Annotated in this window: 103 protein-coding genes and 5 pseudogenes (2 of these 108 running past the window's edge); 39 read left to right on the forward strand and 69 right to left on the reverse strand. The window is 61.7% G+C overall.

Annotation, left to right across the window (positions count from 1 at the left end):
• Window positions 1–390, reverse strand: partial view of a M3 family oligoendopeptidase gene (locus IVA98_RS28890; protein WP_247301564.1) — the 5' portion only. Its footprint begins 1,548 nt before the window's first position; 390 of the gene's 1,938 nt are visible here — the first part of the coding sequence; it begins with the start codon at window positions 388–390; the stop codon falls past the left edge of the window.
• Window positions 391–517: 127 nt separating this feature from the next.
• Between IVA98_RS28890 and IVA98_RS28895 the strand changes: the two genes are divergently transcribed.
• The 3 genes from IVA98_RS28895 (at window position 518) to IVA98_RS28905 (ending at window position 6,461) form a co-directional block, all read left to right on the forward strand.
• Window positions 518–2,014, forward strand: coding sequence for a sigma-54-dependent transcriptional regulator (locus IVA98_RS28895; RefSeq protein ID WP_247301562.1), 1,497 nt, complete (start codon window positions 518–520; stop codon window positions 2,012–2,014).
• 346 nt (window positions 2,015–2,360) lie between these two features.
• Window positions 2,361–4,568 carry a L,D-transpeptidase family protein gene (locus tag IVA98_RS28900; protein WP_247333753.1) on the forward strand — a complete coding sequence of 736 codons (2,208 nt, stop codon included), beginning with the start codon at window positions 2,361–2,363 and terminating at the stop codon, window positions 4,566–4,568.
• A gap of 276 nt (window positions 4,569–4,844) precedes the next feature.
• Window positions 4,845–6,461, forward strand: a complete 1,617-nt coding sequence (locus IVA98_RS28905; RefSeq protein ID WP_247355990.1) for a peptidoglycan L,D-endopeptidase MepK — start codon at window positions 4,845–4,847, stop codon at window positions 6,459–6,461.
• Window positions 6,462–6,514: 53 nt separating this feature from the next.
• Here the strand turns inward: IVA98_RS28905 and IVA98_RS28910 are convergent, their stop codons facing one another.
• The 3 genes from IVA98_RS28910 to IVA98_RS28920 all read right to left on the reverse strand — a co-directional run bounded on the left by IVA98_RS28910 (window position 6,515) and on the right by IVA98_RS28920 (window position 9,125).
• Window positions 6,515–8,278 carry an adenylate/guanylate cyclase domain-containing protein gene (locus IVA98_RS28910; RefSeq protein ID WP_247301557.1) on the reverse strand — a complete coding sequence of 588 codons (1,764 nt, stop codon included), beginning with the start codon at window positions 8,276–8,278 and terminating at the stop codon, window positions 6,515–6,517.
• Window positions 8,279–8,359: 81 nt separating this feature from the next.
• The gene (locus IVA98_RS28915) at window positions 8,360–8,632 is read right to left on the reverse strand and encodes a DUF2312 domain-containing protein (RefSeq protein ID WP_247301556.1); all 273 of its coding nucleotides are present in this window, start codon (window positions 8,630–8,632) and stop codon (window positions 8,360–8,362) included.
• A 187-nt stretch (window positions 8,633–8,819) separates the two neighbouring features.
• Window positions 8,820–9,125, reverse strand: coding sequence for a DUF1244 domain-containing protein (locus tag IVA98_RS28920; protein WP_247301554.1), 306 nt, complete (start codon window positions 9,123–9,125; stop codon window positions 8,820–8,822).
• 190 nt (window positions 9,126–9,315) lie between these two features.
• Between IVA98_RS28920 and IVA98_RS28925 the strand changes: the two genes are divergently transcribed.
• Together IVA98_RS28925 and pyk are read left to right on the forward strand one after the other, a co-directional pair.
• Entirely contained in the window at window positions 9,316–9,906 is a 591-nt protein-coding gene (locus IVA98_RS28925) for a DUF1036 domain-containing protein (RefSeq protein ID WP_247301553.1), read from the forward strand.
• Entirely contained in the window at window positions 9,903–11,339 is a 1,437-nt protein-coding gene (gene pyk, locus IVA98_RS28930; RefSeq protein ID WP_247355996.1) for a pyruvate kinase, read from the forward strand. The genes IVA98_RS28925 and pyk overlap by 4 nt, the downstream gene beginning before the upstream one ends.
• A gap of 147 nt (window positions 11,340–11,486) precedes the next feature.
• On the opposite strand, the gene IVA98_RS28935 is transcribed toward pyk, so the two are convergent.
• Window positions 11,487–12,167, reverse strand: coding sequence for a helix-turn-helix domain-containing protein (locus tag IVA98_RS28935; RefSeq protein ID WP_247301549.1), 681 nt, complete (start codon window positions 12,165–12,167; stop codon window positions 11,487–11,489).
• Here IVA98_RS28935 and IVA98_RS28940 point away from each other — a divergent pair.
• Window positions 12,166–13,935, forward strand: a complete 1,770-nt coding sequence (locus IVA98_RS28940; protein ID WP_346657747.1) for a hypothetical protein — start codon at window positions 12,166–12,168, stop codon at window positions 13,933–13,935. The genes IVA98_RS28935 and IVA98_RS28940 overlap by 2 nt on opposite strands.
• A gap of 269 nt (window positions 13,936–14,204) precedes the next feature.
• Here IVA98_RS28940 and IVA98_RS28945 read toward each other — a convergent pair whose 3' ends face one another.
• Window positions 14,205–14,369 (reverse strand): Flp family type IVb pilin, encoded by a 165-nt coding sequence (locus IVA98_RS28945; protein WP_247280192.1) that lies wholly within the window; start codon window positions 14,367–14,369, stop codon window positions 14,205–14,207.
• A gap of 390 nt (window positions 14,370–14,759) precedes the next feature.
• On the opposite strand from IVA98_RS28945, the gene IVA98_RS28950 reads away from it, so the two are divergent.
• Window positions 14,760–16,250, forward strand: a complete 1,491-nt coding sequence (locus tag IVA98_RS28950; protein WP_247301547.1) for a hypothetical protein — start codon at window positions 14,760–14,762, stop codon at window positions 16,248–16,250.
• A 43-nt stretch (window positions 16,251–16,293) separates the two neighbouring features.
• Here the strand turns inward: IVA98_RS28950 and IVA98_RS28955 are convergent, their stop codons facing one another.
• Entirely contained in the window at window positions 16,294–17,205 is a 912-nt protein-coding gene (locus IVA98_RS28955) for an arginase family protein (RefSeq protein WP_247301546.1), read from the reverse strand.
• A 211-nt stretch (window positions 17,206–17,416) separates the two neighbouring features.
• On the opposite strand from IVA98_RS28955, the gene IVA98_RS28960 reads away from it, so the two are divergent.
• The gene (locus tag IVA98_RS28960) at window positions 17,417–17,977 is read left to right on the forward strand and encodes a TetR/AcrR family transcriptional regulator (protein WP_524536428.1); all 561 of its coding nucleotides are present in this window, start codon (window positions 17,417–17,419) and stop codon (window positions 17,975–17,977) included.
• 72 nt (window positions 17,978–18,049) lie between these two features.
• Window positions 18,050–18,907 (forward strand): DMT family transporter, encoded by an 858-nt coding sequence (locus IVA98_RS28965; protein ID WP_247333755.1) that lies wholly within the window; start codon window positions 18,050–18,052, stop codon window positions 18,905–18,907.
• Window positions 18,908–19,039: 132 nt separating this feature from the next.
• On the opposite strand, the gene ftsH is transcribed toward IVA98_RS28965, so the two are convergent.
• The 10 genes from ftsH to tolQ all read right to left on the reverse strand — a co-directional run bounded on the left by ftsH (window position 19,040) and on the right by tolQ (window position 31,428).
• Window positions 19,040–20,962, reverse strand: a complete 1,923-nt coding sequence (gene ftsH / locus IVA98_RS28970) for an ATP-dependent zinc metalloprotease FtsH (protein WP_035998585.1) — start codon at window positions 20,960–20,962, stop codon at window positions 19,040–19,042.
• Between the two features lie 291 nt (window positions 20,963–21,253).
• Complete coding sequence (gene tilS / locus IVA98_RS28975; RefSeq protein WP_247301544.1) at window positions 21,254–22,312, reverse strand: tRNA lysidine(34) synthetase TilS; 1,059 nt, start codon at window positions 22,310–22,312, stop codon at window positions 21,254–21,256.
• Between the two features lie 82 nt (window positions 22,313–22,394).
• A complete protein-coding gene (gene ybgF / locus IVA98_RS28980) occupies window positions 22,395–23,456 on the reverse strand; it encodes a tol-pal system protein YbgF (RefSeq protein ID WP_247301543.1) in 1,062 nt (353 codons plus the stop codon).
• Between the two features lie 188 nt (window positions 23,457–23,644).
• The gene (gene pal, locus IVA98_RS28985; protein ID WP_035704649.1) at window positions 23,645–24,133 is read right to left on the reverse strand and encodes a peptidoglycan-associated lipoprotein Pal; all 489 of its coding nucleotides are present in this window, start codon (window positions 24,131–24,133) and stop codon (window positions 23,645–23,647) included.
• Window positions 24,134–24,401: 268 nt separating this feature from the next.
• Window positions 24,402–25,136, reverse strand: coding sequence for an N-acyl amino acid synthase FeeM domain-containing protein (locus IVA98_RS28990; protein ID WP_247301624.1), 735 nt, complete (start codon window positions 25,134–25,136; stop codon window positions 24,402–24,404).
• Window positions 25,137–25,291: 155 nt separating this feature from the next.
• Window positions 25,292–27,622, reverse strand: a complete 2,331-nt coding sequence (locus IVA98_RS28995) for a putative bifunctional diguanylate cyclase/phosphodiesterase (RefSeq protein WP_247333757.1) — start codon at window positions 27,620–27,622, stop codon at window positions 25,292–25,294.
• Window positions 27,623–27,864: 242 nt separating this feature from the next.
• Window positions 27,865–29,232, reverse strand: a complete 1,368-nt coding sequence (gene tolB, locus IVA98_RS29000) for a Tol-Pal system beta propeller repeat protein TolB (RefSeq protein ID WP_247356003.1) — start codon at window positions 29,230–29,232, stop codon at window positions 27,865–27,867.
• 23 nt (window positions 29,233–29,255) lie between these two features.
• A complete protein-coding gene (gene tolA / locus IVA98_RS29005; RefSeq protein WP_247301538.1) occupies window positions 29,256–30,215 on the reverse strand; it encodes a cell envelope integrity protein TolA in 960 nt (319 codons plus the stop codon).
• A 3-nt stretch (window positions 30,216–30,218) separates the two neighbouring features.
• A complete protein-coding gene (tolR, locus tag IVA98_RS29010; RefSeq protein ID WP_028173005.1) occupies window positions 30,219–30,668 on the reverse strand; it encodes a protein TolR in 450 nt (149 codons plus the stop codon).
• 43 nt (window positions 30,669–30,711) lie between these two features.
• Window positions 30,712–31,428 carry a protein TolQ gene (gene tolQ, locus IVA98_RS29015; protein WP_247356094.1) on the reverse strand — a complete coding sequence of 239 codons (717 nt, stop codon included), beginning with the start codon at window positions 31,426–31,428 and terminating at the stop codon, window positions 30,712–30,714.
• A 458-nt stretch (window positions 31,429–31,886) separates the two neighbouring features.
• Here tolQ and IVA98_RS29020 point away from each other — a divergent pair, with 458 nt between their 5' ends.
• Window positions 31,887–32,405 carry a DUF2231 domain-containing protein gene (locus tag IVA98_RS29020; protein WP_247301537.1) on the forward strand — a complete coding sequence of 173 codons (519 nt, stop codon included), beginning with the start codon at window positions 31,887–31,889 and terminating at the stop codon, window positions 32,403–32,405.
• 345 nt (window positions 32,406–32,750) lie between these two features.
• Entirely contained in the window at window positions 32,751–33,914 is a 1,164-nt protein-coding gene (locus tag IVA98_RS29025) for an acyl-CoA desaturase (protein ID WP_247301536.1), read from the forward strand.
• Window positions 33,915–34,033: 119 nt separating this feature from the next.
• Here IVA98_RS29025 and IVA98_RS29030 read toward each other — a convergent pair whose 3' ends face one another.
• The 5 genes from IVA98_RS29030 to IVA98_RS29050 form a co-directional block, all read right to left on the reverse strand.
• Window positions 34,034–34,525, reverse strand: a complete 492-nt coding sequence (locus IVA98_RS29030; RefSeq protein WP_247280203.1) for a DUF2852 domain-containing protein — start codon at window positions 34,523–34,525, stop codon at window positions 34,034–34,036.
• A 120-nt stretch (window positions 34,526–34,645) separates the two neighbouring features.
• On the reverse strand, window positions 34,646–35,383 hold the full coding sequence (locus IVA98_RS29035) for a TetR/AcrR family transcriptional regulator (RefSeq protein ID WP_247301534.1): 738 nt from the start codon (window positions 35,381–35,383) through the stop codon (window positions 34,646–34,648).
• Between the two features lie 125 nt (window positions 35,384–35,508).
• On the reverse strand, window positions 35,509–35,874 hold the full coding sequence (locus IVA98_RS29040; RefSeq protein ID WP_247301532.1) for a YciI family protein: 366 nt from the start codon (window positions 35,872–35,874) through the stop codon (window positions 35,509–35,511).
• Window positions 35,875–35,931: 57 nt separating this feature from the next.
• Window positions 35,932–36,336 (reverse strand): YciI family protein, encoded by a 405-nt coding sequence (locus IVA98_RS29045; RefSeq protein ID WP_247301528.1) that lies wholly within the window; start codon window positions 36,334–36,336, stop codon window positions 35,932–35,934.
• Between the two features lie 134 nt (window positions 36,337–36,470).
• A complete protein-coding gene (locus tag IVA98_RS29050) occupies window positions 36,471–36,890 on the reverse strand; it encodes a YciI family protein (RefSeq protein ID WP_247301527.1) in 420 nt (139 codons plus the stop codon).
• Between the two features lie 411 nt (window positions 36,891–37,301).
• Between IVA98_RS29050 and IVA98_RS29055 the strand changes: the two genes are divergently transcribed.
• The 3 genes and pseudogenes from IVA98_RS29055 to IVA98_RS37805 all read left to right on the forward strand — a co-directional run.
• A complete protein-coding gene (locus IVA98_RS29055; RefSeq protein ID WP_247301526.1) occupies window positions 37,302–38,090 on the forward strand; it encodes an SDR family NAD(P)-dependent oxidoreductase in 789 nt (262 codons plus the stop codon).
• A gap of 153 nt (window positions 38,091–38,243) precedes the next feature.
• Window positions 38,244–38,678, forward strand: coding sequence for a hypothetical protein (locus tag IVA98_RS29060; protein ID WP_247301525.1), 435 nt, complete (start codon window positions 38,244–38,246; stop codon window positions 38,676–38,678).
• A gap of 449 nt (window positions 38,679–39,127) precedes the next feature.
• Window positions 39,128–39,405, forward strand: a pseudogene (locus tag IVA98_RS37805) (hypothetical protein); the annotation flags it as partial.
• 177 nt (window positions 39,406–39,582) lie between these two features.
• On the opposite strand, the gene IVA98_RS29065 reads toward IVA98_RS37805, so the two are convergent.
• The 4 genes from IVA98_RS29065 to IVA98_RS29080 form a co-directional block, all read right to left on the reverse strand.
• Window positions 39,583–39,996: a VOC family protein gene (locus tag IVA98_RS29065; protein WP_247301523.1), complete on the reverse strand. Its 414-nt coding sequence runs from the start codon at window positions 39,994–39,996 to the stop codon at window positions 39,583–39,585.
• A gap of 30 nt (window positions 39,997–40,026) precedes the next feature.
• Window positions 40,027–40,566: an SRPBCC family protein gene (locus IVA98_RS29070; RefSeq protein WP_247301521.1), complete on the reverse strand. Its 540-nt coding sequence runs from the start codon at window positions 40,564–40,566 to the stop codon at window positions 40,027–40,029.
• Window positions 40,567–40,759: 193 nt separating this feature from the next.
• Window positions 40,760–42,046, reverse strand: coding sequence for an RNA polymerase sigma factor (locus IVA98_RS29075; RefSeq protein WP_247301520.1), 1,287 nt, complete (start codon window positions 42,044–42,046; stop codon window positions 40,760–40,762).
• Complete coding sequence (locus tag IVA98_RS29080) at window positions 42,043–42,411, reverse strand: YciI family protein (protein WP_247301518.1); 369 nt, start codon at window positions 42,409–42,411, stop codon at window positions 42,043–42,045. The genes IVA98_RS29075 and IVA98_RS29080 overlap by 4 nt, the downstream gene beginning before the upstream one ends.
• 140 nt (window positions 42,412–42,551) lie before the next feature.
• Between IVA98_RS29080 and IVA98_RS29085 the strand changes: the two genes are divergently transcribed.
• Complete coding sequence (locus IVA98_RS29085) at window positions 42,552–43,517, forward strand: 2-hydroxyacid dehydrogenase (protein ID WP_247356005.1); 966 nt, start codon at window positions 42,552–42,554, stop codon at window positions 43,515–43,517.
• A gap of 72 nt (window positions 43,518–43,589) precedes the next feature.
• Here IVA98_RS29085 and IVA98_RS29090 read toward each other — a convergent pair whose 3' ends face one another.
• Window positions 43,590–44,240, reverse strand: a complete 651-nt coding sequence (locus IVA98_RS29090) for a TetR/AcrR family transcriptional regulator (RefSeq protein WP_247301515.1) — start codon at window positions 44,238–44,240, stop codon at window positions 43,590–43,592.
• 106 nt (window positions 44,241–44,346) lie between these two features.
• On the opposite strand from IVA98_RS29090, the gene IVA98_RS29095 reads away from it, so the two are divergent.
• On the forward strand, window positions 44,347–44,991 hold the full coding sequence (locus tag IVA98_RS29095; RefSeq protein WP_247333761.1) for a glutathione binding-like protein: 645 nt from the start codon (window positions 44,347–44,349) through the stop codon (window positions 44,989–44,991).
• A 48-nt stretch (window positions 44,992–45,039) separates the two neighbouring features.
• Here the strand turns inward: IVA98_RS29095 and IVA98_RS29100 are convergent, their stop codons facing one another.
• The 9 genes and pseudogenes from IVA98_RS29100 to IVA98_RS29140 form a co-directional block, all read right to left on the reverse strand.
• Window positions 45,040–46,344 (reverse strand): TRAP transporter large permease, encoded by a 1,305-nt coding sequence (locus tag IVA98_RS29100; RefSeq protein ID WP_247301513.1) that lies wholly within the window; start codon window positions 46,342–46,344, stop codon window positions 45,040–45,042.
• Between the two features lie 34 nt (window positions 46,345–46,378).
• Window positions 46,379–46,990: a TRAP transporter small permease subunit gene (locus IVA98_RS29105; protein ID WP_247301512.1), complete on the reverse strand. Its 612-nt coding sequence runs from the start codon at window positions 46,988–46,990 to the stop codon at window positions 46,379–46,381.
• Window positions 46,983–47,984 carry a TRAP transporter substrate-binding protein gene (locus tag IVA98_RS29110; protein WP_247301510.1) on the reverse strand — a complete coding sequence of 334 codons (1,002 nt, stop codon included), beginning with the start codon at window positions 47,982–47,984 and terminating at the stop codon, window positions 46,983–46,985. The genes IVA98_RS29105 and IVA98_RS29110 overlap by 8 nt, the downstream gene beginning before the upstream one ends.
• A gap of 39 nt (window positions 47,985–48,023) precedes the next feature.
• Window positions 48,024–49,682 carry a hydantoinase B/oxoprolinase family protein gene (locus IVA98_RS29115; protein WP_247301508.1) on the reverse strand — a complete coding sequence of 553 codons (1,659 nt, stop codon included), beginning with the start codon at window positions 49,680–49,682 and terminating at the stop codon, window positions 48,024–48,026.
• Between the two features lie 2 nt (window positions 49,683–49,684).
• Window positions 49,685–51,769 (reverse strand): hydantoinase/oxoprolinase family protein, encoded by a 2,085-nt coding sequence (locus IVA98_RS29120; protein ID WP_247301507.1) that lies wholly within the window; start codon window positions 51,767–51,769, stop codon window positions 49,685–49,687.
• Between the two features lie 141 nt (window positions 51,770–51,910).
• Window positions 51,911–52,732: an NAD-dependent protein deacetylase gene (locus IVA98_RS29125; protein ID WP_247333762.1), complete on the reverse strand. Its 822-nt coding sequence runs from the start codon at window positions 52,730–52,732 to the stop codon at window positions 51,911–51,913.
• Window positions 52,733–52,805: 73 nt separating this feature from the next.
• Window positions 52,806–54,605 (reverse strand): cation:proton antiporter domain-containing protein, encoded by a 1,800-nt coding sequence (locus tag IVA98_RS29130; protein WP_247301505.1) that lies wholly within the window; start codon window positions 54,603–54,605, stop codon window positions 52,806–52,808.
• Window positions 54,606–54,816: 211 nt separating this feature from the next.
• A complete protein-coding gene (locus tag IVA98_RS29135) occupies window positions 54,817–55,647 on the reverse strand; it encodes an SDR family oxidoreductase (protein WP_247301504.1) in 831 nt (276 codons plus the stop codon).
• Between the two features lie 54 nt (window positions 55,648–55,701).
• Window positions 55,702–57,037: pseudogene (locus IVA98_RS29140) on the reverse strand (solute carrier family 23 protein).
• 126 nt (window positions 57,038–57,163) lie between these two features.
• On the opposite strand from IVA98_RS29140, the gene IVA98_RS29145 reads away from it, so the two are divergent.
• Entirely contained in the window at window positions 57,164–58,492 is a 1,329-nt protein-coding gene (locus IVA98_RS29145; protein ID WP_247356007.1) for a dicarboxylate/amino acid:cation symporter, read from the forward strand.
• 230 nt (window positions 58,493–58,722) lie between these two features.
• Here IVA98_RS29145 and IVA98_RS29150 read toward each other — a convergent pair whose 3' ends face one another.
• From IVA98_RS29150 to IVA98_RS29190, 9 genes are all read right to left on the reverse strand, one after another.
• Complete coding sequence (locus IVA98_RS29150; RefSeq protein WP_247301501.1) at window positions 58,723–59,070, reverse strand: RidA family protein; 348 nt, start codon at window positions 59,068–59,070, stop codon at window positions 58,723–58,725.
• Window positions 59,071–59,084: 14 nt separating this feature from the next.
• On the reverse strand, window positions 59,085–60,206 hold the full coding sequence (locus tag IVA98_RS29155; protein WP_247301500.1) for an NAD(P)/FAD-dependent oxidoreductase: 1,122 nt from the start codon (window positions 60,204–60,206) through the stop codon (window positions 59,085–59,087).
• Complete coding sequence (locus IVA98_RS29160; RefSeq protein WP_247301499.1) at window positions 60,203–61,621, reverse strand: FAD/NAD(P)-dependent oxidoreductase; 1,419 nt, start codon at window positions 61,619–61,621, stop codon at window positions 60,203–60,205. Before IVA98_RS29160 ends, IVA98_RS29155 begins: the two co-directional genes overlap by 4 nt.
• Window positions 61,618–61,914: a (2Fe-2S)-binding protein gene (locus tag IVA98_RS29165; RefSeq protein ID WP_247280232.1), complete on the reverse strand. Its 297-nt coding sequence runs from the start codon at window positions 61,912–61,914 to the stop codon at window positions 61,618–61,620. The genes IVA98_RS29160 and IVA98_RS29165 overlap by 4 nt, the downstream gene beginning before the upstream one ends.
• A gap of 274 nt (window positions 61,915–62,188) precedes the next feature.
• A complete protein-coding gene (locus IVA98_RS29170) occupies window positions 62,189–63,385 on the reverse strand; it encodes an NAD(P)/FAD-dependent oxidoreductase (protein WP_247301496.1) in 1,197 nt (398 codons plus the stop codon).
• An 8-nt stretch (window positions 63,386–63,393) separates the two neighbouring features.
• A complete protein-coding gene (locus tag IVA98_RS29175) occupies window positions 63,394–64,200 on the reverse strand; it encodes an ABC transporter permease (protein ID WP_247356011.1) in 807 nt (268 codons plus the stop codon).
• Complete coding sequence (locus IVA98_RS29180; RefSeq protein WP_247301493.1) at window positions 64,197–65,072, reverse strand: ABC transporter permease; 876 nt, start codon at window positions 65,070–65,072, stop codon at window positions 64,197–64,199. The genes IVA98_RS29175 and IVA98_RS29180 overlap by 4 nt, the downstream gene beginning before the upstream one ends.
• Window positions 65,069–66,109 (reverse strand): ABC transporter ATP-binding protein, encoded by a 1,041-nt coding sequence (locus IVA98_RS29185; protein WP_247301491.1) that lies wholly within the window; start codon window positions 66,107–66,109, stop codon window positions 65,069–65,071. Before IVA98_RS29185 ends, IVA98_RS29180 begins: the two co-directional genes overlap by 4 nt.
• A 27-nt stretch (window positions 66,110–66,136) precedes the next feature.
• Entirely contained in the window at window positions 66,137–67,171 is a 1,035-nt protein-coding gene (locus IVA98_RS29190) for an ABC transporter substrate-binding protein (RefSeq protein WP_247356013.1), read from the reverse strand.
• A gap of 273 nt (window positions 67,172–67,444) precedes the next feature.
• Here IVA98_RS29190 and IVA98_RS29195 point away from each other — a divergent pair, with 273 nt between their 5' ends.
• Window positions 67,445–68,371, forward strand: coding sequence for a LysR substrate-binding domain-containing protein (locus tag IVA98_RS29195; RefSeq protein WP_247301488.1), 927 nt, complete (start codon window positions 67,445–67,447; stop codon window positions 68,369–68,371).
• Window positions 68,372–68,423: 52 nt separating this feature from the next.
• Window positions 68,424–69,137 (forward strand): type 1 glutamine amidotransferase, encoded by a 714-nt coding sequence (locus IVA98_RS29200; protein ID WP_247356015.1) that lies wholly within the window; start codon window positions 68,424–68,426, stop codon window positions 69,135–69,137.
• Window positions 69,138–69,344: 207 nt separating this feature from the next.
• On the opposite strand, the gene IVA98_RS29205 is transcribed toward IVA98_RS29200, so the two are convergent.
• The 14 genes from IVA98_RS29205 to IVA98_RS29270 all read right to left on the reverse strand — a co-directional run bounded on the left by IVA98_RS29205 (window position 69,345) and on the right by IVA98_RS29270 (window position 83,250).
• The gene (locus tag IVA98_RS29205) at window positions 69,345–69,812 is read right to left on the reverse strand and encodes a nuclear transport factor 2 family protein (RefSeq protein WP_247307089.1); all 468 of its coding nucleotides are present in this window, start codon (window positions 69,810–69,812) and stop codon (window positions 69,345–69,347) included.
• Between the two features lie 78 nt (window positions 69,813–69,890).
• Window positions 69,891–70,322: a YbgC/FadM family acyl-CoA thioesterase gene (locus IVA98_RS29210; RefSeq protein WP_247307576.1), complete on the reverse strand. Its 432-nt coding sequence runs from the start codon at window positions 70,320–70,322 to the stop codon at window positions 69,891–69,893.
• Between the two features lie 21 nt (window positions 70,323–70,343).
• On the reverse strand, window positions 70,344–70,784 hold the full coding sequence (locus IVA98_RS29215; protein ID WP_247307093.1) for a YbgC/FadM family acyl-CoA thioesterase: 441 nt from the start codon (window positions 70,782–70,784) through the stop codon (window positions 70,344–70,346).
• Between the two features lie 241 nt (window positions 70,785–71,025).
• Window positions 71,026–71,238: a helix-turn-helix domain-containing protein gene (locus IVA98_RS37810; protein WP_524536429.1), complete on the reverse strand. Its 213-nt coding sequence runs from the start codon at window positions 71,236–71,238 to the stop codon at window positions 71,026–71,028.
• 508 nt (window positions 71,239–71,746) lie between these two features.
• Window positions 71,747–71,947: a hypothetical protein gene (locus IVA98_RS29225; RefSeq protein ID WP_247356016.1), complete on the reverse strand. Its 201-nt coding sequence runs from the start codon at window positions 71,945–71,947 to the stop codon at window positions 71,747–71,749.
• A complete protein-coding gene (locus IVA98_RS29230) occupies window positions 71,922–73,169 on the reverse strand; it encodes an MFS transporter (protein ID WP_247356018.1) in 1,248 nt (415 codons plus the stop codon). Before IVA98_RS29230 ends, IVA98_RS29225 begins: the two co-directional genes overlap by 26 nt.
• A complete protein-coding gene (locus tag IVA98_RS29235; protein WP_247356019.1) occupies window positions 73,166–74,401 on the reverse strand; it encodes an ATP-grasp domain-containing protein in 1,236 nt (411 codons plus the stop codon). Before IVA98_RS29235 ends, IVA98_RS29230 begins: the two co-directional genes overlap by 4 nt.
• The gene (locus tag IVA98_RS29240; RefSeq protein ID WP_247356021.1) at window positions 74,331–75,527 is read right to left on the reverse strand and encodes a saccharopine dehydrogenase family protein; all 1,197 of its coding nucleotides are present in this window, start codon (window positions 75,525–75,527) and stop codon (window positions 74,331–74,333) included. The genes IVA98_RS29235 and IVA98_RS29240 overlap by 71 nt, the downstream gene beginning before the upstream one ends.
• A 3-nt stretch (window positions 75,528–75,530) precedes the next feature.
• Window positions 75,531–76,769, reverse strand: coding sequence for an ATP-grasp domain-containing protein (locus tag IVA98_RS29245; RefSeq protein WP_247307106.1), 1,239 nt, complete (start codon window positions 76,767–76,769; stop codon window positions 75,531–75,533).
• Window positions 76,766–78,661, reverse strand: a complete 1,896-nt coding sequence (locus IVA98_RS29250; RefSeq protein WP_247356022.1) for a class I tRNA ligase family protein — start codon at window positions 78,659–78,661, stop codon at window positions 76,766–76,768. Before IVA98_RS29250 ends, IVA98_RS29245 begins: the two co-directional genes overlap by 4 nt.
• A complete protein-coding gene (locus tag IVA98_RS29255) occupies window positions 78,658–79,920 on the reverse strand; it encodes a lysine N(6)-hydroxylase/L-ornithine N(5)-oxygenase family protein (RefSeq protein ID WP_247356024.1) in 1,263 nt (420 codons plus the stop codon). The genes IVA98_RS29250 and IVA98_RS29255 overlap by 4 nt, the downstream gene beginning before the upstream one ends.
• Window positions 79,921–80,965: 1,045 nt before the next feature.
• Window positions 80,966–81,322, reverse strand: coding sequence for a hypothetical protein (locus tag IVA98_RS29260; RefSeq protein WP_247307116.1), 357 nt, complete (start codon window positions 81,320–81,322; stop codon window positions 80,966–80,968).
• Between the two features lie 237 nt (window positions 81,323–81,559).
• Window positions 81,560–82,285, reverse strand: coding sequence for a TIGR02391 family protein (locus IVA98_RS29265; protein WP_247356026.1), 726 nt, complete (start codon window positions 82,283–82,285; stop codon window positions 81,560–81,562).
• A 92-nt stretch (window positions 82,286–82,377) separates the two neighbouring features.
• On the reverse strand, window positions 82,378–83,250 hold the full coding sequence (locus IVA98_RS29270; RefSeq protein ID WP_247307121.1) for a type I restriction enzyme HsdR N-terminal domain-containing protein: 873 nt from the start codon (window positions 83,248–83,250) through the stop codon (window positions 82,378–82,380).
• 224 nt (window positions 83,251–83,474) lie between these two features.
• Here IVA98_RS29270 and IVA98_RS29275 point away from each other — a divergent pair, with 224 nt between their 5' ends.
• From IVA98_RS29275 to IVA98_RS29290, 4 genes and pseudogenes are all read left to right on the forward strand, one after another.
• Entirely contained in the window at window positions 83,475–83,759 is a 285-nt protein-coding gene (locus IVA98_RS29275) for a hypothetical protein (RefSeq protein ID WP_247307123.1), read from the forward strand.
• A gap of 1,476 nt (window positions 83,760–85,235) precedes the next feature.
• On the forward strand, window positions 85,236–85,457 hold the full coding sequence (locus tag IVA98_RS29280) for a hypothetical protein (RefSeq protein WP_247307126.1): 222 nt from the start codon (window positions 85,236–85,238) through the stop codon (window positions 85,455–85,457).
• A 604-nt stretch (window positions 85,458–86,061) separates the two neighbouring features.
• Window positions 86,062–87,441: an aspartate aminotransferase family protein gene (locus IVA98_RS29285; protein WP_247356033.1), complete on the forward strand. Its 1,380-nt coding sequence runs from the start codon at window positions 86,062–86,064 to the stop codon at window positions 87,439–87,441.
• A 514-nt stretch (window positions 87,442–87,955) separates the two neighbouring features.
• Window positions 87,956–88,738: pseudogene (locus IVA98_RS29290) on the forward strand (IS110 family RNA-guided transposase); the annotation flags it as partial.
• A 367-nt stretch (window positions 88,739–89,105) separates the two neighbouring features.
• Here IVA98_RS29290 and ybgC read toward each other — a convergent pair.
• A complete protein-coding gene (gene ybgC, locus IVA98_RS29295; protein ID WP_247307131.1) occupies window positions 89,106–89,549 on the reverse strand; it encodes a tol-pal system-associated acyl-CoA thioesterase in 444 nt (147 codons plus the stop codon).
• 1,567 nt (window positions 89,550–91,116) lie between these two features.
• On the opposite strand from ybgC, the gene IVA98_RS29300 reads away from it, so the two are divergent.
• From IVA98_RS29300 to tnpC, 6 genes and pseudogenes are all read left to right on the forward strand, one after another.
• The gene (locus IVA98_RS29300; protein WP_247356034.1) at window positions 91,117–92,589 is read left to right on the forward strand and encodes a coproporphyrinogen-III oxidase family protein; all 1,473 of its coding nucleotides are present in this window, start codon (window positions 91,117–91,119) and stop codon (window positions 92,587–92,589) included.
• 20 nt (window positions 92,590–92,609) lie between these two features.
• Window positions 92,610–93,800 (forward strand): hypothetical protein, encoded by a 1,191-nt coding sequence (locus IVA98_RS29305; RefSeq protein WP_247356036.1) that lies wholly within the window; start codon window positions 92,610–92,612, stop codon window positions 93,798–93,800.
• 71 nt (window positions 93,801–93,871) lie between these two features.
• The gene (locus tag IVA98_RS29310) at window positions 93,872–94,354 is read left to right on the forward strand and encodes a GNAT family N-acetyltransferase (RefSeq protein WP_247307138.1); all 483 of its coding nucleotides are present in this window, start codon (window positions 93,872–93,874) and stop codon (window positions 94,352–94,354) included.
• 321 nt (window positions 94,355–94,675) lie between these two features.
• Window positions 94,676–95,125 (forward strand): IS66-like element accessory protein TnpA, encoded by a 450-nt coding sequence (gene tnpA / locus IVA98_RS37815; RefSeq protein WP_524536430.1) that lies wholly within the window; start codon window positions 94,676–94,678, stop codon window positions 95,123–95,125.
• Window positions 95,122–95,472 carry an IS66 family insertion sequence element accessory protein TnpB gene (tnpB, locus tag IVA98_RS29320; RefSeq protein WP_247356038.1) on the forward strand — a complete coding sequence of 117 codons (351 nt, stop codon included), beginning with the start codon at window positions 95,122–95,124 and terminating at the stop codon, window positions 95,470–95,472. The genes tnpA and tnpB overlap by 4 nt, the downstream gene beginning before the upstream one ends.
• 54 nt (window positions 95,473–95,526) lie before the next feature.
• A pseudogene (tnpC, locus tag IVA98_RS29325) lies at window positions 95,527–97,154 on the forward strand (IS66 family transposase).
• Here tnpC and IVA98_RS29330 read toward each other — a convergent pair.
• Both IVA98_RS29330 and IVA98_RS29335 read right to left on the reverse strand, forming a co-directional pair.
• Entirely contained in the window at window positions 97,155–97,592 is a 438-nt protein-coding gene (locus IVA98_RS29330) for a hypothetical protein (protein ID WP_247307142.1), read from the reverse strand.
• A 355-nt stretch (window positions 97,593–97,947) separates the two neighbouring features.
• On the reverse strand, window positions 97,948–98,181 hold the full coding sequence (locus IVA98_RS29335; protein WP_247307144.1) for a hypothetical protein: 234 nt from the start codon (window positions 98,179–98,181) through the stop codon (window positions 97,948–97,950).
• A gap of 1,054 nt (window positions 98,182–99,235) precedes the next feature.
• On the opposite strand from IVA98_RS29335, the gene IVA98_RS29340 reads away from it, so the two are divergent.
• Window positions 99,236–101,098, forward strand: a complete 1,863-nt coding sequence (locus IVA98_RS29340; RefSeq protein WP_247307145.1) for a reverse transcriptase domain-containing protein — start codon at window positions 99,236–99,238, stop codon at window positions 101,096–101,098.
• Window positions 101,099–101,470: 372 nt separating this feature from the next.
• On the opposite strand, the pseudogene IVA98_RS29345 reads toward IVA98_RS29340, so the two are convergent.
• Together IVA98_RS29345 and IVA98_RS29350 are read right to left on the reverse strand one after the other, a co-directional pair.
• Window positions 101,471–101,740: pseudogene (locus tag IVA98_RS29345) on the reverse strand (IS110 family transposase); the annotation flags it as partial.
• Between the two features lie 252 nt (window positions 101,741–101,992).
• Window positions 101,993–102,175, reverse strand: coding sequence for a hypothetical protein (locus IVA98_RS29350; protein WP_247307147.1), 183 nt, complete (start codon window positions 102,173–102,175; stop codon window positions 101,993–101,995).
• Window positions 102,176–102,504: 329 nt separating this feature from the next.
• Here IVA98_RS29350 and IVA98_RS37820 point away from each other — a divergent pair, with 329 nt between their 5' ends.
• From IVA98_RS37820 to IVA98_RS29375, 6 genes are all read left to right on the forward strand, one after another.
• Window positions 102,505–102,711, forward strand: coding sequence for an HK97 family phage prohead protease (locus IVA98_RS37820; protein WP_524536434.1), 207 nt, complete (start codon window positions 102,505–102,507; stop codon window positions 102,709–102,711).
• Between the two features lie 430 nt (window positions 102,712–103,141).
• Window positions 103,142–103,339, forward strand: coding sequence for a hypothetical protein (locus IVA98_RS29355; protein WP_247356039.1), 198 nt, complete (start codon window positions 103,142–103,144; stop codon window positions 103,337–103,339).
• A 78-nt stretch (window positions 103,340–103,417) separates the two neighbouring features.
• Window positions 103,418–105,013, forward strand: coding sequence for a hypothetical protein (locus tag IVA98_RS29360; RefSeq protein WP_247356041.1), 1,596 nt, complete (start codon window positions 103,418–103,420; stop codon window positions 105,011–105,013).
• Window positions 105,014–105,761: 748 nt separating this feature from the next.
• Window positions 105,762–106,238, forward strand: a complete 477-nt coding sequence (locus tag IVA98_RS29365; RefSeq protein ID WP_247356043.1) for a hypothetical protein — start codon at window positions 105,762–105,764, stop codon at window positions 106,236–106,238.
• Window positions 106,235–106,597, forward strand: coding sequence for a hypothetical protein (locus tag IVA98_RS29370; RefSeq protein WP_247356045.1), 363 nt, complete (start codon window positions 106,235–106,237; stop codon window positions 106,595–106,597). The genes IVA98_RS29365 and IVA98_RS29370 overlap by 4 nt, the downstream gene beginning before the upstream one ends.
• Window positions 106,598–106,792: 195 nt before the next feature.
• Window positions 106,793–107,128, forward strand: coding sequence for a P27 family phage terminase small subunit (locus IVA98_RS29375; RefSeq protein WP_247356046.1), 336 nt, complete (start codon window positions 106,793–106,795; stop codon window positions 107,126–107,128).
• 754 nt (window positions 107,129–107,882) lie between these two features.
• Here the strand turns inward: IVA98_RS29375 and IVA98_RS29380 are convergent.
• Complete coding sequence (locus tag IVA98_RS29380; protein WP_247332889.1) at window positions 107,883–108,065, reverse strand: hypothetical protein; 183 nt, start codon at window positions 108,063–108,065, stop codon at window positions 107,883–107,885.
• A 90-nt stretch (window positions 108,066–108,155) separates the two neighbouring features.
• Here IVA98_RS29380 and IVA98_RS29385 point away from each other — a divergent pair, with 90 nt between their 5' ends.
• Window positions 108,156–109,841, forward strand: coding sequence for a hypothetical protein (locus IVA98_RS29385; protein ID WP_247356047.1), 1,686 nt, complete (start codon window positions 108,156–108,158; stop codon window positions 109,839–109,841).
• 286 nt (window positions 109,842–110,127) lie between these two features.
• Here IVA98_RS29385 and IVA98_RS29390 read toward each other — a convergent pair whose 3' ends face one another.
• From IVA98_RS29390 to IVA98_RS29400, 3 genes are all read right to left on the reverse strand, one after another.
• Entirely contained in the window at window positions 110,128–110,655 is a 528-nt protein-coding gene (locus tag IVA98_RS29390; RefSeq protein ID WP_247356049.1) for a DUF4238 domain-containing protein, read from the reverse strand.
• A complete protein-coding gene (locus IVA98_RS29395) occupies window positions 110,655–111,071 on the reverse strand; it encodes a DUF4238 domain-containing protein (RefSeq protein ID WP_247356050.1) in 417 nt (138 codons plus the stop codon). The genes IVA98_RS29390 and IVA98_RS29395 overlap by 1 nt, the downstream gene beginning before the upstream one ends.
• Before the next feature lie 411 nt (window positions 111,072–111,482).
• Window positions 111,483–112,688, reverse strand: coding sequence for a Fic family protein (locus tag IVA98_RS29400; RefSeq protein WP_247356058.1), 1,206 nt, complete (start codon window positions 112,686–112,688; stop codon window positions 111,483–111,485).
• Between the two features lie 174 nt (window positions 112,689–112,862).
• Here IVA98_RS29400 and IVA98_RS29405 point away from each other — a divergent pair, with 174 nt between their 5' ends.
• Window positions 112,863–113,243: a hypothetical protein gene (locus IVA98_RS29405; protein WP_247307156.1), complete on the forward strand. Its 381-nt coding sequence runs from the start codon at window positions 112,863–112,865 to the stop codon at window positions 113,241–113,243.
• A 652-nt stretch (window positions 113,244–113,895) separates the two neighbouring features.
• A complete protein-coding gene (locus IVA98_RS29410; protein ID WP_247332881.1) occupies window positions 113,896–114,093 on the forward strand; it encodes a hypothetical protein in 198 nt (65 codons plus the stop codon).
• Between the two features lie 161 nt (window positions 114,094–114,254).
• Here the strand turns inward: IVA98_RS29410 and IVA98_RS29415 are convergent, their stop codons facing one another.
• On the reverse strand, window positions 114,255–114,847 hold the end of the coding sequence (locus IVA98_RS29415; RefSeq protein WP_247356060.1) for a phospholipase effector Tle1 domain-containing protein. The gene runs 655 nt beyond the window's last position; only the last 593 of its 1,248 coding nucleotides appear in the window; the start codon falls outside the window, past its right edge; it ends in the stop codon at window positions 114,255–114,257.

Below are 114,847 nucleotides of genomic sequence, written 5' to 3' on the forward strand. Positions count from 1 at the left end.
ATAGGAGCCGAGACGGCCGGCGAGGTCGTCGATCGCCTCATAGCGTCGCACGGCTTCAGCGAGCCATTTTCCGCCATCTTCGTTTGCTGTCCCTGTCGCGAGCTTGCCCTTGTAGTCCGTCTCGAACGCGACGCAATCGGCATCCATCTTGTCGAGGTCGCGCGCCACTTCCGGCGCCTCGATCCCCGAATAGAGATCGGCCAGGTTCCACTCCGGAAGCTTGCCGGTCTTGCTTGCAGGCTTTGCAGGCGGAGACTTTATCGGTGAAGGCCTGGAGGACTTTGCTTTGGCGGCGGATTTCCTGGTGCTCGGCTTGCGGGGAGCGGACTTGCTGGAAGCGGGCTTCTTGAGAGCAGACTTCTTGAGAGCGAGCTTGGAGCGCGAATTCATTGTGTGGGAAACCTGTGTTCAACCGTCGCGACGGCGGGCGTGGGCATCAAGGTTTAAGAGTGCGTTAATCGGCTTCGGCCAGAGTGCCCCGATTCGAGACAGATAGTTGTAGCGTGCAGGGAACACCATGGCTGCCAGTATTTTGATCGCCGACGACGACGCTGTAGCCCGCCGGCTGGTCGAAAACATGGTGCAGAAATGCGGCTACGAGACGGTCGTCGTGGATTCTGGCGACGCCGCGATCGCTGCCCTCACCGCTCCCGACGCCCCGACCATCGACGGCGTCATCCTCGATCTCGTGATGCCCGGCCTCGACGGCATGGGTGTGTTGGCGAAAATCCGCGAAGCGGGCCTCAGCATCCCCGTCATCGTGCAGACCGCGCATGGCGGCATCGACAACGTGATCTCGGCGATGCGCGCCGGCGCGGCCGATTTCGTCGTCAAGCCGGTCGGCTTGGAGCGGCTTCAGGTTTCATTGCGCAACGCGCTGAACGCCTCCGCACTGAAGGGCGAATTGCAGCGCATCCGTCACAGCCGCGAGGGCCGCCTGAGCTTCTCCGACATCATCACCCGCTCCGAGGCGATGGCAGGCGTGATGCGCGCCGCGCAGAAGGCGGCGAACTCCTCGATTCCCGTGCTGATCGAGGGCGAGTCCGGCGTCGGCAAGGAGATGTTCGCGCGCGCCATTCATGGCAGCGGCGAGCGTAAGGCAAAACCCTTTGTCGCCGTGAATTGCGGCGCGATTCCCGACAACCTCGTCGAGTCCATCCTGTTCGGCCATGAGAAGGGCGCCTTCACCGGCGCCACCGAGCGGCACATGGGCAAGTTCGTCGAGGCTCATGGCGGCACGCTGTTCCTGGACGAGATCAGCGAGTTGCCGCTGACGGCGCAGGTCAAGCTCTTGCGCGCGCTCCAGGAAGGCGCGGTCGAGGCGGTCGGCGGCCGCAAGCCCGTCAAGGTCGACGTGCGCATCATCTCCGCGACCAATCGCAAGCTCCTGGAGCGGGTCAAACAGGGGCACTTCCGCGAAGATCTGTTTTATCGCCTGCACGTGCTGCCGCTGACGATCCCCTCGCTGCGCGCCCGGCGCGAGGACATTCCGCATCTGCTGCGGCATTTCCTGGCGCGCTTTGCCGCCGAGGAGAACCGCACCATCACCGGCATCAGCGGCGAAGCGGTGGCGCACCTCGCCCAGCTCGACTGGCCCGGCAACATCCGCCAACTCGAAAACGCGGTCTACCGCGCGGTGGTGATGAGCGACGGCGACCAGCTTGGCCTCGGCGATTTTCCCCTGCTCGCCTCGCAGCCGCATCCCGCAACCGAGATTCCGACTGCGCCACTGATGCTCGAGCCGATTGCGGCGCCTTCCTTGGTATCGGGTAACGAAATACCGATTGCTCCCCTCCCGTCGGCGGGAACTCTCTGCATGCTGACCGCGAGCGGAGATGTCCGCGCGCTGGAGGACATGGAGAACGAAATCATCCGCTTCGCGATCTCGCATTACCGCGGGCAGATGTCCGAAGTCGCCCGCCGCCTCAAAATCGGCCGGTCCACGCTCTACCGCAAACTCGACGAAGCAGGGGTGCCCGGCCATGGCGGGAAAAGCGACGAGGAGACGCACTGAGCCGTATCTGCACAGCGGATTGCCTGTTGCCGCGAAGAGGCCGCAAGCCCTTCCCATCACGGTGAAATTTGGCCGCGACGTGAACCGTGACCTGGAAGTGACAGACACAGGGAAAAGCGCGTGGGGCATGCGCATAATTCGTTGCCAAGAAGGCTGCCTTGACGTCAGTTTGTCGTGAGTTGTCCCGGGTAGCGCTGGCCGCAAAAACGGGGCCCGTATATCGTCTGCGTATGAATCGTTGCGTGCAGGCGTGCGACTTTCGAGAGGCCGGCGCGTTTAGCCGAAGATTTAGCGACGATAACGAAGCTGTTCCACGAGGGACAGTTCACCCGAGGGGTGTGACACAATGCGTGACTGTTTGAACCACCGTGCAGGCTTTGACCGTGTCTTGATGACGGTCGCGGCAACCTTCCTCACGGTGTCGGCCAGCTCAGCCCTGGCGCAGGATCAGACGCGCAGCAGCGCCGCCGAGCTCGCAATCGAGGCCGCGATCCCGCGCCCCGAGCCGGCCAACGTCCCGCCTCCAACCGCCTCCGACATCAAGCTCGATACCACCGCCACCGTTCAGGCCACTGCGAAGGAGCCCGTGAAGGCCGAAGTCGCACCGGCGCCCGACAAGGTCGAGACCAGGCCTTCCGATGTCGCCACCTCGCCCGCCACTGAGGCGCCGACGAGCGAGACGGCCAAGAGCGAACCTGCGAAGACCGAATCCGCGAAGACCGAGCCTGCCGCATCTGAACACACCAAGGCAGACACGGCGACGGCAACGCCAGCCGCGCCTGTGGCCCCGGCTCCGGCCGCCGAGCCGGTGAAGGCCGCGAGCAACGTTCCCGCTGCCGACCAGCCGGTCGCCGACAGGCTCAAGGACATCATCGGCGCCAAGACGTCGCGCCATTTCGACCGCAAGAACGAACGCGCGGCGATCGAGAAGTTTTACGGTGCGCGCGACTTCGCGCCGGTCTGGACGCAAGGCGGCAGCCTGACCGCTGCAGCCAAGGGTGTGATCGCGCGGCTGAAGGACGCGGCCTCCGACGGCCTCAATCCGGCCGACTATCCGGTGCCGGATTTCGCCGCCGCGACCACGCCCGATACGCTCGCCGATGCCGAGCTGAAACTCACCGCCAGCATGTTCGACTATGCGCGGCACGCTCAGAGTGGCCGCATGCACTGGTCGCAGGTCAGCGGCGACATCCTCTATCCCGAGCACCCGGTCGACCCGAACGAAGTGCTTGCCAAGGTCACGACCGCGACGGATGCGTCCGCGGCGCTCGACAGCTACAACCCGCCGCACAAGCTCTACAAGGAGCTGAAGGCCAAGCTCGCGGAGCTCCGCGGCCACGGCAGCGGCCCGTTGATCGAGATCGCCGACGGTCCGGCGCTGAAATACACCCCGGCCGGCAAGAAGCAGGCCGAGATCGTCGTGGAAGATCCGCGCGTGCCGCAGCTGCGCGCCAAGCTCGGCATCACCGAGAACGCGAATGACACCCGCTATGACGCGGCGGTCGCCGACGCCGTGCGCAGATTCCAGAGCGGCGCCGAGATCAAGGCGACCGGCATCCTCGACGACAAGACTGTCAAGGCGCTTAACACCCCCAAGCGCGACAAGCAGATCGACGTGGTGCTGGTGAACATGGAGCGCTGGCGCTGGCTGCCGCGCGACCTCGGGGCGTCCTCACTCGGCGATGCCTATGTCATCCTCAACATTCCCGACTATACGCTGAAGGTGATGCAGCGCGGCCAGCAGGTCTGGAGCACCCGCGTCGTCACCGGCAAACCGGGCACGCATGCGACGCCGCTGCTCACCGAGACGATGAAGTACATCACGGTCAATCCGACCTGGAATGTGCCCCCGTCGATCGTCTACAACGAATATCTGCCGGCGCTTCAGCAGGACCCGACCGTGCTTCAGCGCATGGGCCTCAAGCTCGAGCAGAACCGCGACGGCTCGGTGCACATCTCGCAGCCGCCGGGTGAAGCCAACGCGCTCGGCCGCATCCGCTTCAATTTCCCGAACAAGTTCCTGGTCTATCAGCACGACACGCCGGACAAGCATTTGTTCGCCCGGGACGAGCGCGCCTTCAGCCACGGCTGCATGCGTGTGCAGAATCCGGATCAGTACGCGTCCGTGCTGCTCAATATCACCATGCCGAACGACAAGTATACGCCCGAGCGCGTCCGCAGCATGTACGGCAAGGGCGAGATCGACCTGAAATTCCCGACCCCGATCCCGGTCAACATCACCTATCAGACCGCGTTCGTGGATGACGCCGGCAAGCTCCAGTTCCGCAAGGACATCTATGGCCGCGACGCGACCATGATCAACATCCTGAAGAACAACCGCGGCAAGGACCTCGAGGCCGTCGTAGCGCATTCGCAGCCGAGCTATTCGCGCCCGGCAACGACGCTGCCGTCAGGGGTGGCGGTGGCCAACAATGGCGGCGGCTTTGGCTCATCCGGCCCGAATTTCTTCGAACGGCTGTTCGGGGCGCCGACCCCGCCGGCGCCGCCCGCACCGGTGGGCCGCCGACCGCAGCAGCGGGTATTCACCCGCTGAGGCTCAGCTCCCTCTATAAAATTCTGCAATAAAATCAGCGACCCCGTCCTTGGACGGCGTCGCTTAACGTTAACCACCCTCAACCTCGGCCCGGACAGCGGGCGTTTTTTTGCCACAGTCAACCGTTTAGGATTGTATTCTGACTTGGTTTGGGGGCGGGAAGGTCAACCTCGAATTAACCTTCTCGCTTTAAGAAAGCGTTCATCCTCTTTCGCGCTGCTACGGGGTTGGCGGGAGAGTCCATTTTGAACGCTCGTCGACTGGGTGGGCTCATACGTGCTGACTGGTCTCGCACGCCAATTCGCTGTGCTGTCGTTGTCCCATGCGGGAGTGAAGGCCGGATCCAGGATCGGCCTCGCTGCTGCACTGCTGCTTGCTGCCGCAGGTTCGGTTCATGATGCCGCCGCGCTGAACGAAACCAAGACGCTCTCCTTTCATCACACCCATTCCGGCGAAGACCTCACCGTCACCTTCAAGCGCGACGGCCGGTATGACGAAGCCGCGCTGAAGCAGCTCAACCACTTTCTGCGCGACTGGCGCACCCAGGATGAGACGGTCATGGACCGACGCCTGTTCGACATCCTCTGGGAAGTCTATCGCGACGTCGACGGCAAGCAGCCGATCCAGATCATCTCCTCCTACCGCTCCCCCGCTACCAACGCCATGCTCCGCCGCCGCTCCTCCGGTGTGGCGCGCTTCAGCCAGCATATGCTGGGCCACGCGATGGACTTCTATATCCCCGGCGTGCCGCTGGAGCAGATTCGCTTCGCCGGCCTGCGCCTCCAGCGTGGCGGCGTCGGCTTCTATCCGACCTCCGGCTCGCCCTTCGTGCACCTCGACACCGGCAGCATCCGGCACTGGCCGCGCATGACGCATGACCAGCTCGCCCGCGTCTTCCCGGACGGAAAAACAGTGCATCTGCCGACCGACGGCGTTCCGCTGAAGGGTTATGAGCTCGCCAAGGCCGAGATCGAGCGACGCGGCAGCGGCGACGATTCCGGCAGCAAGACCAATTTCTTCGCCGCCTTGTTCAAGGGCAGGTCGGCGGCTCCGGCCGCCAGCAGCGACGAGGATGACGAGGGTGCACCGGCGCCGGCCGCGAAACCGGCGACGCCGACCGTGGTCGCCGCCGCGGCCAAGTCCGCCGAGCCGGTGCCGACGCCGCGCGCCAAGCCGCAGATCGCTGCAACGCTCCAGCTCGCCTCGGCCGACGCGCAGATCGTTGCGCCACCTAAGCCGAAGCCCGTGGCTGACAAGCTGGCGACCGCCAAATCTGCCGATGCCAAGCCCGAGACCCCGGCCGACATCATCAATGCCCGCGGTTTCTGGGATGATATCCCGGCCGCGCCGCAGCAGGCGACGCCGGCACAGGTCGCAGCGTTGAAGGCGCGCCAGGCACTCGCCCCCGCCAGCGATCCGCAAGCCACCGCGAGCGTCTCCAGCGCGGCCTATCAGGCGCTGGCCTTTGCCCCCGCATCCGCCTCGCCGGTCGACCGCGCCAATGTCGTCGCCGCCTCTGCCCCGATCCCGCGCTCCGCTCGTACCGCTTCCACGACGCGCAGCCTCGCTCAGGCCGAGATCAACACGGTGGTCGGTAAGAGCATCGATGGAAGGATCGCAACCGCGACCCGGCTCTCCGCGGCCAAGGGCGACAGCATCTGGCTCAAGATCGTGATGCTCTCACCGAGCGCCAGCCGTGCGATGTCGGTGACGCTGATGGGCGAGCTCGATACCGCGGCGCTGCGCCGCTATTTCGTCAAGCCGCACGCTGTGATCGCGATGGGTTTTGTCGAGGACCCGATGCAGGGCGTGTCCTGCGACAGTTTCTCGGGTAGCGCCACCGCCAAGCTCGAGACGACGTCCTTCGTCATGCGCACTGCCGCGCTGCGCTGAGAGCCGCGGCCCAGCCAACCTCTCGCCTGCCCTGTTCTTGCTGCGCGTATCGATCATGCCGGCAGGCCAGCTCTGAGGAGCCCGGATTCGTGACGCTCGCGATCGATCTCGCGCTTGTAGTGCAGGGTTGCAAGATAGGCTGCCACCGAGAACCCGGGTTCGCGCTTCAGGACCTCCGCGGCGTGAGCGCCAGCCGCGACGGCATTGTTCATCTGCGCGAATATCGCTGCAAGGAACGCGTGATGGGTATAGTCGGGCCGCGTGATCCTTGAAAACGCCTCGGCAGCCTCGGCGTATTTCTCCGCGCAATAATACGCGCGACCGAGATGGCTCCAGAATCGCTCGGGATGATGAGGGTTGAGCCGCATCGCTTTCCTGATCCAGTCGATTCCCTCCTCAGGCAAGCCCAGCCAGGTCAGGAGCTCTCCCTGCTGCACGACAACCAGATCGTAGTTCGGGTTGAGGGCCAGCGCACGCTCCTGATGATAAGTGGCTTTTTCATAGTCGTGGCGCGTCAGGTTGAGCGCGGCGAGGATGCGGTGCACGTCTGCATCGTTTTCGTCGAGTGCCAACGCGATTTCGAGTTCTGCAGCCACCTGCTCGAAAGTCGCGTCGCGGTCAGCGCACCAGCCATAGATCCAGCACTGGCCGAGCACACACGCCTTCCAGGCGTGGGCGTGGGCGTAATTCGGATCCATCGCCAGCGCCCGGTTGAGCAGTATCTGCGCCTGCGCGTTGTCCTCGCGTGTTGAACGGTGATGCAGGAGCTTTGCAGCCAGCACGCATTCGTAGGCGCGCATGTTCTCGGTCGGCTTGCGCTTGGTGCGGTCATGCGCTGCCGCTTCGACGCGACCAGGCAACGTCGCGACGATCGCGCGGGTCATCTCGTCCTGGATGGCGAAAATATCCTCGAGCTCGCGATCGTAACGTTCAGCCCAGATGTGGCGATCGGTTTCCGCGTCGATCAGCTGCACGGTGACGCGGACACGCCCGCCGGCTTTTCGCACGCTGCCCTCGATGACATAGTCGACCCCGAACTCGCGGCCGATGTCCTGGACCTTTACGGCCTTGCCCTTGTAGACGAAGGTCGAGTTTCGCGAGATGACGAGCAGGTCGTGGAAGCGCGAGAGCTCGGTGATGATATCTTCCGTGAGACCGTCGGCGAAGAATTCCTGTTCCGGATCGCCGCTCATGTTGGCGAACGGCAGCACGGCGATGGACGGCTTCTTTGAGACAATTGGTGACGTAACAGCCTTCGTCGCCTCTGGCAGGCTTGCAGGCCCTTCCGCCAGCCGAATGCGGAAGATGCGGATCGGGCGAGCGATGTTCTTGACGTTCTGCTCGCCGAGATCGTCGAATTGAACTCCGTCGAGCCGGTCGCCCACCTGATCGCGCACCGCGCCTGAAACGCAGATCCCTCCAGGTTCGGCCAGCGCCTCCAGTCGTGCTGCGACGTTGACGCCGTCACCGAAAATGTCGTTCTGATCGACGATGACATCGCCAAGATTGATGCCGATGCGGAATTGTATCCATCGCGGCGGCGGGACATCGGCATTGCGTCGCGCCATGCGGCGCTGAACCTCGGCGGCACAAAGCACGGCATCGACGACGCTGTGGAATTCGGCGAGCATGCCGTCACCCGTCGTCTTGATGATGGTGCCGCGATTCTTGGCAATGGCCGGATCGATGAGCTCGACCCGATGGGTCTTCAGGCGCGCAAGGGTACCCGCCTCGTCGACTTCCATCAGCCGGCTAAAGCCGACCATGTCGGCGGCGAGGACCGCGGCAAGCCTGCGCTCTGGTCCCGGCACATCCATCGCTCGGTCCCTTCACCGGGCACTCTAGCAGATGAAGGGATTTCGCCCAAGCTTCGTGCGCTGCAACGCCCCCCGGGCGCCTCAGATCATCCCCAGCGCCTGCATGTAGGTCTCGAGAATGGTCTCGGCCTCGGCGCGCTCGTTAGGGTCCTGCTTGCGCAGGCGCACGATGGTGCGCAGCGCCTTGACGTCGTAGCCGTTGCCCTTGCTCTCGGCATAGACGTCGCGGATGTCGTCCGAGATCGCCTTTTTCTCTTCCTCCAGCCGCTCGATGCGCTCGATGATGGATTTGAGCTGGTCCTTGGCAAATTTCGTCGCGGGCTCGTCGTCGCGGACGGCGGCGGAGATGGCCATCTTGGTACTCCCAATGGAACTGGCAAAACGAGGTGACGCCGGCATCCTCACCGCGCGTGCTGGGTAGACCCTTAGGGTTGGTGCTCCCGGCGTTCAAGGCAGCATCGCGCTCGTCCACAGTGCGCCCACACCTTCCTGCGGCTGCTTGAAGAAAGCTGTTGTGTGACCCGACTCAGCAGGCCGTCGTTCAGTGCCCGCGGGGATGGACTTTCTTCATCGCCTCGATCTGCTCCGGCGTGGCCGTGCCCTGGTATTTCGACTTCCAGGTCTCGTAGGGCATGCCGTAGACGGCCTCCCGGCTCTCCTCCTTGCTCAAGGCGACGCCTTGAGCGTCGGCGGCGTCCTTGAGCCAGTTGGACAGGCAGTTGCGGCAGAAGCCGGCGAGGTTCATCAGGTCGATGTTCTGGACGTCCGTGCGCGTCCTCAAATGATCGACCAGACGGCGGAAAGCGGCCGCCTCGAGCTCCGTTCTGGTTTTGTCGTCGATTGCCATAGCTGGATTCCTTGGCCCTGAATTGTGCCCTGCCGCCCGATGGCGGTCACCCTTACGGGATCAGGTGGGTCCTGTCACAGATTTTGCTATATCACGGCGCAAACGAGCCGGCAGCCGGCCTTACCGCTCCTTGGGGCGGTTCTGCGGCGCCACGCCAAATCGTCAATGATCTGATATAGCTTCCGCGACAATGATCGCCGAATCTCCCCGCTCCCCCCTTTGCGTGCTCGCCCGGTTGGTCCCGGTGCTGGCGGTCGCGCTGCTATGCCTCTGGACCAGCCCGGCGTCCGCCGATTTCCGCCTCTGCAATAACACGTCGAGCCGGGTGGGAATCGCGCTCGGCTACAAGGACGCCGAAGGCTGGACCACCGAGGGCTGGTGGAACATCTCGTCCCGCTCCTGCGAGACGCTGCTGCGGGGAACGCTGGTCGCCCGCTATTATTACATCTACGCCATCGACTACGACCGTGGCGGTGAATGGTCGGGCCAAGCCTTCATGTGCTCGCGCGACAAGGAGTTCACCATCCGCGGCACCGAGGATTGCCTAGCGCGCGGCTACGATCGCACCGGCTATTTCGAGGTCGATACCGGCGAGCAGCGGGCTTGGACGGTCCAGCTCACCGACGCCAACGAACAACCGGCGCAGCAGCGCGTACCTGGCCTGCCCGGCACGGTTGGCCCGGGCGGGGTTCCCGGTTTGCCCAACAGCCCGCCCGGTGGTACGCCGCCCCCGACTGGCCTCCCGCCAGCGCCCTCGCCCCCGTCTGGAAGTAAGCAATGAGGCGCCTTCGCCGTATCAAGATTCTCGCGACCCTGGGACCTGCCTCGTCGGACCTCGCGATGATCCGCCGCCTGTTCGAGGCCGGCGCCGACCTGTTTCGCATCAACATGAGCCACACCCCGCATGACAAGATGCGGGAGCTGGTGGCAACGATCCGCAACGTCGAATCGAGCTACGGCCGGCCGATCGGCATTCTGGTCGACCTCCAGGGCCCGAAGCTCAGGCTCGGCGCCTTCACTGACGGCGCGGTCCAGCTCCAGAACGGCCAGACCTTCACCCTCGATTCCGACAAGGCGCCAGGCGATACCACGCGCGTCCACCTGCCGCATCCGGAGATCCTGGCCGCGCTGCGGCCCGGCCATGCGCTGCTGCTCGACGACGGCAAGGTGCGGCTGATCGCGGAGGAGACCACGAAGCAGCACGCGGTGACGCGTGTCGTGGTCGGCGGCAAGATGAGCGACCGCAAGGGCGTCAGCCTGCCCGACACCGACCTGCCGGTCTCGGCGATGACCCCGAAGGACCGCGCCGACCTCGAGGCGGCGCTCGTCACCGGCGTCGACTGGATCGCACTCTCCTTCGTGCAGCGGGCCGACGACGTGCTCGAAGCCAAGAAGATGATCCGTGGCCGCGCCGCCGTGATGGCCAAGATCGAGAAGCCACAGGCGATCGACCGCCTCGCCGACATCATCGAGGCCTCCGATGCGCTGATGGTGGCGCGCGGCGATCTCGGCGTCGAGCTGCCGCTGGAGCGGGTGCCGAGCCTGCAGAAGCAGATGACGCGGATGGCGCGCCGCGCCGGCAAGCCGGTGGTGATCGCGACCCAGATGTTGGAATCGATGATCCTGTCGCCGGTGCCGACCCGGGCCGAAGTCTCCGACGTCGCTACCGCCGTCTACGAGGGTGCCGACGCCATCATGCTGTCGGCGGAATCGGCGGCCGGCAAGTTCCCGGTCGAGGCGGTCTCGACCATGAACCGCATCGGCGAGGAGGTCGAGCGCGACCCGACCTATCGGTCGGTGATCATGGCGCAGCGCCCCGCGCCGGAATCTACCGCCGGTGATGCCATCGCCGACGCCGCGCGCCAGATCGCCGAGACGCTCGACCTGCCCGCCTTGATCTGCTGGACCAGCTCGGGCTCAACCGCCGTGCGCGTCGCACGTGAGCGGCCGAAGCCGCCGATCGTGGCGATTACACCGAACATCACGGCCGGCCGCCGCCTCGCCGTCGTCTGGGGCGTGCACTGCGTCGTGGCCGAGGATGCCCGCGACCAGGACGACATGGTCGGCCGCGCCGGCCAGATCGCGTTCCGGGACGGCTTCGTCCGGGCCGGCCAGCGCGTCATCATTGTCGCCGGCGTGCCGCTCGGCATCCCCGGCACCACCAACATGGTGCGCATCGCCTCGGTCGGCCCCGAGGACGACGCCCATATCTGATATCCGGCTGCTCAAACAAAAACTACGAAAACAACCCCATGCACAGTAGAAGGCCGGTCCGGCGCCCGTGCTGCGGTTTTTCGAAAAGCCCTGTGCGAGCAACGGCCTGAGCGCAATCAGGCCTCCGCCCGGATGGCGCGGCGGATTTTACGCCCCAACCAGCGCCTTCGTGGTCGGCAGCAGCGTCTGCTGCACCACCAGCCCCCTGGCCCGGGCGTCCATGACGCCTACCGCACGCAGCGCAAGCAGCGTCACCGTCTGCACCGCGTCGCGCATCTTGACGGGATCCTCGAGATTGTCGGGCGCGAGCGGCCCGACCAGGGATTCATGCAGCGCGCCGAGCAGCGCGGTGGCAGCGAGCGCGGTATCCTGCGCCGGCAGATGGCCGGCGCGCACGGCGGCGTCGATCCGGGACGCGATCTCGCCGGCGATCTCGCGGCGGCTGGCGAGGCGCGAGGCACTGACATCGACGTCAACGGGCTCGGCCAAGATGCCCCAGGCCAGCCTGCGCTGCGACAGCGTATGGACCGCCACGGTAGTGACCGCGGCCGCCAGCGCCGAGGACGGCCCCGGCGCGCCGTCGGCCGCCCGCCGGATGGCCGCCAGTTCGTCGCGCGAAACCTCGGCAATCAATTCGGAAATCAGCTCGGCCTTGGACGGGAAGTAGCGGTAGACCGTCCCCGCCGCAACATTGGCGCGGAGCGCGACTGGCGCGATCTGCACAGCCGCCATCCCGCCTTCGGCCGCAGCCTCCCGCGCCGCCGCCAATATCGCACTGCGCCGGGCCGCAAGGCGCTTCACCACTTGATGCGTCCGCCGATAAACCATGGCGCGCTTCCTGTCCCCACGCGCCAGCCACGCCCCGCGGCCGAACGCTTCGTCACGTCGAAAGATGCAAATCGCCCCGCAAGGACTGAACAACTATTCAGGGTGGATGACAAGGTACAAATGGGCATACGAACGCCACGCAGCTCTGAGCTGCAAGCAAGTAGTAAAGGCATCCTTGCACCGCTGGGCCGCGGCAAGCCGGTCCAGTTTACCTCAACTTAAAAGCGATCATGTTCAGGTGCTGACGCGCTGTTGTGCGTGGTCATTCAACTCCGAGAGTGCAATGTCGATCTCCATCACGAGCAGCGTTCCCCTCCGCGGCGTTGCGCGCTGGCTCATGCCGTTCTGCATTGGCGCCATTGTCTACGTGTTCTTTCTAGGCATCGGCGACGTCATGCTGCGCGACTCCGATACGCTGTGGCAGATCAAGATCGGGCAGTGGATCCTCGAACACCGCGCGCTGCCCTACAACGATATTTATTCGTTTACCCGGGCCGGCGAGGCCTGGATCTCGAGTTCCTGGCTGTCACAAGTGCTGTTCGCGCTTGTTTACGAACCATCGAACTGGTCGGGCGCAGTGATCCTGACATCGCTCGCGATCGGTGTGACTGCGGCGATTTTCGTCTACCTGCTCGAGCCCTATCTGGAACCTGCGCGCGCCTTTCTGCTCCTCACTCCGCTGCTCGCGATGTCGGTCGGCCACTTTCTCGCCCGCCCGCACATGCTGGCCTTGCCTGTCATGCTTGCCTTTGTCGGCGGGTTGCTGGCGGCCGCCGATCGGCGCACTGCGCCCTCCTGGCTGTTGCTGCCCTTGATGGCGTTGTGGGCCAATCTTCACGGCGGTTTCGTCATGGGGCTGGTCCTGATTGGACCCATTGGCCTCGATGCAATCGTAGCCGCCGATCGCAACGACCGGTTTGCAGTGGCGGCGCGCTGGGCCTTGTTCGGGCTTGCTGCGCTTGCCGCGAGCTGTTGCACGCCCTACGGCTGGGACACGCTTCTCGGCGCCACGAAAATCCTCAGCCTCGGTAAGCTGCTCTCGTTGATCTGGGAGTGGATGCCGGCCGACTTCAGCTCGTTCAGCCCGTTTGAAGCCGCCCTGCTCGGTTTGATCGCTATCGGCTATTGCAGCGGACTGACGCTGCGGTGGACCCGCATCCTTCTGCTGCTAGGCCTGACCTGGGCGGCACTCACCCACGTCAGAAACATCGAGGTCTTTGCCCTGTTGACCCCGCTCGTGGTCGCAAAGCCGTTCGCCGAACAATTGGGACTGACGAGAGCTGTGGCGCAAGAACCGCGGTTGTCCTTTACAATCACCGCAATTGCGGCGCTCGTGATCGTCGTCGCCGGCTGGAGCATCACCCGGTCCTATGCGACGCCGCACCGGTATGCTTTTATTGCCAATCAGAGTCCCGCGGCTGCGGTCGACCTGCTCGAACGGCGGCACGCGCAGCGGATCTTTAGCACCGCTCCGATCGGAGGCTATCTGATCACCCGCAACATCAAGAGCTTCATCGATGGCCGTGCCGAGCTGTATGGAGAGCAGTTTGTGCTCGACTACTTCGATGCCGTTGAGGGCAAGAACGTCGAGACTCTGCTGCGTCTGCTCGAGACCTACCGGATCGACGCGACGTTGCTGAACACCAGCATTCCCGCCGCGAGAATTATGGACCATTTGCCGGGGTGGAAGCGGCTCTATGCGGATGACATCGTCGTGGTTCACGTCCGCGATGACGCACCGGCGCAGCTACCTTCCGCATCACGGTGAGCCAAACAAGGCCGCTGGCTCTCGCGACCTTGCGCGTAAGAAGAAAACCATGGCGGAAAGCTTGCCTTCAGCTCTCCTTCGAGGCGTGCGTCTGCGGCGGACTCTCAGGTGGTTTGCGGCGGGATATTGAGCCGCATGGTGAGGCGCCTGCCAGGCGGGCGACTTGAACCATACACCTTAGGCGTCGTCCGACTGCAGCTGCATCGCCCAAAAGAAAAGAGCCCCATCGGGGACGGGGCTCTCGAAATTCTTAAGTCGTCCAGTCTTACTTACTTCAGGCTGGTCGAGATCGAGCCGAACTTGCCGTTCAGCGTGCTGCCGAGGTTGGTGACGACGGTGATGATCGCGAGCGCGATGCCGGCGGCGATTAGGCCGTATTCGATGGCGGTGGCGCCGGATTCGTCCTTCACGAAACGCGAAACGAGGTTCTTCATAGACTGCTCCAAAGAGTATACGGGCTATAACTGATCTGGTCTTTTCGGCTTCCCAGCGCCGCCCGACCATGAAACCCAACTTAGGGGCAAAGAATTTCGCCGCAGTTAATTCGACTGCGCAAACACGGAGCGGTTTGCGTGTATTGGCCGATGGTAAACCGAAATTGAAAACAATCGGTTAAATCGTCGGGAGATGAGACTGACCGGCGCCGGTTTACCCGAAGTTATCACCGCCGTGGTCCAATGCCGCCCGCTCGGACTGAAGCGCGACGAGATGAATCGTTCAGCGCGCTTCAAGTTATTGTTCGAGCATGATCTTCCCGGAAAACTGCTACACACTTTTGCGGATCATGCTCGGACCGACAAGAAACAACAGGACGACGAGGCGGCATGTCCCTTTCCTTTGCCAACGGCATCGCGGTGCAGGGCCGCGCACGAGTCCTGACGCCGCTCTGCGTCGGTGCCGGCGCCTATCTCTTCTTCCTCTTCGTCGGCGACACGCTGCTTCAGGACTCCGACTCGTTCTGGCAGATCAAGATCGGGCAATGGATCCTCGATCACGGCGCCATGCCCACCACCGACTTCTATTCCTTCACGCGGACGGGCGCGCCCTGGATTTCGACGTCGTGGCTGTCGCAGGTGATGTTCGCGTTCTCCTATGCGCAGTGGGGCTGGGCCGGGCCCGTGATCCTCACCGCGGTCGGGGTCGCGCTCTCGGCCGCGATCTTCGTCTATCTGCTCGACGCCCGGATCGAGGCACCGCGCGCGGTGCTGTTCGCGATGCTGGCGCTGCTGTTGTCGCTGCATCACGTGCTGGCGCGTCCGCACGTCCTGGCGTTGCCCGTCATGGTGGCGTGGGTCGGCCTCTTGATGGCCGCTGCCGACCGCAGAAGCGCGCCGTCCTGGGCCTGGTTGCCGCTGATGGCGCTCTGGGCGAATTTGCACGGCGGCTTCGTGCTGGGCCTGGCGCTGATCGGCCCGATCTCACTCGAGGCGGTCGAGCATGCCGAGAAGGGACGACGACTCCAACTGTTCCTGCGCTGGGTGCTGTTCGGCATCGGCGCCCTGATCGCGAGCTGCTGCACGCCTTACGGCTGGCAGACCTTGATGGGTGCTACCAACATCCTCAGCCTCGGCGAACTGCTGTCACTGATCTTCGAATGGATGCCGGCGAATTTCGCCACGTTCACCTCGTTCGAAGGCGCGCTGCTCGGCCTGATCGCGCTCGGTTACTATCGCGGCCTCGTGCTCTCGGCGCCAAGGATCTTCTTGATCCTGTTCCTGACCTGGAGCGCGCTGACCCATGTCCGCAGCATCGATGCCTTTGCCTTTCTGGTGCCGCTGGTGCTGGCAAAGCCGCTCGGCGAGATGTTTTCGCGCCCGCAGATCGACGCCACTGATGGCGACCGCTGGCCGGCCCGCTACATCACCGTAACAGGCGCGCTGATGATCGTGGCCGCAAGCTGGAGCTCAACCTCGATCTACATGGGGCATCACCGCTTCAGCTTCACGATGACGCAGACGCCGGTTGCAGCGGTCGACCTGCTCGAACAGCGCAAGGTGCAGCGCATCTTCAACGCCTATCAGTTCGGCGGCTATCTGATCTCGCGCGACATCCCCGTCTTCGTCGACGGCCGCGCCGAGCTCTATGGCGAGAAATTCGTCATGGACTTCTTCAAGGCGACGGAGGGCAAGAAGCCGGAGCTGCTGCCGCGTCTGCTCGACGAGCACAAGATCGACGCAACGCTATTGGTCGCCGATGCGCCGGGCCCGCAGATTCTCGACCAGCTCAAGGGCTGGAAGCGGATCTACACCGATGATATCGCGGTGATCCATGTGCGGGAGAATGCCGAAGGTTCGGCGGCGGTGCTGACGAAGTGAAGACGTAAGCCGATGGCGTCCGGCGCAGGTGGCTGGCTAGCAGCTACACCGCCCGTTTCCGCATGCAACCTATCGCATTGCAAAGAATTCGCGCGACAGTAGTTGCTCCAATATTTTGCAAATCGCGATGCGGAACGAACTCGACCAGGTCTAATCCGACGATTGTAGACTTTGACGCAATACCTTGCAGCAGTTCAATAACGTCGAAATAGTGCAGACCGCCCGGCTGAGGGATGAGCACAGCCGGGACGACTGACGGATCAAGACCGTCACAATCGATGGTGATGAGGCACTTAGCGTCGTCTTCTATTTCTTCGAGAACGCTAGCGATTCCGTGACGTCGGAGCTCTCTGGCAGTGAAAATCTTCGCGCCCCATGCCTTCGCATCGTCAAATTCAGCGCGACCAGAGCCGCCAATGCCCCTCAAACCGACTTGGACGATGCGCTTCACCCAAGATAATTCGCTGGCTCGCCGCATTGTGCTGGAGAACGTATAGCCTGATCCGTCTCGCTGATCGCGCCAATCGAGATGGGCGTCAATTTGCAGAATCGTCAGGTCTTTGGCCTTATGGAATGCCTCGAAGAAGGGTATCGGAACCGAATCATCACCGCCCAGCAGGATCGGGACAGCTCCGACGGAAAGTATTGCTTGTGTGGCTGCTCTGATCGCGTCTCGATTGCTCTCGGGTGTTGTTGGGTCCGTCAGCAGGTTCCCACCGTCGAGGACCTTCATGCTTGCTGATTCGAGCAACTCGGCGTCTTGATCAAAATCCCAACGCGTGAGATCGCTCTCATAGTGGCGCAGGGCACGACGAATGACATCCGGCGCCTTAGCGGCATGGCTCGTCTGACCTGCAAGATGAGGCGTGGCATCTGAAGCGCCAAACAAGATCACGTCGGCAGCCGGAAGCGCGGCGGCCAAGTCGCAGGCCTCAACGCCCAAAAAGGTCGCCATGTCGGGACGCACTCCGATTATCCCGCGATAAGCTATGATCTCCAACGTAAGTTGTCCGGCCGTGTTCCCAAAAGGCGAGGCGACGCCTCGGATTCCTGAGCTGGAGCCTGCCAGCCGCCACTTGTAATTTGAGGACTGATCGGTCTATATATCACCCATGAGCCGCCAGCCCCTAACGCAATTGCCTCGCGGCCGCCCGCGAAGCTTCGACGTGGACGCCGTCGTCGAACGCGCGATGAACGCGTTCTGGTCGCGCGGCTATCACGCCACCGCGCTGCCGGACCTGCTTCGTGCCACGAAATTGTCGCGTGGTAGCCTTTACGCCGCGTTTGGCGACAAGCACTCGCTGTTCCTTCGCGCGCTCGATCGCTACATTGCCGATGCCGTGGCACGGATGGATGTCGAGCTCAGCCCTCGCAAGGGGCCGATCGACGGCCTGCGAACCCTTCTGGCCGGCTACGTCGAGCGCACCAGCGGTGCCAATGGCCGGCGCGGGTGCCTGCTGGTGGCCACGGCCATGGAGTTAGCCGGGCAGGATTCCGAAGTAAACCGCCGCGTCGCGGGCTTCTTTAGGGCGATGGAGGCCAGGGTGACGAGCGCACTATCCCGCGCAAAGACAGCAGGCCAGCTGGCGGAAGATGTCGATCCCTCGAGTGCCGCCAAGATTCTCGTCTGTTTCGTCGAGGGGCTGCGCGTCGTTGGTAAGACCGCGCCGGCACGGACCACGTCGCAAGCCATCGCTGACGCTCTTCTCGATCGTTTCATCAGATAGACGACCCTTCAGGCACGCACCGCAATTGATGCGCCTATATTTGGACCAATCGGTCTTGAAAGAAAGCACGCCATGTCTGCCATCCAGATCGTCTGCGCGGTAGCGGTCCCCCTGCTCTGGGGCTATCAGTTCGTGGCGATCAAGGTCGGCGTCGCGGAGTTTCCGCCGCTCTTCTTCCTCGCGCTGCGCTTTCTGGCGATCACGCTGGTGCTCGTTCCGTTCGTCAAAAAACCCACGCGCGAGCAGCTCCGTCCTATCGCGGGCATTTCGATTTTCCTTGGCGCTTTGAACTTCGGCCTCTTCTATGTCGGCCTTGGGCTCGGCTCGGGAAGTATGTCGGCCGTTGCCTATCAGCTCGCCACGCCTTTCACGGTGCTGTTGGCGTGGCCGCTGCTCAGCGAGCGGCCGTCTCTCACCACCTCCGCCGGAGTTCTGCTGGCCTTCGTCGGCGTGGTCGTGCTGGCGGCGGAGCCCGGCCTGTCCACCAATTGGCTTTCTCTGCTGCTCGTGGTCGGGGCAGCCTTCGCATTCGCCGTGTCTAACGTCCTGACGAAACGCTACGGCCCTTTTGATCCCCTGATGCTGATGGGATGGTCATCGCTGTTCACCGTGCCGCAAGTGATGTTGATGTCGCTGCTGCTCGAATATGGACAAATGGCGAGCCTCGCCACGGCGGATGGACGTGGTTGGCTGGCCCTCGCCTACACGATCTTCATCGGAGGAATCGTCGGGTTCGGCCTTTGGTTCTGGCTGATCGGACGTTGCTCCATGGGTCGCGTCGCCCCCTTCGGCCTGCTGCTTCCGGTGTTCGCCTTGATGTCGAGCGTGTTGATCCTTGGCGAGCGCATGACGCCAAAATTGATCGTCGGCGGGCTGCTCGCGATTTCCGGCGTGGCGATGACGCTCAGGCGGAGCGCGCGCCGCGTTTGAGCCCGGACGCGTCCTCTATGCCCGCCCCAACTCGCAATGACGGGCAAGAATGTCCGCTCGCGAACGCGCGCTCGACTAACAAAAAACGCGGCGTTGCCGCCGCGTTTTTCGAGTTGATCTGTCGTTCGCAGCTTACGCCTGCGGCTGCGGCTCCAAGCCGGGATCCGGATCGGGGCGCGGGCGCGGCTTGCCGGCCGGAGGCACCGCGGAGGCGCGCGGCGTGGTCGGCTCGAGCACGGATTCGCGGTTCGGCTTCTTGCCCTTGAGCAGGTCGACGATTTCATCGCCGGTCAGCGTCTCGAACTCGAGCAGGCCCTTGGCAAGTGTCTCGAGGTCGGCGCGCTTCTCGGTGAGGATGCGGGTTGCTTCCTTGTAGCCTTCCTCGACCAGGCGCTTGATCTCGGAATCGATCTTCTGGACCGTCGCCTCGGAGGCGTTCTGCGTGCGCGACACCGACATGCCGAGGAACACCTCGTCCTGGTTTTCGCCGTAGGAGACGGTGCCGAGCTCTTCCGACAGGCCCCAGCGCGTCACCATCATGCGGGCAAGGCGCGTCGCCTGCTCGATATCGGAGGCCGCACCGGAGGTCACCTTCTCGCGGCCGAAGATCAGCTCTTCGGCGACGCGGCCACCCATCATGATGGCGAGGCGCGAGGTCATCTGCTCCAGCGACATCGACAGCTTGTCGCGCTCCGGCAGCTGCATGACCATGCCGAGCGCACGGCCACGCGGGATGATGGTCGCCTTGTGGATCGGATCGGTCGCAGGCACGTTGAGGCCGACGATGGCGTGGCCGCCCTCGTGATAGGCCGTGAGCAGCTTCTCTTCCTCGGTCATGACGAGCGACTTGCGCTCAGCGCCCATCATCACCTTGTCCTTGGCCTCCTCGAACTCGGCCTGCGTCACCATCCGCTTGTTGCGGCGGGCGGCGGTCAAGGCGGCTTCGTTGACGAGGTTCATGAGGTCGGCGCCGGAGAAGCCGGGGGTGCCGCGCGCGATGGTCTTGAGGTTGATGTCCGGCGCCAGCGGAACTTTACGAACATGCACCTTGAGGATCTGCTCGCGGCCGACGACGTCAGGATTGGGCACCACGACCTGGCGGTCGAAGCGGCCGGGACGCAGCAGCGCGGGATCGAGCACGTCGGGACGGTTGGTCGCGGCAATGAGGATCACGCCCTCGTTGGCCTCGAACCCGTCCATCTCGACCAGCAACTGGTTCAGCGTCTGCTCGCGCTCGTCATTGCCGCCGCCGAGACCGGCGCCACGGTGACGACCGACGGCGTCGATTTCGTCGATGAAGATGATGCAGGGCGCGTTCTTCTTGGCCTGCTCGAACATGTCGCGTACGCGGGAAGCACCGACGCCGACGAACATCTCGACGAAGTCGGAACCGGAAATGGTGAAGAACGGCACGTTGGCTTCACCTGCGACCGCACGCGCGATCAGGGTCTTGCCGGTGCCGGGCGGGCCGACCAGCAGCACGCCGCGCGGGATACGGCCGCCGAGGCGCTGGAATTTGCCGGGGTCGCGCAGGAACTCGACGATCTCCTGGAGGTCCTGCTTGGCCTCGTCGACGCCGGCGACGTCCTCGAAGGTGACGCGGCCATGCGCTTCGGTCAGCATCTTCGCACGCGACTTGCCAAAACCCATCGCCTTGCCGGCGCCGCCCTGCATCTGCCGCGACAGGAAGATCCAGACGCCGATCAGCGCGATGAACGGCAGCCAGGAGACCAGCAGCGAGACGAACCACGGCACGTTGTCGCCGGGCGGCTTCGCCGTGATCTGCACCTTGCTATCATAGAGGCGCTTCACCAGCGTCGGGTCGTTCGGCGCATAGGTCTGGAAGCTGGAGCCGTTGGTGAAGGTGCCGTGGATGTCGGGACCCTGGATCACGACGTCGCGCACATTGCCGCGGTCAACCTCGCTCAGCAGCTGGGAGAAGGCGATGTCCTGCGAGGAAGCGCGCTGACCCGGATTCTGGAAGAGCGTAAACAACGCCAACAGCAGCAAGACAATGATGACCCAGAGGGCGAAATTGCGCAGATTGGCGTTCATCGATCTTCCTTCGTGGTCGCGCGGATCGCGGCCGTGATCCTTGGGCAGTTACTTTGGTCAATGCGAGGAAATCCCAAGGAATCCTCTCGGTTAGACGCATACAATTTAGGTGCCGCCCCGGTCGCTGCCAAGGGAACGAGATGGGACTATTTATCCCATCTTAGTGCGATTCCGGCTGAAATAATGGCGCCCGAGCCGGGGTTTTTCCCGCCTGGTTAAGGTCGCCTGAGGGCGCAGAGCCGAACCGGCCGGTGTCATGATCCCGACCTCATGCAGCCTTCATACACACTATCAGGCGCCCTTGCGCCGCCGCGGCGGCGCCGGCGCGATGCGGATACGCCCGCCGGCGAGGCTGATCAAGGCTCCCGCGAGCGTTTGCTTCAGAACCGGCCGGCCATTTGCGGCGGCACGGGGAGCTGCGGCGATGGCCCGATCGAGCACGGCCAGCAGGCTTTCGACCTTGCCGAGTTCCGCCGGCCCCTCGTGCCCGAGCGCGTCGATGGCCCGCAGCAGAAGCCGCAGCCGGACCTCGTCCGGAAGGGCGGCAAATGCCAAGGCCTCGAAGCTCCGAACACCCGCCTGCGGCGCAACGTCGCGATCCCGCAAGCGGAGGAAGCGCTCGGCGCCGTCGGCGAGCACCTCGACCGCCGCATTGGCGCGCGCCAGCCTTGACGCGAGCCGCACCAGCGTGCGGGCATCGCCGCCCTCGGCCGCGAGCTGTGGCAGCAGCGCGCGCAGCCGCGGCCGGGTGAAGGCGGTGTCGCGGTTGGAGGGGTCATCGGCAAAGCCGACTTTCGCCCGCTTCAAGGTCGCGATCAGCTGCGCCTTCGGGACGTCGAGCAGCGGACGCGCCAGCACGATGCCATCGCGCTCGCTGACGCCAGCCATCGCCGAGAGCCCGGCAAGTCCGCTGCCGCGGAGCATTCGCATCAACAGGGTCTCGGCCTGATCGTCGCGGGTGTGGGCGGTCAGCACATGACTTGCGCCGACGGCGCGTGCGGCCTGTGCGAGCAGACGGTAGCGGGCCTCGCGCGCCGCGGCAGGCAGTCCCGTCTTCGGCTTTGCACCGCGCCAGCGCAAAGTCCGGTGCGGCAATCCCAGGTCGGCGGCGAGACGCCTGACCTCGCGCGCCTCGCGGGCCGCTTCCGGGCGCAGGCCGTGATCGACGGTGACGACGGTGAGTTGCGGGCCGCGCGCAAGACTGCGCCGCCAGCGGGCCGCGAGCCACATCAGCGCGACCGAGTCGGGCCCGCCCGAGACCGCGAGCACCAGCGCCGGCGCAGTTTTGAGGCCGGCGAACAGCCGCCTCGCCTCGCGTGCCGAGATCGGAGAATTGTCGTCGTCTGACATGACGCGGCCCAGCAATCGTCAGCGGATGATTGCGATGTTTAGCGCAGCACCATCCGCATTGTCAGGACTCAAACGCCAGATGTCAGCACTTCACCCGCTTCTGCTCGCGATCGACCGCGGCTTTGACACCGGCCGAGGCGCGCGGATATTTGCGGCCGACCTCGCCGAAGGCGGCGCAGGCGGCCTCCTTCTCCTTCAGCGCGGCGAGGGACTGGCCGAGCCGCAGCAGGGCATCCGGCGCTTTGGCCGATTTTTCGTATTTGGTGGTGACGGCGAGGAAGGCTTCCGCGGAATCGCGATATTGCTGGCGCTGGAAGTAGCTCTCCCCGAGCCAGTATTGCGCATCGCCGAGCAGCGGGTCGCTCGGATATTTCTGCGCGAAATTCTTCATGGTCTGCTCGGCGAGCGCATAGTCCTTGCGCTGCATGTAGCCGATGCCGAGGTCGAACTCGTCGCGCGGCGTTGCCGAGGGCGGCAGCGTCGTCAGGCCAGCGCCGCCTGATGGCGGGGGATAGCCGGATTGGGCCGGCGGATAGCCGGGCTGGGCGGCCGGGGGAGCGGCCTGATAACGGGGGCTCGTGTTGGCAAGATCGAGCGGTTCGCCGGCACCGCGTCCGCCGGGTGCCCCTGCCGGCATCGGCTGCTGCCCGCCGCCGAGCGCACGTGGCGCACCGGGCGCGGTCGGGTTCTGGTTCGGATCGAAGGCATCGCCGCGGCGGCGCGTGCCCGGTGCGCCAGGCGCCGGCTGCTCCTGAACGATCGGCGCGGGAGCAGCGATCTGCGGCTGCTCGTAATTCGGCTGCACGGCCTGTTGTTGCGGCTGCTGCTGGCGATAGCCCGGCGCGACCTGGCTCGGTGCGATCTGGGCAGGCGGCATCGCCGCGACGCTGGGCGCCTGTCCGGGCGCGGCTTGCGCGCCGCCTTCCAGCGCCCGCAGCCGCTCCTCGAGCTGGCGGTTGCGATATTGCAGCTGCTCGTTCTGGCCGGTGAGCTGGCGCAGCTGGTTCTCCAGCCGCTCGATCCGCATCTCGGGGTCGGCATCATCCGATTGCGCGAAGACCGACTGCGCAAGTGCGGGCGAGCACAAAGAGAGCAGCGCGGCAATCGCCGCGGTGCCGGTAAAGACCTTAAATCTGGATGACATCTTGCCCTGACGACAAAAGCGAAATGGCCTGCAACGGAACATTCGACGCGCCACACATTGAAGTGGAGTACGCCAAAAATGTGACTGGTACCAAGGGGTTTCTGTCACAGAATGCTGAAACGAAACCGGCGCCCGAGAGGGCGCCGGCATAATCGAGTTCTGAAGCTGAACGGCACCTGACTGAAGCGTCAGGAGCTCGCGTTCAAGACGGTGACGGCGCGCCGGTTCTGCGACCAGCAGGAGATGTCGTTACAGACGGCCACCGGCCGCTCCTTGCCGTAGGAGATCGTGCGCATGCGGTTCGGATCGATGCCGCGTGAGGCGAGGAACGAACGCACCGACTGGGCTCTCCGGGCGCCGAGCGCGATGTTGTATTCGCGGGTGCCGCGCTCGTCGGCATGGCCTTCGATGGTGAAGCTGTAGCGCGGATAGGTCTGCAGCCACTGCGCCTGCTTCTCCAGGGTCACGATCGCCTGCGGGGTCAGATCGGTCTGGTCGCTTTCGAAGAACACGCGGTCGCCCACGTTGACGACGAAGTCCTGCTGACTGCCCGGCGTCGCCGCGTTGGCCATCGCATCCGTCGCAGCATTCTTGTTGGCGCAGGCGCCCATCGACAGCGCGACGGCAAGCACCGCGACCAGCTTCAATCCCTGGAGGATACGCATAGGATGTTTCATTCCGGAGCCTCCACGCTCGCGTTAGTCCACTGCCGTCCGGTCTACAGGGGGTTGGTTAAGCGAACGTTCCGTCAACCTTGACGGAACCTTGCCTCAGCCGATCAAATGCCCCCAACCAGCGAAAAGCACCCATTATGGTTAATGGGTTGTAAATGTGGCGCAAGGGTGAAGGCAAGCGGTGCTCATGGCCAGAACGCGCGCTTGCACCAGGATAGAACCCGGCTGCCAGCGGCTGAAACCACATGAAACCACAAACGAGCTGGAGGGATCAGGCTTGGGCGGCCACAGCGCCGGCAACAAGAACCGGCCTGGATGCGGCGATCCGGTGGGTGCCCCGTTCAAATAGCATCCGCCGCTCAAACGCGCTCGAGCGCATGATCGGGAAACGCGTCAGGATCTTTTCCCGGACCTCGGGATAATTCGAGGCCATCAGGACGGCTTTCTTCGTCGGCCAGCCCGGAAATGAACGCGGCTCAGTGAGAGTCTCGGACAGGAACACGCGGCGGTAGAACGCCTGATGATCGGTCCGCACCATCGAAAGTCCGACATCGGCATTGAAATGCTCGCAAGCTACGAAAGGCAGCCGCACCGTCAGATAGGGCAGTTCAGGGAACCTCTGCTGCATTTCGGGATCGGCAACAAATCGACACGGATCGACAAAAACCTCGCCCCGGTCCAGGCGAGGATGCAGGACGTCGCCGAACACCTCCGTGGTGTAGGACATCCGCCAGTCGGAGGTCAGAACGTGGATGCGCACGGCAGCGCAAAGTTCGTCTGCGACGTAGACGCCGAAATTCCAAACGTTGGGCGCGCTATCGAAGCGATCAGTTACCCGCTGGGACTCGGACGGTGGGATCAGTCCTGCTTGCAGATAGGCGCGGTAGCGCATCCGATACAGCGCTTCATTGTCCTCCGGCGTTTCGAGGAGGCGATAGTCGATGCGATCGAACAGCGCGGCTCCGCGCGGAAGGAGCGCCGTCTGCGGTTCGGCCCCTGACTTCATCTGCAATCTCTACGCTCCGACAACCTCTGCGAGTAGGTAGAGATTAATGGTTCCTTAACGGAATTGCAAAGACTTGAATCGGATACGGTTAACCCCGTACGACTACGGTGATGCCTGAGCGAGCTGAAACGAAGGGAAATCTTGAGAACTGGAAATCAGGCGATCGATCGCGATACGGCGACCACCTGATCCTTGCCGCCGCGAATGCCGTGCGAGGCATTGAGCAATTGGCGCACCCGCACCGCCGGTACCGGCCGGCTGAACAGATAACCCTGTCCCTCGGTCACCGTACCGTCGGCACTAATCAGCTCGAGCTGCTCGTTGGTCTCGATTCCCTCGACCACGACGGACATGCCGAGGTCCGCCGACAGTCTCGCCACGCCGCGCAAAAGCGTCAGCGGCCGGTCGGTGTCGATGCCCTCCAGGAAGGAGCGGTCGATCTTCACCTTCTGCATCGGGAAATTGTGCAGATAGCTGAGGCTGGAGTAGCCGGTGCCGAAATCGTCGAGCGAGATGCGCACGCCGAGCGCATGCAGTTGCGACAGGATGTCGTGCGTGAGCTGGGTGTTGCGCAGCAGCGAGGACTCGGTGATCTCGATCTCCAGCCGATGCGCCGGCAGGCCCGACACTTCGAGCGCGTAGCGGATTTCGCTCAGCACGTCCCGCTGGTGGAATTGCTGCGGCGAGAAGTTGACGGCGACGCTGACGCCCTCCGGCCACTTCGCGCATTCCATGCAGGCGCGGCGCAGGATCCAGCGGCCGAGATCGACGATCAGGCCCATGTCTTCGGCAACCGGGATGATGTCGACCGGCGAGACCGTGCCGCGCACCGGATGATTCCAGCGCAGCAGCGCCTCGCAGGTGGTGATCTTGCCGGATTTCAGATTGACCAGCGGCTGATAGAACAGCTCGAACTCCTCGTGAGCGAGCGCCTTGCGCAGGTCGAGCTCGAGAATGCGGCGGGCTTCGACCGTCGCCGCCATCTCGTCGCGGAAGAAGCAGAAGGTGCCGCGGCCGTCGGCCTTGGCGCGGTACAGCGCCATGTCGGCGTTCTTGAGCAGCGTATCGGCGCTGGTGCCATCCGGCGAGGTCAGTGCGATGCCGACGCTGGCGCCGATCTCGACCAGATGGTTGTCGATGCGATAGCGCTCGCTCAGCCGCTCGACGATGCGGCGGGCCAGCGCAGCTGCGTCCTCGGGCGAAGAGAGGTTCTGCTGAAACACGACGAACTCGTCGCCGCCGAAACGGGCGACGAAATCCTCGGGGCGCAGCATCTCGCGCAGACGGTTGGCCACCGCGCACAGGAGCTGGTCACCGCAGGGATGGCCCAGCGTGTCATTGACTTGCTTGAACTGGTCAAGATCAACGAAGAGCAGAGCGGATAGACGCGCTGAATCCCGCGCGACGGCGAGCAACCGCTCGATCTCGTCGCGAAAATTGACACGGTTCGGCAGCGCCGTGAGATCATCGTAGCGGGCCAGATGGCTGATCCTGGCCTCGGCGTTGCGCCGCTCGGTGATGTCCTCGAGCAGTACCACCGCGCCGCCATCAGCCATCGGTTGGACGGTCCATGACAGCGAACGGTTCCTTCGCGGATCGGGGTCGGTGGTGATGATTTCCTTCGCCTGCGCGGTTTCGATGTCGGCAATGATCAGGTCGCCGCTCGCGGCCGATATCGATCCCGCTTCGACGCATGCTGCGATGACGCCGCGCACGCTCGTGCCGTTCTGGGCGAGATTGTCGGGCAGGTCCATCATCGCGCCAAAGCGGTGGTTCATCACCGCGAGTTGGCCGTCGATGCGAAACATGCAGAGCCCGTGCGGCATGTTGTTGAGGGCCGTGTCGAACTGGCCGGCGAGCGCAGCCTCGCGCTCGCGTGCGATAACCGCGCGCAGGAATATCTTGTGCAGATTGCCGGAGAGCCGCATGACCGAGAGGAGGAACGCGGCGCACACGACGGACATTGCCACGTAATAGGGCGTGCCGCGCAGCGCCAGCGCGACCACAGCCGGGCCGAATATCAACGTGGCTTGCAGACGAAATATCGACTGCCGTCCGTAAGCTCTCCCCGCTCCTCCCGCCACGATTCCGGTGGTGACCGAGAGGGCAATCATGTGAGCGATGGCGTCGTCATTGCTCAGCAGCGTCGTGGAGCACCATAGACCAATCACGACGGCCTGGATGAGCGCGCCGACTTGGTAGCGCATTTGCAGACTGGCTGCTTGTTCCGCGCTCAGGACCGATTTTCGAGCCTGGTACCGGCTCAAATCGAAGGCCCGTATAGCTCCTGCGAGAACGAGAAGAGGAACAAACCCCCAAATCAGCGTCTGTCCCGTCTTCAGCGCTGTCAAGGATGCCGCGAACGCCGAGAAGATGATGCCGGTAAGCACCGTGCCAGGAGCCTCGAACAGCGAATCGGTCAGTGCCGCCGAAATCGTCGGCGAGGCCTGCTCCTCAGGTTCTCCGCTCTGGCTTGCGAACTGCATTGGTGTTTGTACGCGCGTCCTGTTTGGCGCGTAGTTTTACTCAACCCAGATGAAGCCTTTCTGAGGGAACATCGTTAAAGTCGAGTTGTTTTGCGGCAATGGCGAACCTATTTCTACTGATATTTCAAGCGACTAGGCAAGCCTTGCCGAGCGCAAGGTGAAGGAAAGCTTGCTTTCCTCAGCGAAGCCGAAAAAATCTGCGCGCCTTTTCGACAACGTTGCGCGTCTAACCGCGTAATTCTTTATTGGCCCGCCGTCGAAGACAATAGCGGCGACCACGCCGGGTCTGAGGCGAAGCCTGGCGTCGGCACCTTCAGCTCGTTGCGCCCCGAAATGTCGACGCTGTACAGCGACGGTCCGCTGTTGCCGCCCGGGTCGCGAAAGAACATCAGCACGCGGCCGTTCGGCGAGAAGGTCGGGCCTTCGTTGTGGAAGCCGGAGGTGAGCAGCCGCTCGCCGGAGCCGTCCGGCTTCATGACGCCAATCGCGAACTGCCCGCCGCCTTGCCTCGTGAAGGCGATGTAATCGCCCTTCGGCGACCACACGGGTGTCGAATAGCTGGCGTTGGTGTCGTCCTTGGAGAAGGAGATACGCTGCGCCTGCCCCCCGCCCGCCGCCATCACATAGATCTGCGACCTGCCGCCGCGATCGGACTCGAAGCAGATGCGGGTGCCATCTGGAGAATAAGAAGGAGAAGTGTCGATCGCCGGCGTGTCGGTGAGGCGCGTGGTCGAGCGCGAGCGCAGATCCATCACGAACAGGTTGGAATTGCCGCCCTGCTGCAGGCTCATGATGACGCGCTGGCCGTCTGGCGAGAAGCGCGGCGCAAAGGTCATGCCGGGGAAATTGCCGACGATCTCGCGCTGGCCGGTCTCGATGTTGAAGAGATACACCTTCGGATCGCCCTGGCCGAACTCCATATAGGTGATCTCTTGCGAGTTGGGCGAGAAGCGCGGCGTCAGCACGAGGTCGGAGCCGCGCGTCAGGTAGCGAACATTGGCGCCGTCCTGATCCATCATCGCAAGTCGCTTGACGCGGCGCTCCTTCGGCCCGGTTTCGTCCACGAACACCACGCGGCTGTCGAAATAGCCCTTCTCGCCGGTCATCCGCTCGTAGATCTGATCGGAGATGATGTGGGCGATGCGGCGCCAATACTCCGGCGAGGTGAAATATTGCTGGCCGGCGAGCTGCTGGCCGGAGATCACGTCCCACAGGCGGAATTCGGCCTTGAGGCGGCCGTCCGGCTGCCGCGTCATGCGGCCGGTGACGAGGGCCTGCGCGTTGATGGTTTTCCAGTTCTGGAATTGCGGCGCGACGTCGATGTTGCTGATGCGCTCGATGAAGGCGGCCTGATCGATCGGCGCGAACAGGCCCGAGCGCTTCAAATTGTTGGTGATCACCTGCGTGACGCCGTTGCCGACGTCGCCGTCGGCGGGCGAGCCCGGCACGAAGTTGGTGATCGCGATCGGGATCGGCTGGAATGCCGTGGGATCGATGCGAAGGCGGGGCTCCTGGCCCTGCGCGAAGGCCGGGCCGCCCCCGAGCATCGCGAGCGTCGATCCCGTCAGGGTCATGAAGCGGCGGCGGTTGATCGATCGGACGTCATTCATTGCAAAAATCTTTTGTTTGGATGTCACAACATATCTTTCAGGCCGAAAGTCATGGGAATGAGCTTCCAGCTCTCGTACTGCTGCTTCGGCATGAAGGAGTAGACCTGACACTGCACGATGGCGCGCTTGGCGCTCTCCGCCACCGCCTGGGCGATCGACCGCGACGGTCCCCTCACCGCGACGACGATGGGCTCTGATGCCAGCGATCCGTCGATCTTCATGGGAATGTCGATGTCGGCTTCATACTGATCGGCGTCCTGCCCGTTATAGGTGGGCGTGAAGCAGCGCTTGACCGCGCCCTGGAATGCACCACGCCAGGTCGCGACGTTGTTGGCGGCGGTCCCGGTCGCCGATCCCAGCGAGGCCGATGCGTTCAGCGCCGCGCCGGCGAGTTCGTGCCGGGTCGCCGCGCGCTTGTCGAGGTCGCGCTGGATCTGCGCGGGATCGAAGGTGCGCTCCTTGGGCTTGGGCTGCTGCTGCGGCTGCACCGCCGCGACCTTTTGCTCAACCGGCTTTGGCGGCGGCTTCTTGGTCTCCAACTTCTTCTGGAGCTCGGCGATCGGATCTTCCTTGGCCGGATCAGGCTTCTTTTCCTGCGGCTTCGGCTCTTCCTTCGGCTTCGCCTCGGCGACCGGCTTCGGCGGCTCGGGCTTCTTTTCGACCGGCTTCTCGACGGGTTTTGGCGGCGGCTCGGGCGTCGAGTTGGTCTTGATCAGCTCTTTCTTCTCGGTGATCTTGCCGACAGCGTCTTCCTCGGGCTTGGGCTCTGCGATCTTCTCCACCTTCGGCTTCGGCTTGTCCTTGTCGCCGGTCTTCTGCCCCGCCATCATCTTCGCGAGCTGATCCGAGGAGATGATGTCGATCGGAAGCGACTCTTCCGGCGCCACATAGGCCTTGCTGCTAAAGGTGACGAGCCCCCATCCCAGCACGAGGACGTGGAGAGCAATCGACGCAACGAGTGTCTTGTCGACCTTCACCTTCACGGCCTACCCCTGATCCGCTTCCGTGACGAGCGCCAGCTTCTTGAAGCCCGCGCCGGACAACAGGCCCATCACCCTGGCAACCGTTCCGTAATCGGCCTTCTTGTCGGCGCGCAGATAGATGCGTTCCTCGAGCCCGCCGCGGGCGTCCGTGATCGCCTTGAGCTTCGGCACCAGCTCGTTGATCGCGATCTCCGCGTCGTTGATGAACACCTTGCCCTTGATGTCGACCGACATCTGGATCGGCTTCTGGTCGTTCTGCTCGAGGCTTTTCGCCTGGGTCTGCGGCAGATCGAGCGGCACGCCGACGGTGAGCAGTGGTGCCGACACCATGAAGATGATGAGCAGCACCAGCATGACGTCGACCATGGGAGTGACGTTGATCTCGGCCATGACCGGCTTGCGCCGGCTGCGGCGCCCGCCGCCTCCGGACGAACTCGCGACGTTCATGCCCATGATCTGGTGCCCAATTTGCCCTTCACACTATACATGCCGTCGGTCAGCCCCGCTCGTCGATCTGACGCGACAGGATGGCGGAAAATTCATCCGCGAAGCCCTCGAGCCGCTGGGCCTGCCGGTTCACCTCGGAGGTGAACTTATTGTAGAAAATAGTGGCAGGAATGGCGGCGATAAGGCCGACGGCGGTCGCAAACAGCGCCTCCGCGATACCGGGGGCCACCACCGCCAGAGAGGTATTTTTCGACGCCGCGATCGACTGGAAGCTCGACATGATGCCCCAGACGGTGCCGAACAGGCCGACGAAGGGGCCGGCGGAGCCGACGGTCGCGAGCACCAGGAGTCGGCGTTCCAGCCGCTCCACCTCGCGCGCGATCGACACGTTCATCACCTTGTCGATGCGCATCTGGAGGCCCGCGACCGAGCGGGCAGGGCTCTCGAAGGAACGCTTCCATTCGCGCATCGCCGCGACGAAACAGGCCGCCATGGAATGGGTCGGCTTGGCCGAGAGCGTGCGATAGAGTTCCTCGATCGATTCGCCGGACCAGAAGGCCTGCTCAAATCGGTCCATCGAGCGCCGCGTGCGCGCGTAAAGAAAGATCTTGTCGATGGCGATTGCCCAGACCCAGACCGAACAGGACAGAAGTCCCAGCATCACCGCTTTCACGATCCAGTGAGCCTGCCAGAACAGCGCAATCAGCGACACGTCGGCGGAGGCAGCAACCGGAAGGGCTGACTGAGCCACGTCGGCCGGATTCATAAGCAGTATCCTCTCAAGGCGGTCGTTACCCAACATCCTTCGGCCAGCAAATGGCTGCCGGTGTTCCCCAACAGCCGCGCTAGAACCGGCGCGGCTGGCAAGCCCGCTCAAAAGCCTTGTCTTTTTGGGGTGCAGGGCTCGTCCAAAGGCTCATCCAAAGCCGGTCGCCTGCATTCCCCGCCAAGATGTCAAAACTATGGGCCTCGACACGGCTTCGGGCGCGACTGTCCGCAATTACCAGAGCCCGGCGTTGGTTAATGGCGGGTTACCGGCAGCGAATTTGGCTCCGGGAAAGGCAGGCAGCGCAGGGGGATGGGAGGCAGGCGGGTCCGCTGCGTCGGGCACGGGAGTTCCGCTTCATACCTGCAGACAGCATGCAGAGCGCCGTCCAGCGCCTGCAGGAACCAGCCCTCGCCCGGAAAAGTTGTCCTGGAAATTCATTTTTGGCGAGGTATTCCATGAGCATCAACCCCAAAACGACCGCCGCGGTCGGCGACCACCCTCTGCACCCGATGCTGATTCCATTCCCCGTCGCGTTCCTGGTCGGCGCGCCCGTCGCCGATCTGGCGTTCATCGGAACCGGCGATGCTTTCTGGGCGCGCGCCGCGATCTGGCTGATCGGCGCCGGCATTGTCATGGCGCTCGTTGCTGCTGCGGCCGGCTTTACGGACTTCTTCAGCGAGCCCCGGATCCGCCGCCTGAATGATGCCTGGTACCATATGGTCGGCAATCTCGCAGCGGTCGTGCTGGCGCTGGTGAACTTCTATCTCCGCTACGCGCAAGGCACTGAAGCTGCGGTCAAGCCGTGGGGCGTGGTGCTGTCGCTCATCGTCGTCGGCATCCTCCTGTTCACGGGATGGAAGGGCTGGGAGATGGTGTATCGGCATCACGTCGCGGTGCTGGACGCGCCAGGCCAGACCAGTTCGGAGCCGGTCACGCCGGATCGTGGCGGCGAGAACCACCGGCGGGCCGCCTGACGCGGTGCCGATGCTGATGTTCTGAAAGGCTTGTGACCTCCGCCGATCACCACCTCGGCGCCGATCATCATGCCGGTGGCATGGTCGAAATCCTCGGTGATCGGCCGCTGCGCTCGACCTGGCGTGCGCTCGGTGCCGTTTCCGTGAGACTACGTGCTTGCATAGCAGGCATTCAGGACCATATGTTCGTCGAGCTTCGGCCGACCGGTTTGGCCGAATGTACCGGCAAAGCATCTCGTTCGCGACCCCGCGGTGGCACGCCATCAGCGGGGTTTTTCACGGGCGGCCGACTTTGGCCGCGCCGGAGCGAAACGCATCCTCTTCGTTCAAGGTCACTCTGAAAACATGTCGCCCAACACCGCCGCCGACGACCAGCATGACGACATCATGTATCCCTCCGCCCTGCCGTTTCTGCTGGTCCATCTCGGCTGCGTTGCAGCGATCTGGTCAGGCATCGATTGGCAGGCCGTCGTGATCTGCGTCTCACTCTATTGCGTGCGGATGTTTGCGATCGGAGCCGGCTACCACCGCTACTTCTCACATCGGGCATTTGCGACCGGCCGAGTGTTTCAGTTCATCCTGGCCTGCCTCGCGCAGAGCAGCGCGCAGAAGAGCGTGTTGTGGTGGGCGGCCAAGCATCGGCACCATCACCTGCATTCCGATACCGAAACCGACGTGCATTCGCCGCGTCACCGCGGCTTCCTCTACAGCCATCTCGGCTGGATTTTTTCGCGGCAGCACGACTCGACCGACCTCGTGAAGATCGCCGATTTCGCCGCTTATCCGGAGCTGATGTGGCTGCATCGGCTCGAGCTGTTGCCGGCCTTTGTGCTTGCAGCGCTCTGCTTCCTGGTGGCGGGCTGGTCAGGTCTGGTCGTCGGCTTCCTCTGGAGCACGGTGCTGGTCTATCACGCGACCTTCTGCATCAATTCCCTCGCCCATGTGCATGGACGCAAGCGGTACGTGACGGGTGATGATTCCCGCAACAACTGGCTGCTGGCGTTGTTCACCCTGGGTGAGGGCTGGCACAACAATCACCACGCCTACCAGAGCAGCGTGCGACAGGGCTTTCGCTGGTGGGAGATCGACGTGACCTATTACATCCTGAAGGTCTTGTCGTGGATCGGCGTCGTCTGGAACATGAAGGCGCCGCCCGAACAGGTGCTGCGCAACGAGCAGCCGCTCGGCGCGCGGGTCATCAATCGGGCGGCCCGCGAACTTGCCGGACGGTTCGATGCGCAGACCTTGGCCCATGCGATTTCGTCGGCGCGGCGCCGGGCAGACCTCGCCCAGCTGCAACTGCCGACGCTGCACGACATCCTCAACCGCGCGCACGAAGGCGTCGATGCGCTGACGCATCTGCATCTGCCGAAGATCCCGAGCCGGGACGAGTTTCTCGCCGAGGCCAAGGCGATGTTCGCGCGAACACGATCGCTCAACGAAATCGTGGACCACGCCTACGAACACTTCCTGGCGTCGGTCCGCGCGCAGCTCGCGATCACGACCTGAACGTCGCGGCTGACCGCCGCCTTCCCCGAAAACCAAACCGCCCGCCTGCGGGTTGCGCAGGCGGGCGGCTCGGGGCCATCAGGACTTTGGGGGCATGCGCCTGAAGGCTTTGAGAGGTGTCAACCCTGCTGCTGGTCGGTCGGCGGCGGGGTCGGACGGGTCTTGTGCTGCGCCATGAACTGGTCGAACTCCTCCTTGTCCTTGGCGTGACGCAGCCGGGTCAGGAAATCCTTGAACTCGCGCTGCTCTTCCTCGAGCCGCTGCAGCGTCTCGGCGCGATATTCATCGAAGGCGCGGTTGCCGGATGACGGCGGGCCGAAGCCAAAGCCGAAGCCACGGCGCTCCATGCGATCGCGCATGCGGTCCATCCTGTACTGCATCTTCTCCATCTTGTTCTGCCAGCGATCCTGGTGGCTCCAGCACGACATTCTTCTGCTCCCGAGTGTGAAAAAGAGAAGGGCAAGTCCGATCGGCCACCAGATGATGAAGCCGAGAATGGTCACGGCGATCCAGCCGGGATGCCAGGGCGTCTCCAGCATGTGAGGACGCTGGTACTGTTGGTATTGGTCCGAGGGGCCGCGCCATCGATTGACATCAGCGGTGTAGGCCATTTCCATCTCCATGACGGCATCAGCGCCGTTGTGAATGTAAATAACATTTACATAGCTAGACCATCCCGCGATTTTGTCAAGCCAGCCGCCAGACAGGGTCGCCGAATTATTTGCGCAATTTTATTTCGGCTTGCCCCAGGGGCCGCCGGGCGGCACGCCTGAACCGGAGGACGCCTCCGGTGGCACTGGCGGCGGCTCGGCGCTCTTCTGCGGGCGGCGATCCGTCGGGAAGCCGAGACCACGCAAATAGATCAGCACCTCGGCTTCGAGCAGTTCATCCGGCGACATCGGCAGTTTTCGTCGCGCGGCATCGCCGCGGGAAAACAAGGAGGCCACGCCATGCGCCATGGACCAGATGTGCAGCGCCATCATCATCGCCGGCGGCCGCGGCGTGCCGGGAGGCGCCAATGCGGCGAGCCGCTCCGCGGCGGCGCGAATGATGTTGAAGGCGCGCTCGCTGGCGGCCTGAAGCGCCGGATTGGCATCGACCGGCAGGCCGGATTCGAACATCGCGTTATAGAAAGCGGGCTCCTCGCGGGCGAAGGCGAGATAGGCCTTGCCGACGCGCTCGAACGCGGTGACCGTGTCGGGACGCCCATCGTCCCAGGCCGAAGTCAGGCGCGCCTCGAACTGCTCGAAGCCGCGCTGGGCAATCGAGGACAACAGCTCGTCGCGGTCACGAAAATGCCGATAGGGCGCCGCCGCGCTGACCCCGGCCATGCGCGCAGCATCGGCAAAGGTGAAGCCGGCCGCGCCCTTCTCGGCAATCAGCCCGAGAGCGGCCTGCAACAGGGCCTCCTTCAGATTGCCGTGGTGATAGCCGCGCTCGGCGCGGCGTTGCTCCTTGCGCCAGCTCATGTGAACGACTTTTACATGAGGCGGACGTGAAGGTCACTAGCGGCGATGAGGCGTCATTAACCCGTATTTTCACGTCAGGCCGGGCCGATGCGTCAGTATCGGCCCGGAAAGGAGTTCGACCGAAGCTACATCTGCGGAATGGGCAGCACGGGCATGACTTCGATCGCCTCGCCCGGGAAGATCGCAAAATGCGGATGGTTCTCGAACAGCCTGGCTGCTTCCTCTTGCGAGGCAGCCCGCACGACCGTGAAGCCGGTCAGGGCATTGCTGACCTCGGTGATGCCGCTTGCGTCGATCCTGCGGGTCTTCCCGAGCGGGCCGCCCATCTCGACGATGACGGCTTGGTGCTTCTCGACCCAGCCGTGCCAGGCGGCCATGCCCTCCTGCTCCCTTGCTTTCCGTTCGGCCTCGGGCAGCGCGCGCCAGGCCGCCATTTTCGCACCCGTCATGCTGCCGAGATAGACGGCGAGAAATTTCTGTTCGGTGCTCATCGGTTCTCTCCTTGTTGATCGATTGACGCTAGCCGCGATTCATCGCGACCGCTGTGGCTACTTCTTCAGCTCGTCGAATCCGGCGGCGGCGTGCTGCACGTCGGGCGGAAAGTCGCTCATCTCCTGCACCTGCCGGATCTCAATGATTTCGTTCGGCGAGGCCGGACACTTCTTGGCCCATGCGATCGCGTCCTCGCGCGAGGCGACCTCGATCATCCAGTAACCACCCAGGACCTCCTTGGCCTCAGTGAAAGGCCCGTCGGTCACGACAGGCACGCCGGTCGCAAACGAGACCCGTGCGCCCATCGAGGGCGGATGCAGGCCGTCGAGCGTGATCAGCACGCCGGCATCCTTCAGCGCCTCGTTGTAGCGCATCATCGCGGCAACGCGTTCTGGATCGAGCTGCACGTCCGGCGGTGCGCTCTCGTAACCGAGTGGGATCATGAGCATCATAAATCGCATGGGAGTTCCTCGTTATTCGCTGTCACTTCCGGGGCGCGACGAAGTCACGAGCCCCGGAGTCCATTCATCGCTATTGCTGCCGCCGATGGATCCGGCTGGCGCTATCCGCGCCCCGGAATGACGGCGGCGGAGAGCTATTTCTTCGCCGCATGGGCGCGCGTGCGCTCTTCCTGCTCGCGCAGTTCGGGGGTGAAGGCTTCGCCAAAGTCGTCGGCCGAAAACACTTGGCGGATCTCGATCTCGGAGCCGGAGTCGAACGGCGCACGCTTCATCCAGGCGATGGCCTCGTCGAGCGATGCAGTCTTGATCAGCCAGAAGCCGGCGATCAGATCGGGGGAGAGATCGAACGGACCGCGGGTGACGCTTGCCTCCGACCGCGCTGAATATCTGAGCCGGGCGCCCTTCACCGTCGGATGCAGGCCCTCGCCGGCCTCGATCACGCCGGCCTTGGCCATTTCCTCGTTGAACCTGCCCATGGCCGCCAGCATCTCCGTGCTCGGCATCTTGCCGGCCTCGGTATCCTGGTTTGCCTTGACGATCACCATGAAACGCATGGACGTGCTCCGTGATATGCATGGAAGGGGGCCGGTCCGGCCCCTGCTCCCAAGTAAGACGAATGCAATCTCCTCGAGCCGACACCGACCTGGAGATAATTTGGTCGATCTGGAAGCCAGTCGCCGCGGCTTCGGCGAAAACGGCTGTCGATGCGGCCGAGCCCCCGTTTCCGACGTGATGAACTCGACCTTGCGAAGCCTCGATCCGCCACGCGGGGAAACTTGACGAGACCTGATGCCGGCGAACCCGAGGCCAGGCGCGGCATCAGCGGCACCTAGCGATCCCCCCTCCCCCCGGCAACCGCGATGTGACGGGGATTGACTTTCGGTTGCCCTTCTTGTCGGAACGAAAGCAAAGTAAAATGCGTTGGCCGCCGCGCGGCTTACGTTTCCGACAGGGACAGATCACCAATGCCGCAAGCCCCACAAAAAGTCGCCCTCGTCACCGGAGCTGCGCGCGGCATCGGGCTTGCGACCGCGAAGAAGTTCCTCGCCGAGGGCTGGCGCGTGGCGTTGCTCGACGTCGAGAGCGAACTGCTCGGCCGCGCGGTCGCCGAGATCGGCCAGAGCGAGGCGACGCTGGCGCTCACCTGCGATGTCTCAGACAAGGCTGCGGTTGCCACTGCAATGACCGCGCTCGAACGGCAATTCGGCCGGCTGGATGCGCTCGTCAACAATGCCGGCATCGCGGTGTTCGCGCCGCTGATGGAGACGTCGGAGGCTGACTGGCGCCGCGTGCTCGAAGTCAACCTCACCGGCCCGTTCCTCTGCACCAAGGCAGCGGTGCCCTTGATGCGCGACGGCATTGGCGGCGCCATCGTCAACATCACCTCGATCTCGGCGGTGCGCGCCTCGACGCTGCGCTCGGCCTACGGCACCAGCAAGGCGGGGCTGGCGCACCTCACCAAGCAGCTCGCGGTCGAGCTCGCCTCCCTCAATATCCGCGTCAACGCGGTCGCTCCGGGGCCTGTCGACACCGCGATGGCGAAGCAGGTGCACACCAAGGAGATCCGCGCCGACTATCACGACGCCATTCCGCTCAACCGTTACGGCCTGGAACAGGAGCTCGCGGACGCGATCTACTTCCTGTGCTCGGCAAATGCGAGCTACATCACTGGCCAAATTTTAGCCGTTGATGGCGGCTTCGATGCGGCGGGTATCGGCCTGCCGACACTGCGCGGCCAGCGGCGCAACGGGTAGGCACGGGTAAGGTGGGCAAAGGCGCACACGCGCCGTGCCCACCCTCGTTCCGGACCAGCGGTGCCAATGCTGGCACGCGGAGCCTGTCATCGGGCGCGCATTCGCGCGACCGGTGGCTTTGCCCACCTTGATGTCGAGAGTTCGGAGAGTGCCATGCGACGCGTCACCTTCAAAACCTGGCTGCTCGCGACAGCTCTGCTCGCCTCTGCGCCCGCGGCCGCGGAGATCCGCATCATCCAATCGCCGGGCGGACAGGTCGGGCCGTTCCTCGACCTGTTCGAGCAGGTGCGCGAGAGCGGCGAGCGCGTGGTGATCGATGGTCCTTGCCTGTCCGCCTGCACCCTGGTGCTGAGCATCGTGCCAGGCGAGCGCATCTGTGTCACCAAGCGGGCGGTGCTCGGCTTCCATGCCGCACGTTCGATCGACCGGCGCGGGCACATCTATGCCGAGCCGGAGGCATCGGTCGCGGTGCTTGCGGCCTATCCCGGCCCGGTGCGCGACTGGATCAGCCGCCGTGGCGGCCTCACTTCGCGGCTGCTCTTGCTCAAGGGGCGTGATCTCGCCGCGATCTACCCGCGCTGCCGCTGACCAATTTGCCAGCCGCCGCTCCAATGGCCCTTGGCTTGGCTGGTCCGAGGCCATAGGGCGGGTTCCCTGTGCTCGCACGTTATGTGCGCACCGGGGTTGTTCGCCATCACGCGCTGGCTAGCTTCAAAAGAGAGTCTGAATCACCGGCACCAGCTTCATGCTGACGCAGATGAGCATCCCCCAAAGAGCAAAATTGATCTGTAGCGCCGCCGCCATCGGTCGCTCCCCTTCCAAGTGACGTCCATCCCAGTTTGTAGATTTTATGACTCACAAATAACGATTCTGACGTGCAGAGCACAGCCCAATATTGCGTCAATTGTTGTGCGATGCAGTCCGCATCGTTTCACGAAGCGGCCGCACTGCTCGCGCAAAGTGATGCGAATCGCCAATTCATTCCTCGGCCATGCCGGCCCACTGGTTTGCCTTAAGTTCCATTTGACCGACGCGATGCAAGTTTTCCCGGATGCGCAGTCGCACCGGCGCAGGAGCGTCGCCCGATCGCGTGGGATAGCCTCGGCCAAGACCCCAACAACGCCCGAACCGCCCTCAAATCGCGAAACGGCACGCAACGAATCCCGTCCCCGCGGCAAATGATCCCAATCGGGAGCGGGAACGCGTGCTCGGCACCCTGCGGCCATACTCCGAGGCGTGGTGGGCGGTCCATGACGAGATCGAAGCGGACAATAACAGGCAGCTCGGCACGAAGCTCGTGATTTGCCCTCGCTGAGTGCAAGCGTCGCCGCCGGGCGCGGACGTGACCGGATCAATCCGATGAGAGGATGAACGGCCGATCCGCGCCTGACGGAGCGGCTCCACGCTCCGTACGATCCATTATGTGTCCCCTCTCCCGCGGCTTTGGAGAGAGGGGATCACATTCAATCGACCATGTGGGCGATCGCGCCCGTCACATTCCTTCCGCCGGGCAGTTCACCATCCAGGGAATGCCGAACTTATCGACGCACATGCCAAAACCCTTGGCCCAGAACGTCTTGCTGTAGGGCATGGTGACGCTGCCGCCGTCGGCGAGCGCGTTGAACTTGCGCTCGCCGTCCGCGGGGTCCTTGACCGTGAGCGAGATCGAAAAGCCCTGTGGCTTTTGAAAATGCTCGGGCGGCGCGTCGGAGGCCATCAATACGCTGCCGTCGGGCAGCGACATTCGCGCATGCATGATCATCTTCTCGCGCCCGGGCGAGGCGGGCACCTCCGGCGGCGCGTCCGAGGCGCGCATCATGGCATCGATCTTGCCGCCGAGAACCTTGACGTAATAGTTGAACGCAGCTTCGCAGGTGTCCTGATAGAACAGATAGGGATTGAGCATCGTTTCTCTCCTCTTCGCTTCCTGTGAGACTTATTGCTTCTCAGTGAGCTTCTTCAGGCTGGCGAGGCCGGCCTCAAAATCCTTGCCGATCATGCTGTCCATGTTGATGAACACCTGCATCAGCTTGGACAGGAACGGGGCCGGACCATACATCGCCCACGTGATCAGTGTGGCATCACCTTGCGGCACAAAGGTGAACTCGGCGCTGTTATGGCCTTCGAGCGGGCGCTCGAAATCAAGCTTGATGCGGAGCCTCAAAGGCGCGTTCGCCTCGAGGATCTCCATGTGGCCGGCGCCGACATTGTTGTTCCCGTCCCAGGCATAGCTCGCGCCCTTACCTTCCGCGGCTCCGCCGAAGGTCCGCCTCATGGCGGGATCGCGGCTCTCGTAGGGCGACCAGGCGGTCCAGCGGTGGAAATCGGCCACCTGCGGATAGATCGCGTCGGCCGGCGCTTTCACGGCGAGAGTGCGCTCGACACGGAATGTGTCGGGTTTCGTCACGGCAAAGACCAGCACGGCCGCAATTCCGGCCGCGAGGACGATTGCGATGACGGCAATGGCTTTCAGCATGGATGGGCTCCCGGGACACACGCATAGGACGAACGAGCGAGGCCCCGGCCGACAAGATTGAAACGAAATTTTTGGCACGCTGCCCACCCCACGTCGTGGCCGGGCGTTGCCCCGGCCATCGACGTTCTTCGCCGATGGCAAGACTGGGCTGCCCGGGACAAGCCGGGACATGACGACCGCGACGGTTTGCGCCCTATTTCGCCTTGGCGCTTTCCTTCGGCTTCGGCTGGCTGTCCCGGATCAGGCGATCCAGATGCATGCGGATGTGGGCGGCTTCCGCTGAGGTGTTGGCGAGCGCGATGGCGCGGTCGAAGGCGATGCGGGCCTCGTCGTTGCGGCCGAGCTGCATCAGGAAGGCACCGCGCACGCCGTAGAAATGGAAGTAGTTGGCAAGCTTCGGCGCCAGCGGCTCGATCAGGTCCAGCGCGGCCTGAGGTCCGCGCACCTTGGAGACCGCGACGGCGCGGTTGAGCGTCACCACCGGCGAGGGCTGCAGCACTTCGAGCGCGCCGTAGAGCAGGTCGATCTGCGCCCAGTCGGTCTCCTCTGGCGTCGATGCCCGCGCATGCAGCGCGGCGATCGCGGCCTGGATCTGGTAGGGCCCGCTGTGGCGGTGACGCATCGCCTTGTCAATCAGGGCAAGGCCCTCCGCGATCATGGTGCCGTTCCAGAGCGAACGGTCCTGGTCCTCCAGCAGGATCAGCGACCCATCCGCGGCAAAGCGGGCGGCGCTGCGCGCGTGCTGCAACAGGATCAGCGCCGTCAGGCCCATGATCTCCGGCTCGCTCTGAAACAGCCGCAGCAGCAGCCGCGCCAGCCGGATCGCCTCTTCGCACAGCGGCTTGCGGAGCTCCGCGGTATCGCCGCTCGCCGAATAGCCCTCGTTGAAGATCAGGTAGATCATCGCCGCGACGCTGGCGAGCCGCTCGGAACGCTCGACCGCGCCGGGCGCTTCGAAGGGTACGCCGGCGTCGGCGACCTTTGCCTTGGCGCGGGTGATGCGCTGCTCCATCGCGGCCTCCGAAACCAGAAAGGCGCGCGCGATCTGCTTCACGGTGAGGCCGCAGACGATGCGCAGCGCCAGCGCGATCTGCTGCGTCGCCGGCAGTTGCGGATGGCAGCAGATGAACATCAGCCGCAAAATATCGTCGCGGTAGTGCGAGCCGTCGAGCCGCTCCGCGAGCGCGCCCTCGGCGTCGTCGAGATCGGAGATCGCTTGGTCGTCGTCCGGCAGCGGTTGCTGCTTGCGGGCGCGGCGGACCTCGTCGATCGCGACGTTGCGGCCGACCATGATCAGCCAGGCCGCGGGATCGCGCGGCGGGCCATTCTGCGGCCAAGTTTTCAGCGCGCGCAAGCAGGCGTTCTGAAAGGCCTCTTCGGCGGTGTCGAGATCGCGGAAATAGCGCAGCAGCGCCCCGACCGCCTGAGGGCGCGCCGAGGTCAGCGCAGTCTCGATCCAGGCGGTGTCGGCCTCGCTCACGTCAGATTCCCTCCGGGCCTGAACACGCCGACGGGACGCACCTCATAGGCGCCGCCGGGATTGGCAGCGCCGAGATCGCGGGCGACGTCGAGCGCGTCGTCGAGGTTCTTGCAGTCGACGATGTAGAAGCCGAGGAGTTGCTCCTTGGTCTCCGCATAGGGGCCGTCGAGCACCAGCGGCGGGTCTTCCTTGCGCAGCGTCGCCGCCGCGGTGGTCGGCAACAGCCGCGCCACCGGCCCGAGCCGGCCCTGTTTGGTGAGCTTCTCCTGCACCACGGCGAGCTTCTTCATCACGGCCTCGTCCTGGTCCTTGCTCCAGGAGCCGACGAAGTCCTCATCGTGGTAGCAAAGAATGGCATAAAGCATAGGCGACACTTCCCTCGTCTGTTCTAAAGACGCGCCAATATGCCTCGCCCCGACAGGGCTGCGGAAAAAATTTGCAAGAAAAATCCGGTAGATCGTGCCAAGGAGGGCCTTCTCAAGCGGAACTCGACGAGGCACTTCGAATGACCCTGGGCACACTGGCCGTCCTGGTCAACAGCACGCAGCAGAACTGGCTGCCGGAGCGCTGGAAGGCCCGGTTCGAGACGGTCTGCGGCGGCCGTCGCGTGGTGCTGCTGCCTGATGCGGGGCTCGATCCGGCCGAGGTGCACTATGCCGCCGTGTGGAAACCGGTGCCGGGCGATCTCGGTGCCTTCCCCAATCTGCGTGCGATCTTCAATCTGGGCGCCGGCGTGGACGCGCTGATGGCCGACAGGAGCCTGCCCGATGTGCCGCTGGTGCGCGTCGCAGTGCCCGACCTGACCAACCGCATGACTGAATATGTCGTGCTACATGTGCTGATGCACCATCGCCAGGAGCTCTATTTGCGCCAGTGCCAGCGCGAGAAGCGCTGGGAGCCGACTTATCAATGGCCTGCAAGCGCGGTCACAGTGAGCATCATGGGGCTCGGCACGCTGGGCAGTGATGCGGCCGCCGTGCTGCGCCGGCTCGGCTTCCGCGTCACCGGCTGGAGCCGCAGCCCGCGCGCGATCGAGGGCGTGGAATGCTTCCACGGCGCAGCCGGAATGGACGCGTTCCTGCGCACGACCGACATCCTGGTCTGCCTGCTGCCGCTGACGCCTGACACGCACGGCATCCTCAACCGCGACGTCTTCACAAAGCTCAACCGTAAGAGCCCGCTCGGCGCGCCGGTGCTGATCAACGCCGGCCGCGGCGGCTTGCAGAACGAAGCCGACATCCTGGCCTGCCTCGATGACGGCACGCTGGGCGCCGCCTCGCTCGACGTTTTCGTCCAGGAGCCGCAGCCAGCGGATAGCCGGTTCTGGGCCCACCCCAAGGTGCTGCTGACGCCGCACAATGCGGCCGACACTGACGCGGATGCGATCTCGGCCTACGTCGCCGAGCAGATTGCGCGGTTCGAAGCGGGCGGCGTGCTGGAGAACGTGGTGAATCGGGCGAGAGGGTATTAGCGCTCCGTCCGGTTTGGCAAGACGCACGACCGCGCCTCACCCTCGATGTCGTCCCGGCCTGCACCGGACGGCTCAGTTTTTGACCCCGATCCCCACCATCAGGTCGATCGCGCCGCTGACGATCGCCTCCAGCTCCTTGCGCGGAACGTGGGCGCGGGAGCGGATGGCGATCGTGTGCACGGTCGCGGATGCGACCTGCGCCAGCACCGCCGGCTCGGCGCTATCAGGCAGTTCGCCCTTCTCCTTGGCGCGGCGGAAGCAACTGGCAAAGGCCTTGTCGAGCTCGGTGAGACCGTCGAGCACCATGGCGCGGATCTCGGGATCACTCACTGCCTCGGATGCCGCAGTCACCACCGTGAAGCAGCCTCGCGGACCAGTGTCGCCCGAAAGATAAATGTTTAGCGCGGACGCGAAGATGTGCTCCAGGCGCTGGCGCACCGGCATCTCCTGGCGAAAGATCTCCGCCATCGACGCGCGCGCTTCCTCCCGGTAGCGCTGGTAGCTCTTGATGTAGAGCTCGCGCTTGTCGCCGAACGCCCCATAGAGGCTCGGCCGGTTCATGCCGGTGGCTTCGCTGAGATCGTCCAGCGAGGTCGCGGCAAAGCCCTGCTTGCGGAACAGGTCGAGCGCCCTGCCAAGCGCGACGCCGGGCTCATAGGCACGCGGCCGGCCGCGGCGCTTGGGTCCGCTGGCAGCAACCGGCGGCTTCGATTTTTGTACCATTTCGCAAGATAATCCTTGACCGGTCTTATATTATGCAAGACAGTATAAAAATCAATCTGGCCAGGTTGAGCGACACCCCAGAACGAATTGCCCCAGGAGGCTACAGATGGATCTCTATTTCTCGCCGCTCGCCTGCTCGATGGCGACCCGCGTCGCGCTGTACGAAGCTGGCGCCGAAGCGAGCTATCTCGAAGTCGATCCGCCGACCAAGACAGTGCTGAACGACGGCTCCGACTTCCGCACCGTGAACCCGATTGGCCTCGTGCCCACTCTGCGCACCGACGAGGGCGTGGTGCTGACCGAGAACGCCGCGATCCTGCAATATGTCGCCGATCGTTTTCCGCAATCCGGCCTCGCCGCCGCCGCCGGTATCGAGCGCACGCGGCTGCATCAATGGCTCTGCTTTGTCGGCACCGAGCTACACAAGGCCTTGTTCGTCCCCTTGCTCGACCGCAAGGCGCCGCAGGAGGCCAAGGCCTATGCGCTGGAGAAGAACCTGTCGCGGCTCGACTATCTCGACAATCATCTCAAGGGACGTGAATTCCTGCTCGACCATTTCAGTGTCGCTGATGCCTATCTCGTCACGGTGATCAACTGGACCATGGCGACGCCGCCGATCGAGCTCGCGAAATGGCCGAACCTGAAGGCCTATTACGAGCGCCTGCGCCAGCGGCCGTCGATCGCACGCGCGATCGCGGAGGAGTTCGAGCTGTACAAGGCCGAGCTCGCGCGGAAGAAGGCCGCGGCGTAAGCCTGAGGCGTCGCAATGCCGTCCCGGCACCGGCCGGGACGGCACGATCTATCCGTAGAGCACCCGCGGCAGCAGCGTGACAATGCCGGGCCACAGCGTCAGCAGCAGCACGAAGCCGATCATGATCATCAGATACGGCATCGTCACGCGGGCGATGTAGCCGAGACCATCTTCGGTCAGGCCCTGGATCACGAACAGGTTGAAGCCGACCGGCGGGGTGATCTGCGCCATCTCGACGGCCAGCACCAGGAAGACGCCGAACCAGATCTCATCGAAGCCCGCCGCCTTCACGATCGGCAGCACGATCGGCAGCGTCATCACGATCATCGAGAAGCCGTCGAGGAAGCAGCCGAGAACGAGATAGAAGACGACCAGCACCACGATCAGCATGAAGGGCGACAGGCCCAAGCCCTTCACGAAGGCGGCAATCGCCTGTGGGATGCCGAGGAAGGCAGCCGCGTTGCCGAGGATCGAGGCGCCGAGCACGATCAGCGCAATCATCGAGCAGGTGACCACCGAGCCGATCAGCACGTCCCGCATCACCTGCCGCGACATCGCTCCTTGCGCCCATGCGACAAGCGCGGCGCCGAGGACGCCGACAGCCGCAGCTTCCGACGGGGTTGCGAGGCCGCCATACATGGAGCCGAGCACACAGCCGATCAGGAACAGGGCCGGCGCAAGATCCTTCAGCGCCGCAAAGCGCTCGCTCCAGGGCACCTGCGAAAGCTTTGCTTCCGTCTCCGGCACCATGCTGCGGTTGAGGCTCGTGTGCAGCATCACCCAGGCCATGAAGGTGGCGGCGAGCAAGAAGCCGGGCAGCACGCCGGCGGTGAACAGTTTCAAAATCGAGACATCGCCGAGCACGCCGTAGATGATCATGATGTTGGACGGCGGGATCAGGAAGCCGAGCGTGCCGGCGCCGGCGAGCGAGCCGATCGCGATGTCGCGCGAATAGCCGCGGCGCAGCAGCTCGTTGAGCGACATGCGGCCGATCACCTGCGTGGTCGCGGCCGACGAGCCTGAGATCGCGGCGAAGATGGTACAGCCGATCACGTTCACATGCAGCAGGCGACCGGGCAAAAGCCCAGCCCACGGCGCGAGTCCCTGAAACAGCGAACGCGACAAGCGGGTACGAAACAACAGCTCGCCCATCAGGATGAACAGCGGCAGCGCCAGCAGCTCCTGCGTGGTCAGGATGTTCCAGGCATATTGCGGCAGCAGCTTGTCGAGCGGGATCGAGCGGAACATCGCGAGCAGCAGCGTCGCGGTGAGCGCGAGCGTCAGGCCGATCCACACGCCGCACGCCAGCAACGCGAACAGGATCACGAAAAGGGCAACGACTTCGATGGTCATGGGATCCGCTGTCCGGAGGCTGGCGCGTGAGCGATCATTCTACGGGCGAGGCCTTCATGCGGTGATCCTCTAGCGGCAGGCCGAGCACGGCCTGGATCGCGCGCGCCAGGAACTGAAGCGTCAAGAGCAGCATGCCGAAGGTGACGACGGCTTGTGGAAACCACAGCGGCGTATCGCTCGAGGTCGAGACCTGGCCGCGCACATAGGCACCGAAGGCAAACTTCGCCATCGCTGAGGTCAGGAACGCCATGAAAGCGAAGCCGGCAGCCGCCGACAGGACTTCGAGTACGCGCTGCACCAAGGCCGGCGCGTTCTTGAGCAGCAGGACGACTCGGATGTGACCGCCGCCACGCAGCGTCATCGCGGCGCCAAAAGTGAAGGACGCCGCCATCAGATAGGACGAGTATTCCCAGGCGATCGAGATCGACGGCGGGAAAAACGACAGGAAGTTCGAGAGGAAGCGCGTTGCGACCTCGCACAGCATCAGCAGGGCCAGCATCAACAGACAGCCGCCGCCAATCCAGCCGTCGAGCCGGCCGAGGCGGTCGATGCCGTCGAGCAGGATGCGCAGCGGCGCCGGCGCCGTTGCATTGAGGCTCTGCGGAGCTTCGGGCGAGACGCTCACGACGCCTTCACCATCAGCCACGCTTCATTTCGGCGAGATAAGCCCGCACCGGCTTGTCGGCTGCCGGCACGCGTTTGAGGAAAGCATCGAGCTGCGGCGCGGTCTTGGCCCGAATTTCGGTCATCATCGCGTCCGAGACCGGCACCACCTCCATGCCGCCCTCCTTCAGACGATTGAGGCTGTCTACATCGGCCTTGAGCGAGTTGGCCCAGAAGCCCGGCTCCATCTTGGCGGCGATGCCGCCGATGAGCTGCTGCTGATCGGCGCTGAGCGCTTTCCAGGAATCGAGATTGACGGTGAGCATCTGCGACGACCAGACGTGGTTGGTTGGGTAGACGTATTTCAGGAACTCCCAGAATTTTCCGTCGACACCCGACACTGACGACGTCGAGACGCCGGCCACTGCGCCGGAAGCGAGCGCAGGGATGGTCTCCCCCCAGGGAATCATGACCGCGGCCATGCCGATCGCGTTCAGCATGTCGACGGCGTTCTTGTCGGGGACGCGGATCTTGATGTTCTTCAGGCCCTCGACGTTGGCGACCTTGACCTTGAGATGCAGATATTGCGTCGGCCACGGCACGATGTAGAGGATCTTCTGGTTGTTGCGGGTGACGACTTTCTCGTATTCGGGCCGCACATATTTGTGCAGCACCTTCAGCTCGTCCATCGAGCCGCACAGGAAGGGGATGCTCTCGACGCCCATGAAGGGCTCGTCGCCGACCTGCTGGATGTTGAGGACGTCGGCGAGCGGCACCAGGCCATCGCGCACGGCGCGCAGATGCTCGGGGCCCTTGAAGCCGAGCTGGCCGCCGGCCTTCACCGTGATGTTGACAGTGCCGCTGCTCTGCTTCTTCACCTCCTCGGCGAAGGCAAAAGCGTTCTGGGTGTGGAAATTGCCGTCAGGCCAGACCGTCGACATGTCCCAGCTCACGCCCGCCGCCCGGGCGCGAGTGGAGATGTGGCCGGCCGCAAGCAGCGTCGCTGCGCCCGCGGTGAAGCTTCGTCGCGTGATCATTGCACCCCTCCGTTCGCTACGCGCGCGACGCCTGACGCGTCACCGTGTGTACCCGTAAACTGCAATCGCGCTATCGGCAGACACGAGGCCGCTCTCGACGTCGTCCTTGACGGCCGCTCGATCGCGTTCGACGGGCGCGCCGATCCCGGCACCGCCCGGTGTCAGCACCACCAGCCGATCCTCGGGCGGCACCTGCTGAAAGCCCTTGCCCCGCAGCTTCTTTCCAGACTTCAGGCCGACATAGCCGGCCGCGCCGTCCTCGCCGCCATCACGCCCGCGCGGCGGATGATCGATACGGTCGAACGCGGCAAGAATGTCGAACGGGGCATCGACGCCGCTGCCAACCTCGATGATCTGACCGAGCCCGCCGCGGGTGCGCCCTGCTCCGCCGGAATCCGGACGCAGCTCCTTGCGCCAGAAGATCAAAGGCGTCTGCGTCTCTGCGATCTCGACCGGCGTACCGCGCACACCGCTGGGATAGGCGGTGGCCGACAGCCCGTCCTTGTCGAAGCGCGCACCGGTGCCGCCATTGGAGGTCACCGCCATCGAGAACCCGTAATTGCCGCCGGCGCCGCTTCGGGTCTGTCCGCGGACGTTGAGATTCCACAGGCACGAGGTGCCTTCGGCCGGCACGCGCTCGGGGATGATCTGGCGCAGGCAGCCGAACACGACGTCGGGCAACATCTGGCCGATGATGTGGCGCGAGGCCACCGGCGCCGGCTTCGGCGCATTGAGGATCGCACCCGCCGGCGCCGACACCGTCAGCGGCGAGAGCGAGCCGGCGTTGTTCGGGATCTGCGAGGCAACGACGCAGCCGAGGCCGAACACGGTGTAGGCCGTGGTATAGGACAAGGGCACGTTGATGCCGAACTTGGAGGCGGCCGAGGTGCCGTCGAAATCGACGTGAATGCCTTTGTCCGAAATCGTCAAGGTCGCGACAAGCGTGACCGGCGCGTCATAGCCGTCGACAACCATGGTGTTGCGCCAGCTTCCTTTCGGAAGTTTCGCGACCTCGGCCAGCACGGCCTCGCGCGAGCGTTCGCAGATGTAGTCGCCGAGCTCGTCGAGCGTATCGATGCCGAACTCCGTCATCATCTCGACCAGGCGCTCGCAACCAACGTCGTTGCAGCCCGCGAGCGAATAGGTATCACCCTCGGTGTCTATAGGCAGCCGCGTGTTGGTGCGGATCATCGCCATCAGCGTCTCGTTGACGACGCCCTGATCGATCAGCTTCAGCATGGGGATGTAGAGCCCCTCCATGAACACGTCGGTGGCATCGGGACCGAAACCGATGCCACCGATGTCCATGAGATGGCTGGTGCAAGAGAAGAGTGCGACGACCTTGCCATCCTTGAAGCACGGCGTGGTGACGACGAAGTCGTTGAGATGGCCGGTGCCCATCCACGGATCGTTGGTGATGTAGGCGTCGCCTTCCTTCATCGTCTGGAGCGGGAAGTGCGCGATGAAGTGCTTGACAGATTCTGCCATCGAATTGACGTGGCCGGGCGTGCCGGTCACCGCCTGCGCCAGCATGCGGCCCTTGAGGTCAAACACGCCGGCAGAGAGGTCGCCGCATTCGCGCACAATTGGACTGAAGGCGGTACGGAGCAGGACCTGCGCCTGCTCCTCGACCACGGCGATCAGCCGGTGCCACATGATCTGGAGGTCGATCAGGCTCGCGCCGCTTGCCTTGCTCATGATCAGGCCGCCTTTCGTTCCATGACGATGCTACCGGCACCGTCGATATGGGCGTCAAAACTGGTCGAGACGAAGGTGGAGGTCTCGTCCTCCGCGATCACGGCAGGGCCTGCAATGGTCGCGCCGGGCGCCATGTCTTCGCGGCGATAGAGCGGGATCTCGATCACCTCGCCTGCGCGGCCGTCGAAGAACTTGCGGCTGCCGGCCGCCTTTCCGGCGGGCTTGCGCGCGACGGCCGCGACCGCAGCTGGATTGCGCGCCTCGGTGGTCGCGAGCACCGACCAGCTCAACACCTCGATCGCCGCCCCCGGGATCGGCCGCTCGAACATCGCAGCATAATCCGCCTCGAATTTCTGGCGCAGGCCGGCGAGATCGGCGGTCGTCAGCCGCCGGTTCGGCAGCTCGACCGAGATCTCGTGGCCCTGGCCGACATAGCGCATGAAGGCGGCGCGCCGCTCCCGCACGGGCGCACCGGCGGCGCCGGGTTCGACCAGCGCACGCGCTTCGGTCGCCGTCTCCTGCAAGAGATCGGAGACCGCCTCGGTGTCGAAATCATCGAGTCGGACATGACGACTGCGCACCAATTCGTAAGCGATGGGCGCCGCCAGGAATCCGACGGCTGATCCGACACCGGCATTCGATGGCACGATCACCCGGGAGACGCCGATCTTCTCGGCGACGCGCGCCGCATGCAACGGTGCAGCGCCACCGAACGCGATCAGCGTGTGCTGGCCGACCACGGCGCCGCGCTCGACCGCATGCACGCGCGCCGCGCTTGCCATGTTCTCGCAGACGACCTCGTGCACGGCATAGGCGGCGGTTTCCGCGGACAGGCCGAGCGGCTCGCCGACATCGCGCAGCAGCGCCTGTTTGGAAAGCTCGGGGTCGAGCTTGATCGTACCCGCCGCAAAGGCGTCGGGATCGATCAAGCCGAGCGCAACGTCCGCATCGGTCACGGCCGGACGCTGGCCGCCGCGGCCGTAGCAGGCCGGCCCCGGCTCCGATGACGCACTTTCCGGACCCACGGTGACGCGCTTCATCGCGTCGACATGGGCAATCGAGCCGCCGCCGGCGCCGATCTCGACCATCTCGATCACGGGGATGCGCACCGGCAGGCCGGAGCCTTTGAGGAAGCGCGCGGCGCGATCGACCTCAAACACGCGCGAGGTCTCAGGCTGATACTTCTCGATGAGGCAGATCTTTGCGGTGGTGCCGCCCATGTCGAAGGACAGCACCTTGGTCTCGCCAAGACGCGCCGCGATCTGCGCCGCGAAAATCGCTCCGCCAGCCGGACCGGACTCGACGAGACGCACCGGAAAGCGCCGCGCCGTCTCGATCGAGGTGACGCCCCCGCCGGAGGTGACGAGATAGATGGCGCCGCGGAACTGCTCGACGTGCAAGGCGTCCGCCATGCGGGCCAGATAGCCGTCGATAAGGGGTTGCACATAGGCGTTCGCAACCGCGGTGGAGGTCCGCTCATACTCGCGAATTTCCGGACACACGGCCGACGACACGGTCACGGAGATGCCGGGCATCTCCTCGCCCAGGATCGCGGCAGCGCGGCGTTCGTGCTCGGGATTGGCGTAGGAGTGCAGGAAGGCGATCGCGACGCTCTCGACGCCTCGCTCACGCAATTTCGGCGCGAGCGCGCGCACAGAAGTCTCGTCCAGCGGGAGCCGAACGGCACCGTGCGCGTCGATACGCTCGGGGACGGTGAAGCGCAGACTGCGCGGCGCCAGCGGCTTCGGCTTGTCGATGCTGAGGTCATATTGGTCGTAGCGGCTCTCGGTGCCGATATCGAGCACGTCGCGAAAGCCCTCCGTCGCAATCAGCGCGGTTTTCGCGCCGCGCCGCTCGATGATGGCATTGGTCGCGAGCGTGGTGCCGTGAATGAAGACGTCGATGTCGCTGATATGCGCGCGCGCGTCAGCGAGGATGAGGCGCATGCCGTCCAGCACCGCCTGCTCGGGCCGCTGCGGCGTCGTCAGCACCTTGCGCGTCTTGCGCGCCGCGCCCACGTCCAGCACGATATCGGTGAATGTGCCACCGATATCGACGGCAAGCCGCACCTCGGCTCCCTCAAGCATTCCAAATTCTCCGCGCTGATCGTCAAGACTGAGGTCGAAAGCGCAGCAATTTCCATGCCATGGACGACGAGGACAACGCCACGCCCGGCTATTCTGCTTGGCACCTATGCAATAGGCAAGACGTGTTCGACGCCTGCGCGATCAGAGCAGGAATGCAAGCGCCGACTCGCAGCGCTCCTCGACCTTTAGCGTCAGGAGATCGTCGGCGCGGGTGCGGCCGAGATTGACCGCTGCAATCGGAATTTTGCGCTCCGCGGCAGCCTGCACGAAGCGGAATCCGGAATAGACCATCAGCGAGGAGCCGACGATCAGCATGGCGTCGGCCTGCGCCAGATGATCGTGCGCGGTGGCGACAATATCGCGGGGGACGTTCTCGCCGAAGAACACGACGTCGGGCTTGAGGATGCCGCCGCAGGTTTCGCAGGCCGGCACTTCGAAGGACGAAAACTCCTCGTGCTCCAGATCGGCGTCGCCATCAGGTGCATCGGCGGCATCGAGCGTCAGCCAGGCCGGATTCGCGCGGCCAAGCGCGTGCTGAAACTCATCGCGCGGCGTCCTGCAGCCGCAGCCCATGCAGCGGACCAGATCGAGTCGGCCGTGCAGGTCGATCACCTGCCGGTGGCCGGCGGACTGATGCAGCCGGTCGACGTTCTGGGTCAGCAGCATCCCGCACCGGCCGTTCGCCTCGAGCCTGGCCAGCGCATGATGCGCATCATTCGGCTTGGCTTGGCCGAACCGCCGCCATCCGATCAGACTGCGCGCCCAATAGCGCCGGCGCGTATGCTCGTGCGACATGAAGGCCTGGAAATTCACCGGCTGGGTGCGCTTCCAATTGCCGTGGCTGTCGCGATAGTCGGGAATGCCCGAATTGGTGCTACAGCCCGCGCCGGTCAGCACGAACAGACGTTCGTGTCGGCCGATGAAATCCTGGAGCGGAAGGTTTGGCAGCGGAGCACTTGTCATGACGCAGATGTAGTTCGTGCGGGCGGGTTTTGCCAGATGATGATGGTCCGCAGCGCACGGCCTGGAGAGGTGGCTATCTCGGGGACCGGCGCCCTGTGCTATCGAGCAGACGAGTTTTCTCTTCTGCTGCAATGCGGGCGGCTTGCTGCAATGTCAGCCGAAATTCGTCCCGTTTCTCGTGCACCGAGGCGATCGCATGCCCGACCGCGACTCCGAGGCCGATCAGTGCCGCTTCGGAAAGTTGCAGGCTTGCCTCGATGGTTTCCGGCACCGCATCGGTTGCGCCGATCGCATAGAGGTGACGGGCATGATCGGCGTCCCGCGCACGTGAGACGATCAGCACGTCCGGCCGCACGGCGCGGATCCGCTCGACGACAGCATCGATTGCTGGTCGCGACTGAATGGTGATGATCACACCGGTCGTCTGCATCAGGCCGCAGGCTTCGAGAAAGCCCGGTTCTGTCGCATCACCAAAATAGACCTTATGACCATCGCGGCGGTCGCGCGCCACGGCGACTGCTTCGTTGTCGACCGCGATGTAGTTTAGGCCGTGGCTGGTCAGCAGCGAACAGACGACCTTTCCAACGCGGCCGTAGCCGACCACGATGGCCTGCGCCCGGTCGCCGGGCGGCCGAACCGTCAGTTCGGGATCGAGGGTTCGCTCGCCACCCAGTTTCGCGGCCAATCGTCGCCCGAGCATGCCCAAAAACGGCGTCAATGCCATCGTTGCGGCGGTGATGGCGACGACAAAGCTCGACACGCGCGGTTCGATCAGGCCGAGCGCCGCCGCCATCCCGATGCTTACGAAAGCGAATTCGCCAACAGGAGCCAGCAGGAAGCCGACCTCGATCGCCGACGGCCACGAGAGCCTGAAGAGGCGGCCCAGGATGATGAGCATGATCGCCTTGCCGGTCAGAACCCCGATGACGGCGGCCAGCAACCAACCAGGCTCGCGCATGAACACGCGGACATCGATGGCCATGCCGACGGTGAAGAAGAAGATGCCTAGCAGCAGGCCCTTGAATGGCTCGACGGTGGCCTCGATGGCCTTGCCATACTCCGTTTCAGCCAGCATCAGTCCTGCAACAAATGCTCCGAGCGCCATCGATAGGCCGGCTTGGTGCGCGGCAAGGCCTGCGCCGACGATGACGAACAAGGTCGCCGCGACGAACAACTCCATCGAATGAGTGCCCGCAACCATCTGGAACAGCGGACGCATCAGCAGCCGTCCGATCAGAATAAGAAAAGCGACCGCCACTACGGCCTTCAAGATCGCACTGGAGATGTGCGCCACGACGGAGCCGTCGCTGCCCGCGCCGAGCACCGAGACGAACACGAGAATGGGAACCACTGCGAGGTCCTGGGCCAGTAGCACCGAGAAGCTGGCGCGCCCCGCAATGGTCGCGAGCCGCCTGTCGCTGGACAGAAGCTCAAGCACGATAGCCGTCGAGGACAGCGCAAGGCTTGCGCCGAGGATCACGGCGGTATGGGAATTCTTCCCCGCGAGAAGCGTCGCGCCGAAAATGATCGCAGACGTCGCCAGCACCTGCAGGCCGCCAAGCCCGAACACCAGGCGCCGCATCGTCACGAGCCGCCTGAAAGACAGCTCGAGCCCAATCAGGAATAGCAGGAACACGACGCCGAGATTGGCGATGCCTTCAACGTTCTGCGCGTCCGCAACGGTGAACCAGTACAGGAACGGGAGGTCCTGAACGAGCGAGCCGAGTCCGAGCGGGCCGAGGATGGCACCGGCACCGAGATAGCTCAACACCGGATTGATGCCCCAGTGGCGGACGATCGGCACCACGACGCCGGCAGTGCCGAGGACCACCAGCGCGTCACTGTAGGCATTGATGTTTATGGTTGTGGTCACGGAGCCTTCATGTGTCGGCGCTCGCCACTAGCGGCAGCGTCGTCCACGATCGATAGCACACGGCGCCGCAGACCCCTACCCGGCTCCGACCGCCTTTGCCGCGCGGGCATTGGTGGCCAGCACGCCAGCGAGGAGGCTCGCCTCGCGACCACGATCTAATCGTTGCAACCGGGTCGGGCCGCCGCAGATGCGCACGCTCCCAAGCTGACGTTCAACTCGCCCAATTCTCCCGGAATTCGGGGAACAGCGTCAGGCCTCCGCAGGCATAGATGGTCTGTCCGGTGATGTAGCTCGCATCATCCGAGGCGAGGAAGGCGAACACCGCGGCGATCTCTTCCGGCGTGCCGACACGTCCGAGCGGAATGTGGGAGGTGACGACGCCGCGCTTCTCGGGATCACCGGTCCACGCCGCGTTGATCGGCGTGTCGATCGCGCCGGGTCCAACCGCATTGACGCGAATGCCGCGGCCGGCGAATTCAAGGGCCAGCGTACGCGTCAGATTACCCATGCCGCCCTTGCTGATCGAATAAGCGAGATAGCCGGGCTTTGGGATGATCTGGTGGACGCTGGAGCAATTGATGATACTCCCACCTCCGCCGCGGGCGACGAAATGCGCGAGCGCCTTCTGGGCGCAAAGCACGGCGCCATTGAGATTGACGTCAATGATGCGACGATAGGTTTCGACGTCGAGCGCATCGCTCGGCGATTCCCGCTGGAAGCCGGCATTGTTGACCAGGCAATCGAGGCGCTTCCAGCGCGCCAGGACCGTCTCGAACATCGCGCCGATGTCCTGCTCGTTGCCGACATCGGCCTTGACGATGATGTGATCGAGCCTGCCATGACCCCGATCGCCCGATGCCGTCCGCGCCAGCGCAAGCGTCTCCTCGGCCCTTTCAGGATGATCGAAATAATTGATGGCGACGGTCGCGCCTTCCTGGGCGAGCCGGATGGCGACGGCGCGGCCGATGCCTTGCGAGGCGCCGGTCACCAGCGCGTATTGGCCCACGAGGCGCGAGGGAAAGGAGGTTGAGGTTTGCGGCATGAGTTCTCTCCGGGATGCTTGATCATCGGCGGAACTGGCTTTTTGTTCCATCCCTCAGCGCATTACTTCGATCCGCTCGGCGCGGCGTGCGAGTGGCGAGGTCAGAATCTGATACAGGATGATGGCGCCAAAGGTTGCGGTACCGATTCCGCCGATGGTGAACGCACCGAATTTGAGCGTAAGATCGCCGGCGCCTGCCGTGAGCGCCACCGCAACGGTAATCAGGTTCGCGGGATTTGCAAAGTCGACCTTGTTCTCGACCCAGATCCGTCCCGCCATCGCCGCGATCAACCCGAACAGCACGATCGAGAGGCCGCCGATGACCGGACCTGGAATCGACAGGATGAGCGCGCCGAATTTCGGCGAGAAGCCGAGCAGGATCGACACCGTGGCCGCGAACGCAAACAACAAGGTGGAATAGACTTTCGTCGCCGCCATGACGCCGATATTCTCGGCATAGGTGGTGACGCCGGTGCCGCCGCCGCAGGCCGCCACGATGGTCGCGAGGCTGTCGGCCAACAGGGCGCGGCCGAGATAGCGATCGAGGCTCCGGCCCGTCATGGCGCCGACGGCCTTGATGTGACCGAGGTTCTCGGCGACGAGAACGATCGCAACCGGCGCGATCAGGAAAATTGCATCGGCATGGAAGCTCGGCGCGGTGAAGTTGGGCAGGCCGAACCACGGCGCGGCCGAGAGTTTGCGCGAAGTCGATCGGTTTGCCGAAACCGAGTCCGTTCGCGAACAGCAAGTACAAAAGATATCCGCCGATGGCGCCGGCAATGATCGGCAGGCGGCGCCACAGGCCCGGCGCGGCAACGGCGACCACGCCGATAATCAGAACGGTCGCAAGCCCGATCCAGGTGTCGAACGTGCCGGCGCTCACAGCCTTGACCGCCACCGGCGCAAGGTTGAGCCCGATCGCAGCGACCACGGCGCCGGTGACAGCCGGCGGCAGCAGCTTCTCGACCCAGCCAACCCCAGACCACATCACGATCAGCGCAATCAGGCCGTACAGCACTCCGGCTCCGATGATGCCGCCGAGCGCAATTGACAGGTTCGGGTTCGGCCCTTGCCCCACATAGCCGGTGGCAGCGATGACGACGGCGATGAATGCGAAGCTCGAGCCGAGATAGCTCGGCACGCGTCCTGCGACGATGACGAAGAAGATCAGCGTGCCGATGCCGGAAAACAGGACCGCAACATTGGGATCGAACCCCATCAGTAGCGGCGCGATGATCGTTGATCCCGACATTGCGACGCAATGCTGGAGACCGGAGACAACGGTCTGACCCCAAGACAGCCGCTCCTCCGGCATGATCACGCCCGAGGTCTTGAGTTTCCATCGCGGAAAATAGCCTTGCACGCGTTCTTCGGAGCCTGTTGTCGACATGTTTCCCCCGACTTGCGGTGCAGCGGTCGATCGTCGTGCGATCCGACAAAAATGTGATTGTCGCTTCCGCCACGGCCATCACATGATGCAAATCAAGCAAAATCGATACGTTCCGGGGCGTACAATATGACACAAGTCGCGGTCCAGCCAGCCGTCCGCCGCCGGCATCAGCCCTGGTACAAGATCCTCTACGTCCAGGTCCTGATCGCGATCGCGCTCGGCGTGCTGATCGGTTATTTCTATCCCGATCTCGGCAAGGCCTTGAAGCCGCTCGGCGACGGTTTCATTGCGCTGATCAAGATGATGATCGCACCGGTGATCGTCTGCACAGTGGTGCACGGCATCTCCTCGATGGGCGATCTCAAGCGCGTCGGCCGGGTCGGGCTCAAGTCGCTGATCTATTTCGAGACGGTCTCGACCGTCGCGCTCGCGGTCGGTCTGCTCGTCGGCGAGATTCTCCAGCCCGGGCGTGGCTTCAACATCGATCCCGCCACGATCGATCCGAAATCGGTGGCCACCTACGTCACCAAGGCCAAGGAAGAGGGCATCGTCGCCCATCTGATGGCGATCATCCCCGACAGCTATCTGGGCGCCATCGCGCGGGGCGACCTGCTTCAGGTGCTGTTGATCTCGATCCTGTCGGGCTTCGCCATCGCCTTCCTCGGCAAGGCCGGTGAGCCCATTGCGGACGCGATCGACAAGGCCGCAAAAATGTTCTTCGGCATCATCCGCATCATCGTGCGCGTGGCGCCAATCGGCGCCTTCGGCGCGATGGCGTTCACCGTCGGCGCCTACGGTCTCGGCTCGCTGCTCAACCTCGCCGCCCTGATCGGCACGTTCTACCTGACCAGCATCCTGTTCGTGCTGATCGTGCTCGGTGCGATCGCCCGGTTCGCCGGTTTCTCGATCCTGCGCTTCATCGCCTACATCAAGGACGAGTTGCTGATCGTGCTCGGCACCTCGTCCTCGGAGACTGTGCTGCCGCAGATGATCCAGAAGATGGAGCATCTCGGTGCCTCGCGCTCGGTCGTCGGCCTGGTCATCCCCACCGGCTACAGTTTCAACCTCGACGGCACCAACATCTACATGACGCTGGCGACGCTGTTCCTGGCGCAGGCGACCAACACCCATCTGACCTTCTGGCAGGAGCTCGGTATTCTCGGCATTGCCATGATCACCTCGAAGGGCGCCTCGGGCGTCACCGGCGCCGGCTTCATCACGCTCGCCGCGACGCTCTCGATCGTGCCCGACATCCCGATTCAGTCGATCGCGATCCTGGTCGGCATCGACAAGTTCATGAGCGAGTGCCGCGCATTGACCAATCTGATCGGCAATGGCGTTGCCTGCGTCGTCATCAGCATCTCCGAAGGCGAGCTCGATCGCGACGCGCTGCACGAGACCATGGCCCACCCGCTGGAGATCGGCGAGGCGTTGGAACCCGGCGGCAGAGCGTAGCGGTTCCGACGCGGTAGTTTCCCGGAATGGAAAAGCGGTGAGATACGCGTCACAACAATGGCATTGGGATCACCGATCGATAGTCAATCTTTCGGCCCGACGCGCTGGGGGCAGGGCGTCGGGCTTTTGAAAATCTTCACCAGAACCGTGCGGCAGAAGTGCAGATTCAAGCCGCAGTTTCAAGGAGACGACAGCGCGGCGAGCGCTGACGTCCCTATCGGTCTGCACGATCAGCCCTTCAGGGCGGTGACCACCACCTCGATCAGCGCGCCGCCGCCGAGATCGGCGACGCCGACCGTGGCGCGGGTCGGCAGATTGTCGCCGAAGAACTCGGTCCAGGCCGTGTCCATCTCCTTCTTCTTGGACAGATCGGTGACGAAGATCGAGGCGCTGACCACTCGGCTCTTGTCGGTTCCCGCTTCCTTCAGATAGCTGGCGATCTTGCCGAGGATGTTGCGGGTCTGGTCGCCCATCGAGACCGAGGTGTCGTCGGCGATGGTGCCGCCGAGGAAGACGAATCCATTGGCTTCGACGGCGCGGTGCATGATGGGCGTGCGGATGCTGCGGGTGATGCTCATGATGTCCTCTTGTTCTAGAGCGTGGAAGGATGGAAGCGGTCAATGCCGAGATCGCCGACGCGGGTCTGGGTGCCGCCGTTGACGATCAGCTCCGCCATCACGGCGCCGGCGCCGGGGCCGAGCTGGAAGCCGTGCAGCGAAAAGCCGAACTGGTGATAGAGGCCCACGTGACGTGAGCTCGGGCCGAATACGGGGATGTCATCCTTCATCCTGGCCTCGATGCCGGCCCAGGCCCGCACGATCATCGCACTGCGCATCACCGGAAACAGCTCGAACACGGTGCGGGCGCTGATGGCGAGGCTCTTCCAGTCGAGCACCGTCTCGTTGCGGTCCAGGTTCGGCGTTGCCAGATGGCCGCCGCCGATCAGCACGGTGCCGTTCGAGAATTGCTTGAAGGACAATTTGCGGCCGCGCAGGATCACGACGGGATCGATGAAGTGCGGCACGCGCGAGGTGATCATCAGCATCGGCGCCACGGTTTCGACCGGAACGGGTTCGCCGAGCGCGGCGGCGATCTTCCCGGCCCAGGCGCCCGCCGCGTTGACCAGCACCGGTGCGGCATAGGTGTCCGGGCCGACATCGACGTGCCAGAGACCGCCGCTGCGGCGGATGTTGCCGGCCGCCTCGCCCTCGCGCACGACGACACCGAGCTGCTCGGCCTTGCGGCGGAAGGCTGTCATCGTCTGCGCCGGATTGGCCGCGCCGTCACGGCGCGACACCACGCCGCCGGGACAGGTCTCGGCCACGGCCGGCACCAAGCGCCGCAACTCGGCCGCATCGATCAGCTCCTCATGGGTGAAGCCGAGCGCGTTGAGCTCGGCCACGCGCGCGCGGCAGACCGCCAGCTCCTCTTCGTTCTCCGCGACGAGGACCTGGCCGTAGCTTTCAAAGCTGCAATCGTCGTCGACGAGCTCCGAGATCCTCTCCCAAATCCCCATCGAGCGTATTGAGAGCGGAATCTCGGGGATGTGCCGGGCGAGTTGACGCACGCCGCCGGCGTTGACGCCGGACGCGTGACGGCCGGCATAATCCTTCTCGATCAGCACCGGCTTCATGCCGGCAAGGCACAGATGCAGCGCGGTCGAGCATCCGTGGATGCCGCCGCCGACGACGATTGCATCCACGTTTCTGGTCATCCGCGCACCACCGCCTTGACGTCGGCCTCGCTCTTGGGAACGGCGGCGAGCTCGGCGAGCGTGATCGGCTTCACCGGCGCGCGCAGCCGGTAATAGCCAATCTCCTGCGGGGTCTTCCCGCGGGCCTGCGCCATCAGCTCGGTGACGGTGAGGCCGCAGAGCCGGCCCTGGCACGGACCCATGCCGGTGCGGCGATAGGCCTTGAGCTGGTTCGGCCCGGTCGCGCCGATCGCGACTGCGTCGAGAACGTCCTTTGCGGTGACCTCCTCGCAGCGGCAGACGATGGTATCGCCCGAGGGAATGCGGAACTGCGGCGAGGGGCGGAACAGCGTATCGAGGAAAGTGCGGCCGCGCTCGGCCTTAGCGAGATCGGCACGAAGCGCCGACATTGGCGCGAGCTTCGCGGCAGCCGCGGGCGCCAGTGCTTCCACGGCCGCGCGCGCCGCGATGCGGCCGCGCGCCACGGCCGCGCTCGCGCCGCCGATGCCAGCGCCGTCGCCGGCAATCGCGATGCCGGCGACCGACGAATCACCATTCGCATCGAGCACCGGCGACCAGCACAATTGCAGCTCGTCCCAACGATGCTCGACGCCGGCCGACATCGCCAGATTGACGTTGGGCACAACGCCCTGATGCAGCAGCAACAGATCCGAAGGAATGGTCTCGCGCTTGCCGCCGGCGACATAGCTCACGCTCGCGAGCTGACCGTCGCCGGATGCAGAGAGCTCGGTGACGCCGGAGACGACCTGCACTTTCGCCTTCACCTCGCGCATCATGAATAGCCCCTTGCTGAAATAGGGCGAGGTCAGGAAGGCGAAGGCATGCGGCAGCGCGGCGAAATAATTGCCGCGCTCGGTCGTGTCGAGCATGCGGTCGATGCGGCCGCCGAGGCGCAGGATCTGCGCGGCGAGCAGCCAGAGCAGCGGCCCCTGCCCTGCGATCACCGTGCGTCCGTCAGGCACCAGCGCCGAGGACTTCAGCATCGTCTGCGCGGCGCCCGCGGTCATCACACCGGGCAGCGTCCAGCCGGGAATTGGAAACGGCCGCTCCAGCGCGCCGGTCGCGAGGATCACGCGCTGCGCCGTGACGAAGGCAGAGGCCCCGCCGATCGAGACGGCGATCTCGAGGTTGCGATCGAGGCTCCAGACCGTCGCGCGATGGAGGACCTCGGCATTGCTGGCGCGCAGCGCCTGCACGAGATCGGCGCCCGCCCAATAATCGGCGCCGAGCTGATTGCGCTCTGTCAAGGGCGTCGAGCCAATGGCGCGGAAAACCTGACCGCCCGGACCGATATTCTCATCGAGCAGCAGCGTCGACAGGCCGGCTTCGGCTGACGTTGCAGCGGCCGCGAGGCCGGCCGGACCTGCGCCGATCACCACGACGTCGTAGGCTTCGCGCTTGGGAGCCACAGTCATTTGCCGATCTCCCGCTTGCCCTTTTGGATTTCGATTCTCATGCCCTCTGCGACGGGCACGAGACACCCCTGGCGATTGCCGATGCCATCGATGGTGACGAGGCAGTCGAAGCAAACCCCCATCATGCAATAGGGCAGGCGCAGCGCGCCGCTCACTGCGGTGGACCGCCGCGCATCAACGCCGGAGGCCAATAGCGCCGCAGAGACAGTGTCGCCCTGACGTGCTGCAACGGCAGCGCCATCGACGAAAATCTGCACTTGTGGCCGTTTGTCCTGTTCGGATCGTCTAAACATGGGATGCCCCTTTGGCTCCTTCTCTGAACTTGGTGGAGCATAGGAAAATCAGGTGCGGCCGCGATGGCTTCACCTCTCCCCAACGGGGAGAGGTCGGATTGCGCCTGGCGATGCGAAGCATCGTCCAGTGCAATCCGGGTGAGGGGCCGCAGCGCCCGGTAAGACCGTAACCCCTCACCCGGATCGCATCTTTCGATGCGATCCGACCTCTCCCTACGGGAGAGGTGATTTGAGCTCTGGGCCAGCATCGATTCAAAATCGACCCTCCTATTTTCTAATAACCGCTGTGGTTCGCAGCGCCCGCACCGCCAAAACGACTCGCCGAGAACGCGCCGACCAGTTCCGGCTCGAGCGCGCCCTGCGCCACCATGCGCGCGATCTCGAACGCGTGGTTGGAGGCGAGCGTCACGCCGGAATGACAGCAGGCGACGAAGGCGCCGGGATGCGTCTCCGACTGGTCGTAGATCGGAAAGCCGTCTTGCGGCATGACGCGAATTCCGGCCCAGCTTCTGATAACGTTGAGCCGCGACAGATGCGGAAACATCCGTTGCGCGCGATCGGTCATCACGGCGCTGATGGAATGCTTCAGCGCGCGGTCGTCGAGCTCGTCCTCCTTGCTGTCGCCGATCATCACCGTGCCCTCGTCGGTCTGGCGGATCGTGGTCAGCGGATGTGGCAGGAACGGCATGGTGCGCTCGGTCACCACGATCTGGCCGCGGGTGGGGCCCATCGGCGCGTAGAGCCCGACCATCGGCGCCAGCGTCCGGTTGGCATTGCCGGCGGCAAGCACGACCTTCGCGGCGCGCAGCTCGCCCTTCGGCGTGGTCAGGCGGAATTCGCCGCTGCTCTTGCTGATCGCCGACACCGGACGTTCCGGAAAATAATCGATGCCGAACGCCCTGAAGCCGGTGTGGAAGGCGCGGAACGTGCGCAGCGAATTGACGTGGCCGTCGAGCGGGCAATAGCTGCCGCCGGAAACTTCGGGGCCGATCAGCGGCAGCGACTTCTTCACTTCGGATGCGGAGAGCATCTCCATCTTGTAGTCGGCCGCGCCGACCTGGTTGTGCATGCGCTTGACCAGCTCGGTGCGCTGGCCGAATTCGTCCTCGCCGAGGGTGAGATGGAAGCCGCCATTCTGCTGAAGAGAGACGTCGAGCCCGGTCTGCTGCTTCAGCTCCGACGCAAGTCGGCTCCACGCCTGCGACGCCTGCACGGTCCACACGGTATAGGCGGGCATGCCGAGTCCCTTGCTCTGCACCCAGACCAGCGCGAAGTTCGCACGCGAGGCGCGCTTGGCGATGTCGCCTTCGTCGAGCACCGCGACTTTTTTGCCGAGCCGGCCGAGGCCCCAGGCAATGGCGGAGCCGAGCAGCCCGCCGCCGACGACGGCGACCTCGTATTCAGATTTTTGCTTTGACGCGTTGTCTCTACGCGAGCCGGCGTCCACTTCGCTCGAAAACGCTTTAGACATAGATTTTCCTATCGTCCCGTATCGCCCTTGCCGGCGAGCACACGGTCGAGCCCGTAGAAGCGGTCGAGCAGAATGAGGGCGGTCATGGTGATCGCGATCACGCAGGCCGAGACCGACGTCACCAGCGGATCGATGTTGTCCTGGATATAAAGGAACATGCGCACCGGCAACGTCTCGGTACCAGGCGCCGCGAGGAAGACGGTCATGGTGAGATCGTCGAAGGACTGGATGAAGGCGAGCGCCCAGCCGCTGACGACGCCGGGCAGGATCAAGGGCAGCGTCACGCGGCGGAACAACGTCCAGCCGTTGGCACCGAGCGAAATCGCGGCCATCTCGACAGAAAGATCCATGCCGGTCGCCGCCGCCAGCGTTAGTCGCAGCGCGACCGGAAACACGATGATGACATGCGCGATGATGAGCGCCGCGAAGCTGCCACTCATGCCTGCGGAGGTGAAGAAACGCAGAAAGGCGATGCCGAGCACGACATGCGGAATCATCAGCGGCGACAGGAACAGCGCGGCCAGCGCATCGTGGCCGCGGAAGCGGTAGCGCGCAATCGCCAGCGCCGCAGGCACCGCGAACAGCAGCGCCACCAAGGACGACAACGCGCCGAGCCCAAGGCTGACCCAGAACGCATGGACGAATTCGGGGTAGTTGGCGATCGTCCTGAACCAGCGCAGCGAAAATCCTTTGATCGGCAGCGACAGGAAGCCCTCGGGTGTAAACGCGACGAGGCAGACCACCAGGATCGGTGACACCATGACGATGACGAAGATGGTGTGGAAGATCAACGCCAGCGGCCCGTTCCGTCTCATCGGAACACCTCCGCATAGCGGCGCTCGATCAGCGCATTGCTGCCGACGACGATCAGCACCAGCGCGACGAGAAGGAGCGTCGCGACCGCTGCACCGAGGGGCCAATTCAGCGTGTTGAGAAACTCGTCGTAGGCGAGCGTCGCGGCGACCTTAAGCCGGCGGCCGCCGATGATCGCAGGCGTCGCAAAGGCGCTGGCCGAGAGCGAGAACACGATGATGGCGCCCGACAGCACGCCCGGCATGATCTGGGGCATGATGATGCGGCGGATGATGGTCGCGGGTCCCGCGCCAAGCGACAGCGCGGCGTTCTCGACCTGCGGATCGAGCCGCTGCAGCGCGGCCCATACCGACAGCACCATGAACGGCATCATCACATGCGCGAGCGCAACGACCATGCCGGTTTCAGTAAACATGAAGGGAATGGGGGAGCGGATCACCCCGAGCGACATCAAGAGCTTGTTGACCAGTCCGTTATTGCCGCCGAACAGCAGCGCCCAGCCGAGCGTGCGCGCCACCACCGAGATCAGCAGCGGCCCGAGGATGATCAGCAGGAAGAAGCTCTTCCAGCGACCGCTCATGCGGTTGAGGATGTAGGCTTCAGGCGCGCCGAGGACGGCGGTGAGTAATGTGGTCAGGATCGCGATTCGAAAGGTCCGCCAGAACATTTCGGCGTAATAGGGATCGGTCGCGATCTCGTGCCAGTTCTTGAGAATGAAGACCGGTTCGATGCCTTTGTACTGGCCCCAATCGTGGAACGACAGCATCACGGTCATCGCCAGCGGAATCAGCAGCACGCCGACGAACAGCATCAGGGCGGGCGCAGTCAGAGCCCACGGCGCACGCGCGTTACGTTCCTCGGCGGCCGCGCTCATGCGACGGCCCTCGCACGCACACTCATGTCCTCGGGACGCCAAGCCAGACGCACCGCCTCGCCTTCGGCGGGCTGCGCCTTGCCGTCATTCTGATGGATTACGATGGCGGGCCCGCATTCGCTCTCGCACTGGAACAGCCAGTGATTACCTTGGAAGATGCGGGTGACGATCTTGGCGCTAAGGCCGGCATCGCCGAAGCCGATCCTTTCAGGGCGAATGCTGACAGTGACAGGGCCGCTGAAACCCGCCGGCGCCGGCGCGCTCCAGGAGCCCGCGGTCAGCCGCGCCGGCGTGACGGCCCGATCGATCACCGCCGCAAAGTCGTTGGTCTTGCCGAGGAACTGCGAGACGAAGGCCGAGGACGGCTTCTCATAGGTCTCCTGCGGCGTGCCGATCTGCTCGATGCGGCCCTGGCTCATCACCACGATGCGGTCGGACAGCGACATCGCCTCGTTCTGGTCGTGGGTGACCAGGATCGTGGTGGTGCCGACCGTGCGCTGGATCTGGCGCAGCTCGATCTGCATCTCCTCGCGCAGCTTTGCGTCGAGGTTGGACAGCGGCTCGTCGAGCAGGAGGACGCTCGGCTTGATCACCAGCGCGCGCGCCAGCGCCACGCGCTGCTGCTGGCCGCCGGACATGCGGCGCGGATGACGGTCCTCGTAGCCGGCGAGGCCGACCATCGCCAGCGCGGCCCGGACGCGCTCAGCTTTTTCAGCGCGCGACACCTTGCGCATCTCAAGGCCGAAGGCGACGTTCTCCGCCGCGGTCATGTGCGGAAACAGCGCGTAGCTCTGGAACACGATGCCGAGGCCGCGCTTGGCCGGATGGATCGCGGTGAGGTCCTTGCCCTCCAGCCGGATCGCACCGCGGGTGGGATCGAGGAAGCCCGCGATCATCTGCAACGTCGTGGTCTTGCCGCAGCCGGAGGGCCCGAGGAAGGAGATGAACTCCCCCTTCGTCACCGACAGACTGAAGTCATCGACCACCGTCTGCGCGCCGAACTGTTTTGCGACCCGATCAAGCTCGAGATAGGCCATGCGCTGTCTCCGCTACTGACGATCAGATCAGCGTTCGACCTCGCGGTTCCAGCGCTTGGTCCACTCCTCGCGCTTCTCGTTGATGACGGTCCAGTCGGGATTATAGAGCTTCGCCGCGCGCTCGCCGATCGGTGCCATCTTGCCGAGCTCGGGCGGGATCACCAGCGATTTCAGCACCGGGCCGTAGCCATAGTCCTTCAGCATCACCAGCTGGATCTTGGGATCGAGCAGCATCTTGACGAAGCTCGCGGCCAGCGGAGAAGCGTTGGGCTTGGCGATCGAACATGCCGTCGTCAGCAGCGTCGCAGCGCCCTCCTTCGGATAGACGAAGTCGACGGGGAAGCCGGTATTGGCGAAGCTCTGCACGCGGCCGGTACCCCACACCGCGATCACGGCCTGGCCGGACTGGAACAGCTCGGTCATCTTGCCGGGCGACGGCTCATAGGCGAGCACGTTCGGATTGATCTGCTCCTTGAAGATCTTGAAGCCGGAATCGACGTTGGTCTCGCCGCCGCCATTCATCTTCGACAGCATCACCAGGGCTTCGAGGCCGTAGGTGTTGTTGATCGGGGGGATGACGAGTTGCTTGGCGTATTTCGGATCCTTCAGATCGTTCCACGAGGTCGGCGGCGCCCAACCTTTCTCTTTGAACACCTTGGTGTTGTACATCAGGCCTGTCGCGACGATGCCGATCGCGACCGCACGATCATCCTTGAAGCGGGCGGTGTCGTAGAGATCGGCCGGCAATCCGTCGAGCTTGCCGCAGAAGCCGAGCTGGATCGCTTGGTACATCGGGCCGTCATCGACGATGGCGACGTCGATCTGCTGGTTACCCTTCTGCGCCTGGAGCTTTGCCAGCGTGTCAGTCGAGTTGCCGGCGACGTACTCGACCTTGACGCCGTTCTCCTTCTCGAAAGCGGGGATCACCTCGTCGCGGATCGTCTTCTCGAATGAGCCGCCATAGCCCGCGACATAGAGCGTCTTTTGCTGGGCCGATGCGGCCGACGGGGCGGCAATCAGCGCCGCGATGCTGACCGCGGTCAGAAGGCGAAAAGTCTTCATGTGGACCGATCTCCATACCGGAATGAGGTGACGTGCCGACAAGTCTCCGGCCGAAGCACCTTCCGCATTTCCTTCCGCGCAAACCCCTCTCCGACCAGGGCTCCGGCCCCTGCTCGGCGGGTTTTGGCGCGATTTGGAGGTTTGAACGCCTCCAATCTGCCGAAAAAGCGGGCTGGCTCCAGCTCTGATGAAAAAGATCGCAAACCCAAGCTTCCATCGTCCAATGAATAATGGCACCCTCTGCATGCCGAAATGTTATGAGTGGAATTCGAGATGGCGCGGATCAATTCGCGGCAGGTCGAGGCTTTCCGGGCGACCATGCTGACCGGCAGCGTCACCGAGGCGGCAAAGCTGATGGTGGTGACGCAGCCCGCCGTCAGCCGGTTGCTGCGCGATTTCCAGGCGCTGCTGAAGATGGAGTTGTTCGAACGACGCGGCACCGGTCTCGTGCCGACCGCGGCGGCGATGGCGCTCTACACCGAAGTCGAGCGCTCGTTCGTCGGTCTCGAACGCATCACCGCGGCGGCCGAAGAAATCCGCGGCCGGCGCACCGGCTCGCTGCGCATCGCCGCGCTGCCGGCGCTCGCGAACGGCTATCTGCCGCGGCTCGCCGGGCAGTTCTTGAAGGAGCGGCCCAACCTCAACCTCGCCTTCTTCGGCGTGATCTCGCCGATCGTGGTCGACTGGGTGCTGAACAATCAATGCGACATCGGCTTTGCCGAGGTGCCGATCGCCCATTCCGGCCTGCCGAGCCTGCGGCTGCCGGCGTTGGCGCGTGTCGCGGTGCTGCCGACCGGACATCGTTTGGCGGAGAAGGAAGTGTTGGAGCCGGGCGATTTCGAGGGCGAGACGTTCATCTCGCTCTCTGCGGGATCATCGAGCCGGCACCTGGTCGACCAGGTCTTCCATCGCAGCGACGTTCGCCGCGTGCTGCGGGTGGAGACCACGCTGTCGGAGATCATGTGCGGCATGGTTTCGTCGGGGCTTGGCGTGTCGATCTGCGATCCCTTCACCGCACGGGAATTTGCAACGCGCGGCGTCGTCGTGCGTCGCTTCCTGCCGCGCATCGACTTCGAGTTCTCGGCCGTCTTCCCGGCCCAGCGCAGCCCCTCGCCGGTGGCGCTGGATCTGGTCGAGACCATGCGCAAGGCGCTCACTGAGCTCGAGGACAAGTCCGCAAATGGTTTTGCGCCTGGTTGATTTGGACGCCGTGCGGGTCCCGTTGTATGCTGCCTGCCCCCGCAGGTAGCATATGGCACGCATCACCATCGTCGAGACCGGGCTGGTTCCTCAAGAGCATCGCGAGCGGCACGGCTCGTTTCCGGACATGTTCGAGCGCATGATCCGCGCCGAGGACCCCATGGCTACAATCGACATCGTCAGCATTCCGAATGGGGATGCACTGCCCGATCCGCGCGGCTTGGAGGCCATCCTGATCACCGGCGCGGCGGCCGGCGTCTATGACAGGCTCGACTGGATCGCGCCGCTGGAAGATTTCGTGCGCACGGCTTACGCCAAGAAGACGCCGATGGTCGGCGTCTGCTTCGGCCATCAACTGATCGCACGAGCGCTCGGCGGCACTGTACGCAAGTCGGAGAAGGGTTGGGGCATCGGCCGGCATGTCTATCAGGTGCTGCCGGAGAACGGCGTGATCGACGGCGAAGCCATCGCAATCGCCGCCTCGCATCAGGACCAGGTGATCGAGCCCCCGAACGAGGCGCTGACGATTCTCTCGTCGGACTTCACGCCGCATGCCGGCCTGCTCTACGCCAACGGCACCACGCTGACCGTGCAGCCGCATCCGGAGTTCGACGTGGCGTTTGCACAGGTGTGTTGCGACCTGCGCGACGGCAAGGCGCCGGATTATGTCGTCACAACAGCGCGGGCATCGCTGTCAGAGCCGATGGACAACGCCAAGCTCGGTGGGGCGATCACAAGGTTCTTGACGAGGCGCTCGGCGCCTTAGTCGCACCCACTAGCCGCGAGCACTTCTTCCCTTCTCCCCTTGTGGGAGAAGATGGCGCGAAGCGCCGGATGAGGGGTCTGTCTCAGCGCATCCAAATAAGAATTGAATTCGTGGGGAGAGACCCCTCACCCGGCTTCGCTTCGCGAAGCCACCCTCTCCCACAAGGGGAGAGGGTGCAGCGCGCTCGCCGCCCTATCTCGCGAAACATCAGAACGGATCCGTTCCCAGCCCCGGCACATCCGCCGGCCGCGGCCCCGGCGCGGGCCAGTGAAAGCGGCGGTCCTTCTCGGCGATCGCAATGTCGTTGATCGAAGCCTCGCGCCGCTTCATCAGGCCGTTCTCATCGAACTCCCACTGCTCATTGCCGTAAGAGCGATACCATTGGCCGCCGGCATCGTGCCATTCGTACTGGAAGCGCACCGCGATGCGGTTGCCGTCGAACGCCCAGAGGTCCTTGATCAGGCGGTAGTCGTGCTCCCTCTCCCATTTGCGGGTGAGGAATGCAACGATTGCCTCGCGGCCCTGAAAGACTTCAGAACGATTGCGCCAGCGGCTGTCCTCGGTATAGGCGAGCGCGACGCGCGCCGGATCGCGCGAATTCCAGGCGTCCTCGGCCATGCGCGCCTTTTGCGCAGCGGTCTCTCTCGTGAAGGGCGGAAGCGGCGGGCGCGACATGATGGCCTCATCGGTTGGTTGGGGCCGCAATCTATCGCTGCAATTGGCGGAGTCGATAGGCCACTGCAAATCGGGCGATCACGAAATCTGATCGGCCTTCATCAAGGTGCGGATCGATTTCGGAATCGGCTGCGCGCGGCCGCCGCTGATGAAGGCGACGCGCACCTCCGCTTTCACCAGCACATCCTCAGCCCGGCGCACCTCCTGCGCCAGCATGATGGAAGCGCCCTTCACCGCGATCGGCCAGGTCACGACGTCGAGCACGTCGTCCATCCGCGCCGGCTTCAAAAAGTCCAGATGCATCGAGCGCACCACGAAGGCGAAGCCGGCGCCGTCGGTCTCGGGCTGATCGAATAGCGCCTGCTGCTCGGCGCCCATCAGCCGCAGATGATTGGTCCGCCCGCGCTCCATATAGCGCAGATAATTGGCATGATAGACGATGCCGGAGAACTCTGGCTTGCCAACATCGCAACACAGCGCCTTGATTTCATTGGGACGTTGGAGGGCTATAGCGTAAACAAACGTAGATTTCTATGCTCCTCCCATGGCGAACCGCAGCCCCTTCGGGATACGTTGCGCTTTTCCGCCTGAGATAAACGCCGCGCGCACGCGGGCCGTGACCAAAAGATCGTCCCCGCGCCTGCACTCCTGCAGCAGGGTAATCGACGCCCCCCTTACCTCTTCTGGAACCGTGACAACTTCAAGTAGGTCGTCCAGGATTGCTGGCTTTAGAAAATCGATACTCATCGAACGGACTACGAAAGCAAAGCCTGGCGCATCTTCCTGCGCTTCTTTGAGGAGCTCTTGCTGATCCGTTACGAGCAGACGCAAGTAATTTGTTCTGCCGCGTTCCATGAAGCGCAAGAAATTCGCGTGATAAACAATCTGGCCGGCGTCCGTATCTTCGAAATAGATACGGACCTGCATATGATGGCGGCCATCGCGAATTTCGCCGTCAAGAGATACTGTCACAGGGGGATTTCTCTTATTGCACTTCTCGCACTTCGGAGCCGATTGTCTTGCATAGAGGCACCTTCCTCAGCAAGCGCCATCGCTTTGGGTTTGAACTTTGCTTGGGATGCACCTAGACTCTTGATTGTAGGGACACGCAACACCCAGAGCGACGCGATGCCGGCCGATATGCCACAACGCTTCAATAGCTCTTGTAGCTCGGCGAGCGTGATATCCGGCTTCGCTGTCACCGCGTCTAAGATCAATTGTGCGTGTGCTTAGATGCGCTGCGATTTGCGGTCCCCGCCCTGACGTTTAGGAACGACGTCGCCACTTCCTCGAGGCGACTGCGCCAACGGATCGCGCTGGCCGCGCTGATACCAAAACGCTCAGCAGCCCGTCGACAGGACAAGCCACCGTCAATCGCGGCTACCACCCTCTGGCGAAGATCAACTGAAAAACGCGCGCTGGTCATACATGCTGACCTCCTTCGTCAGCATGTCCCTTGAATTTGACTCGTGCCGCTTTGGGAATCCCCACCGATTCATTCCGGTCGGAAAATGCTCTAATTGCCGCCGCTCATGTGCTGGTCAAAGAAAACGGTGAGTATCGGTTGAGTGAATTGAACAAGGACAGTTCGTAGCCAGTACCATGAATGTTTTCTAACTGTGCTTTCGGAGTATCAGGGCGCCTCCTTGGAGCGGGGCGAAAGCCCAACTTCCGAGCCGGTGTTGCTTGTTGTTCCCGCGGTTTATTCGTCGGTTTGTGGGCGCGGTTTGATTGCGATGATGACGATCGGATCCTGCCGATCGAGCCTACAACGGGCGGCCTAAAGTGTGCTCCTATTTCCCCTATCCAACTTCTTTCTTGCCGTGATCAAGCGGAACGAGCATCCGGTGATCGCGCCTCCGTGGAGCTGCACGAGCTAGGTAGAAGCCGCTAACGTGATTGACAGGTAAATGCACCCCTTACGAAGAACGATCTTAGTACTCGGATGGGATGCCCATCTTCACAAATAGCGCAATGGCCAGCACGGAACGATAGCAGATAGCCGTCTTAGAAATAGCTTTGCGCGGCGACTGGGGGCCACCGCGCAGCAGGACCATGTGCTTGTCGAGCCGATCGTTGAAGTCCAGGCCGGCGGTGAAAACGCATTCTCTAGGATCGCTCGACGTCAATGCCATCCTGCGTGGCCTTCCGGCCACCAATGTCCAGCATCTTGCTGCGAAAACGGTACAGCCACATCGCACCCAGACCATAAAGGGCGGCAATTCCCGCGAAAGCGAACGTGTTGTGAAGCTCCGCGCTGCCGAGCACAGCGCCAACAAAATTGCCGAGTGCTTCTCCGAGACCCATACCGATGGCGTTGATGCCTAGCAAGGCTAGGTGATCCCTTCCCGGGGTATTCTGGACAAGCAACACCGACAACGACGGCAGGGCGACAATCTCCACGACCGTCAACAATGCGACGGCGAGGTAGAGCGTGAACAGGTTCACGAACCCTGATAGCAGCGCGAAACACGCCAGGACCAGGACCGCCGACAAGATCAGCGACCCGACGTCGTCGACATGCGCGCGCTCGAGCGCCTTCATCAGCGGCATCGATGCCCCTACCACCAAGGCGGCATTGAGGCCGGCAATCGTCCAAACGATTTCCGGGCCGGCCAACAAGCGGCCTAGCATGATCGGCGCAAACGAAAAGATCTGTGCCAGGGCGAACCACGTGAAGGCAGTCGCCACGAATACCAAGCGAAGGTCGGACCGCGTTGCACTGTGCAGCAGCGACTTCCACCACTTGCCGCCGCGGTCCAGTACTGGCAGCTCGTTCCCCAAAAAGGCATGGCAGACTAACCCACCCGACACCATCACCAAGCCGGTGACGAGAAAGGGGGCGCTCGGCGCCATTTGCACGTACAGCAGGCTCGAGAGCAACGGTCCGAGCGCGGCAGCGATATTCGTCCCCACGGCGAGCTTCACTAGCATCAAACGGAGAGATTGATCCTCGCGCAGGCGGACCGTAATTACGCGCAGCAGCAAGCTACACGACCCGTAAGCGGTGCCGACCATAAACAGTCCGAGCGCGGTCCCGACAAACGCGGCGCTCTCCGCCACGATGATATAGCCCGCCCCCATCACGAGATAGGTTGTCGTCAGGGAATAACGCGTAGGAATGCGGTCCAGTAGTGGAGCGAATAAGGCGCGCGACGCTCGGCCGGAAGCGGACAGGAGCAGCAACAGAGTAGCGACCTGAGCCGCCGAGAGCGATCGGTCGAGGAGATAGATGCCGAGCACAGAGAGCGGCGCAAAGTAGCCGTAGTTATTGAGAAAATTCTGAGCGAACACGTTCCAGAACATACGCTGCGTGGGCTTCGGTTTGAGCATGATTGCGCGCGGGCTGTTCATCATTGAACGGTGATGGCGACCGCCATGATCATGCGCTCGAGCCGGTCCTTAACTTCGGTGGCGCTCGCCCCGGTGGCAAGCACATGACCAACGCGGTCGAACGAGTGGCGGACGGGCTTCACGGTGTCACCGACTTTGATCAACAGCGCGGCACCGGCATAGCCAGGCATTTCGGGCAGACGATCATATCCGGTGATTTCCGTCACCCTGCCGGCGGGCGGGACGAAGTATCGGATGCCGGCGGCTCCGCAGTGGGCCGCGGGAAGCATCACCACGCCGGCATCAGCGCACAGCATCTGGGCAAACACGCTGCCGTAATAAGCGATCCCGGTCACGTGCTGTGTCAGGTGCGTAATGTAGTCGCCTCCGGGTCGGGAGTGAATTTCCCCCATGACGATCTCGCCGGCATCGCAAGCCCAGAACTCCGCATGAAACATGCCGAAAGTCAGACCGACGGAATGCACGGCGCTCTGCACGACCGTGATCGCGCGCTCACACAAAGCAGGCGGAAGATCGGCCGGCGCCACATGGCCGCACTCGACGAAATTGCCACCGCCGATCACGAATTTTTGCGTCAAGCTCAAGACCCTCGGCAAGCCACGGACACACAAGCCCTCCGCGCTGAACTCCCGGCCCTCGACGAACGATTCGAGCAAGAAGGGCCGCTCGCTTGCCGGCCTGAGCTGCGCAAGCGCAGTGGCAAGAGCCGTCGCGCTATCCACCAGAAAGACGTTCTCGCTGCCATACCCGATCATCGGCTTAAGGATGAGTTTGCGATGCCGGCGCGAGAGCTCGGCGAACGCCTGATCGATTGCCTCGCCGGAGCGGCACAGCCTGGCTTCCGGCTGGGCAAATCCGGCCGCCCGCAAGGTGTCTCGGCAGACTAACTTGTTAGTGGTGCACTCATGCGCACGCTCGCTGGGGCCATTGAATCCAAAGCGGCGAACCAGCGCGGCGATCGCCGGCTGCGCTTTTTCTTTGAAGCTGAATGCTCCGGCAAGAAGCTCGCGTCGGGGATATTTGCCAACCCACCTGAGACAGCCGCTCACATCCTCGAAGTCGAGAGGGTGGACCTCATCGGCGAGATCATGCAATTGAATGGCCTGCTCGAGACGCTTGGGCGTGTCCGTCAACACCACCCGCAAGCCTTGCGCCCGCGCCTGATCATAGAGGTGACGGGACTGAATCTCGCTCTCTCCGCCCAAGACCAGCAGTGCCTTCTTCCGCATCGTCATCACATCTGTCCATTGTTATCTCGACACCTCGACGCTCGAGCCAGTCGAGCATGACCGGCGCTATCTGCGGGGTGATAATGGTCTCCGGATAGTGAAATCCGCCAACGGCTTTTCCGGCGCCCGTCAGCCAGTTGACCAGGAACACCACGGGCAAGCAGGTGGCCAGAGCCATCGAGCGCACGTCGACGCGGTCGGTGAAGGTGAGCCGCAAACCCTGCACAGACCGTCGCCCGTGCCGACTTCCGGCGAGATCGATTGCCAGAAGCGTCTTTGTCTGTTCGTTCTCCGCCAAGCCGAAGGTGCGCTGGGTGGCCCGCTCGAAAAGCTGCTTTGGGGTGAGGCCCGTATTTTGGTCCACGGCATCCTCGGCCAATACGCCGAGTTGATCGAGCAATGCGACCAGTTCGACATATCTGGCCCAACGCAATGTGCGTTGGTCGGCATCGACACCCGGCCGCGACAATTTCGGATGCTCCGAGAGCCGCGGCTGCATCCCGTCATGCCAGTGCTCGAGCACCCCGATGCCGGGCCAAGCGAGTTGTTGAACATCGGAAAACCGCGGAACGACGCAAAGGGCGCCATCGCGGATGCAATAGGCGTCGCGCTTGGCGAGGGGGAGGTGCGAAGTGCCGAAGAGTCTTTTGTAGCCGAGAGGATTGGCCGGGCGTGGCACTACGATCCCACCGCAGCAGATACGAAGGGACTGCACCTCCTCAGTGGATTCCAGCAGATAGCCCGCCAGGATCTCCGTCAGCCCCGGCTCCAGCCCGCAGGGCAGAACCGTCGCAAGACTCGGAGCTTGGATAAGCGCTTGCTGCACGCGTGGCACGTCCTCGGCAGCAGGCCGGCTGATACTCACCAGCAAACCACGTGCAGCGTGGCTCGCTAGGCTCTCGATCACACGCAGCGTGACCGGCCAAGTGGCGGCACAGATCACGACGGGGGCGAGTTCTGCCTGCTGCGGCTGGTCGGTGCACAATATCTCACATTTCCATGCCTCGCGCACAGCCGTGAGCGCGCTCATATCGCGGTCGATGAGGCGGACCGTCCAGTGCGGAAAGGCGTCGCGCAGCAGCGCCGCCATTCCCCTGCCCATCGCACCAGCGCCTATGACGTCCGTCTGCATGTTTCACTCGAGGGCGAAGACTGGGGTGATCGTCTCCGATACCCAATCGAGGTGCTTCGTGAGCAGCGCTTGGCTCGGCGCGGTGCTGATCACCGCGATCAGACGTTGAAGACGGAAATCGCTCGGCGGAAGTACAATGTGTGTACCAATCGATGTTTCGACGATCGCCTGCTCGACCCAAGGGTGATCGAGAACCGCCTCGAGGCCGCGGTAGCCGAGCAGCCGCCCTTCCTGTTTGGCCAAGACGTAATGGATCCCGGCCACCCGCTGCGGCGCGGGCGGAGGCAGAGGCGCCGTGCCCACCGCAATGCGAGCAAGGTTTTCGTAGAAGTCATAGTGCAACGCAAGCGGGACCAGATGCGACGCGATGTAATCGCCTCCCGGCCGGGCAGCAACCTCAATGAGCGCGAACTGCGGGCCGTCGTACTTGCCTTCGAGGTGGAAGGATGCATTGTCCAGGCACAGCGCCAGCACGTAATCTTTGGTCTTTGCTTCAATCATGCTGCGCATCTCACCATCGAGGTCGGCAGGGAAAATATGCCGCACCTCCAGGCAATAAGGATCCGAGGTGAGCTTGTGCGTGATCCCGACAACGGTGACTTCACCGCTGCAAACGTACCCTTCCACGCTCACCTCCTGCCCGCCGATATAACGTTCCGCCAGGAACGTAAGCGTTTCCCGTCGCAAAGTCGGGTCGTACGACGGATTGGCGATCTTCTTGCTAGTGGAATGAAAGACATTCAGGTCGGCAGGCTCGCGAAGGAGGTAGATTCCGGTGCTGCCCGAGGCGTTCACCGGTTTCACGATGACCGGGAGTCCCGCCACACTGATGAACTCTTCCAGATCGCTATCATTCTGCAAAAGGCGGTGCGTGAGGCCGGAAACCGACTGAGTTCGCTCGCGCAGTATCGATTTGTCCCGCACCGCGGACACGGATGCGTGCGGCAACCCGGGCAGCCGCAATTTCGCGGCAAGGATGGCGCAGGCTTCCACAGCAGTTTCCGTAAAGCAGACCACACCGGCAATTTGGATACACTTTCTGATCTCCTCGACGGCGCTCTCGAGCGAGACAAGGCTTGCGGGATTACATTGGCGCCACTCGTCGACGTAGCAGGCAAGTTCCGGTGGCAGCGGCTGACCAAGCACAGCGACGTGGTATCCGAGCCGATGTGCCGCTTCGAATGCACGAATGCTTTCTCGTATGAGTCGGCGATAATTGATATAGAGGAGAAACTCCGTCATACAGCCCAGCCTCCGGTGTCGAAGGATCGCCCCGCCGGAACCCATTGCAAAGCGTGGTTCAGATATGGCGGTTCTCGAATGCCAAGGCGCCCCAGGAGGGCGGTGCAGAGCCCGGGCATCACCGGCCAGGCAAGCGTCGCCCACAGCCGCAGGCCGGCAACGCTGAGGGCGCAGGCGGCGCGCTCGATGCCCGGGTGATAGCGCGCGCCAAGCGCTTCTGTTGCGAATCCATCAAGGTCGTGAAGCAAGCGGTCGATTAGCTCCGCGATCCGCCGCGGGTCGAATCCTTCGACCGAGAATAGCCGCCGGCCCTCTTGCTGACGCTCGCAAAGCTGTTGATAGAATGCGCGATGCAGGCGTTCCCAAGTGCCGGCCTCCGGCACCGTCCCGCGGTGACGCGTTTCGACCGACTGGCTGATGTGATGAATGACGGATGCCAGCAGGCCGCGGCGCCGTTCGATCCAGTCAAAGGCCTCACGAAAGCTAAAGCTCGTCGGGGCAACCGATGGACGGGTATGGCAGACATATAGGCGCAGCCAGTCGGCCGGAATTCCCTGGCGGGTGAGATCGTCGGCGTATATGACATGGCCCCGCGAGGTGGAGAGCTTACGGCCGTCAAGCTGGTAGAATTCGTTGCCAAAAAAACCCACGATGCGAAATCTGCTCGCGTCGTAAAGGTGGAGCAGGATTGGGAAGGTGATGCAGCGCAGATACGCGTTGTCGGAGCCAAAAAAGAGCACGAGCTCGACCTCGTCCGAGCCGAGCTCCGCACGGGAGGCAAGCATATCCTGTGCCGTCAAGAAGCGGGGGGCGAGCTCGACGGCCGAATAGAGGTTCTGGTCCTCTTGCCCGTGCAACGGGAGAGCAAGTCCGTCCGATGAACAGATTCCGAGCGGAATGTCCGGCAGCTTGCGCTGCAACACCCGGGCGACGAAATCCGGCATTTTGCCGACGTAGGCCCCCGACATCAGGTATCGCTCGAGCACGGCGCGATGCGGCTCCAGCGGCACGAACATGCGCTTCAGCGGCCGCCACGCTGCCGGCCGGTTGCAATGATTGCAGACCGGATCCATCAGCTCTTCATCCGGCACGAACAGCGCGCAGTTCTCGCATTCCGAGCTGATCCCTTCGCCACAGTGCGGGCAGGAGCCGCGCACGTGGGCTTCGAACAAGTATCCGTGTCCGTGCTCACAATACGGAACGCGGGCAGTTTTCTCGATGAGATGGTCGCCGGCGTCCAGCGTGGCTAAGAACTCGCGAGCGACCCGTTCGAAACGCGGCAATTCGTCGAGCGTCGCGAACACATCGAAGTCTACCCCCAGCAGACGGTAGTTAGCGAGAAAATCATCCGAGTAGGCGCGCGAGGTTTCGTGGTAGCTCCGCCCTTCGCGCGCAGCGGTGATCGCCACATGCGTCTGAAAGCCCAATGTCCCACAAAGCTGGTAACAGTCGAGCCCAAGTGTCCTTTGCGCTCGCGTAAACATGTCGGCAGCGACGACCGGCCCCGCCAGATGCCCAACATGCATCCGCCCGTTCGGCGTTGTAAAGCTCGGCAGAACGAGGCGGGTGCGCGGCGCCTTGGTGGGGGCTTTGATTCTTTCGTCAACGGTCTGCCGGTCTTCCCACCAAGCATTTCCCACGACCAGGAGTTCCGCCCCATCGTTCTTGATAAGATGGGCAGTGAACGGAGACATCAGCAGCATGTCTCCGGGGCGGAGCTGTGTGGTAGAGAGCGACCCGTCGCCATAGGTGACGGAGCCGGTGCCGGAGAACACGAACAACATCTCGTTGTCGGCGTGACAATCCAAGCGCGTGGACTCGCCACTCTCGAGGGCAAATTTAGAGGCCCTAAAATGGCGTGCCACGATGTTATCGCGCAGCTTTCTCATCATTCCTCCTCCAGCTCAGCCAGACGCGACAACATCGATGGATCCATGTCCACCGGATAGAACTCCTTTCCCATGATGCTGTTGACGATCGTTGCGTTGCGATAGGCGACGAGAGACAGATTCGCGTTCTGCAAACCATGCTGGATGCTGGTTCTGTTCTGGAAGTAGATCTTGCCTGGCAGGGCTATCCGGCTCTCCAGTGAATAGTCCGATCTGATCCTGGGCAAACTATCCTCAATACAGGCGAGCTGCATGATGCAGTCGAAGAATGGCGGCGTGTGGGGGACAAAACCGGTGGCCAAGATCACACGGTCGACCGGCGCCCTGCGTGTTGCTGCGGTCTCGGTGCACTTGAGCGTAACTTCGAAGCCCGCTCCATTCTGCCGCAAACCTTCGAGGCAAGCACTGACGATCAACCGGACGCCGTCGTTCTCACTGTCGACGAAGCGACGTTCATAGATTTTGTCGAAGAGTTGATTTGCGAGATCCAGCGATACGCCGTCGCTGCTCAGCCTCTTGACCTGCACCCATTCGCGCCGACGTGAGAGCGGCTGAGCTTGAAAGTGGCGGAAATAGGCAGGCGTATAATACTCGTTGGTGAATGCGCAGTCGTCCCTCGGTTCAAGGTTGTCGCGCGGCGTAACCCAAAGTATCTGCTTCAGGGGTGGGCCCGCGAGCAGCTGTTCCATCACCTCGCTGCCGCTTTGTCCCCCGCCGACGAGCAAGACTCGTTCTCCTGCGGCCGGTGGCGCCCTATTGAGATAGTCTGCCACGTGATAGACGCGTTCGCCCAACAAGGGACGCACGCAATCCGGCACGTCGGGGCAGATTCCGAGCCCAAGTACGACATGTCGGGCCTGATATTCCGCCTCAGTGGTCGTGACGCGGAAATGTGATATTTCGGGCCGCACATCCAGTGCCTTTTGCCCAAATCTAAGATACGGAAGCTGATCTGCGACCCAGGCGAAATACTGAAAAAACTCCTTGCGAGAGACTGCACCGGACCGTCGATTGACGAACGCGTGGAGCCGCCCACTTCGGTGCAAAAAGTTGAGAAATGAAAACGAACTGGTTGGATCTACGAGCGACACACAGTCTTTGACATGTGACACTTGTAACTTAGCGTTCGAAAATGCCATCCCGGCGTGCCAGGCAAAACTCGGCTTATCGTCAATGAATAAGCACCGTAGTCCGGTCGGCTTCATGAGAGCGGCAAGGCTGAGATTAAACGGACCAATTCCGATACCAATTACGTCATACATGCGATGAAGCTCCCATGTGCCGGCCCTCTTCACGACCAACTAGAAATGGTGCGGGCGGTGCGTTGAATGCATGAGTCGAGCTAGCAGACAAACGTAATCGGCTCGTGCCGCGTTGAGAGAGTAGAAGAGGCGGCCCCGGCGCAGAGTAGATGCGCTGGGTACACGCGCTGGGTCCGCCCCTACATCATCGGTTGCTTCGTGATGCTCCTTGCATGAAGCAAGCGGCGTGCCGAACTGAAATCGCGGCGCTTCTGCAAGCGCTTGATACAACTATCGGCGAGACGCTTGAATCGAGCGTCGCGTCACGTGCACGAATTGTCTCAAGGCTGACGATCGGGGCTGCGTCATATCCGACAAGGTCGTTGTGAGTTCGGTGGCCTGCACAGCCCGGCAATCGTTCTCTCCGGGAATCGCGCGGCGCGGGCGCGCGGTACCGCCGGTTGATCTGCCTCACCTACTCAGCGAGGCTTCTGCATTCCCTTTTTGGGCCTCGCAGCTCCCGTTCCCTGAGCGCGCCCTCGCCAGCTGCCGCTTCTTCGCGCGCGATAAACTCTGCAAGAAGCCATGCTGTTACCGCGAATTGACAAGGGTGCTTTCCAGCCCTTCCCACAGCTTCATGGAAAGCTCGTAGAACGGATTGTTGCCGGGCAGTAGGTAGTTCGAGCGAATGATCGTCGTTCCAAGAGCAAGTGCACGACCGGCCGGATCTGGGCTTATGTGCGGGATGACCGGCCCTACGGTGGCCCAGCGCCGCAGGTCTATTGCGCCTCGAGCAAGCAATCTGAGGTGCTTCGATGAGCAAACGTCCCCCAAGCGATCGCCATCGAACCGGCAGTGAGGTTACGACCGTTCAACGTGCATTAAATTTGTTGAGGGTTCTCGGCGCGAGTGAAAAGCCGATCGGTGTAAAACGAGATGGGTCGCGGGATTGCGGGAAATTCTTCGACGTTCATCTGAGATGGCCCGCATCGCGATCCCCGCGATCGTTGCCGCATCACCAAATTCCTTGCACAGAGCGTTTGCGTACCCGATTTTGTACGTCACCTCAGCATAGAAATTTCCGCTCCGACGGATCTTCGACAGGAAATTTCTGCAACTGGTATTGATGCGCCTTGAGCATCTCCTTGGTCAGATGTATCGGGAAGGCCTCATAGCTAAGGGCGCGTAACGCGGCGGTCAGACTGTCGCGGATTGCGTCGATGTTCACCCCGTGGGGCCCACGATGCCGAATACCAGCTCGGGCAAAAGTGTCGGTTTGGTCGTGGACGTCATTGGGAACCTTATCAAAATTCAGTGCAATCTGATTCGTGGCCAAATCAGGAGGGGAAAGTGGCAAAGGTCCCAATTCGGAAGGAAGATCTGGAAAGGTGAGGCAGGTCGCCGAGCGCACAGCCAGGCGCACGAATGAGCGCGTCGTCGTCGCCCATGATCGTGTCGCTTTGCAAGATGATGAGCAGGTGACCTCTGAACGCCAACATCAAGACGCGAGAATGGCTAATTTCCATTAAGAGTTTCTATTTTGCAGTGCTTGGACAGGGTCCGCTTTGCGGGCCCTTTTTGTTTGAGTTACAGCACCTTCTAGGGCCGCATCAGCCTACCAGCCGCCGCAGCGTAATGGCCTCTTGCATCGCCGCTTGAACTAGGCGCTCGATTGAGCACGCCTACTGTTAACGATCCGCAGAAGGTGACTGGCGATGATGAGCATCTCAGCCGCCTCTTTAGGGTCTGAAAGATCAACGTTCCTTTGGCTTCTTGGGTTCTTAAACACACTCACTGCACCCGTCATGAATTGCTGCATCCCTTGACGCTCGCCGGCGGGATCAGCTGAGAGCATCAAGGGCCCGTTCTCCGCATTGAACGCCTTGGCCACCATCGGCATGCCATGTGCCTCCGCCGGCAAGTCTGCGGCTTCTCGTATTTTAGTCTCCACTAGCTTGAACGCCTCGAACACGGCAGCGTCGTAACGGCCTATCTTGAATATCTCCGCTGATGCGTCTCGCACATCGGGATGTAACAGAAACTCCGGAAGAAGCCGCTCGATTTGAAGTCTCTCCAGATCAGTCGTCGGCTCGAACTCAACGCCCGTTCTGCTCAAAACGTACCATACGGCGTGAGGCTGGCTCAGGTCAGGCACCGCGAGGAGCATCTGCTGGGCCCACATCATTCCTTCCGAAACCCTCTGCATCAGCCACGGCGGCGAACCTTGATAGCCGAAGAAGTGGTTGATTTCGGATTGAAAGTTGTGCGGTGAGAACCGCCCACCATTTACCTGCATATGAAGTACTATTGCGACACCGACCTGCTCAGGCGTCGCTCTCTCCAACTGCTCAATCGAATTGAAGGACTGGTTGAAAGGCTTCGGCACTTCCAGCGCTCTTATTCAATAACAGCCCACTTCCGATCAAACCGCTCTAACGCACTAACCATCAAACCGCCCAAACGAAAACTCCCCGTTAGTCAAGGAATGGCGACCGCTCGCGGCGTGGACGCGGAAGCATCTTCAACCGGGGCGACTATCGGAGCTTCTTCATCTGCAGCTTTCGGTGCAGCCTTTTTCCGCGTCGCAGCCCGCTGCAAACGCTTGATGTTCTGGAGAGCCGATTTCGCTTCATCACTATCAATCAAGTCGCGTTTGATGACCTCCTCGCGCAACAACGTCTTCAGGTAGTCGACCTCCACCTTCACGCCGGAGCTCATCCGACGAATCTCGCGGCGCAAAATCTCCAGGATGAAGTCAGTCTGCAGAACGGCTGCGACTGTGAACTTGTTCGTGACCTGCTTGTGCAGCAGGAACTCGGCCATTGTGCTCTTTGAGAAGCCCTCGCGGCTCAGATTTCCGAAGCATTCAAGAGCTTCAGGGCTCTTGGCGCTTTCCTCGATAGCGTCAAACTCACAAACGAGGATTTTCTCAATCGGCTGGCCGAAATGCACCTTGTAGATTCGCCAGTGGGCGCCGTTCGTGAGCACTACCCACTCAATACCCTCGTTGGCAGCGTAATCGATGGCTTGCTTGACATGGGCATCCTTGAGATCGATCCCAATGGCCTTGACCTCGATAATGAACCGGATGTCGTCGTCAACTTTCACAGCAAGATCAACATAGGTGCCGCGGATCGCATATTGGCTGGTGACATGTAGATACTTGTCATAGCCGCAGATGTCGGAAAGCATATCGTTGACGACAGTGACCGTGTCGGCTTCACTAACATCGCGCTTCAGCAGCCCCGCTAATACGCTTTGGTATCTCTTGAGTTGAGTGATGATCCGCGTCGCGACTTTGGTTGAGAGTTTCGCCATGATTCGCCCCAGAAATATGGGCGTGAGCATCATGCAACCTTTCGGCGAGCACAAGCCCCCATTTAGTCAAAGTTTGGCTGTCTCTCGGGATCTCGTCCTGGGCTTGCTGCTTTGTCTGTCCAAGTGAGCCGGATGTGTACCTTAGCTGCCGATTGAGACGACCTTTCCACAATACGATCTGCAGTAGCTCGCGCGCGTTCCGAGCCACTAGGAATCCATAATTTACGAGGTACTTACGAACCCGCTTGGATGGCGGCATGCCTCGCCCGAAACGCCACACGCCAATACACGCAGACGGCCGCCCGATGAAGATTACCTTCGGCCAGATGCGGAGCATGGGAGTGCGCGGTGTGCTGGTCTATTGCCACTGCGGCCATCACGTTGCACTGGACGCGGATCGTTGGGCTGATGAGGTGCGGCTATCTGATATCGAACCGCGGTTCGTCTGTCAGTGGTGCGGAAGCCGCGGTGCCGATGTCCGGCCCGACTTTGAGCGAGGCAATCCCCGACTTGCGATCTTGGGGCATCGCGCCGATTCCTGAGGAACAAAGGCCGCCATAGGGAGCTTGTGAGTCCCGCTAGCTCCCTGCCGAGCTGGCGGAGCGGCCCGGCCTACCCCTACAGGCCCCCCTGAAGCCGGGGCCGTCTCCCCAGTAGTAAGCCTATGCGTCAGTCGCCCTTGATCGTGCGCCGCGTGTCAGGCGAAACAGGCCGCCAACTGAGGCGGCCTTACTTATTTTCGCCGACTACACGAAGGCGCGGACTCGCTAGCTTTCCGGGAGAAACGCAAACCGGCGAGATCTCGCGGTCCTGGCGCTGAGCGCGCTTGCAATTAGGGCAGACGAAGAGGTGAGCGATCATCGTCGGTGGATTGTCTCGCACCAACTCGGATCGAAACCACCTCATGCCGATCTGGCAATTAGGGCAGATCGGCACTTCAAACTGCCCCCGCGCGTGCTTTAGCCGGTCCATGCATACCCCCTCTGTTTGGGAAAGACTAGCAAGGCACGTTGGCCAGCAAAGTATCAAACGATACACAACTCAAATTAGGCCCCTGCGAAATCAAAAGGGGCCAGTAATGTCGGAAACAGGCCCAGTGCCAGAATCGAGAACAAAGCGGCCCCCGAACCGGCGGGCCACTGAGGCGGCTTAATGCGGAGCCTTGTATTCTCGGTTAAGCAGCTCCAGTCGTCGTTCGAGCTCTTCTTTCTTCGCCACTAGCCGCTGGGCGAGAACATCATTGGACCGTGTGCAGTTGCCACAGTTCTTCGAGAGACATGCTTTCAAACGGCTTCCGCTCCATGAATCACCCGACCACGCGTTGCCATAGCTTGGGCTTAGAAGCGGGAGCCTGGCAATTCTGTGTAGGTTGAGAGGGAAGGTTATCTACAGGTGCGGCGCCGGGCCACCTTCTTGAAAGCCGATTTGCTCGCCCTCAACCGAAAACGCCGCAACTCAGCGTGCGCCAGTCGATTCCGCAGGTTGGCCAATTCGGCCATCTGACCTTCGAGAAATGCAAATCGCTTCTGCAGTGAAATGGCGCGATAGAAAACAACTTGATCAAAGGTACTCATCATCCCTCAACCCATTAAATAATTTAAAATACGCGAGATATCGTGCCAGAATAATCACTGCGTTTAATGTTGACTAGTGTGCACAAACTAAAAAATGCCCGCCAGCGTGAACCGGCGGCGCCCGTCACAAGCTTGTGGCACGGCCCTTGCCTAGTCGAAACCAACTGGGATTTTAGTGCCCCGTTTTGAGACAACGCGCTGCCGGGGGACCGGCAATTTTGAGCCAGCAGCGCTTTCTCTCTTAGGCCATCACTGTGTTGGTCCAGTCCCGCATGCCTACCTGCTCCAGCAAACCTTCCCAGTCGGCAATCCCATTCTCCCCGGGACTCCTCCTCGCGGTCAGCGTCAGGCCCTCGGCCGTCCCTGTTTGGGTAACGCCGCCCTGTTCTCATTGTCCAAGGCAGCGCTTAGGAACGTTTCAGGTCGGCGCGCGCTTTGGGAGCAATGACGAACTCCGTCATCCTCATTCCCGGCATGCTCAAGCCGCTACGGCTGGCGCGCGTGTACGGCTTTCTGGTCGAGCGCGAAGCCGGCGTATATCCCCCGGGCGGCAGCCAACCGGCATGTTCGCTGGGATTGGCGCAGAAGATGGTTGAAGGTGGCTGGCTGATGAAGCACGGGCAGCGTTACGAGCCCACGGAACAGGGTCTGAAGGCCGCAGAATGATGTAATAGGCCGCACAGGCCGCTGAGGCGTTTTGGACACGCAGGCGCTTTTTGTTCACATTTGTTGTGGCCGGAACCGGAAGTGCCGGGAAACTTCGGCAAACCGGGGCTAGCGTTCATATTGCACCTACCTCTTTCACCCGGTCGTTTTGACACGGCGCAGGCCGCAGCGAGCTCAATCGCTGCGGCCCTTTCGTCGAGCCCGCCAGCGTGAGCCGTCGGGCCTTTTGCTTCCGAAGAGACCGTGTCAGTCGAGATTGAGCTTCTTTCGAGCTGGCTGTCCCAATAGTTAGATATTGCCAGCCGCCAACCAACAAATTGTATAGCCGACTAAGCTGCCCGCGATTCCGTTCACGCGTCCTCACGCGCTACTTGAGGTCGGCGTGCTCTTAGCCTTGGCGTCGCACGATCGTTTTGGCGTAACTACAAACTTTGGTTGCGCCGGGCCTCTTTTCGCTACATCCGATTTCGCTATTGTTGAACGCGCAACGCCGAACGGACAAGGATTCGACTCCAATCTTTCGGTGGCAGCAAGTGGGCCCATCGAGCCATAAGGTGGGGGCGGGCTCGAGACCCTCTGATGAGAGTAGGAGAGGAAGCAGAAAATGTCCCACGGATTCAACGAACTCGGTGCTTGGGACCGCGATCACCTCTTGCACCCGGGGACGCACGTCGGCGCGCATGCGCGAGGTGAAATTCAAACGCGCGTGGTCAGCGGGGGCAAAGGAGTCTACATCACGGATAAGTCTGGGCGAACCAGCCTTGACGCCTTTGCGGGTCTTTTTTGTGTGAATGTCGGATATGGCCGCCAGAAGATCGCCGAGGCGATTGCAAAGCAGGCGAACGAACTCCCCTATTACCACGCATACGATGGCCACGGCACAGAAGCCCCGATCAAGCTATCCAGGATGATCATCGACCGGGCGCCCAAAGGCATGAGTCGCGTCTTTTTCGGTCTATCAGGCTCGGACGCGAACGAGACAAACATCAAACTAATTTGGTACTTTAATAATGTGCTTGGCCGACCGGAGAAGAAGAAGATTATCTCTCGCTGGCGAGCCTATCACGGCTCAACCGTCATGACAGGCTCGCTGACAGGCCTTGAACTGTACCACAACGCCTTTGATCTACCGCGTACGCCGATCCTCCACACTGAAGCTCCTTACTATTTCCGCCGCGCTGATGCGACCATGAGCGAGGAGCAGTTCGTCCAAGCCTGCGTCGACAAGCTTGAGGCAATGATTGTAGCCGAGGGTCCCGATACAGTCGCGGCGTTCATCGGAGAGCCGATCCAAGGTGCTGGCGGCATTATTCCGCCGCCCACCGGATACTGGGCGAAGATAGAGTCCGTTCTGAAGAAATACGACATTCTACTCATCGCGGATGAAGTCGTCTCCGGATTCGGCCGCCTGGGCAGGATGTTTGGTTCCGACCACTACGACATCAGACCGGACCTGATCACAATCTCAAAAGGTCTGACCTCCGCGTACGCTCCTTTGTCCGGCGTCATTATTTCGGACAAGGTTTGGCAGGTTCTCGTGAAAGGCTCCGATCAACTCGGTAGTATCGGTCATGGTTGGACTTGTTCTGCCCATCCTATCTGCGCGGCGGCGGCTATTGCAAATCTTGAGCTAATCGATGAGATGGACCTGATCAACAATGCTCGCGATATTGGAGCCTATCTCCAGTCCGCACTGACTGAGGCGCTGGGCGATCATGGAAACGTCGGCGAGGTGCGCGGCGACGGGCTGATGGCGGCGGTGGAATTTGTCGAGGATAGGGATAATCGCACCCTCTTCGATACATCAAAAAAAGTGGGTGAGCAGGTCGCCGCCGCGCTGCTTGAGCGTGGCGTCATCGGCCGCGCCTTGCCGCAGGGCGACATTCTCGGGTTCGCGCCGCCGCTGTGCTTAACAAAGCACGAAGCTGATATCATCGTCGAGAGTACAGTGGACGCAGTCAATGCTGTTTTTGCCACTTTTTAAAAAGTCCGCCTTACACTGGCGACCTCGCGCAACTGCCGATATCGCTTGAAAATGCGGCGGAATTATCGTTTCCAGCGATCCTGCGAGTTTCCGTCGGTTGGCCCTTTGGAATACCGCCAGCGTCGCACGGCTTCCCAAGTAGTATGCAACGTATTGGTCCCAGTCGAGCTTGCCGTCTCGACTCCTAACAAGTCGTGCATGGTGATGGAACCAAAACTCTTTATGTCGCGATACTGACGAGTGAGTTCTAGTGAATAGGCGTTAGGTTGTGCGACTTAAAATCGGGCGACGATTGTTTTCTAGAAAGTGGAACACAGCCGGTCGTGGAAAGAGGTCATCCCCGATGAACGGTAAGAGCGTATGTCCGTCTCTGCCGATGAGATAGCTCGCCTTACACTGCGCGTCCGAGGGTTGCTCGGGCGGACCGAGCCGATCCTCATCACAGGAGGACGAACCGTGGCAGATTATAGGGAAGCATTCGTCGGAATCGATGCCAACTGAGAAAGGCCATCCGATTGCTGAAGCAGGCCGGGAGGGAGAAGTTCGTTTCTTCGGCGAGGTCGATGCTTCGGCAACCAACATGGGTCGCATCATAGCGCGGATCGCCAACCGGTTCGACCGCGTGCATTTCTGCTACGAGGCCGGCCCGACCGGCTACGGCCTCTGTCATCTGATCCGATTGCTGGGCCATGAATGCACGGTGTTGGCACCATCGCTGCTCCCAAGGAAGCCGGGGGATCGGGTGAAGACGAATCGCCGAGACGCCGCTTCTCTCGCGCGGCTGCTACGCGCTGGCGAGCTGACGGCAGTATGGGTTTCCCATGAAGGTCACGAGGCGATGCGGTATCTCGTTCGCGCGCGAGCGGCAGCGGTTGAGGCGCTGCGGGTTCACCGGCAACAGGTGGCGTCTTCATGCTCAAGCACGACCGCACCCGTCCTCGCAAGAAGAGTTGGACGATGCGCTATCTGCGCTGGCACAACAATTCGATCAGCCCGCACATCAGATCGCGCTCCAAGAAATGGTTGAAGCAGTTCGCGTCGGCAGGGAGTGGGTCGACCGGCTCGAGCGCACGATCAAAGAATTTGTCTCGGGCTGGTCTCTGGAGCCGCTCGTGCGGGCGCTTCAAACGTTGCGAGGCGTTGATTTGATCGTCGCAGCGACGTTCGCGACCGAGGTTGGCGACGTGAGCCGTAGAGCCCAGTCAACTCATGGGTTTCCTCGGCCTAGTGCCGAGCGAACGATCGACCGGAGTCTGTCAGGCGCGGCCGCATCACCAAGGCCGACATTCGCCATATGTCTGCATGTCCACCCAGCCGCGAGGTTGATCCGCAACGAGCCGGACCAGCTCGTCCGGACTGTAGATATATGGCGCCGGACGAGAGCAGGACTGGCGAAAGGCGGCGGGCATCACCTCAACCTTGGTGCAGCGCATCTGGCGGACGCACGGACTGCAACCGTCTCGCCCACCAGTTCAACCTCTCGAATGATCCCAACTTGGTCGACAAGCTGCAAGACGTGATAAGTACCCAAAGGGCCGCAAATGCCTCGACGTTTCACCTTCCAGTTCACGCCCACCTCATTCTCGTGGCTCAATGCCGTCGAAGGATTCTTCGCCAAGCTCTTGATGGCGCTGGAAGGCAAAAGCTTGAACGAGGCGGCGGATTTATCTAAGCTCTTCCATAGCGAGCCGCAGCGACTTCGGGATGCGCTGCGCCTTTCCGGCTGAAATAAACGCCACGCGTACACGCGCCGTGACTAGGAGATTGTCTCCGCGCCTGCATTCCTGCAGCAAGGCAATCGACGCTCCCCTCACCTCTTGCGGGACTGTGACGACGTCAAGCAGGTCATCCAAGACCGCCGGTTTTAGAAAATCGATCTTCATGGAGCGGACCACGAAGGCAAAGCCGGGCGCATCGTTCTTAGCTTCTTTGAGTAGCGCTTGCTGAGTGGTTCCGAGCAGGCGCAAGTAGTTCGTTCTACCCCGTTCCATGAAGCGCAAAAAATTTGCGTGATAAACAATCTGACCGGAGTCAGTATCTTCGACATAGACGCGAACCTGCATATGATGGCCGCCGTCGCGGATTTCGCCATCAAGAGAAGCTGTCACAGTGCGGTTCCCCTACTGCCCTTCTGGGACCAATTGTCTTGCACAGAGGCGTATTCCGCAGCAAGTGCCAATGAGCTTCGTGCGTGCAGGTGGAGGCTGCCCGGCGCAAAGCCGGTCGGAGACCGGTTGCTGTTGCTGGAGGCCGGAACCCCTATCCAGATTCCGAGGACCGAGGTCGCCCCATCGGCAAGCGCCTTGATTCTGCGCTTCGTAGGCCAAAGTCAGGATTGCCCGGCAGTGCGGATTATTCAGCAGTCCTATTCCGCGAATCCTACCATTCATGGCAGTTGTTAAACTCCGGCCGGTCAGCCATCGCGGCTGGATATTCCAGGTGAGATGGTCATGGAGATCGATGAAACCGGGCAGAATGATCCACGGCACCTTGACCGGAGAGTCGGCCGGGCCGATGCTCTGCGGCCGAGCTCGTCGCTCGGTACGACACGCACCGCGCCTGGCAAGTCCGCGCCGAGCGCTGCCAGATCGAAGTCGCTCCGTGGCCACCGCGCCACAAGAAAGCGACGAGTTCATTTGCATATCCGTCACGTGCCGGGACGCTGCCTCCATCAGCCGAGCGATTCGGTCGTAAGGTCGCCGTTGGAGCAGATGTTCGAGTTCGGCATGAGAGGCCGCCATCCTCATTGAACATTCCACGTTGTCGTGTTCAGCCGTGTCCGGCTGAAGACGTTAATGTCCGGGACCAGACACTGAGGCGCGAGTATTCCGACGTGGACACGAACCACATGGTTTTGCCCTCTTCAAGCCAGGCTCGTAAATGTCTTTAGTGGCACGTGGATTGCTGGGACACCGTAAAAGGATCCGCACGACCATGACGATCTCGCATTCGCCGGCCCAGGAGTTCAAATGACACTTGCTCGACTGATCCAAATCAATGCCTTGGACGCTGCGCAATTGAGTGCGGTCCCGCCTAACGCCTTGCCGCGTCCGTCGCGGGTGCCGCTGTCGTTCTTCGCGTTGGATAGCTCTCAAGACCACCAGACACGACTAGCATTCAGCGCGCTTAGTCCCGAGCAAATCCGAACCAGTGTGACACGTTTGGGCCGCTCTGTGGCGAATGCATGCAGCGGCATGCTAATGTTGGCCTCGGACCGGGAGGAAACCAAATCAAGCTTAGTATCGAGCAATGCCCGCTTCCTTTCGAAGAGGGGAGCGGACAGAAGTTGTTCAATGGCACGCTGGAGCAGATCGAGCTCGGCGCCCGACCCGGCGCGGGTCACACTCGGAGGTGGAGCACCATTTTCTCCAGCAGTATTCGCACTCCTCGGCGCCTGAAGTCTTCCTCGGGAACGTTTCGCAACGCCCGAAGGACATTCGGCCTCGGCCACGGCATCTGTCTTCCTCGCCGAACCATAATCATCCCGCGTGTCCCGAGCGAATGGCGACAGTCGTTCTGCTCTACGGTGGTTGCCTCGAGTGGGAGCCGACAAACCCGCGTCTTTGATCGAAATGCAGGACTTCGGTGAGCCCGAGCTGAAGAGCGCGATAAGACACGAGGAACGCAGCTGCCATCGCGCCTTGCCTTCACAAGAAAGCTAGAGGAGTTAAAAAAATGCGCGCCCCGACCTATTCCGAGGCCTTGGAATTCGCGATCGACCGCTCGTACGACATTAACCTTGACATGTTGAGGTCACGGAATTTGCACCTTGACACGCACAACGATTATCTTGTCGGCACATATCCGCCTCTCAAGGCAATGGGCGACCTGAATGCCGAAAAGTTGTTGCTTCAGGTTTCGTCGTCAATTGATCTCTATTTTCACATCCCCTTTTGTGATCAGTATTGTACCTTTTGCCACTTCGCCAAGGAAATCAATCCATCTTCTGGGCGAGTGGAGCGCTATCTGGCGGCTTTAGATAAAGAGATGAGTTGGTCGGAGGCGGCGCTGGCCGGCAGAGCTGTTGAGACTGCTTTTTTTGGAGGCGGCACTCCCTCGTTCTTGACCAACCGTCAACTCGAAACGCTATTTGGTATGATTAGGCGGCGCTTTGATTTGTCTAAGTCGGAAGTGAGTTTCGAATTGCATCCCTCTCTTGCAAAGCAAGTGGACGCTGCAGATCGCATATCCACACTGCTTAGAGCGGGCGTAAACCGCTTCGTATTGGGCGTTCAGAGTCTAGATCCGAGCATTTTACGCATATTGAACCGCGGGCATCACCTGGACGAGGTAGTTCAACTCGTAAAGTTACTGAATGACATGGGCGTTCAGAATCTGTCGCTTGACCTCATGTATGGGTTGCCGCAGCAAACGCTCCGGAGCTGGTACGACTCACTTATCGGCTTACTGGATATGGGAATAGAGAAGTTCAATGTATTCCCATTGATGTTTAAATCTACAGACCCCGTAGCCCGCCATTTGGCTCGGGGTCGATATCAATTTGCCGGGGCTAAGGAGCGCATCATCATGCATTTTATGGCCGAGCACATCCTCACGAAACTCGGCTATCGCCATGGGCCGATTTTCTATTGGAGTAAGCAGTCGCAGCCACACTCGATTCAACAGAGCCGCAAATACGATTCCTGGAACGACAATAATCTGGTCCCGTTTGGGGTTGCCGGATTTGGTTACATGAGCCAGTGCCAGTTCTATAACGAGGCAGATTTAGATCGCTACCTGTATAGGGTTGAAGCGGGCGAGAAGCCCGTGTGGAAGGGTGTTGTCCTGTCGCACGATGATCTCATGCGCAGAACGGTAATGTTTGCCCTGCGAAGCAGTGGGGTGTTGCTCTCCCGCTTCGAGCGGGAATTTGGGGTGTCCATCGAGACATGCTTTGGCCGCGAGCTTGAACTCTTGAATGAGGCAGGACTCATCTGCATTTCAAACGGCCTGCTTTCGTTAACTGCCGCCGGCACTATCAATTCGGGCGCCGTATCGCTGCTATTTTTCTCGAACAATATACTCGAGCGGATCGCTTACAACGACAGTAGGATAATAGACAAACGAACTGATCTGCTCGAAAAACACGATTACTCACCGGCCGCACGATACGGGTCAAGTGCCGAAATGCAAGTTGCGTTTCGATGAAGTCGCGGGCGCGCTCATTTATGGTCGCTCCTTTTTCCGTTTCCACCCCGGAAGGGTCGCCCTGCCAGGCGAAGGACATATTTTCGCATCTGACCGATAGCATTGATCGCCGGCAGCGAGAACGCCCGCTTGGGCTGGTCAGCAATTTTGTCGCCGATCAACTGCCGCACTGCATTGCGGAGGTCAAATGCAGTGAACGACCAGATGAAGCGGTTAAGGCTCTTGGGCGTAACATCAATGCGATGATTGCGAAGAAGGACTATGAAGCGCAGCTGCTAAGTCTGCCGCAATCGGACTTCGAGATCGCTAAGACAGACATCCAATATCTCGTAAATTGTGCTTATCAGATGTCTGCGTTTGCCGGCCTTCATCCCGTGGACGCCGAGCTGACGGTGGGAGAGGTACTAATCCGCCTTGCGCGCTCGAGTTGTCAACGGCAGCCTGGCATTGAGGTCCTCTCCTATGAAGATATGATACTTACGAATCCGCTGCAGAATGATCCACGCGTATACTGCCTCGGCGCGGCCGGGGTCGAGGAGCGAGATTTTTGCTTGGGCCATCAGATTATCGAGAGCGAATTGCAGTCAGCAATTGACGCTCTGCTCAAGTTGCGTGATGTGGCCGACGTGGATGCGGGGCAATGTCTTGCACTATGCCTGGAGCGCCTTGAGTCAGCAAACAATGTTCTGACGCGCTTTTATGAACATATGTCGCCGGACTTATTTGCCCAATTTCGTGTGTTTTACGGAAAGAATCCTTACAAGAATACGCTTGGTCCAAGCGGCCGCTTCTCGGCCCGTATCGTGGCGGTCTCGGTGCTACTGGTCGGTGAAGAACTCTTCCACCAGAAACCTCAATTTTATACGGATCTGTATCGGCTGTCTGAATATTATCCGCAGAGATGCATTCACGAGGTATTCCGCTGGCTGTCGTCAGGCAAAGGAAGTGCACCGCTCAAGCCAGGTTGGCTAAAGGGGAAAGCGGACTTTCCCAGGGTTGCGACCATTTCACCAGTCGTGGAGCATCACGGCGGCGAAATCGGAACGCTGCGCACGTCCTGTGTTTGTGCACTGGATCGGTTTACCCGGATGCACCGTAGTACGGCCTTAAAATATACGGTTGAGCCGGGTCGTCCAGTTGTCGGAGTTGAGGTATCGGAAAGTGTTGAGGCTGTCCTTGCTCAGCGGCTGTTGACAGAGGCGCGCCCGTAAGCCGACGGTGGTCTCTGCGTGGCTAAAAACAGAGGCGCAGGCGTCCGCCACCGCTCGAGAGGTAATAGTCGATGTCTCAAGACGAACTGATCCTTCGTCGGTTCGAGTCCGCGGATAGCGATGATGCATGGCATCTGCACAGAAGCGCATCGCAGGATGTTGGTGTGTGTGGCCCGGAAGGGGCTTGGGAGGATGATTTACGCAATATTGGGGAAGTATACATCGCCTCGGGCGGAGACTTCGTAGTTGCGCATATTGGTGCCCGATTCGCTGCCATGGGTGGGCTGAAACCTTTTGATGATGATGTCGCAGAAGTAAAACGTATGCGGGTCGACCCCATCTTTCAGCGACGAGGGTTTGGAAGGAGGGTTCTTCGTGAATTGGAGTCGCGAGCTGTTGCTCTCGGTTTCAAGTGGATAATGCTCGATACAACAACGATCCAAGTAGGGGCCCAAAGACTTTATGAGAGCGCTGGCTATGTTCGCCGCAGGGAAGGGATGTTGCACGGATATGCAGTGATCTTCTACGAGAAGCGGCTCATTTGGCCAGGATGACCTCGCTGAGCAAATGAGGTTGTGAGACCGGATGATCCGGTGAAGCTCTACGGACGCGCAACGAGCACAAATTCAATCACTTACCCCTGACTAGCCCAAACGCCCAGTCTCGCTCCTTGGGAATGACGTCGAATGCGCTCAGAGAAAGCCGTATCATCCGCGAGGACTTTCATTAGTCCCGCGAGAAGGACCCAGCTTGCACTCTCCTGGATCACGATCGAGTACCAAACCTGTATCGTGATCGTCATGCAGGGACCACGCGCTGAGGGCTGATCTGGTCGGCTAGGAAGATCTCGCGGAATAGTTTGTCGCGAGGTCACAATGTCGAAGGATAGTCGTAAGGATAGCGATAAGGATAGGCATACGCCTATCCTTGAAAACGGCGCCGACACGCTGCAGCGTGTCGAGATCATCACCGGGACGGGCCGGCGTCGGCGCTGGTCGACCGATGCGAAGGCGGCGATTGTCGCGGAGAGTTTTGCGCCGGGTGCAAGCGTGTCCGCGCTGGCGCGGCGACACGACATCAGTCCAAGTCTGTTGTTTCTCTGGCGTCGCCAGGTCAGGCGGGCGCAGGTCGCGGAGCGCGGGGACAGAGGTCTGCCACCAGGCTTTGTGCCGGTCGCGATCACCGGCTGCGGGGGCCAATTGCCGAGTGAGGAGCGGGCGGCGATCGAGATCGAGGTCGGCGCGGTTCGCATCCATGTCAGGGGGACAGTCGACCGGCGGGCACTGTGCGAGGTGCTGGCGGCAGTCGGGACGGTTGGTCGATGATCGGGCTTCGACCTGGGTTGTCGATCTGGATTGCGACGCAGCCGGTCGATTTCCGTCGCGGCATGGATTCGCTGGCGATGCTGGTGAGCGAGGCCTTTGGAGCCGATCCGTTCGACGGCGGACTTTATGTCTTCCGCTCCAAGCGCCGAGATCGCGTGAAGATCCTGACTTGGGATGGAAGCGGGCTTGTCCTTTACTACAAAAGAATCGAGGGGCAGTTTACCTGGCCGCAGATCAAGGAAGGCGTCATGCCGCTATCTCATGCTCAGCTCTCGGTGCTGCTCGATGGCTCGGACTGGAAGCGTGTGCCGATGCGAATTGTGGATCAGCCAGTACGAGCTGGTTGATCCTTATCAAGAGTCGTTCGTCACTCATGCGGAGTTGTTGTAGAATCACTCTGCATGAGTGATTTGCCTTCCGATCCAGCGTTGCTCCGGCAAACCGTGATAGCGCTATCGTCACGGCTTGCGGCGTTGTCGGCGGAATGCAGCTCGCTTTCGGCCGAGCGTGATGCGGCGATTGCCCAACGCGACGCTGCGATCCAGGAGAACGATAAGCTCCTGATGATCCTGTCTCAGTACAAGCGCACGATCTTCGGTCCCCGCTCCAAGACACTGGATCTCGGACAGCTGTCTCTCTTCACCATCACGGCACAGGCGGCTCGTGCCGCCGCCAACGACGACGTGACCGGAGGCAGGCTGCCTGACGGAGCGGAGGGCCGTGGAAAGCGACCGGCGCGACGCAACCGGGGGAAGCTTCCGGAGCATTTGCCGCGCATCGATGTCGTGATCGATATCGAGAGCCACATCTGCCCCTGCTGCGGCGAGCGGCTGCACAAGATCGGGGAGACCGTCAAGGAAGCCTTCGACGTCATTCCGATGCAGTACCGTGTCAAGCGCATTGTTCGTCCACGGTACGGCTGCCGTGGATGCCGCCAGGGTGTGCTGCAGGCCCCCGCGCCGGCCCAGGCGATCGACGGTGGAATGGTGACGGAAGCCTTGCTGGCCCACATCGCAGTGATGAAATACGGCTACCAGCTGCCGCTGTATCGCCAGGAACAGATGTTTGCCGCCCAAGGCATCACGCTCGACCGGCAAACGCTGGCCTCGTGGATGGGCCGCGTCGCCTGGTGGCTGAAGCCGCTTCACGCGCTGTTGCGCCGCGCAGTGATGTCCTACCCGCGGCTGTTTGCCGACGAGACGCCGCTGCCAGTTCTCGATCCCGGCCGTGGCAGAACCAAAGTCTGCCAGTTCTGGGCGATCGCCACCGACGACCGCCCGTGGGGCGGCCCGGCGCCACCGGCAGTGGTCTACGTCTTCGCCGAGGATCGCAAGGCGATCCGCGCTAGGCAGCTGTTTGGAGATTACGACGGCATCCTGCAGGTCGACGGCTACGCCGCCTACAAGGGGCTGATCAAGAACGGCGGCCGTCTGGTACAACTGGCGTTCTGCTTCGCGCATGCGCCGGAAGTTCTGGGACGTTCACGTCGCGACGAAGTCACCGATTGCCGCGGCAGCGCTGCAGCGGATCGCGATGTTCTACGCCATTGAGGATCGCATTCGTGGTTTGCCGGCGACGCAGCGAGCTGCGGTGCGGCAATCCAACACCAGACCGCTGATCGAGGACTTCAAGCCCTGGCTCGAGGACGCGACTGCTGGAAGTCTCGAAGAAATCCCGCCTTGGCAAGGCGATCCGCTACACCCTCAACCATTGGGAAGGCCTGACGCGCTTCATCGATGATGGGCGCATCGAGATCGACAGCAATACGGTCGAACGCAGCATCAAGCCGATCGGGGTGGGAAAGAAAAACTATCTGTTCGCAGGCAGTGAGGGCGGCGCCGAAACCTGGGCCACTCTTGCATCGCTCATCAACTCGGCAAAGCTTCACGACATCGACCCGCGGCACTATCTCACGGATGTTCTCGAGCGCATCATCTCCGGACGCACCAAGATCAATCAGCTGAACGCGCTGCTGCCGTGGAATTGGAAAGCCGAGCGCGACGGTTCGGAGGCAAAGCTCGCCGCTTGATCAGTTCGACGGCAAGGCGTCGGGAACTTCCTGCGCATCGCTGGCGTCGTCGTAGATCTCTTCGCGGATCACGCGCAGCGTCACCTCGTGCAGATACACTTGCAGCGCACCCTCCAGCTCGGTGAACTCCGGCAACAGCACTCGATCGACGAAGCCTCGTGATGCACGGACCATCACCGTGTTGCGTCGCTGCCGGCGATAACGAAACGGCCGCAGCCCATATCGGCGGCAAAGCGCCAGAAAAAGGTGCCGAGACCATTGGTCGGGAAGTGAGAATTGCTGTTCGATCGGTGGATCGTGGCGAGCGAGTTCCTCGACCCGAGCCCGCACCCGCTGCAGCGCGGCTTCCGCCGCAAAGCGCTCACCAGCAGTTCCGGCACCTGCGAACAACGCCTCGATCTTCCGAAGCTTCTCGCGCAGATGCGACTCGCTGGTCATTCTGATCCCCGTTGCCCGCTCCGAACCGGGGGTCACCCCATCACCGCGCGCCGGCGGCGTCAATCATCCCGACCGCGCTATCCAGAGCATTCCGCGCAAGTCAAGCCCGGGCACCGGTGATCCTATCGTGACGCTCACCCTGTATCGAGCAGCTGCGGATCGGGTCTCACCAGCTTCGTGGTGCTCACGCCTGTATTCGGGTCAACGGCCATTCGGTAGTCTCGTTTAGCAGCTCTCGCAGGCGCTCGATGCGAGCGAACCGGAATGGATGGACGGTTTGATCGTCGGGCCAGGCCCCTCGGATCGAATGCGAACAATCGGATGATGAAAACGACGAGCGGGCGACGGGTGACGTTCATGAGTCGAGCTGTCGGTTCTCCGCCGAATGCCAGTCCGCGCCGTGGAGGCGAATCATCTCCCGACGGGAACGCTGGATGAAGATGCGCTCAACGCAAAAGCCGGCTGTCACTGAAGCCGCCAGCGCAAGGCCACAGACCATATAGTCATTCATGAAATTCCAAAACATGTTGCAGCCGGCAACTCCTACAAAGGTAAGTGCCATGACCGTATTGCGAAATGCCTTAACCATGTTGCCCCCCAGTCAGTGGGAACTTTACCATTGCAACCATGACGATTAGCAGCGTTTGACCCTTCTTAGGCGCCGTCTTTCTGCTCGATCAGCTTGGGTCCGCCGCGCTGTCGACGCCCGTGGGTTCCCCATTGGTCGGCGCAGCTCATCGATCGAGCCCGGCGTCGGCGTGATCCACCTGGGCGCGTCGCTCCATGCCCGCCTCTATCGCTTCCAGCCTGGCCTATTCCGGGTGGCGACAGCACAAGCGAGAACCGGCGTTCCTCACTGGCACAAAAGCTTGTCGAGTTTAGGATCGCTCTTCCCTTTAAGAAGGCACCCGAAGGAAGGGCAGTGATAGCGACGCCGGGATGAAATGACGGCGGGACCGAGGGCGAGTGCCTCCGGCGAGCGACTCATGATCGAGCGAGGGATCGAAGCCGCACGGCGTGCGCCGTTGAGGCGTGGAGAAGAAGGGAGTGTTCGAAAGAATGGAGCCTGCTGGTTATGGCTCTTACTTGCCCGGCTTACCGGTGTCGGAAACGACTGAAACTCCGAAAGGAGAACGGGACCAAAGCATGCCGGGAAACGTCTCGAAATCGGGCGCCGCAGCCCGGTGGAGAGCACAGAGTAAGGTGTGCATGGTGAAAGCTGTATTGCCTGAATCCCAGTTTCCAGTTGCCAAAGGGCTGGCCGTAGCGAACGCGGCTGACACGCTATGCCACGCGGGGCAGACCGCACCGGCCAGTGCGATCTGCCACCAGTCCGCGTGGGACGACCACCATCGGTGGGTCAAGGAGACGAATGGGACACCTAAACACACCGCAACTTCCTGCACACGCAACTACGGGATCGCCTGCAGCAGGCTCTTTCGAGGACCTGTATGGCGACGGAGCCGTCATAGTACCCAAACGCCCGGCGTAATGGCCAGGACAGCCGCCGCGAGGTGGACGATCATGCGTATAAGGCCGGGTGACCGGACCGAAAGCGCCTCCGATCGGGGGAAGGACGATGCCGCCAACAACGGCATTTGCAGTATGCGTAGAAGAGATTCTTCGACGGAGAGGTTCTGCTGATGCAGGCCGCTACCATCCAGAGAAGAATTGAATCACTGCCGACTTTGTCGCGGTCGGGTAAGCGCGTAAATGGCCTTCACCGCCTGATGAGATCTCCGCATCTCTTCGAGTGGGCCTACGAAAAGGTCTCCCGCAACAAGGGAGCCCTGACGCCGGGTGTAGATGGTAAGACCTTCGACGGCATGTCGCTGGCGAAGCTCGCCGATGTCGCCAGGCGCGTAGCAGACGGCACTTATCGCTTCCGGCCAGTCCAGCGGGTCTATATCCCAAAGGACAACGGCAAAACACGACCGCTGGGTATCCCAACGGTGGAAGACCGGCTCGTTCAGGAGGCGGTCAGGATTCTGCTCGAAGCGATCTACGAACCTGTGTTCCTCGATGAGTCGCATGGGTTCCGCCCGAGACGATCCTGTCATACCGCACTCAAGTCCATCAAGAAGACCTGGACGGGCTGCAAGTGGTTGGTCGAAGTGGATGTGCGTGGGTTCTTCGACAACATCGACCATGACATTCTGCTTGGGCTTCTAAAGAAGCGGATCGATGACGATAGGTTCATCGCTCTGATCGAAGGAATGCTCAAGGCAGGTTACATGGAAGATTGGGTCTACGGACGCACTTACAGTGGCACGCCACAGGGCGGGATTGTCTCGCCCCTGCTCGCCAACATCTATCTGCACGAGCTGGACCAGCACATGCAGACGATGAAGACGGGATTCGACAAAGGCCGCGACCGACGTCCATTCCCGCGCTATGCGGCGCTGGAACGGCGCGTCCTCAGTCTCCGCCGGAAAATTGAACGGCTCCGCGCCGACGGCGCGGATCGGGCCGAGATCGACGCTGCAGTCGCGGAGATCAAAGCCATCAACAAGGAGAGACGGAAAGTGCCCTCCGTCGATCCGATGGACCCTAACTTCAAGAGGCTCCGCTACTGCCGCTACGCCGACGACTTCCTCATCGGCGTAATCGGGAGCAAGCGGGAAGCGTGTGAGATCATGGATTGTGTCGAACAATTCCTGACGCAGACATTGAAGCTCACGGTGTCGCCCGAGAAAAGTGGGGTCTATGCCGCTTCAAAGGGAGTGACCTTCCTCAGTTATCGCATCTCGACATACACATCCTACGGGGCTGGACGCAAATCCAACCGCACGGGACCGGACGGACGGACATGGCGCGTGGTACGCCGGCCGACCACCGGGAATGTCAGCCTGCGAGTGCCGCGGAAGGAGGTTACCGCGTTCTGCAAGCGACACGGCTATGGCGATCTCGCCAGAAAAACTGGCCGTCCTCGCGAGCAGTTCCTGGCCACCAGCGATGTCGCAACCGTCCTCGCCTATAACTCAGAGTTCCGTGGTTTTGCGAACTACCATTCGTTTGCTGATGACTTCAAGGGCGCCTTGGGACTGTTGGAGCTTGTTGTGTTCCGCAGCCTTGTGAAGACGCTGGCGATGCGACATCGAACGACGAGAGCGAGAACCATGGCACGTCTGTGGAAGGGTACGGACTACGAGGTCAGCTCCGTGGTCCGTGGTAAGCTTCGCAGCATCAAGCTGTGGAGACTGAAGCATCTGACCCAAACCTACTGGACGAGTCCCGTTGTCGACAACGTCACGGCAGGTGCGTGGTGGGTCAAAAGCCCAAATGATCTGGTCGATCGGCTCAACGCTCGCAGATGCGAAGCGTGCGGCGATACGAGGGGACCATTTGAGATGCATCACCTCCGCCGCGTAGGAGACCTGCAAAGCGGATCGCTGACGGCTTGGAAACGGTCCGGTTGGCGACGCAAGACCATCGTCCTGTGTCCGTCATGCCGTGTAACCGTGTCCGGTCGAGAGCATGCGCGTATGGAAAGCCGTGTGCATTGAAAAGTGCCCGCACGGTTTGGGGGGAGGCGTAGGGACATCCTCGTCGAGGTGTCCCGCGCCTACCCTACCGAGACGCTACGCGGCTCGATTCATATGTGGGCGGAACCGACTTGCAAGAATTGGCTCTGGCAGCATGCTCGGATCGCTTGCGCTCATATGTCCGGCCTGTTTTCGGGTCTTGCCACCACCGCCCAAGATGGGCTTCGCGGACAGTGAGATCCAAACACGAGAGCGGCATTTTCTGCCGGTAAACCGAGCGGAGCATTTCACTGACCGGCTTGCGCCGAACGTACCACCTCTTCCCGTCCTGCAAGTTCCGCCCCCAGCGTCAGACCTGCCGGTCTGGCGCCAAGCTCTGCATTTCGTTCAAGTCTATGTCGGCATCGGTATGAAGCTGCTTGCAGGCCGGTATCGCTCGCCGCCGACTATCAGTTTCCAGGCGATCCGCGCCAGCTTATTTGCCAACGCTATGGCCACCAGCTTCGGCGGCTTGCGTGCGATAATATCTTTCAGCCAGGGCCAAAAGCGACTTTCCCGTCGGCGCATATCTGCGATCACAGCCGTCGCGCCAGCCACCAAGACGGTTCGCAACATTCCGTCGCCGGCGAGTGTAATCACCCCGAGCCGGTTCTTTCCGGCCGTGAGCATAGCGACCCGAAGGGGCACGCGGGTCCGAGTGCAGCGACGAGACCGGTTCAAGAGTGGCACCCGGGAATGGGGCAGTGATAGCGATCGCCGATAGGCGACCCCTTTTCCCGCCCCCGGCGAGGAGCTCCGCATTCTTCGCGCGAGGGATCAACGCCGCATGGCCGAGACGCTAAAGCGGCTCGGTTCACGCGAGCCCGATGCGGCGGCGCCGCACGCGCAAGCGGAAGAACCCGCTCGTCGGAAGACCTAGATTTCCTCGCGCGCATTGGTCTGCGCGTCATAGATCCTGATCTGAAGCATGGGAAAACGCTTCTTGAGTTCCTCTGCACCAGCCCTGGCGCCGTCTCGGGTCGTAAATTCACACTTCAGTTGACCGTCCACCTCAAGCGCATAAGCAGAGGCGGGCGATTGTCCTGTGGCTGCAACCATCTTATTCCCATAGTGCGTTGGTAGGACGATTGGGAATGATGGGTACCGTGAGTCGCCCAAAGCACGCCAGGGCCATTTGCCTAACGGCAGGTAGCAGCCATCGCGCGCTGTGGACTTCGATGAGACGAACAGGGTGCCGGCGCGCGGAGCGACGGGCCGCGGCTCTTCGCACAATCATCTGCCCCGGGGCGGGTAAGGCCGCTGGCCAAGATCACCAGCCGGGAGCGACGATGGTACAACGACTCCGGAGATCCCGGTGTCGACGGCGGCGCCGTCGAGATTGGGGCGGGTACGAACTTATGAGGATGGGCGCTCTATCGGGCATGTGAATCGGCTACCGCGCGACTTCTTGGGTCATTCACGGCAAGAATCATCCTGCAAGGCGCACCTTGAAGGCGGTGAAATTGTTTGAGGTGTCGATTGTTAGCGACCCTAGCAACGGTCTTGCCCGTGTCGACGCTGTGAAGTCTCACGACGACGAAGGCACCCGCTTTAGCCGCGCCCTTGCTGAACTGGCTGCGGCGGTCCGCGCGTAACTACCTCAACGCCGCGCCGCACAACGTCCCGGCCATTGTACTGGGACGAACGGCGGCGCGCACCTAGGGAAACATATGGAAAAATCGGACTGCATTAATTCAATCATCAGAAAAGCGAACCGGACCATACCGTGGCGGGCGTCGATCGAAAAGAAATGGCCTGACGCTCGCAATTTCACTGCGGCTTGTACACTTCGGAAGATCGTGGACGAGGCGCGCGACTTATCCGACGCTGACTGGCAGCGGCTTCGGCCATATTTCGTTGATGACTCTTTCGAATCAGCTTGGAATATCGCGTTGACAGCGGCGTGCCGGAACGTCGGTTACAAGGGGCATGTCACCGATATCGAGTCGTTCGTTCGCCACCTTATTAGGTTGCTTCGCGACCCGCAGACGTTCGCGATGGCGGCCTAGGAGGGAGGAGAACGGCATGATTTCGATGGGAGAGCCAATCTACGGTTTCGTTACCAAGGGCGATGGGAAAGCGCTGAAGGCGCAAATTGTCGGTGTGGACGTTGCCGAGAACCGGATGGTGATTTTGTACGAAGATGGCAACGAAATGTACCTCGCAGATGACGTGCCGTTCTACACGCAGCGCTTCGCTGCAGAGTGCGCGACAGTTGAATGATTTAGGCCGCAATGCAGCGCGCGGCGCAAAGATGAAAAGAATTTGGTTTATGGTTGACATACAGGAAGGCGTCACGAAGTGAATGCCGCAGAAGTAGATAAGGTTATTGCTGGTGTCGAGGGGCATAAGATTGCGCGAGGGATCATCGCGAATTGGAATCCCGGCGTGCTTCATGGAATGCACGCAGCGAACCAGTTGGGCGTTCTAGCTAAGTCAGAAAAGCTGTCTCGCGAAACGTGCTGGTCTGTCTTTCAGGCGGGATTTTCAACTCGCAAGCTCACACCGGAGCAAGCGGCGCTCCTTCAGGAGAGTTTCAATCGCGCGTTTGATATGTACGACCGTGAAGACGCGTTGGCGATATTCTGCATGGAGCACGCGAACGATAACCAGCCGCAAAGTAAGTTCTGTGTGCCGCGCGGTAACACTGATCCTTTTGAAATTTCGCATCAAGGTGGGTTGCTTCAGAAGATTACAGAATGGATTCTCGATACGGCGAGGGTACCGGTTCGAGAATTCGCGACGATATCCACGCTGGCTTTCTTGGGTGCGTTGTTTGGGCGTCGCTACGTCACTCCGACCGGATTGGGGCTGAACGTCTATATGGTTGGTGTGGCCGGTCCAAGCTTCGGTAAGGACCACGCGCGCGGTGCAATTGAGATGTTGGCTGACGATTGCGGCATGCCATGGCTGATCGGGCCGGGTGACGTGACGAGCGACAGCGCAATTGAGAAGGCGGTTCGGCGTGCACCCGTGCATGTCATGCCTATGGACGAATTTGGCGCGCTTCTTCAGGGGGTAACGGGTAGCCAAGCAACATCTTGGAATCGAACGGTCCGGAAGAGTTTCTTGGAGCTATACAGCCGGTCGACGAAGCGTTGGACGGGGAAAGAGAAGGCCGACGACAAGAAGGACTCTAGTCCGATTTTTTTCCCAACGGTCTCATTGCTCGGCTTCTCAACGCCTACTGATTTCTACACTGGCATAACGGAACAGAGCTTCAACGACGGCTTCATTGCGCGACTGACGATTATTGACGTCAAGAACGCGCCACAACGAAAGAGAGGGCGGCCGGTGCTGGTAACTCCGCGCGAATTGGTCGAAGCGGTGCAGGCGGCTTACATGCTGGCGCCGCTGAACGAATTGCAACGTGTTGCCGTAATGAGCGGCGGGCAGAAGCCAAAGATGCATGTATGCGACTGGGGCGAGGGGGCTGAAGATCGATGGCTTGAAATCGAGAATTGGCAGTTGGAATGCCTCGATAGATACCCCGACAAAGAGGGTATCTTAGGCCGGGCGGCGGAGCAGACCCAGAAGTTTGCGACCTTGCGGGCCGTGTCCCGTAATCCGGCAGCGCCGGTGGTAGAAATCGGAGACGTCGAATGGAGCTACGCAATCGTACAGAGGTCGCTCGACACCATCGAAGATGGCGCGGCCAAGTACATGGTTGGCAGTGAGTCCGAGGCGCTGCGAAATGCCATCCTGCGGGCCATCGAGAAGGCCGGGAGCAAGGGTATCGCCTATTCAGACCTGACACGCGCCAAGGGCGTTAAGGCGGCTAGGCCGTACGAGCTTGAAGCGTCGTTGAAGTGGTTGGAAGAGGGCGAGCAGATGCGCGCGACGCGGAGGCCGGGCGCAAGGGGGCGAGCGGGGACACGGTATTTCCTCTCGTCGTAAAACTCGTCGGAATCGACGTCTCGTCGGAAAAAATGTGCGCGACGGCAGCCCATGTTTGGGTTGTCGTCGCAACGACGTCGGAATTTTTTCCGACGACGAATACTCTTGTTATTTTCAAATGTATAGGGACCAAAAAAGAGTTCTCGTCGTAATTTTTTGGCCCCATAAAAACCCTGAAACCTATCTGTTCGGGGGAATGCGCTGTCTAGTCGCTCCAGCCGGTGCGCCCACGGTCGGTAGCGGCTGACCTGGGGCACGATCTAGCGGTTGATGCGGCCGGGCGAGGCCCATCGTATAGGGCGGCGCGTCACTGCTCGCAGTCCGCACATTGACTCTTTCCATGGTGACTGCAGACGCGATCACGATGACCGTGACCAAGGCGGCCGCAAACAGAACTAAGGCTGTCCGATGCTGGTCCATCATTGAACCTCCCCGAACCGGCGCTAATGGACCGTCCCTAACGCGTTAGTGAGGCCGTAGGTTCATTTAGACGGTGTTCGGTAAGGGTGTGCTGCCGGATAGCGCGCCACAGACCAGCAGGCAGACCCCGGCCTAGATAGCTAAGTCTAGACAGGCACTCCCGCATTCGAGCCTTAGTGGCTTCAGCCACGGCTGCAACCTGCTATCCTAGGTCGGCTCCATCGATCCCGATTTCAGTGAGCAGACCTGCCCTATCGGACCTGGGAAATCGGCCTCGCAACTAAGCACCGACGGTAACGATCCTCAGTTCAAAGAAGGGATGACTTAGATGCCCGGGTACTTGCAGAAGGCGATCAAGAATCCACTCTTCGCAACTGGATGCGCCGTACTAGGCGCCTGCGCTGGGTTGCTATTCTTGGGTGAAGGCGCTCGTCCAGGTGGCTTCCTGCTCAAGCACAGCACAGATACGGTGTTTCCGCCTGCTTTCAGAGACTTTGTGGGCTCGGCCTCGCTACCTCTGCCTAACCTGCTCTGGATATGGACCTCCGCTACTATCGTTTTGATCTTGGTCGGTCTCGGTGTTCTTGGTTCGAACCTCCGTAGCATGAATCGAAACCTTCAGCTTGAACTGAAGGTGAAGCGCAGTTTTCTTGAGCTTGCGAGCGATATTGATCTTGTAAGCAAATTCAACGAGGCGGTGATATCCGAACTGAGGATCAAGGCCAAAGAGGATTCCACCATAGAGATAGTTGTGGAAGGTGAAGAGCCGCCCCATGAACGTACGCTCAACGGACAGCTGCCATGAGGGTCGCGGACCACGCACGCCAACTGAAACGTCTGGCAAATGATATCAAGCGGACAAATGTCAACAGTGAAGCGTTGGGAGCGCTAAAGGCTTTAGGATACATCATGTTCGGGTTCGAAGCTGCCGCTCTCGGATTTGGAATATATCACTTTGCCTCTGGCGAGTTCTTTATAACCGCCCTGGCCATCGCAATCGAGATAGGCGCTGGCGTGCTGCATGCGGCCGGAATGCATTTCGAGAGACGTCTCCACGAAAACAACCGTGATGATGTCAAGCTAAGGACATCTGAATGCCGTAAGAAAGCGAGCGATCTTTCAGGCGCAGTTGCGGCTTTTAATCTGCGACCTTGGCGGCCCTGACGAACCAAGCGGTAGCATCGCGTACGTCGGGCTAACGCGCAAGGAAATCGGCGAAGCCAGACAGTCTTAACTGGCCCGTTCGGGATAGGGCTAGGGGGCGTCGAGTCCTCACAGCGTTAAGGGCTCTAATCGGCCCATGGGAAAACTTTTACGGACGGTGACCCCGTTCAAATCAAAAATTTTAGAAAGGCAACAATGGCTACACAGACCTACAAACCACCCAAGCACCTTAGCAAGGATGCGGCAGCATTCTTCAGCGGCGCCGTCGCGGAATACGAATTCGAGCCGCACCACATCATTCTTCTAACCAAGGCTTGCGAAGCCTACGACCGCGCGGAAGACGCCCGGAAGGTTATTGCCAAAGAAGGTATGATGTATCAGGACCGGTTCGGCAGCCCACGGGCGCACCCGGCCGTTGCGATCGAGCGGGATAGCCGTATCGGCATGGCCCGTTTATTTCGAGAACTTGGCCTTGATATCGGTGAAGCGGCTTCCGGCCGTCCGCCAGCGTTGCCTGCTAATCGGCGGTGATGCATGGCACCAAGAAAAAGGGCGCTGAATAAGCGACAGGCTCTGAGCGCTAACGCGCAGGCTTGGCTTCGCGGTGACGCCGCATGCGGCTTCTTCCGCTTTAAGTCTCAGGAAGAGTTAGCGGCGCTCTGGGAAGAGTATGGCGACAAGGAGAACATGGTTTGGAGTCATCGATATAGTTTGCCCATGAAGCGGCAAGCAACATCCTAGAAATGGATCAGCCGCCGCAACTATGTCAGATTCCGTGCGTTGGATGGTCGTAATGCTATCCGAAGGAGTGATGATGACAGAGTCCGTTAATTCCAACCGGCCGGTCTTGCCTTGGCTCGTCGTCACGCTGGTTGTTGTGCTGGCCGGAGGCGGCTTCGTTTGGATGAATAACAGAATTGAGGCCCTGCAGGCAGCGACTGCTACTCGCCAAGATTCTGGCGTCGAACAGACAAGCAGCTCTTGAGCAAACGGTAAAAGATCTTCAGTCGAGCCAGCAAAGTCTTGTGGACCGGATAGCGGACATCCAGCGAAAAATTGCATCGGAAGGCAGTAATCGCAAGCTGATGTCGGATCAGTTAGGCGCACTAAGCGCACGCGTTGATGCGCTGGCATCCGCAAATGCGGAAAGCGCTGCGACGGTGCGCCAAAACCCACGCACAAAGCGATAGATGTTCGCGATTGGTTCATTGTCGGAAATCTCTTTCCGGCAGTAGGAAAAACCTTCCGCGAACATCTTGATCGGAGAGAACGAAACAGCGACGAGTCAACGTTGGTGACCGAGTCCAATTCCGAGGCTTGATGCCTTCATCCGTAAAGAGGGCACGCTTCGCTTGGTCTGCTTCGAGATTTTTGTCACAGGTGTTTTCGCCTTTGAATGGGCGCGCAACTCTTTCACGTCCGCTGCGGTCCATTCACGGCGGGTAATCTTCTTGGTTTTCTTTGGCATGGAGGCTCCTGATTGAAACGGGGTTTCTAGCAGGAGAACGGACTTAGCATCAAAAATGCCAACGGTCAGCTACTGACTGAGACGCAACTGTTGACGACTGCAGGCGACCTTGTGCGCAGGGCTCAGACCCCACAAGATCAAATCGCAATTGCGCAGATGCTTGGCTTTACCAAGGAATGGATTCCGTTTCTAGAGCAAGCCGCACACGGCTTGGACAGCATCAGGAATGCGGCGCAAGACGCCGGGGTAGTTATCAGTGACGAGACAATAGATAAGGCGGCAGAGTTCGACGAACGTTGGCGCAAGTCTAGCGTTGAATGGTCGTTGCATATGAGGGCAGCGTTCGACGAAATGCTGCCGTATATGGACAAGCTGATTGAAAAGGGTGTGGAGTTTATCAAGTCGATAGACCCTGCAGCAATTCAGAAGGCCAGTGACGAAAGCTTTAAGCAGTTCGAGAAGGCTACCGGCATCCCGGCAGACGACGGCGTTATCACTATTGACGCTGAAGGACTAACACAGGCTGCAAGAGAATTTCAGAACCAACCTGTATTTGAAACTCAGACTTGGACGAACTTTGGTAAGGCAATTTGGAACGGATTTTCGTTCCAGAGCGGCGAGTCGGCAGCAAACACAATACCGGGCTACGCTGCCAGCCGAATTGTCGAACCTAGCTACCCGACACAATCGCAGATGGACGCGGCCTTTGATAAGGCTAATCCACCGGACCTCGGCTCAAGGGCGCATCCCCTGGCTGGGCTGACGGCGGATGATTATGAGAACCCAATTCCATCGCGGGTAGCCGGTCGAGATAAGAACAGCAGTAATGATTCACTGGATCGAGCAACGGAGTCGCTCAACAAGTACATCAAAACTCAGCAAGCCGGTGCGGACTCGGTGGGTACGACTGCAGACAATATCGAGCATCTTAGAACCATGGCTCAGCTAGAGGCTGCGGCGGAGAGGGAAGGAATTTCAACCACCGATCAGCGCCGGGCCGGTTTTGAGAAGTTAGCCCAAAGCGCCGGTGATGCGGCTTTGGCGTTGGAGAAGGCGAAGGTTGCAAACCAAATCAACTTCTCAAGTCAAACGGCGATGTTGACGCCGCAAGACGTTCAGATTGCGACGGCGCTAAAGAATATTTACCCGGACGTTACAACCGCTCTTAACAGTGCGGAAGCCGCGCAAATGCGGATGAACAATGCACTTAGGGAGTTCAGCAATGAAGCCCGACAGGACATTACCGGATTCGCGACAGACCTAACGCACGCTATGCAGGCGAGCAACTCGTTTTGGTCTTCCTTCCAGCCGGCCGGTGTAAACGCGCTGAACAAGATTGCCGACAAGCTGATGTCAATGGCAATCGACAACCTTTGGTCAAAGGCGTTCGGCGGTACGACCGGTGGGGGATTGCTAGGGCTGTTCGGCACTGGCGGCGGTGGTAGCGCTCCAACATGCTCTAGCGGACTTGGTGCAGGTACTGGCGGTCTTTCGTTCCCAATGTTTGCAGACGGCACGGACAACGCACCGGGCGGTTGGTCAATTGTTGGCGAGAAAGGGCCGGAGCTAGTCAATCTGCCGAAGGGCTCGCAGGTTCTGCCTAACGGAGTGATGCCGGGAGCATCAGTTAGCGCGCCAGTCAACGTAACCATTGATGTGCGTGGTGCTGATGCTGCGGGGTTGGCGAGGGTTCAGCAACAGATTGCTGACCTCAGGGTTAGTCTGCCCAACGTAATCGTTTCTACGGTTCAGAAGGCCAAGACTACTCGGCGGTGATAAGACTTTAGATCGAGGGGCGGCTCTGCCGCCCCCGCAAAACGACTTGACGGGCCGGATCGTTCTCTTTATGTTCTTCGCTTCACGTTAGTTGAGTGGCGAAGTTTCTGCTACTTCCGTCCTGCTGCTTCGCGGCATCTGACGGGGGACATGAATGGGCCTTTTGGACGACAGTGTACTAAGCGGAATTTCCATCCAAAGAATGATTTTCCATATTGTCGGCCCGGCCGACGAAGATTTTCAATTGATGGACGAAATCGACGCGGCTGGATTCGAGAGCTTTTTTCTAGCGCGAATTCGGGAAACGAATATCGGCAATCGCTTCAATTTCATTGGTGAAGATGCTGGTGTGCGACCTTCGCTGCGAAGTGTATAGCCATTCCTTGCGCCCACCGCCGATATAGCGGCGCGCACGCTTTTTGACGATGAAATTGATTTCCGCAACTTCCTGCGCGGTAAGCCTCCGCTCGCGGATCAACGAGCCGATCTTGGTTATGGACTGCCGGTAGTTGCGCGCAAAGGTCCTCTTCTGGAGGGGGTCAGTCCTCGGGTCCTTTGCGTACTCCAGATTCGTGAGGATCAAACAGTGGTCGCGATCCATCGGGTAAAGCGTCTGCGAACCCCGCAGCGCTATTCCGGGATCAAGCGGGTACGCGCACGCGCCATCCGTGGGAGGGACCGCGTGGTTGTAGATCGTCACGGGGTGGTCGCTAGTAATGAACTTCACGTCGGAGTCTTCGGCAGAGACAATCTCGGGCACGCCTCCGACCCAGATCGCGCAGTGCAGCATGCAGATGCCCTGCATCTCGAACATCAGTTCGTTCTGCGTGCATATTGGGCCTTGAGCCAGTCCAAGCCCTTCGGCGTACGGAGTTTCTGGATATCGAGAAACTCGAAGAAGTCTTGGAAATGGTCGTGCCATTCGCCAATGTCTGTGCCTATGAAGGCGCGAACCGCTTGCGAGCCCCTGGCGTCGACATCGCCGAATAAGCGGCGCTCAATTTCGTCATTGACGGACGTTCCGAAAAAGGTCGAATACAAGTCCTTCTGGCGAAATGCCAATGAGGTCGGCGTACTGTCCCACGCGCCCCTTTGAGTAATCACGCGGCCGTCCGCCAGGACCTTCCGATCAGGTGTCGTGTCGACGTAGGCAAGCGACGAGCACACAGGCTCAAAGAACCCCTGTTGATACCATTGCGGGACGTAGTGGTTATTTCTTGTGATCGACACCGCAGCGATTCGCCCGACATTGTGACACCCCAACGCCCTGACCTGACTTCCGTCGCGATTGTCGACTGTCGCATCTTCTCAACCGAGCGGTTATCTTGCAAGGCTAGTTGGCGAGCGCCTCGTGCTGCGTCCGACATATTGAAGGACGGCGCAACGAGGTGTCGTCGCTGCGCAAAATCACGCCACGCTGCCATTGTGCGCAATGTCGATGTCCGGGCCTGAAGAACTCTGCTGCTGCTGCCGGTCCTCTGCCGGCCTGGTTCACGATACCGATGATCGCCATGCGATGATCATCGCCAGTATGATGATGACGCATCGAACGGCATAAGTGCCGATGATCATGATGACCATCGGATACGCAAGCGCAGGTCTGATCGAGGCCGCTTCGTACCAGCCGAGATCTCGGTCGGATCAAGTTTCGTCGAAATCGGTCTCGGTAAGGATGGGCTCTTGGCCGAACGGACGGTTGATGATGGCGAGAGCTTCCGGAGCGGCGTAGACGCGGTTGCGCGCGTATCCGGTCCTCTCTTGCAGAATGCCGGCTTCTTGCAATTGTGCGATGCCCTGATTTATCTGTGCAGGGGAGACATCGAGGAGTTGTCCAAGTCGCTTCGCGGTCACCACTGGATAGTTGTGAAGTTCGTCCAAGGTTCGCAACGCGGCCGAGCCCTTTCGGAATTTTCGTCGCTGCCTCCAGCGCTCAGATAATTCCGACAGCGCCGTCCTGGTTCGGATCAGTTCTTCGACGGTACCGGCTATAGCGTCGGCCATGAATGTGATGATGGGCTCCCAGTCAAGCCGTTGTTGCGCGTGCTTCAGCGAGGCGTAGTACGTACCCTTTTTGCTTTCGATGTAAGGCGATAGGTACAGAGGCACATGCTTCTCCGCCGCCATCATCAGCGGAAGTAAAAGGCGACCGACGCGACCGTTGCCGTCGCGGAATGGGTGTACCGCCTCGAAATGGGTGTGGGCGATCGCCATGCGCGTGATGAACCCTTGCGTCATCTGCTGCATCCCTTCGTTGCGAAGGTAATCAACCGTTTGGGCGAGGCAGCCCGGGACATCGGCGGGGGGCGGAGGGTTGAGACTTGAATACGCGATGTCCTTATTTCCGCCGATCCACACGACGCGGGAGCGGAGGTCGCCGGGAACATCCTGGTAGTCGGGATCGTCCTTCATCACAGCGCGATGGAGATCACTGATCAGGTCCATCGTGAAGACGCTGTAGCCGTGCTTGGCGGCCCTCGGGATGAAGCCATCCAAGGCAACGGCGTAGTTGCGGACTTGGCGCGCTTCGTCCCGGGCGCCATCATCGCCGGTCTCCTCAACGGACAGCAATTCGTCGAGGGTGCTCTGGGTACCTTCGATTGATGAGGAGCTGACCGCCTCACGTCTGGTCAGGACCCGGCTGACGATGTAGGGGTCCTTCATCTGGGCCGCGATGGCGTCGACCTTCCCGAAAGCCGCTTGAGCAGCTTCAAGGGTTTTGGTCGCTCCAGGGGCGAAGACGCCGTCTTCCGGAGGCGCCGGCGGGACGATCCCATAATGGGAATCGTAGGGCGGGGGCAACCTCTTAAGGGTCTCGCGGATCGTGTGGCTGAGATCACTGCGCTTCATGGGAACCCATACCAAGTCCAAGCTTTTCTAGTTATATTTTGGTTTTTTTAGAAAAACCATAGCATGCTGCGATCGCGGACCTGCTTGTTTTGGCTTTACAGGTTCCGAGTCGACTGCGATGTTCGTTATATGTTCTAATCGCCGATGGCCTCCGTGAGACCCGCGAGTTGGCGCATGCCGACCCGAAAACAAATGGACAAGTTGGCTGCTGCCGCTCCCCAAGCCGGCAAGACCGCCTCGATATCGCCTGCGGTCGGTCCGGCAGATCCGATGCCGCCGGAATACTGGCAGGCGATTTTGGACCAAGCTGCCGCCGACGCGCGGCCCGCCCCCAGCTCGGCCGAGGCTCGGCGCCTCTGTGAGATCAACCGGCACGTGTTGCGCGTCGACTGCCGCCGATGCGGGCGCACGGTCGAAATTCAGAAGGTTGACGCCTTGCGGCTATACGGTCCCGAGTTGATCTGGAAGAAGGTGGGGCAGCGGCTCCTCGATGATACCTGCAATCGGAGAACAGGCGGTCACGAGGAAGACGGCTGCTGGGCCTCGTTCTCGTAGTCGCCTCGCGCCTATTCGTCTGCCGGATGAGATAGAAACGCGGCCTCCACCGTCGTTCCGCTCTGGTCTTTCTCTTCTAGGTCTACGGCACTATTGCGAAAGCGCAGCCAAGATTCTCAGGCGAGCAGATGGCCACTACGAGCGATAGCAATATCGCCGGCTCCGCTGAACAACAGCAAAGGCAACATCGGTCCGATGTCGGGATGGGCTTGCACTCGTAGTAACCCCCCGCTGAGTACAGGGCTCAGGAGCTGCGTCATTTGAACCGGTCCTGCTCCAGGCGTGACACTCTACAAACAGGCACTTTCATTTTATGCTCGATCCAGCTGACATCTCCTCTTCGAACAGAATTCCATTCCCATCAAAGGGTGAGAACACGAGAGCGCGACTCGGTCGAGCAAGTGTCCGCTGACTGCACTCCCGCAGATCGAACTTATCCAGGGTTCGGCGCGCTCCGTCAGCTTCTTCTGATCTGGAGATGATTCTCCGCGGCAAAACAGAAAACTGCGCGTAAAAGCTGCTCAATGAGGCCAAGAAACACCCTGCACGAGCGGGGAGAAAGCTTGAGCGAGCTTGCGCGGGAATGCAGACTTACCTCAAGACGGGACTTAATAGTCCTGCCCTTGCTATTTGGGTCGATTGGAGATGCCGAATGGCGGCCTACGCGACATTGGCATCGGTTCTTTCCTCGATCATCTCCAAGTATTCTGGTGTTTATAGGGCGCGTCGCGAGCGCCAGACAATGCGCGCCTCTTTGTCAGATTTGAGCGATCGGGAATTGATGAATTTCGCCGTCAGCCGGGCTGAGATCGACTATGTCGCCTCCCGCAGACATCGAGTGGCGAGCTAAGTCGTCCTCGCCGAACAACGCGATTTACGTTTGTGGGGCTGGAATATCGGACCCCGACTGTGCCTTTGCAGCATTTTCCTTTATCTTTCTCTTGGCCAGGGACGATTCAAGGCGGTCGCATTCGATCGCCATCCGGAAATGCAGGTCAGCATGCGCTCGAATCAACTGGGCAAAGTGCCACTCGCGGTAGGTCTCGGCTTCTTCTCGAGGCTGGTTGCGACCGTATCGCCGCCTCCGCTGCTATCAGCCTGGTAGTATGTCTTGGCCTTAAGATGGTTCTGCAAGGCGACGGGCCGGTATGGTGCGAAGCTCGTAAAATTGCGCACCGCCTTCATTGCTAGCCGCTCATAGACGGTTGGGTGAAGTTGCGCTGTGTCGGGCACCTGGCGCACCGCCTTTGACCATTTGAGCGCGGTGCCACCCATACCCATCATGCATTCATCGTGCATCATGCCGTCCGCCGACGGATATAATCTTAATAGGTCTCTATCGACCAAGACGCGACCGGTCTCCGGAATCTTCTGGGTGATGAATTCCACCATCCAGGCAAGCGTGATGTCAGACAGGCGAGATTCGTTCTCGGGATAGCTTCCACCGATGTCGGCGTGATTGCCGGCAAACCAGATCTGGTCGAACTGCTCGGGCTCACCCTGTCGCTCCGGCCACTTCACGGTACCGCTTCCACCCCAGGGTACCCGCTTGAAGTCCCTCCGGCCCTCATCGATTGATTGCAGATGCCGGGCGTACTGGATAT

Origin of the sequence: Bradyrhizobium sp. 160 (assembly GCF_023073735.1) — a bacterium.
Taxonomy (GTDB): Bacteria; Pseudomonadota; Alphaproteobacteria; order Rhizobiales; family Xanthobacteraceae; genus Bradyrhizobium.

Excerpts from the sequence above, each read along its gene's own strand:
- IVA98_RS28895 (WP_247301562.1), top strand. The coding sequence starts at position 518 with ATGGCTGCCAGTATTTTGATCGCCGACGACGACGCTGTAGCCCGCCGG.
- IVA98_RS28900 (WP_247333753.1), top strand. The coding sequence starts at position 2,361 with ATGCGTGACTGTTTGAACCACCGTGCAGGCTTTGACCGTGTCTTGATG.
- IVA98_RS28910 (WP_247301557.1), bottom strand. The coding sequence starts at position 8,278 with ATGGATGTGCCGGGACCAGAGCGCAGGCTTGCCGCGGTCCTCGCCGCC.
- IVA98_RS28915 (WP_247301556.1), bottom strand. The coding sequence starts at position 8,632 with ATGGCCATCTCCGCCGCCGTCCGCGACGACGAGCCCGCGACGAAATTT.
- IVA98_RS28920 (WP_247301554.1), bottom strand. The coding sequence starts at position 9,125 with ATGGCAATCGACGACAAAACCAGAACGGAGCTCGAGGCGGCCGCTTTC.
- IVA98_RS28925 (WP_247301553.1), top strand. The coding sequence starts at position 9,316 with ATGATCGCCGAATCTCCCCGCTCCCCCCTTTGCGTGCTCGCCCGGTTG.
- pyk (WP_247355996.1), top strand. The coding sequence starts at position 9,903 with ATGAGGCGCCTTCGCCGTATCAAGATTCTCGCGACCCTGGGACCTGCC.
- IVA98_RS28940 (WP_346657747.1), top strand. The coding sequence starts at position 12,166 with ATGGCGCGCTTCCTGTCCCCACGCGCCAGCCACGCCCCGCGGCCGAAC.
- IVA98_RS28935 (WP_247301549.1), bottom strand. The coding sequence starts at position 12,167 with ATGGTTTATCGGCGGACGCATCAAGTGGTGAAGCGCCTTGCGGCCCGG.
- IVA98_RS28945 (WP_247280192.1), bottom strand. The coding sequence starts at position 14,369 with ATGAAGAACCTCGTTTCGCGTTTCGTGAAGGACGAATCCGGCGCCACC.
- IVA98_RS28950 (WP_247301547.1), top strand. The coding sequence starts at position 14,760 with ATGTCCCTTTCCTTTGCCAACGGCATCGCGGTGCAGGGCCGCGCACGA.
- IVA98_RS28955 (WP_247301546.1), bottom strand. The coding sequence starts at position 17,205 with ATGGCGACCTTTTTGGGCGTTGAGGCCTGCGACTTGGCCGCCGCGCTT.
- IVA98_RS28965 (WP_247333755.1), top strand. The coding sequence starts at position 18,050 with ATGTCTGCCATCCAGATCGTCTGCGCGGTAGCGGTCCCCCTGCTCTGG.
- ftsH (WP_035998585.1), bottom strand. The coding sequence starts at position 20,962 with ATGAACGCCAATCTGCGCAATTTCGCCCTCTGGGTCATCATTGTCTTG.
- tilS (WP_247301544.1), bottom strand. The coding sequence starts at position 22,312 with ATGTCAGACGACGACAATTCTCCGATCTCGGCACGCGAGGCGAGGCGG.
- ybgF (WP_247301543.1), bottom strand. The coding sequence starts at position 23,456 with ATGTCATCCAGATTTAAGGTCTTTACCGGCACCGCGGCGATTGCCGCG.
- pal (WP_035704649.1), bottom strand. The coding sequence starts at position 24,133 with ATGAAACATCCTATGCGTATCCTCCAGGGATTGAAGCTGGTCGCGGTG.
- IVA98_RS28990 (WP_247301624.1), bottom strand. The coding sequence starts at position 25,136 with ATGAAGTCAGGGGCCGAACCGCAGACGGCGCTCCTTCCGCGCGGAGCC.
- IVA98_RS28995 (WP_247333757.1), bottom strand. The coding sequence starts at position 27,622 with ATGCAGTTCGCAAGCCAGAGCGGAGAACCTGAGGAGCAGGCCTCGCCG.
- tolB (WP_247356003.1), bottom strand. The coding sequence starts at position 29,232 with ATGAATGACGTCCGATCGATCAACCGCCGCCGCTTCATGACCCTGACG.
- tolR (WP_028173005.1), bottom strand. The coding sequence starts at position 30,668 with ATGGGCATGAACGTCGCGAGTTCGTCCGGAGGCGGCGGGCGCCGCAGC.
- tolQ (WP_247356094.1), bottom strand. The coding sequence starts at position 31,428 with ATGAATCCGGCCGACGTGGCTCAGTCAGCCCTTCCGGTTGCTGCCTCC.
- IVA98_RS29020 (WP_247301537.1), top strand. The coding sequence starts at position 31,887 with ATGAGCATCAACCCCAAAACGACCGCCGCGGTCGGCGACCACCCTCTG.
- IVA98_RS29025 (WP_247301536.1), top strand. The coding sequence starts at position 32,751 with ATGTCGCCCAACACCGCCGCCGACGACCAGCATGACGACATCATGTAT.
- IVA98_RS29030 (WP_247280203.1), bottom strand. The coding sequence starts at position 34,525 with ATGGCCTACACCGCTGATGTCAATCGATGGCGCGGCCCCTCGGACCAA.
- IVA98_RS29035 (WP_247301534.1), bottom strand. The coding sequence starts at position 35,383 with ATGAGCTGGCGCAAGGAGCAACGCCGCGCCGAGCGCGGCTATCACCAC.
- IVA98_RS29040 (WP_247301532.1), bottom strand. The coding sequence starts at position 35,874 with ATGAGCACCGAACAGAAATTTCTCGCCGTCTATCTCGGCAGCATGACG.
- IVA98_RS29045 (WP_247301528.1), bottom strand. The coding sequence starts at position 36,336 with ATGCGATTTATGATGCTCATGATCCCACTCGGTTACGAGAGCGCACCG.
- IVA98_RS29050 (WP_247301527.1), bottom strand. The coding sequence starts at position 36,890 with ATGCGTTTCATGGTGATCGTCAAGGCAAACCAGGATACCGAGGCCGGC.
- IVA98_RS29055 (WP_247301526.1), top strand. The coding sequence starts at position 37,302 with ATGCCGCAAGCCCCACAAAAAGTCGCCCTCGTCACCGGAGCTGCGCGC.
- IVA98_RS29060 (WP_247301525.1), top strand. The coding sequence starts at position 38,244 with ATGCGACGCGTCACCTTCAAAACCTGGCTGCTCGCGACAGCTCTGCTC.
- IVA98_RS29065 (WP_247301523.1), bottom strand. The coding sequence starts at position 39,996 with ATGCTCAATCCCTATCTGTTCTATCAGGACACCTGCGAAGCTGCGTTC.
- IVA98_RS29070 (WP_247301521.1), bottom strand. The coding sequence starts at position 40,566 with ATGCTGAAAGCCATTGCCGTCATCGCAATCGTCCTCGCGGCCGGAATT.
- IVA98_RS29080 (WP_247301518.1), bottom strand. The coding sequence starts at position 42,411 with ATGCTTTATGCCATTCTTTGCTACCACGATGAGGACTTCGTCGGCTCC.
- IVA98_RS29085 (WP_247356005.1), top strand. The coding sequence starts at position 42,552 with ATGACCCTGGGCACACTGGCCGTCCTGGTCAACAGCACGCAGCAGAAC.
- IVA98_RS29090 (WP_247301515.1), bottom strand. The coding sequence starts at position 44,240 with ATGGTACAAAAATCGAAGCCGCCGGTTGCTGCCAGCGGACCCAAGCGC.
- IVA98_RS29095 (WP_247333761.1), top strand. The coding sequence starts at position 44,347 with ATGGATCTCTATTTCTCGCCGCTCGCCTGCTCGATGGCGACCCGCGTC.
- IVA98_RS29100 (WP_247301513.1), bottom strand. The coding sequence starts at position 46,344 with ATGACCATCGAAGTCGTTGCCCTTTTCGTGATCCTGTTCGCGTTGCTG.
- IVA98_RS29110 (WP_247301510.1), bottom strand. The coding sequence starts at position 47,984 with ATGATCACGCGACGAAGCTTCACCGCGGGCGCAGCGACGCTGCTTGCG.
- IVA98_RS29115 (WP_247301508.1), bottom strand. The coding sequence starts at position 49,682 with ATGAGCAAGGCAAGCGGCGCGAGCCTGATCGACCTCCAGATCATGTGG.
- IVA98_RS29120 (WP_247301507.1), bottom strand. The coding sequence starts at position 51,769 with ATGCTTGAGGGAGCCGAGGTGCGGCTTGCCGTCGATATCGGTGGCACA.
- IVA98_RS29125 (WP_247333762.1), bottom strand. The coding sequence starts at position 52,732 with ATGACAAGTGCTCCGCTGCCAAACCTTCCGCTCCAGGATTTCATCGGC.
- IVA98_RS29135 (WP_247301504.1), bottom strand. The coding sequence starts at position 55,647 with ATGCCGCAAACCTCAACCTCCTTTCCCTCGCGCCTCGTGGGCCAATAC.
- IVA98_RS29145 (WP_247356007.1), top strand. The coding sequence starts at position 57,164 with ATGACACAAGTCGCGGTCCAGCCAGCCGTCCGCCGCCGGCATCAGCCC.
- IVA98_RS29150 (WP_247301501.1), bottom strand. The coding sequence starts at position 59,070 with ATGAGCATCACCCGCAGCATCCGCACGCCCATCATGCACCGCGCCGTC.
- IVA98_RS29155 (WP_247301500.1), bottom strand. The coding sequence starts at position 60,206 with ATGACCAGAAACGTGGATGCAATCGTCGTCGGCGGCGGCATCCACGGA.
- IVA98_RS29160 (WP_247301499.1), bottom strand. The coding sequence starts at position 61,621 with ATGACTGTGGCTCCCAAGCGCGAAGCCTACGACGTCGTGGTGATCGGC.
- IVA98_RS29165 (WP_247280232.1), bottom strand. The coding sequence starts at position 61,914 with ATGTTTAGACGATCCGAACAGGACAAACGGCCACAAGTGCAGATTTTC.
- IVA98_RS29170 (WP_247301496.1), bottom strand. The coding sequence starts at position 63,385 with ATGTCTAAAGCGTTTTCGAGCGAAGTGGACGCCGGCTCGCGTAGAGAC.
- IVA98_RS29175 (WP_247356011.1), bottom strand. The coding sequence starts at position 64,200 with ATGAGACGGAACGGGCCGCTGGCGTTGATCTTCCACACCATCTTCGTC.
- IVA98_RS29180 (WP_247301493.1), bottom strand. The coding sequence starts at position 65,072 with ATGAGCGCGGCCGCCGAGGAACGTAACGCGCGTGCGCCGTGGGCTCTG.
- IVA98_RS29185 (WP_247301491.1), bottom strand. The coding sequence starts at position 66,109 with ATGGCCTATCTCGAGCTTGATCGGGTCGCAAAACAGTTCGGCGCGCAG.
- IVA98_RS29190 (WP_247356013.1), bottom strand. The coding sequence starts at position 67,171 with ATGAAGACTTTTCGCCTTCTGACCGCGGTCAGCATCGCGGCGCTGATT.
- IVA98_RS29195 (WP_247301488.1), top strand. The coding sequence starts at position 67,445 with ATGGCGCGGATCAATTCGCGGCAGGTCGAGGCTTTCCGGGCGACCATG.
- IVA98_RS29200 (WP_247356015.1), top strand. The coding sequence starts at position 68,424 with ATGGCACGCATCACCATCGTCGAGACCGGGCTGGTTCCTCAAGAGCAT.
- IVA98_RS29205 (WP_247307089.1), bottom strand. The coding sequence starts at position 69,812 with ATGTCGCGCCCGCCGCTTCCGCCCTTCACGAGAGAGACCGCTGCGCAA.
- IVA98_RS37810 (WP_524536429.1), bottom strand. The coding sequence starts at position 71,238 with ATGACCAGCGCGCGTTTTTCAGTTGATCTTCGCCAGAGGGTGGTAGCC.
- IVA98_RS29225 (WP_247356016.1), bottom strand. The coding sequence starts at position 71,947 with ATGGCATTGACGTCGAGCGATCCTAGAGAATGCGTTTTCACCGCCGGC.
- IVA98_RS29230 (WP_247356018.1), bottom strand. The coding sequence starts at position 73,169 with ATGATGAACAGCCCGCGCGCAATCATGCTCAAACCGAAGCCCACGCAG.
- IVA98_RS29235 (WP_247356019.1), bottom strand. The coding sequence starts at position 74,401 with ATGACGATGCGGAAGAAGGCACTGCTGGTCTTGGGCGGAGAGAGCGAG.
- IVA98_RS29240 (WP_247356021.1), bottom strand. The coding sequence starts at position 75,527 with ATGCAGACGGACGTCATAGGCGCTGGTGCGATGGGCAGGGGAATGGCG.
- IVA98_RS29245 (WP_247307106.1), bottom strand. The coding sequence starts at position 76,769 with ATGACGGAGTTTCTCCTCTATATCAATTATCGCCGACTCATACGAGAA.
- IVA98_RS29250 (WP_247356022.1), bottom strand. The coding sequence starts at position 78,661 with ATGATGAGAAAGCTGCGCGATAACATCGTGGCACGCCATTTTAGGGCC.
- IVA98_RS29255 (WP_247356024.1), bottom strand. The coding sequence starts at position 79,920 with ATGTATGACGTAATTGGTATCGGAATTGGTCCGTTTAATCTCAGCCTT.
- IVA98_RS29270 (WP_247307121.1), bottom strand. The coding sequence starts at position 83,250 with ATGATGCTCACGCCCATATTTCTGGGGCGAATCATGGCGAAACTCTCA.
- IVA98_RS29275 (WP_247307123.1), top strand. The coding sequence starts at position 83,475 with ATGCCTCGCCCGAAACGCCACACGCCAATACACGCAGACGGCCGCCCG.
- IVA98_RS29280 (WP_247307126.1), top strand. The coding sequence starts at position 85,236 with ATGACGAACTCCGTCATCCTCATTCCCGGCATGCTCAAGCCGCTACGG.
- IVA98_RS29285 (WP_247356033.1), top strand. The coding sequence starts at position 86,062 with ATGTCCCACGGATTCAACGAACTCGGTGCTTGGGACCGCGATCACCTC.
- IVA98_RS29300 (WP_247356034.1), top strand. The coding sequence starts at position 91,117 with ATGCGCGCCCCGACCTATTCCGAGGCCTTGGAATTCGCGATCGACCGC.
- IVA98_RS29305 (WP_247356036.1), top strand. The coding sequence starts at position 92,610 with ATGGTCGCTCCTTTTTCCGTTTCCACCCCGGAAGGGTCGCCCTGCCAG.
- IVA98_RS29310 (WP_247307138.1), top strand. The coding sequence starts at position 93,872 with ATGTCTCAAGACGAACTGATCCTTCGTCGGTTCGAGTCCGCGGATAGC.
- tnpA (WP_524536430.1), top strand. The coding sequence starts at position 94,676 with ATGTCGAAGGATAGTCGTAAGGATAGCGATAAGGATAGGCATACGCCT.
- tnpB (WP_247356038.1), top strand. The coding sequence starts at position 95,122 with ATGATCGGGCTTCGACCTGGGTTGTCGATCTGGATTGCGACGCAGCCG.
- IVA98_RS29330 (WP_247307142.1), bottom strand. The coding sequence starts at position 97,592 with ATGACCAGCGAGTCGCATCTGCGCGAGAAGCTTCGGAAGATCGAGGCG.
- IVA98_RS29335 (WP_247307144.1), bottom strand. The coding sequence starts at position 98,181 with ATGGTTAAGGCATTTCGCAATACGGTCATGGCACTTACCTTTGTAGGA.
- IVA98_RS29340 (WP_247307145.1), top strand. The coding sequence starts at position 99,236 with ATGCAGGCCGCTACCATCCAGAGAAGAATTGAATCACTGCCGACTTTG.
- IVA98_RS29350 (WP_247307147.1), bottom strand. The coding sequence starts at position 102,175 with ATGGTTGCAGCCACAGGACAATCGCCCGCCTCTGCTTATGCGCTTGAG.
- IVA98_RS29355 (WP_247356039.1), top strand. The coding sequence starts at position 103,142 with ATGATTTCGATGGGAGAGCCAATCTACGGTTTCGTTACCAAGGGCGAT.
- IVA98_RS29365 (WP_247356043.1), top strand. The coding sequence starts at position 105,762 with ATGCCCGGGTACTTGCAGAAGGCGATCAAGAATCCACTCTTCGCAACT.
- IVA98_RS29370 (WP_247356045.1), top strand. The coding sequence starts at position 106,235 with ATGAGGGTCGCGGACCACGCACGCCAACTGAAACGTCTGGCAAATGAT.
- IVA98_RS29375 (WP_247356046.1), top strand. The coding sequence starts at position 106,793 with ATGGCTACACAGACCTACAAACCACCCAAGCACCTTAGCAAGGATGCG.
- IVA98_RS29380 (WP_247332889.1), bottom strand. The coding sequence starts at position 108,065 with ATGCCAAAGAAAACCAAGAAGATTACCCGCCGTGAATGGACCGCAGCG.
- IVA98_RS29390 (WP_247356049.1), bottom strand. The coding sequence starts at position 110,655 with ATGTTCGAGATGCAGGGCATCTGCATGCTGCACTGCGCGATCTGGGTC.
- IVA98_RS29400 (WP_247356058.1), bottom strand. The coding sequence starts at position 112,688 with ATGAAGCGCAGTGATCTCAGCCACACGATCCGCGAGACCCTTAAGAGG.
- IVA98_RS29405 (WP_247307156.1), top strand. The coding sequence starts at position 112,863 with ATGCCGACCCGAAAACAAATGGACAAGTTGGCTGCTGCCGCTCCCCAA.
- IVA98_RS29410 (WP_247332881.1), top strand. The coding sequence starts at position 113,896 with ATGGCGGCCTACGCGACATTGGCATCGGTTCTTTCCTCGATCATCTCC.